Source organism: Streptomyces sp. NPDC007991 (assembly GCF_042958445.1).
Lineage (GTDB): Bacteria > Actinomycetota > Actinomycetes > Streptomycetales > Streptomycetaceae > Streptomyces.
Map to the genome: position 1 here is coordinate 283,558 of NZ_JBIBJD010000010.1, position 87,499 is coordinate 371,056.

An 87,499-nucleotide genomic window follows, 5' to 3' on the forward strand; every position below is an offset into this window, starting at 1 on the left:
AAGGAGCGCGGCTCGGCACCGAGGTGACGGAATGGTCCGTGGGCCCTTCGCTGTACCAGTTTCGGCGAAGGCTCACGGGCCGTCGCTCCGACATTAGCGGCACGCCGTTGAGGGTGGCTATGCCGGGCTGGAATCAAGCAGGCTCAACGTCGTTGCCACCGGCTCAGCGGCCTGCCGCGGCGGCGAGCACTCGGACCCTTTGAAAGTGACCTGCATCACTCTCATCTCGGGGCGCCCGCTATCAGTGCGCTCTCATGTTGAGGTGCACACTCTCACTCCACTCTTCCGTCCTCACCTGAGTCGATGTCCCAGGCGAGTCGTTGCGCGTACTTGTCGAGAACGTTGCGCAGGTCCGCATAGTGGCGCAGTGGACTGGGGCGGGACATCTGGAACCACGTGGTGTTCCGCCGTGCGGCCCACTGTTGCTGGATTTCAGTGGGTTGCGCGGCTTCGAGTGGGCGGGGAGCGAAGAGGTGCTCGCCTTGCGTGACCAACGTCCAGATGAAGACTGAGACGTTCTGGCGCTTGCGGTCATCGGTGAGAGTGCGGGACTGGCCGAGCGTAGGCGGAAATTCCCTGACCAGCGCATTCCATGCGTCGATGCTGAGTACCCACTCCTGGAGTGCTTTTCGTCGGCGCCGGTAGTCAATGAGTGGTTGGAGTGGTGATTGCAGCTCGGAGGCAAGAGCGCGGAGGGCTCTGTCGAATTCAAGAGGGTTGCAGCCTGTCCGCGCCGAGCGCCGGGTCTCGCGTGCAGTGAGTAGGCGTGTCTGGACGGGTGTGATCCCGAGGAACTGCGCGGCCTCGTCGTAGGTTCCACCCTCGGCCCACTGGACGAGTCGGACGGCGGCGGCCCTGCGCACGGACTTGGCTTCCGAGCCCGCGCAGCTGGCCAGGTGGCGTTGATACCAGTCCGGCTCCAGGAATGCCGGGATGTGCTCGGGCTGGTAGTTGCGTCGGAGTGGTGCTTGTGTGCCGCTGCGGCCGTTGACTCGGGGAAACGTTCGAGTGACGGGTTCAGCGACCTGGCGGAGTCGCTCGAAGCAGTCGCTCTTGTGCTTGTCGTAGAGAACGGCCCATGGCGTTCGGCTTGATGGGCTGCCGAAGGCAGCGCGCGTGAGTTCCGAGGTGAGGTCAGGCAGGTCGTCTCTTGAGAGCAGTCGATCTGCGGCCATGAGCAGATTTCCGCAGCAATGGGGTCACGCGGTGGTGTGTCGCGAACTTGTTGGGTTTGCCTCCCGCCCGGACCGGCATGCGGTTTCCGCGAGTTGGAATCGAGTCGCTGAGCGGTGTCGGCGTCGAGGAGGCACCGACTATGAGGCCATGTTGCGCTGATCAGTGCCGTGGCGAGCCGGAGATCAGTGAAGTACTCGGACGCGTCCGTGGTTCGAGTGGGCGCTTTCAGGCGGCCACGTAGAGCTCTCTGGAAGCGGAGGATGTCCGCAGTCGGTCGTGGCCGGTCAAGCGCAGAGACGGTGAGATGATCGAGTCTGCCGGCGCAGGCGAAAGACTTCCTCCTCGGGGTCTGTGCGTCGACGTCCATCGGCATTGCGCTGGATGCAGCGTATGGTCGTTGGCTCGCTGGACCAGAGGTCCTAGCGTGTCGTGCGGCTGACCGCAGTGCGGGCAGTCGGCTTCCAGATAGATCCTGTGCTTGGTGCAGGCGAAGACGATGGGCAGGTGCCAGAGCTTGAGCCAGGGCCCGCCGTGCAGTTGCTGGGCCCTAGTGCCGTCGCCCGCGAGGCAGGAGGGGCAGAAGCGGGGCGAGCCGACGTAGAGCCATGCGTCTGGCCTCATCAAGCGTCCCGGGCCGGGCAGGGACCGGGCGATCGGTGGATAGCGGGAGCAATAGTCAAGACTTGTGGATCGGCAGTTGCTCAGCTTCGAGTTGATCGGAGCGTGGTGAGTTCTCCGACCGCCGAGAGCTCGTCGCTGAGAGGCTCGGCCGCGGCCGGCGAGGTGATGAGCAGGAGTACCGACATGTCGGGGTGCTCGTCGTCGTAGAGATCGTCTTCCCCGTCGTCTCCGGGAATGGCGTTCGGCTGGATCTGGAGGCGGGTCGTGTCGGCGAGGGTGGCCAGGAAGTAGACGCCGAGGTAGTCGCTCTCGCGTTCGGTGAAGGTCACGTCGAGTCGGTCGGCGAGCAGGCTGGCCAACTCCTTGGCCGTGTAGGAGTTCGTGCCGTAGGTGTCGGAGACGGTCATCTGGGCATTCTCCTCAGGCCGCGTGGCTTTCGGTGCGTTCGACCAGCAGGCCGTTCTCGAATCGGGCCCCGGCCCGGACGAGTGGGACCAGGTGGGCTCCGGTGATCGCCCGCCAGCGGGCCTGGGCGGATTCGACGAGCTTGAACACCATGGCCAGGGCCGCGGCCGGGCTGCCGGCGCCTCGGGTGACCTTGGTCCGGAGCTTGACGGTGGAGAAGGTCGACTCGATGGGATTCGTGGTCCGCAGGTGGACCCAGTGCTCGGCCGGGAAGTCGTAGAACGCGAGCAGTTCGTCCCGGTCGTCGGTGATCTTCGCAACGGCCTTGGGCCACTTTGTGCCGTAAGTGCGGGAGAACGCCTCGATCGCCTTCTCGGCGTGGGCCCTGTCCTCTGCGTTGTAGATCTCCTGCATGGCCTTCGTCGCGCCCGCGTGTGCGGACTTCGGAAGACAGTTCGTCACGTTACGGGCTTTATGGACCCAGCAGCGCTGGTGCCGAGCGGTCGGGAACACCTCGATCAGGGCTTTCCACAGGCCCATCGCGCCGTCTCCGATGACGAGTTCGGGGTCGCGCATGCCGCGGCGGCGGCAGTCGCGCAGCAGGTCGGCCCACGACTCGGTGGACTCCCGCAGTCCCTCGGCCAGCGCGACCAGCTCCTTGGTGCCGTCCAGGCGGACGCCGAGGAGGACCAGCACGCACGAGTGCGCCTGGCCGAGCCGCACCTTCGGGTGGACCCCGTCGGCCCATACGTAGACGAAGTCGCGGTCGGACAGGTCCCGGTCCTGGAAGGCGGCGTGGTCGTCGCTCCACTGCTTCGTCAGCCGGGTCACCGTCGCGGCCGACAGTCCGGCCGTGCCGCCGAGGAACTGCTCCAGCGCGGGCACGAAGTCTCCGGACGACAGTCCGTGCAGGTAGAGCAGGGGCAGCACCTCCGAGATCTTCGGTAACTTGCGGCACCACGGCGCAAGGATCTTGGAGGAGAACCGCTTGCGCTCGCCGGTGGCCTCGTCGATGCGGCGGTCGTTGACGCGCGGCGCGGTGACCTCGATCGGCCCGGCCGCGGTGACGACTGTCCTGGGCCGGTGGTGGCCGTTGCGTACGACCAGGCGCCGTCCGCGCTCGTCAGTATCGGCAGCCAACTCGGCTATGTACTGGTTGACTTCCGCCTCCAGCGCGGCGGCCAGCATCCGGCGAGCGCCCTCGCGGACGATCTCGTCGATCAGGGAGCCGGACGCGATACTTCCGTCGGCGTTCACTACGCTCAGCACGGGCGTGCCTTCCCGACCCGCGCTGCGAACGCGGGCCTACTCGGAGACCTTCAAGGGATCATCGGGAAGGTACGCCCTCCGCGTTCCTCCCAGCACCGATCCACAGGTTCCGAGCATTGCTCTGGATAATAGCGGTCCCGCCACTGCGTCAACGTAAGAGCGGATACTTCCCTGGCAGTCTGTCCTGTGAGCCGGGCGAATGCTTCGGTCTGAGGCTTGGGAAGATCCAGCAGCAGACTGCCGGGGAAGTGATTGGGGTTGCCTTGCTTGATCCAGTCCGCCGCGCGGATCAGGTGCAGAGGTGAGAGACCGAGACGGTGCCCGAGTCGAAGCAGATAGCTGACAAGGGACTCTCCCGACAGGGGTTCGAGACTCCGAGGCAGTGGATGCATCACGGCTCCATCCGTCAGGCGCCTGCCCGGGCAGCCGGGCCAGAGTCATCGAAAACGGTGTTCCGGGGGCGTTTCGCCTGCCTGGTCTTCTTGCCGACAGTCAGTGGGTCGGCTGGGATCAGGGGCTCGTCCGGTGGCTGCGCTGGTTCGTCCCGACGGAGCACGATCTCGTCCAGTAGGCTCTCGTCGATCAGTTCCTTCCCGGACTCCACGGCCTCCTGGGCGCCGTCCTCGAGCAAGCGTCCCAGCAGGCCGACGACGCCACCGGTGCGACGCATCAGGTACTCCGGCATGGTGCCGCCGGTGAGCATGCCCTCCGTCCCTTTCAGCAGCCGCAGGTGCCGCTCGATTCCCTTCAGGTGGTCGACGAAGGCTTGAATCTGCTTCGGGGTGGTGTAGCGGAAGCGGTCGAGCTCGATGAGCTCGAAGCGATGCTCGGTCTGGGTGATCTCCAAGCCGTGGATGCGGGTCGACTCCAGCTGTGGCATCTCCCACTGCCTGCTGTTCCTGTTCCACTTTGGCCTCGCGTAGCAACCCGATACCGGCGATGTTGACACCGGTCAGGATGAGGGTGACGTCCAGGCTCATGAAGGCCCGCATCAGGTCGAGGACGTCCTGGTCGTCCGCCCGGTGCATCCGCAGTCGGCTGATGTCGTCCAGAATCAGCGCTTTGACGCCGTGGTCGTGCAGAGAGTCAGCGACCTGCCGGACCAGCTCCGGCAGCGTGGCCGACTTGCGGGTCTGGGCCCGGAAGAAGCCCAGGATCGACGCGCAAAGGCTCTTCGGGGTCGCTGTCACCGGGGTCGAGACATAGACAACCGGCGCATGGAAATCCCGAGTGCCCGGCAGAGCCCCGGGGTTGAGGTAATTGTGCAGTTCCAGCCACTGGTCTTCAAAGGCGGCCCCGGCAGAGCAGACAGACGCGGTCTTGCCGTAGTTGCCCCAACGGCTGACCATGACGCCGGCGCGGGTTGGATCGTCCTGCTTCATCGTGTTGCCGTGCAACCGGCGCCGGATCAGCTTGCCGACCTTGTCGTGCATGGGCGTGTCCTGCAGCGGCAGGTTCGCATTCGTCAGCTGCCGGTAGAGGTCGTAGTCAACCTGGCGGCTTTCGGGGATCATCGACCACTGCTGTGGCGAGATCACCGGGGCGGGAACGAGCAGGCCGCAGTGGGTTCGGTAGTGCTGCCAGCCGACATAGGTGTCGCGGGGCGGGTGGCCGCCCAGAATCAACTCGGCGATCTCAGCCCGTGAGGGCAGGCCCTCCAGCGGATCGTCGTGGGAAAGGGCCTGGGGCACTCTTCCTCCCCGACTATCGTGTCGGCTTCTGAGCCGCCGCGGGGTGGAAGCAGGAACATGGGCCGCCGTCTCAGGGCCTCGTGCAGCGACGGAGGGGCCACAGGCCTGGTTCCGGCGAGCGCTTCCTCGCGTCGCCGACGACGGTCGGCGTCGACCGCGTGGTCGATCGTGCGAGCGTGCTCGGCCCAGGCCACGGGCATGTCCGCCGGAACCTGCTCGTCGTCTACGGCGGCCGGTGCGGGGCGGTCGGCTGCCGCGGCCTGTGCTCGGGTGATCTCGCGGGCCTGGGCGACGCGCCGCTTCTTCCCGGCCTTCTTCTTGGCCTGGCTGGGCCACTGCTCGACGGGGGTGACCGAACCGAGGATCCCCAGCAGATGTTCCAAGAGCTCGCTCTCGGAGTGGATCCTGATGTTGTTCGCCTTCACGTGTGCCAGGAGAGCGTCGGCGGTCTTGTCCGAGAAGGCGGGGATCTCGCCTTCGGGCGGCAGTCCTCGCCAGCGCAGGATGTGCCAGGTCTCGTGGTCGGCAGGGTCCTGGAAGAACACCTGCCGGCGGTCCCTTCGGTCACTGCGGACCACCCACGCCCCCGCGTGCTTGCCGCCTCGGGCGGAGGGCTGCTGGAAGCGAGGTTCGTCGAGGACCGCGTGGTGATACCAGAGTCCGAGGATCTTCACCCCGCGACGCGGATGGATCTTCACGTGGTGTTTGCGCAGGACCTTGTAGTAGAAGCTCGGTTCGGGGAAGTCCAGGTCGAAGCCGCCCTGTTCCATCGCCGCGGCGAACAGGGTGTTGGGGCTGTGGTCCTCACCAGGAGCCCAACTCGGGGCGTATTCGCCTAGTTTACGGTTCTGCCAGATCTGGACGATCCAGGTGGCAATGATGTGCTCGGCTTGCGCGAGGGTGAGGCTCGCATCGCGTTCCGGGTCGGCCCCGCGGTCCGCGACGTCACCGCCGGTGAAGCCCAGTAGGTGCTCGAAGAGCATGGTCTGGATGGTGAGGAACTGGCGCTCGACCGCGAACTTGTCGGTCTGCCGCAGGACGCGAGCGGGCAGGATCCGGCAGCCGATCTCCCTTTCGGCTTCCACCAGGTCGTGGTTCTTGTAGGGGCCTCCGTGGTCGGTGGTGACCGTCTCCGGGGCAAAGAACGGCAGAGCGGCGACCCGGTGCCCGGTGAACTCGGCGATCACCTCGGCCGGCACCCCTGCGTAGGGCCATTCCATGTCCTCGCCCCAGCCGTCCCGCATCGGAAGCGGCAGCATCACGTCCCGCAGCAGCATCGCGATGTCGACCGAGGTGTCGGACTGGAGCGTGAGCCGGAAGGCCGGCAGTCCGTGCGTGTAGAGATCGAGTGCGAGGGTCAGCGTCGCGGTGATCGCGTCGCCGAACACGGCCTCGCGCAGCTTCACCGGCATCGGGGTCGAGTCCAGCACCAGAACCTGGCCTGGCCGGTGTATCACCATCCGGCCGGAGACCCCGGCCTCCGCGGCGGCCTCGGCCGTCCGCCCGTAACGCGGCCGGGCTCCGCCGGGCCCGAACCACTCCTCCCAGACGGTCGCGAACGTCCAGCGGGAAGGGATCTTCTCCGTGGGAAATATCGGGAACCGCTCACTCATGTACTGGTGCATCAACCGGTGCCTGGCGGCCAGACTCACGCGGGCGCGTTCGCCGCACTCGGCCTTGACTGCGAAGATCGCCTCCCGGACCTCCTTCGTGATGCTGCGGTGCCCGCTGCGTCGCCGTGTCCAGCGGCCGTCCGCGCAGGCCAGCAGGAGACTGTCCCCTGCCAGTCCCGACAGACGTACCAGCGTCCGGTAGCTGAGGTGCTGCAGACCGCACCGGACCGCCTCCGGACGGGGCATCGCCTCCATCTCCGCAGCCTTCGCGTACCGACGCTGGGTCAGTGTCGTGCGGTCCGGGTCGTAGGCCGGCCGGGGCTCACCCTGCAGGGCCCGAGCCGGGTGGCCCTCCCGGAACCCCCGTCTCAGCTGCCAGCACATGCGCAGCCCGCAGCCGCGCCCGCTCCAACTGGTCCTCGGTCAGGTCGGCCAGTGTCCTCGGCTGCCGGGCGACCGGCGAGGGGCGGCCCGGCTTGACTGTCGGAAGAAGACGCAGGTCAGCAAGGTTGATGAGCCAGCGGAACGAGCGGGTCTCCACGCGGCCGTCGTCATCCACGAGGACGAGTCGGCCGAGTTGGCCGTGGACGTCTTCAACCGTCCACTCGACGCCATTGAGAGCGACCCGCCTGCCCGGCGCGATCTGCAAGAACCCCCTCGCTGTCATCACACCGCCCAGATCAGTGAGCTGTCGCGCAAGGGACTGCCCAGGTCAACCCCGAGCTCGCGTTGCCAGAGCAGCCGGACGATGTTTGCCCGGCCAACGGAAGGCACGCTGGTCGCGTCCGCCAGCTCGGAGAATGTCATTACTTGCCCCTGCTGCCCGCTGATAGTGGTGAGTAACTGATCGCGCATGCCGAGCAGGTCCCTCGCCGGCCGCCGACGTGAGGACAGGTGATCAAGGACGCTCCAGACATGCGGGCGCCAGCCCGCGACCACCGAGTACCGCCAGCCGCAGGCAGCGGCCACTTCCCTGGCCGCCGCGAACTTCAGCGCGTCCTCTTCCTTGATCAGCTCCATCGGGCGGACGTCCAGCAACCACATCCCGCTGCCGATCACGGCCAGGAAGTCCGGGATGTGCCAGGCGCGCCCGCCCGCATGCTCGAAGTCCAGCCGGAACGGCTGCGACAGCACTTCCGATGCCTTCAAGAAGTCCAGTGCGACCAGCAGGCGCATCTCCTCCAGCGACTCGAAGCCATGCTTCCGGCCCGTCGACGCCATCACCTCCAGGTCGGGGCGGTGCCGCTGTTTCGCCCGCCACGTGAACCCCCGCATCGGCCCGGACGACATCACCGGTACGTGAGCCATATCCCGGACCGGCCAGCAGACCTTGTCGGCACCCACATGCCACGTCGAACTCCACCGACGCGACCAGTCGTTCCCGAGCCGCAGCCGATCCCGCAGTCCGGCGTCCCCGTCGTACGCCGTGACAAGGTGGTCCAGCTGACTTGAATCCGACGGGATCTTCGCGATCGCTGCCTCGCCCACTCATCCAGAGAAGCACTATTCGATCGACAGCGGGGGCGTTTCTTCGATACTGCCCGTAACACAGCGTGACGGGACCAAGATTCGCCAACTAGCGTGCTCCATGTGCCAACTAAAAATCTCGGTCGCATTAAGCACCGCCGGGTTCGAGCGGTGATTGCATAAAACTGCAGAGCAACGTATAGTCATGCCCTCTGAGGAGGAGGTTCCATGGCGGTACGTGCGGCAGTGGCCGGAGCGAGTGGATACGCGGGCGGGGAGCTGCTGCGTCTGCTCCTGGCGCACCCCGAGGTCGAGATCGGTGCCCTGACCGGCAACACCAACGCGGGGCAGAGGCTCGGTGCGCTCCAGCCGCACCTGCTGCCCCTGGCCGGGCGCGTGCTCCAGGAGACCACCCCGGAGGTGCTCGACGGCCACGACGTCGTGTTTCTCGCCCTGCCCCACGGGCAGTCCGCCGCCGTCGCCGAGCGGCTCGGGCCGGACGTGCTGGTGATCGACATGGGCGCCGACTTCCGGCTCACGGACGCCGCCGCCTGGGAGAGGTTCTACGGCTCCGCGCACGCCGGAACCTGGCCCTACGGCCTTCCCGAACTGCCGGGCGCCCGCGCCGCGCTGGAGGGGTCCAAGCGCGTCGCGGTGCCCGGCTGCTACCCCACGGCCGTCTCGCTGGCGCTCTTCCCGGCGTACGCCGCCGGGCTCGCCGGGGCCGAGGCCGTGATCGTCGCCGCGTCCGGCACCTCCGGCGCGGGCAAGGCACCCAAGCCGCACCTGCTGGGCAGCGAGGTCATGGGCTCGATGTCCCCGTACGGCGTCGGCGGCGGGCACCGGCACACCCCCGAGATCACCCAGAACCTCAGCGCGGCCGCCGGCGAGCCGGTCTCCGTCTCCTTCACACCGACCCTCGCGCCGATGCCCCGCGGCATCCTCGCCACGTGCAGCGCGAAGGCGAAGGACGGGGTCACCGCCGAGTCCCTGCGCGCCGCCTACGAGAAGGCCTTCGCCGACGAGCCCTTCGTGCACCTGCTGCCCGAGGGCCAGTGGCCCGCCACGGCGTCCGTCTACGGTTCGAACGCCGTTCAGGTGCAGGTCGCGCACGACGCGGCCGCCGGACGGATCATCGTGATCAGCGCCATCGACAACCTCACCAAGGGCACCGCCGGCGGTGCCGTCCAGAGCATGAACATCGCCCTGGGGCTCGACGAGACCACGGGACTGACGACGATCGGAGTTGCGCCGTGAGTGTGACGGCAGCGAAGGGATTCACGGCGGCGGGCATCGCCGCCGGGATCAAGGAGAACGGCAACCCCGACCTGGCCCTCGTGGTCAACACCGGGCCCCGCCGCGCCGCCGCCGGCGTCTTCACCTCCAACCGCGTGAAGGCCGCCCCGGTGCTGTGGTCCGAGCAGGTCATGAAGAGCGGCCAGGTGTCCGCCGTCGTCCTCAACTCCGGCGGAGCCAACGCCTGCACGGGCCCCAAGGGCTTCCAGGACGCGCACGCGACGGCCGAGAAGGCCGCCGAGGTCCTCGGGCGGGGCGCCATCGAGGTCGCCGTCTGCTCGACCGGCCTGATCGGACTGCTCCTGCCGATGGACAAGCTGCTGCCGGGCGTCGAGTCGGCCGCCGCCCAGCTCTCCGAGCACGGCGGTGAGAAGGCCGCCATCGCCATCAAGACCACCGACACCGTCCACAAGACGTCCGTGGTCACCAAGGACGGCTGGACCGTCGGCGGCATGGCCAAGGGCGCGGGCATGCTCGCCCCCGGCCTCGCCACCATGCTCGTCGTCCTCACCACCGACGCCGACCTGGACAACGACGTACTCGACAAGGCCCTGCGGGCGGCCACCCGCACCACCTTCGACCGGGTCGACTCCGACGGCTGCATGTCCACCAACGACACCGTGCTGCTGCTCGCCTCCGGCGCGGCCGGGGTCACCCCGGAGTACGAGGAGTTCGCCGAAGCCGTACGGCAGGTCTGCGACGACCTCGGTCAGCAGCTCGTCCGGGACGCCGAGGGCGCCAGCAAGGACATCAGGGTCGAGGTGATCAACGCCGCGACCGAGGACGACGCCGTCGAGGTGGGCCGCTCCATCGCCCGCAACAACCTCCTCAAGTGCGCGATCCACGGCGAGGACCCCAACTGGGGCCGCGTCCTGTCCGCCATCGGCACGACGAAGGCCGCCTTCGAGCCCGACCGGCTCAATGTCGCCATCAACGGCGTCTGGGTGTGCAAGAACGGCGGTGTCGGCGAGGACCGCGACAAGGTCGACATGCGCTTCCGCGAGGTGCACATCGTCGCCGACCTCGCCGCCGGGTCCGAGACCGCCACGATCTGGACCAACGACCTCACCGCGGACTACGTCCACGAGAACAGCGCGTACTCCTCATGAGCACCACCCGCAAACACACCGCGCTGCCCAAGGCCCAGATCCTCATCGAGGCCCTGCCCTGGCTGGTGAGGCACAACGGCAAGACGGTCGTCATCAAGTTCGGCGGCAACGCCATGATCGACGAGGACCTGAAGGCCGCCTTCGCCCAGGACGTGGTGTTCCTGCACCACGCCGGCCTCAAGCCCGTCGTCGTGCACGGCGGCGGCCCGCAGATCAGCGCCGCCCTCGACCAGCACGGCATCGTCAGCGAGTTCAAGGCGGGCCTCAGGGTGACCACCGAGGACGCCATGGACGTCGTACGGATGGTGCTGGCCGGCCAGGTGCAGCGCGAGCTGGTCGGGCTGCTCAACCGGCACGGCCCGCTCGCCGTCGGCCTGACCGGCGAGGACGCGCACACCATCACCGCCACCAAGCACCAGCCCGAGATCGACGGCCAACTGGTCGACATCGGGCGGGTGGGCGAGATCACCGAGATCGACACGGGCGCGATCGAGGCCCTGCTCGCCGACGGCCGCATCCCGGTCGTCTCCTCGATCGCCCGCTCACAGGACGACGGACATGTCTACAACGTCAATGCTGATACGGCGGCTGCGGCACTCGCTGCTGCACTGGGCGCCGAAACCCTCATGGTCCTCACGGACGTCGAGGGACTCTACGAGGACTGGCCCAACAGCGACGAGGTGATCAGCCGCCTCACCGCCACCGAGCTGGAGCGGCTGCTGCCGGACCTGTCCTCCGGCATGGTGCCGAAGATGGAGGGCTGCCTGCACGCCGTCCGGGGTGGTGTCACCACCGCCCGGGTCATCGACGGCCGGGTCCAGCACTCGATCCTGCTGGAGATCTTCACCGACGAGGGGGTCGGCACGATGGTCGTGGCCGACGAGAAGCCCGAGGGACCGGGCGAACAGGGGGAGTCGTGAGCAACCAGGAACTGACCGCGCGGTGGCAGAACGCGCTCATGAACAACTACGGCACCCCGAGGCTCCCGCTCGTGCGCGGCGAGGGCACCAAGCTGTGGGACGCCGACGGCAAGCAGTACCTGGACTTCGTCGGCGGCATCGCGGTCAACGCGCTCGGCCACGCCCACCCGGCCGTCGTCGAGGCCGTGAGCCGGCAGATCGCCTCCCTCGGCCATGTCTCCAACCTGTTCGTCGCCGAGCCGCCGGTCGCGCTCGCCGAACGGCTGATCCAGCTCTTCGGCCGCGACGGCAAGGTCTACTTCTGCAACTCCGGCGCCGAGGCCAACGAGGGCGCCTTCAAGATCGGCCGGCTCACCGGGCGGAGCCACATGGTCGCGACCGAGGGCGGCTTCCACGGCCGCACCATGGGTGCCCTCGCGCTCACCGGCCAGCCCGGCAAGCGGGACCCCTTCCTGCCGCTGCCCGGCGACGTCACACACGTCCCCTACGGCGACGCGCAGGCGCTGGCCGCCGCGGTGACCGAGGAGACGGCCCTCGTCGTCATCGAGCCGGTCCAAGGCGAGAACGGGGCCGTGGTCCCGCCCGCCGGCTATCTGAAGGCCGCCCGGGCCATCACCGCCTCCACCGGCGCGCTGCTCGTCCTCGACGAGGTGCAGACGGGCATCGGCCGGACCGGGCACTGGTTCGAGTACCAGGCACACGAGGGCGTGCTGCCCGACGTCGTCACCCTCGCCAAGGGCCTCGGCGGCGGACTGCCGCTCGGCGCGACCGTCGCCTTCGGGCGTGCCGCCGAGCTGCTCCAGCCCGGCCACCACGGCACGACCTTCGGCGGCAACCCCGTCGCCTGCGCCGCCGGGCTCGCCGTCCTCGACACCATCGAGAACGAGGGGTTGCTGCAGAACGTCAAGCGGCAGAGCGAGAAGTTGCGGGACGGGGTCGAGGGCCTCGGTCACGAGTTGATCGATTTCGTCCGGGGCGCGGGTCTCCTCCTGGGTATCGTGCTCACCGAGCCGCTCGCGCCCCAGGTGCAGCAGGCGGCTCAGGACGCCGGCCTCCTGGTGAACGCGCCCGCCCCCGATGTCGTACGGCTCATGCCGCCGCTGAACATCGGCGACGACGAGGTGGACGCCTTCCTCCGGGCGCTGCCCGGCGTCCTCGACGCGAGCGCAGCCGACGGGGACGGACGATCCGGGGAATGAGACGACGATGAGCCAGGCGCAGGACCACGAGCAGCCGGGGGCGAACGGGCCCGCCGTGCCGCAGACCCGCACCGCACGGCACCGCCGGATCGTGGACATCCTCAACCGGCAGCCCGTGCGGTCGCAGAGCCAGCTGGCGAAGCTGCTCGCCGACGACGGGCTGAGCGTCACGCAGGCGACGCTCTCCCGGGACCTGGACGAACTGAACGCGGTGAAGATCCGCAACGACGACGGCGACCTGATCTACGCGGTGCCGAGCGAGGGCGGTTTCCGTACGCCCCGGGCGCCGCTGGGCGGGTCGGCGAAGGAGGAACGGATGCGGCGGCTCTCGCAGGAGCTGCTGATCTCCGCGGAGGCTTCGGCCAATCTCGTGGTCCTGCGGACCCCTCCGGGGGCCGCGCAGTTCCTGGCCTCGGCGATCGATCAGGCCGAGCTGCACGACATCCTGGGGACGATCGCCGGTGACGACACGTTGCTGCTGATCAGCCGGAACCCTGACGGGGGGCAGGCGCTGGCCGACCATTTGCTGAGGCTGGCGCAGAACGGGCACTGAGCACGCCGTGGGGGTTGCGGGTGGTGGTTGTGTGCGGGTGAGCCGTGGCTGGTCGCGCAGTTCCCCGCGCCCCTGCACAGCTGCGGGCATTCGTGCCTCCCCCCAGTGAGCGAAACGCCCCGCCCTCAGCCCCGACTCACCCCAGCCGCGCCGCCAACCCCCCAGTACAGCGCACCTCATCGCCGGCCGTGATCAACAGCGCCTCAACCCCGGGCAGCGACTCCAGCCAGGCCAGCCCCTCCCGCGACCCCATCGCGAACGCCGCCGTGGCCCAGCAGTCCGCCCACGTCAGCCGGGGCCCCACCACGGTCACGGCGACCAGGTCGGTCACAGCCGAACGCCCGGTCCGCGGGTCGACGATATGCGCCCCCCGCTCCGCGGTCCCGGACGTGGCCACGGCCAGTTCGTCCACCCCCGCCGCGGAGATCACCGCCGCGAGACCGCCCGGCCGCAGGGGATCCGACACCCCGACCCGCCACGGCCGCCGCGCCCCCGGAACCCCGAGCAACTGCACATCGCCGCCGCCGTTGACGCTCACCCCGCTCACCCCGGGCACCGCGGCCAGCAGGCGTGCCGCCCGCTCGACCGCCCAGCCCTTCACGATGCCGGTCGGATCGAGCCGGCCCCCGTACGACGTGCTGAACCAGCCGTCGCTCAGCCGCTCCGCCTCGGCCGCCAGCTCCAGGACCTCGGCGACCTCGGGATCACACTCCTCGACCGTCAGCCGACCGCGTTGCAGCCGGGAGATCTGGCTGTCCTCGCGGTAGGTGCTGAACACCTCGTCGACCCGGTGCAGCCCGGCGACGGCATCGTCCACCGCCGCGCGCACCGGGCCGGGTTCCCCGCCGCGGACGTCGAAGGAGAAGACGGTCCCCATCGTCTCCTCCGCATGACGTACCGCGGCGGGAGCCTGTTCGGAGTCGGCCACCGTGTCAGCCACCGGCCTGGTCCAGCGCCGACTGCAGGGACTCCTTGTAGCCGGTGCTGGTGTAGGTGGCGCCCGAGACGGCGTCGATGTCCGCGCTGCCCGCCGCGACGGCCGCCTGGTTGAGGCGGGGCACGGAGGCGGAGGTGACCTGGTCGCTGCGGCCGCCCTTGGGGGCCTGCACCGCCTCGGCCTTGGTGATTTTTCCGCCCGCGACGGTGACGCGGACCTGCACCGGGCCGTACTGCGTCTGTGCCACATCGCCGGTCAGCGTCTGGGCGCTGCCCGATCCCTGTGCGCCCTGTGCGGCGCCGGCCGAGGCCTTGGCCTTGTCCAGGGCGGACTGGAGGGACTTCTTGTAGCCGGTGCTGGTGTAGGTGGCGCCCGAGACGGCGTCGATGTCCGCGCTGCCCGCCGCGACGGCCGCCTGGTTGAGGCGGGGCACGGAGGCGGAGGTGACCTGGTCGCTGCGGCCGCCCTTGGGAGCCTGCACCGCCTCGGCCTGCGTGATCTTGCCGTTGGCCATGGTCAGGCGTACCTGCACCGGGCCGTACTGCGTCTGCGCCACGTCACCGGTGACCGCGCCGTTCACGCCGCCCTGCGGGGCCTGCCCGGCGGCCGCGGGCGGCACCTGACCGCCCGCGGCCTGGGCCGAGCCCGGGTCGGCGGCCGGCTTCAGTGACAGCAGCAGCACGATCCCGGAGACGGTGGCTGCGCCGGCGAGCACGGCACGCCGGACGGGGTGAGACTTCCTCATCGTTTCTCAAGCTCCTGAAGGGCCGTTGATGTCCCGTCGCTCACATCTCGAACGACTCGTGATGGATACGGCGGGCGGGGACTCCCGCACCGCGCAGTGCCTCGTACACCGACTGCGCGAAGCCGGGCGGCCCGCACATGAACACGTCATGGTCGCGGATGTCCGGGATCTTCCGCTGGAGGGACTCCGCGGAGATGTCCGGGCGTTCACCGCCCGGGCTGTTGACCGCGTACATCAGCCGGGCGCCGCGCTCGTCGGCGATCTTGGCGAGTTCGCCCCACAGCGCCAGGTCCTGGGTGCTGTTGGCCCGGTAGAGCAGCGTGATGTCCCCGGACGCGCCCGGCAGGGTCTCGAACAGGGCCCGCATCGGGGTGATGCCGACACCGCCCGCAACCAGCAGCACCTTGCCGCGGCTGCGGCGCTGCGCGGTCATCGCCCCGTACGGGCCCTCCGCCCACACCTTGGTGCCGGGCTGGAGTTCGCGCAGCCGGGAGGTGTGGTCACCGATCGCCTTGACGGTGATCCGCAGCATGTCCGGGCGGGGCGCCGCCGACAGCGAGTACGGGTGCGAACTGAAGCGCATGCCGGGCGCCTTGAACCGCCAGCGGAAGAACTGGCCCGCCTCCGCGCCCATCCGGTGCAGCTTGCGCCCGCCGATCAGCACGGACACGATGCCCGGGGTCTCCTCGATGACCGCCTCGACCCGCATCCGGTGCCGCAGGTTCAGCCGGATCGGCGTGAGGATCCGGTACCACAGGACGAGGGCGGTCACCACGCCGTACAGCCCGTACCAGAAGGTCTTCGCCGTGGGCTGGACGGCGAACTCGTTGCCGGTCGCGATCTGGTGCCAGAACGTCAGGTACACGGCCGCGTAGGTGAGCAGGTGCACGTGGTACCAGGTGTCGTACCCGATCAGACGGCGGACGCCGCCGATCGACAGGATCCCGATGACGAACAGCAGGCCCGTGCCGATGGCGGCCTTGCCCACGTCCGGCAGCTGGTTGATGGAGTCCATCGTCTGCTGGACGATGTCGCCGAGGCCCTTGCCCGCCTGGAGGGCGTAGCCCCACATGATGAGGAAGACGTGCGCGAGGACCAGGCAGAGCGTGTACCGGCCGGTCATCGCGTGCCAGCGGGCCACCCGGTCGGTGCCCACCCGCCGCTCCAGCGCGGGAACCCGGGCCATCTGGAGCACCACGAGCGCCATGAGGTAGCCGGCGAGCAGGCCGGTGATCCGGCCGGCGGCAAGGATCCTGCTCGTGTCGTCCGCGAGGGACGGTGTGTTGTCCCACCACAGCCACAGCACGGCCGCCGCACCCGCCCACAGAGCGATCAGCAGTGGTACGGCCGGGGAGCGGCGCGGGCGGATGCGGCGCATCGTCTGGCGGCGGGCGGCACGGCCGCCTGCGAGCGTGGTGGTCACGGTTCCTCCGTGGGGACTTGACCCTTGGCCCACAGATACGTGCGCCGACGCCGGTGCGTTCAGGTCCGTGCCGAGTCCAGGGCGGACTGGAGTGACCGCCGGTAACCGTCACTCGTGTACGTGGCCCCGGAGACCGTGTCGATGCTCGCGCTCTGGGCCTGCAGCGCCTCACCGCGCAGTCTGGGCAGGGCGAAGCTGTTGATCTCCTGGTCCCGCGGGTTGTCCGTCGGGTAGCTGACGGCGGTGACGTCGGTGAGCCGGCCGTTCTCGAGAGTGATACGGACCTGGACCGGGCCCCAGCGGGTCTGCACCGTGTCCCCGGTGACGGTCCTCGTGCCGGTGGCCGTCCGGCCGGACCCGCTCGACGCGCTCGCACTGCCGGACGGGGCAGGCAGGGCCAGGGCGGCCTCCGGCGCAGCGGGCGGTTCTTCCTCAACGCGTGCACGGGGGGCGCCTCACAGTTCGAACGACTCGTGGTGGATACGGCGGTCCGGCACACCGGCGGTGCGCAGCGACTCGTACAGATCGCGGGCGAACCCGTGCGGACCGCAGATGTACACGTCGTGGCCGACGAGGTCGGGCACGGCCGCGCGCAGGGACCGGGCCGTGAAACCCGGGCGCCGGCCGTCCGCTCCGTTCAGTGCGTACAGCACCCTGGCGCCCCGCCACCGGGCGATGGCCTCCAGCTCCCCGCCCAGGGCCAGGTCTTCGGCGGTCCGGGCCCGGTAGAGGAGGGTGACCTCGCCGGGCAGCGTCTCGAACAGGGCACGCATCGGTGTGATGCCGACCCCGGCGGCGATCAGCAGGGACTTCGAGGAGGTCCGCCGGTCCCCGGTCAGAGCGCCGTACGGACCCTCCGCCCACACCCGGGTGCCGGGCCGCAGCCGGGAGACGGCCGCGCTGTGGTCGCCGAGCGCCTTCACCGTGATCCGCATCAGGTCCCGGCGCGGCGGCGCGGACAGCGAGTACGGCGTCGACGTCCAGCCCATGCCCGGCGCCATGAACCGCCAGCGGAAGAACTGCCCGGCCCGTGCCCCGACCTCGTCCAGCCTCCGGCCCCGGATGACGACGGAGTACACACCCGGCGCTTCCGGGTGCACCGACTCGACCCGCAGCCGGTGCCGCAGGTTCAGCCGCACCGGCGCCAGGACCCGGAACCACAGCGCCAGGCACGCGACGCCGAGGTAGAGGGCGTACCAGGCGGCCGTGGCCACCGGGCGGCCGCTGAAGTCGTTGCCGAGGGTCACCTGGTGGAAGAACGCGAGGAAGACCGCGCAATAGGTGAGGAGGTGGACGTAATACCAGAACTCGTGACTGGTCCGGCGGCGCACGGCGCGCGCGGAGGTGATGCCGACCGCGACGAGGACGGCCGTGCCGAAGGCCGCCTTGAGCATGTCCGGGTAGTCCAGGACCACCGTCACCGTCTCGCGTGCGAAGGACACGCCGTCCTGGGCGGCGTACCCGAGAAGGATCAGCACGACGTGCGCGAGGAGCAGGCTGACCGTGTAGCGCCCGGCCATCGCGTGCCAACGGGCCACCCGGTCGGATCCCACCCGCCGCTCCAGCAGCGGCACCCGGGCCATCAGCCCGACGAGGACCGCGCAGGCGTACCCGCACAGCAGCCCCGCGATCCGCCCGGCCCCGGTGAGCCAGCCGGCCGCGCCGACCACCGGCCCGGTGTCCGTCCACCACAGGGCGACCACCGCCGCCGCCCCGGCCCACAGCAGCGCGAGTACGGCGCTCGCGGGGGAGCGCCGCCCCGGCGGTGCCACGGCCGGTGCCGCCCTGCGCTCGTACACGGTGGTCATGAATGCGTCCCTTCGCCCGTCGAGGGCGCCACTGTGCCTGCGCAACCTCTGAGCACCCTCTGAGCGGGGCCCCCGTCGGCGCACTCAGAGGAAACTCAGAGGGTCCCCCGCCCTTCCCCACGGGCCCGGGGGAGCGATCCTTGAGGAGAGATGAAGACCACCAGATCCGGACGCCCCGCCCTCACCCGCCCCGACGGCACCCCGCTGCGTGTCCTCGTCGTCGACGACGACCCCGACCTCGCGGAAGTGCTCTGCGGCGCCCTGCGCTACGAGGGCTGGCAGGTCCACTCGGCCTGCGACGGCGCCGCCGCCTTGGCCGTCGCCCGGGAACTGATGCCGGACGCTGTCGTCCTCGACGTGATGCTCCCGGACACCGACGGCTTCGCCGTGCTGCGCTCCCTGCACGCCGTGAAGCCGGACGTCTGCGTGCTGTTCCTGACCGCGCGGGACGCGGTGGAGGACCGGATCACCGGCATCACGGCGGGCGGCGACGACTACGTGACCAAGCCCTTCAGCCTGGAGGAGGTCGTCGCCCGGATCCGCCAGCTGCTGCGCCGCGCCGGCATGGCCCGCCGGCTGGAGGACGGACCGCGGCTCATCGTCGGCGACCTGGTCATGGACGAGGACTCCCACGAGGTCACCCGTGCCGGGGAGCTGATCGAGCTGTCGCCCACCGAGTTCGAACTGCTCCGCTTCCTGATGCGTAATCCGCGGCGGGTCCTGAGCAAGGCGCAGATCCTCGACCGGGTCTGGTCCTACGACTTCGGCGGCCGGGCCCATGTCGTCGAGCTGTACATCTCCTACCTGCGCAAGAAGGTGGACGCCGGGCGCGAGCCGATGATCCACACCGTGCGTGGAGCCGGGTACGTGCTCAAGCCGGTGACCCCATGAGCGGCCGGCGGCGCCTGCCGGTCCCGCACACGCTGCGGGCCCGGCTGACCTTCGCCCTGGTCGTGCTGCTCGCGGTGAGCTGTGCCGCGGTCGGCCTGGCCGCCGTGGTCGAACTGAACGGTTTCCTCATCGGCCGGCTCGACCAGCAGCTGACCCAGGCGGGCAACCGCTTTCCCGAGAGCCTGGAGCACGGCGGCCGGCCGCCGGACGACCACGACGGAGACGAGCGGGGCGACACCCGCAGGCAGGTGACAGGCACCTTCGGAGCCCGTCGGGTCGGCGACAGGGTGACCAACGCCGCCGTGGTCGGGCCCGGCGGCGTGACCCCCGTCGTCCTGAACTCCGGCGACGTCGAGCAGCTCGTCACCGTCGCGCAGGACGACAGGGGACACACCGTCCGTCTCTCCGCCCTGGACACCTACCGGGTCATGGCCTCCCGGGGCGCCGACGGCGACGTCCTGATCACCGGCCTGCCCCTGGAACCGGTGGAGGCCGCCGTCCACCGGCTGGAACTGGTCGCGGGGATCGTCTTCGGCGCCGCTCTGACCGTGACCGGCGTCGCCGGGGCCCTGTGGGTGCGCTGGGCGCTCAGACCGCTGAGAAGGGTCACGGCGACCGCCACCCGGGTCAGCGAACTCCCGCTGGCCAGCGGTGAGGTGACCCTGCCGCCGAGGGCTCTCGATGCCGACCCGCGCAGCGAGGTGGGCCAGGTCGCCGGGGCCTTCGACCGCATGCTGGGCCATGTCGAGGACGCACTGACCAAACGCCACGCCAGTGAGGAGCGGCTGCGGAGCTTCGCCGCCGACGCCAGCCACGAACTGCGCACGCCGGTGGCGTCGGTGCGCGGCCACGCGGAACTCGCCCTGCTGCACCCCGCGCCCGTGCCGCCGGAGATCACCCGTGCCCTGAGGCGCATCGCCGCCGAGTCGGGCCGCATGGGGGAGATGGTCGACGAGATGCTGCTGCTGGCCCGGCTGGACGCGGGCCGCCCGCTGGAACGCGGCCCCGTCGACCTCACCAGGCTGGTCCTCGACGCCGTCACCGACGCCCGGGCCGCCGGCCCGGGGCACCGCTGGACCCTGGAGCTCCCGCAGGAGCCGGTCGTCGTCACCGGTGACGAGCACCGCCTCCACCAGGTGGTGGGGAATCTGCTGGCCAACGCCCGGCTGCACACCCCCGCCGGCACCCAGGTCACGGTGTTCCTGGAGGAAGAGGGCACTTCAGCCGTGCTCAGGGTTCACGACGACGGCCCGGGCGTCCCGGAGGACGTCCAGCCCGGAGTCTTCGAACGCTTCACACGGGCGGAGCACCGCCGCCGCCCCGGCGCGGTGGGCGGCGGCGCCGGCCTCGGCCTGTCGATCGTGGCCGCGGTGGCGCAGGCGCACGGCGGCAGCGTGGAGCTGCGGAGCAAGCCGGGCTCCACCACGTTCACCGTGCGGCTCAGTACCGGGTGATCGCCGTACGCCCGCTCGACGTGCCGATCGCGACGTGCGGCTCGCGTTCCGGGCGGGCCCAGGTGAGGATCGTCCGCATCGCGTCCTTCGGCACGGACACGCAACCGGCCGTGGCCCCACGCCCGTTGACATGGAGGAAGATGCCCGCGCCGCGTCCGCGCACCGGACGCTCCTGGCACCACCAGGAGTCCCGGTGCACCCGGCGGTACGTGTACGCCGTCCCGCGCGGCGCCGCCTCGATCTGCGGTCCCACCAGGTGACCGTGTCCGTCGTCGAGGCCGTCCCCGGGGCAGACGGCGAGGGCGACGGCACCAGGGCGCATGCCTCAGACCGTGGAGGGCGGCAGCGGCAACGGCAGCCCGGGCAGTCCGTCCAGGCTGGTCGCGATGTGCTCCTTCTTGGTGAAGTACGCGCTGAGCGAGGCGTCGTCCTCGCGGGCGAAACGCTTGCCGTGCAGGTCGCGTTCCGCCTCGTACGCCATGAAGGGCACGGCGTAGCCGCAGGTGTCGCGGACGAGTTCGGCCGTGACGACGATGATCGCTCGCAGCCCGTGCTGCGCCGCGTCGATGTCCGGGAAATGGCCGAGCAACTCCCCGAAACGGGGGTCGTCCCGGAAGACCGGCTCCCCGCGGCCGTGCACCCGGACGATGTTCGGCGGGCCCTGGAAGGCGCACCACATCAGGGTGATCCGTCCGTTCTCCCGCAGATGGGCGATGGTCTCGGCGTTGGAGCCGGCGAAGTCGAGGTAGGCGACGGTGTGGTCGTCGAGCACCGCGAAGGAGCCCTTGAGGCCCTTGGGGGAGAGGTTGACCGTGCCGTCGGCGGACAGGGGAGCGGTGGCGGTGAAGAAGACCGGCTGCGCCTCGATGAACGAGCGGAGCCGGCCTTCTATGCGCTCATGAGTTTTTCCCATGCCGCCGATTATGGCGCAGGTCTTTCGACTGTCTAAAGAATGGCGTGTTCAAGGACTGGCGGGACCCGTGGCCGCCCCGGCCGGCGCTCCCGCGGGGCGGCCACAGCGCCTGTCACCTCACTTGGTGAGCGTGCAGGCGGCCAGGGAGTCCAGACCGGCCGGCTTCTCGGCCGTGCGGCCGATGGCCGTGGCGATGCGGTTGACGGTGGAGGTCCGCTTGTCCTCCAGCGGGCCGAGGATGGCGTTCTGGACGAAGTTGGGTCCGCCCTGGCCGACGGTGTCGACGAGGCGCTTGTTGGCCTCCGCGACCTGCGTGTCCAGCAGCGCCAGGTTGCGGTCGACCTCGGCCTTCGCGGAGGCCGGGATCGCCGGGAGCTGGGACGCGACGTCCGGGCAGCTGATCGTGCCGGCCCCGGCGTTGCCCGCCTCGCCCGCACCGGCACCGGCCTCGGCGCCCGCACCGGCCTCGGCACCGGCCTCTGCGCCCGCACCGGCTTCAGCGCCGGCACCCGCCTCGGCACCGGCACCGGCACCCGCCTCGGCACCTCCACCGGCCTCGGCGCCCCCGCCTGCCTCGGCACCCGCATCTCCGCCGGCGGCCTCGCCCGCACCGGCGCCGCCGTCGGCGTTGAGCTGGCAGGCGGCGAGGGCCTCAAGCCCCTCCGGCTTCTCGGCGGCACGCCCGATCGCGGTCTCGATGCGGTTCAGTGCGGCGACGCGCTTGTCCTCCAGCGGGCCGAGGATGGCGTTCTGGACGAAGTTGGGTCCGCCCTGGCCGACGGTGTCGACCAGACGCTTGTTGGCCTCCTCGATCTGCTTGGCCAGATCGCCGAGATTGCGGTCGACCTCCGCCTGCGCCGAGGCGGGGACGTCCGGCAGCTGGCCGGTGACGTCCGGGCACGTGATCGTGCCGGGGCCCGCCAGCGTCCGGGCGTTCGTCGCGCCGCTGTCCGGCGTCTCCCCGGCGAGCGCGAAGCCGGCGATCACCGTGCCGGACAGTGCCACCGCGGCGGCGCCGCCGATGAAGCCGACGCGACGCTTGTTGTACTTCGGAAGAGCCCTGGACATGCGGATGCCTCACTAGGGGTCGGGGGTGTCGTCGGTGTCAAACGCGGCGCCTGCGTTCGGCGAGAGGTACGAGTAAGCGGTTTCGCGCGTTCAAAGGATCTTCAAAGTCATCTCGCATGGCCGGAATCAGCCCTCGATCCGGGAGCGATTGACGAATCATGCAGACCTCTGCATAATCATGCAGGTCAGTGTTCGCGGTATGAGGGGAAGAACCCGTGACCGAGCGCGTCGTACTCGCCTACTCCGGCGGTCTTGACACCTCCGTCGCCATCGGCTGGATCGCCGAGGAGACGGGCGCCGAGGTCATCGCGGTCGCGGTGGACGTCGGCCAGGGCGGCGAGGACCTGGACGTCATCCGCAAGCGCGCCCTCGCGTGCGGCGCGGTGGAGGCCGAAGTGGCCGACGCCCGGGACGAGTTCGCCGAGGAGTACTGCCTCCCGGCGATCAAGGCCAACGCCCTCTACATGGACCGCTACCCGCTGGTCTCCGCCCTGTCCCGGCCGGTGATCGTCCAGCACCTCGTCGCCGCCGCCCACAAGCACGGCGCCACCACCGTCGCCCACGGCTGCACCGGCAAGGGCAACGACCAGGTCCGTTTCGAAGCCGGCATCGCCGCCCTCGCCCCCGACCTCACGTGCGTCGCCCCGGTCCGCGACTACGCCATGACCCGTGACAAGGCCATCGCCTTCTGCGAGGACAAGGGCCTGCCGATCGCGACCACCAAGACGTCGCCGTACTCCATCGACCAGAACGTCTTCGGCCGCGCCATCGAGACCGGCTTCCTGGAGGACATCTGGAACGCGCCGATCGAGGACATCTACGCGTACACGCAGAACCCGGCGGTCGCCCGCGAGCCCGACGAGGTGGTCGTCTCCTTCAAGGAGGGCGCCCCGGTCGCCCTCGACGGCAAGCCCGTCACCGTCCTCCAGGCCGTCCAGCAGCTCAACGAGCGCGCCGGAGCCCAGGGCGTCGGCCGGATCGACATGGTCGAGGACCGGCTCGTCGGCATCAAGTCGCGTGAGGTCTACGAGGCTCCGGGCGCGATCGCCCTGATCACCGCCCACCAGGAGCTGGAGAACGTCACCGTCGAGCGCGAACTCGCCCGCTACAAGCGGGGCGTCGAGCAGCGCTGGAGCGAGCTGGTCTACGACGGCCTGTGGTTCTCCCCGCTCAAGCGCGCCCTGGACGGCTTCGTCAACGAGGCGAACCAGCACGTCACCGGCGACATCCGGATGACCCTCCACGGCGGCCGCGCGGTCGTCACCGGCCGGCGCTCCGAGCAGTCGCTGTACGACTTCGACCTCGCCACCTACGACACGGGCGACACCTTCGACCAGTCCGCCGCCAAGGGTTTCATCGACATCTACAGCCTGTCGTCGAAGATCGCGGCACAGCGTCAGCCGCGGGTGTAGCGCGACGGGAACCCGGCGCGGGCATATAAAGGTCCGCGTCACATCCACACCTCTCTAGGAGCAACGCAAGTGAGCAGCAACAGCGGTGACGTACGGCTCTGGGGCGGCCGTTTCGCCGACGGTCCCGCCGAGGCCCTGGCCAAGCTGTCAGCGTCCGTCCACTTCGACTGGCGGCTCGCGCCGTACGACATCGCCGGTTCGCGTGCGCACGCGCGCGTGCTCCACAAGGCGGGCCTGCTCACCGAGGACGAGCTGACCCGGATGATCGCCGGGCTCGACCGGCTGGAGGCGGACGTCGCCGACGGCTCCTTCGTGGGGACCATCGCCGACGAGGACGTGCACACCGCCCTGGAGCGCGGCCTGCTGGAGCGGCTCGGCCCCGACCTCGGCGGCAAGCTGCGCGCGGGCCGCTCCCGCAACGACCAGGTCGCGACCCTGTTCCGCATGTACCTGCGCGACCACGCCCGCGTCGTCGGCGGCCTGATCGCCGAGCTCCAGGACGCGCTGATCGGCCTCGCCGAGGCCCACCCCGACGTGGCGATGCCCGGCCGCACGCACCTCCAGCACGCCCAGCCGGTGCTCTTCGCGCACCACGTCCTCGCCCATGTCCAGTCGCTGTCCCGGGACGCGGAGCGGCTGCGCCAGTGGGACGCGCGCACGGCGGTGTCGCCCTACGGCTCGGGCGCGCTGGCGGGCTCCTCCCTGGGCCTGGACCCGGAGGCGGTCGCGAAGGACCTCGGCTTCGAGCACGGCAGCTCCGGCAACTCCATCGACGGCACGGCGTCGCGGGACTTCGTCGCCGAGTTCGCCTTCATCACGGCGATGATCGGCGTCAACCTCTCCCGGATCGCCGAGGAGGTCATCCTCTGGAACACGAAGGAGTTCTCCTTCGTGACCCTGCACGACGCGTTCTCGACGGGCTCGTCGATCATGCCGCAGAAGAAGAACCCGGACATCGCCGAGCTGGCCCGCGGCAAGTCCGGCCGGCTGATCGGCAACCTGACGGGCCTGCTGGCCACGCTCAAGGCCCTCCCGCTCGCCTACAACCGCGACCTCCAGGAGGACAAGGAGCCGGTATTCGACTCCATCGACCAGCTGGAGATCCTGCTGCCGGCCTTCACCGGCATGATGGCCACGCTCACGGTCCACCGCGAGCGCATGGAGGAACTGGCCCCCGCCGGCTTCTCCCTCGCCACGGACATCGCCGAATGGCTGGTCAAGCAGGGCGTCCCGTTCCGCGTCGCCCACGAGGTGGCGGGCGAGTGCGTGAAGGTCGCCGAGGGCGAGGGCAAGGAACTGGACGACCTGACGGACGAACAGTTCGCGAAGATCTCGTCCCACCTGACTCCCGAGGTTCGCTCGGTCCTGAACGTCCCCGGAGCCCTGGCTTCCCGCAACGGCAGGGGCGGCACGGCTCCGAGCGCGGTGGCGGTACAGCTGGCGGAGCTGAAGGCCGATGTGGCGGCCCAGCACTCCTGGGCGACAGCGCGGCAAGGATCCTGAGGGGCGCGGGGAACCGCGCGACAAGCCGCAGACTCCCCGCACCCGCCGAACACACAACAAGCCCCGAGCTCTGAGGCGAAGGTCATCCCGGGGGTTACGTTGGTCGAAAGCCACAGCCGACCGAACGGAGCCCCCGGATGCCCTTCGCCCGCCTGGCCAGTGCGACAACCCCCACCTGCCACATCGGCCTCGGCCTCGCCGCCGTCGGACGCCCCGGTTACATCAACCTCGGCCGAGACGAAGACCTCGGAGACGACCGCAGCGCCGAAACGCTGCGCACCCGTACACACGAACTCCTCGACGCGGCCTACGCCCAAGGCGTCCGCTACTTCGACGCCGCCCGCTCCTACGGCCGCTCGGAAGAGTTCCTCGCCGACTGGCTGAACACAAGGCCCGGTCTCGACGACATCGTCGTAGGCAGCAAGTGGGGCTACACCTACACCGCCGACTGGTCCACCGACGCCGAGACGCACGAGGTCAAGGACCACACCCTGGCCACCTACGAACGGCAGCGCGCCGAGAGCGACGCCCTGCTCGGCGACCGGCTCGACCTCTACCAGATCCACTCGGTGACCCCCGACAGCCCGGCCCTCACCGACAAGGAACTGCACGCCAAGCTCGCGGAAGCCGCCGCCCATGGGCTCACCATCGGCTTCTCCACCAGCGGTCCCGCCCAGGGGGATGCCATCCGCGCCGCCCTCGCCGTGACGGTCGACGGCGAACCCCTCTTCCGTACCGCCCAGTCGACGTACAACGCGCTGGAGACCTCCGCCGCGCCCGCCCTCGCCGAGGCCCACGACGCCGGGCTCACCGTGATCGTCAAGGAGGCCATGGCCAACGGCAGGCTCGCCGGGCCGTACGCGCCGGACGTCCTCAAGGAGGTCGCCGAGGAGACCGGGCTGGGCTGCGACGCCGTCGCCCTGGCGGTGGTCCTGCGGCAGCCCTGGGCCGGCGTCGTCCTCTCCGGCGCGGCCACCACCAACCAGCTCGCCTCCAACCTGCACGCGGCGGTCGTCGATCTCGACGACGACCAGCTGACCCGCCTGGACGCACTGGCCGAGGAGCCGCAGGCGTACTGGGAGCGGCGCGGGCAGCTGCCCTGGCACTGATCACCCGTTCCTCTCCTGCCTGGACCGGCAGCCGTGAGTCACGCATGCCCAGTGTGAGACATCTATGTCTCATAATGGGTTATGGTTGTCTCATGGCTGTCGATCCTGACCATGTGCTGCGCACCGCCGCGGCCCTGCTGACCCGCAAATCCACCGCGACCATGGACGAGGTCGCCAAGGCAGCCGGGATCAGCCGCGCCACGCTGCATCGTCACTTCGCCGGGCGGGACGCCCTCGTCCGTGCGCTGGAGTCGCTGGGCATCGCCGAATGCGAGGCCGCGCTGGACGCCGCCCGGCTCGACGAGGGCACGGCGAGCGAGGCCGTCCGCCGACTGGTCAGGGCCATCGAGCCGGCCGCCGGACTCCTCGGGTTCCTCTACACGGAGAACCAGCTGTTCGAAGGCGAGGAGCAGAACGCGGGCTGGACCCTGATCGACGACCGGATCTCCGCCCTGTTCCGGCGGGGCCAGCTCGGCGGCGAGTTCCGCATCGACCTCACCCCGGCCTGGCTCACCGAGGCGCTCTACGGCCTGCTGGCCTCCGGCGCCTGGATGGTGCAGAGCGGCAAGGGCGCCCCCAAGGACTTCCAGTACATGATCGTCGAGCTGCTGCTCGGCGGCGCACTACGGAGAGAGGAATCATGACCAGCACCCTGCAGCCGGCCGAGACGACCGAGGCGGCGCGGCGTCCGGGCCGCTGGCTCGCGCTCGGCGTTCTCGTGCTCGCCGTGCTGCTGGTGGCCGTCGACGCGACCGTCCTCGGTCTCGCGACGCCCTACATCAGCGAGGACCTGAAGCCCTCCGGCACGCAGTTGCTGTGGATCGGCGACGTGTACTCGTTCGTCATCGCCGGTCTGCTCGTCTCCATGGGCAGCCTCGGCGACCGTGTCGGCCGCAAGCGGATCCTGCTGGTCGGGGCCACGGCGTTCGGTGCGATATCCGTGCTCAACGCCTACGCCACGACACCCGGCATGCTGATCGTGGCGCGTGCGCTGCTCGGCGTCGCCGGCGCGACCCTGATGCCGGCCACGCTCGCCCTGATCCGCAACCTCTTCCACGACCCGCGCGAACGCAGTCTCGCCGTCGGTATCTGGGGCGCCACCGCCTCCGCCGGTACAGCAGTCGGCCCGATCGTCGGCGGGTTCCTGCTGGAGCACTTCTGGTGGGGCTCGGTCTTCCTGATCAACCTGCCCGTGATGGCCGTCCTCGTCCTCGTCGGCATCAGGCTGCTGCCCGAGTCGCGCTCCACGAACCCCGGTCCCTGGGACCTGGTCAGCGTCCTGCTGTCACTGGTCGGCATGGTCGGTGTCGTGTACGCGGTCAAGGAGGCCGCCGCGCACGGCTTCGCAGCGGGCACCCTGGCCGCCGGCCTTCTGGGCGTGGCCGCCCTGTACGGGTTCGTACGCCGCCAGCTCACGCTTCCCGCCCCGCTGCTGGACATGCGGCTGTTCGGCAACCGAGGCTTCAGTGGAGCCGTGCTGGCCGATCTGCTGACCATCCTCGGCCTGTCCGGGCTGGTGTTCTTCCTCTCCCAGTACCTGCAACTCGTCCAGGGCCGGCGCCCGTTCGAGGCGGGCCTGGCGGAACTGCCCGCCGCGATCGGCGCGGTGGTGGCCGGTCTGCTGGCGGGGCGTGCGGCCCGGCGCTTCTCGGTGCGGGCCGTCGTCTGCGCGGGACTCGCGGCGATCGGCCTCGCGCTGGCCGCCCTCACGGTGATCGACCAGTCCACCGGCTACCCGCTGCTCGGGGCCGCGCTGCTGGTGGTCGGTGCCGGAGCCGGTCTCTCGTTCACCGTGACCGCCGACGTGATCCTCTCCAGCGTGCCCAAGGAGCAGGCGGGTTCCGCGTCCGCCGTGTCCGAGACGGCGTACGAACTCGGCGCGGCACTCGGCATCGCCGTGCTCGGCTCCATCGTGACGGGTGTCTACCGGGACTTCAGGGGACCGGGGGGTACACCGGCTGCGGCCCATGAGTCACTGGGGGGCGCCGTCGAGGCGGCCGGGAGCATGCCCGCCCACGACTCCGCCGTGATGCTGGACGCGGCCCGCACGGCCTTCGCGGACGGCTTGGCGCTGGCGGCGGGGGCGGGCGCTGCGGTGCTGCTCGCCACCGCCGTGGCGGCATGGTTCATGCTGCGAGGCGGGCGGCTCGACAGCCGGCCGTGAGGGGCGCGGGGCTGTATCGACACGCGGCTCCGGCGCGTGGTCGTGACACGCCGCGTACGACCCCGCTGCCCCCGTACCCGGGAAGCCGAACAGCGCTACGCGGCCTCTTTGGCCTTGCTCGCGTACATGTCCACGTACTCCTGCCCGGACAGCCGCATGACCTCGCTCATCACCGAGTCGGTCACGGCCCGCAGCACGTACCGGTCCCGGTCCATCCCCTCGTAGCGGGAGAACTCCATCGCCTCACCGAACCGGACCGCGACCTTCCCCGGGCGCGGCAGCCCCGCCCCGCCCGGCTGCAGCCGGTCCGTACCGATCATCGCGAACGGCACCACCGGCGCACCCGTCATCAGCGTGAGCCGGGCGATCCCGGTACGCCCCCGGTACAGCCGGCCGTCGGGCGAGCGCGTGCCCTCCGGGTAGATGCCGAAGACCTTGCCCTCCTCCAGTACCCGGCGCCCGGTCATCAGCGCGGCGACGCCGCCCCGGCCACCGTCACGGTCCACGGGGATCATGCCGACGCCGGTGAAGAACCAGGCCATCAGCCGGCCCTTGAAGCCCTTCCCGGTCACGTACTCGTCCTTGCCGATGAAGAAGACCTGACGGTCGCAGACCAGCGGCAGGATCATCGAGTCGATGAACGTCAGGTGGTTGCCGGCCAGGATGACCGGACCGTCGCCGGGAATGCGCTCCGCACCTTCCACCTGAGGGCGGAACATCAGGCGCATGATCGGACCGAGCACTGCCTTGATGAGCGCGAAGCGGGACAACGGACCCTCCGGTGTCAAGGATTCTGTATGAGTCTGTGCAGGTGAGGACGATACTCGCGGCCCGGGCGATCGCGCACATCGGGCACGGCGACTTAACCGAGGTCTTACGTACTGTTGACGTGTGTTTACCTGCGGTGACGCGCCGTCGGCGGTGCGTGCCCCGGCCGTCCCGTGTGACGGACGTCGCTCCCCGGGCGCATCGGACGCGTTCCCAGAACCGCCGCACCGAATCGCCGGGACGCGGTGAACCCGACGTGCCGTCAGTTGTCTGCCCTCACCGGCCACTACGACATCGGTCGTCACCCGCGTGTTCCGCCCGGCGTCTCCCAATGGTCATGTACGCGCCCGTACGATCGGCCCGCACGGACGAGCTCACGGCAGGGAGGGCGCTCATGGGAACGCAGAGGCCGAACGAGGAAGCGAGCGGAACCGGACGGCGGGCCCTGCTCGGCGCGGCGGTCCTCGGCGCCGGGGGAGCGGTCCTCGGCATGACCGGCACGGCGAGAGCCGACGGTGCCCGAGACGGGCAGGGTGGGCACGGCGGGCTGAAGGGCCTGCCCAAGCCGACGATCGTCGGCCACCGCGGCGCCAGCGGCTACCGCCCGGAGCACACCTTCGGCTCGTACCAGCTGGCCCTCGACCTGGGCGCCGACATCGTCGAGGCGGGCGACCTGGTGCCGACGAAGGACGGTCACCTCGTCTGCCGTCACGAGCCGGAGATCGGCGGCACCACGGACGTCGCCGACCACCCGGAGTTCGCCGACCGCAAGAAGACCAAGCTCCTCGACGGCGTCTCCACCACCGGCTGGTTCACCGAGGATTTCACGCTCGCCGAGCTGAAGACCCTGCGGGCGATCGAGCGCATCCCGGCCAACCGCCCGCACAACACCCTCTACAACGGCCGCTGGCAGATCCCCACCTTCGAGGAGGTCCTGATCTGGCAGGAGGCGCAGACCCGCGAGCGCGGCAAGCAGGTGTGGATCTACCCCGAGCTCAAGCACCCCACCTACTTCCGCAAGCAGGGCCTCCCCCTGGAGGAGCGGGTCGCCAAGCTGCTGCGCAAGCACCGCAAGGACCGGCGCACCTCCCCGGTCATCCTCCAGTCCTTCGAGCCGACAAGCATCGAGCGCCTCAACAAGCTCGTCGACAACCCCCTGGTCGTCCTGCTGTCCTCGGCGGACAGCCGCCCCTGGGACTTCGTCGAGACGGGCGACCCGCGCACCGTCGCCGACCTGGTCAAGCCGGCCGGCCTGCGGGAGATCGCCTCCTACGCGCAGGGCATCGGCCCGACCCTCGACCTGGTCGTCCCGCGCGACGCCAAGGGCAATCTCACGCAGCCCACGACACTCGTCCGGGACGCGCACAGGGTGGGCCTGATCCTGCACCCCTGGACGATGCGCAACGAGAACCCCTTCCTGCCCGCGGACTTCCGCAAGGGCACGGACGCGGACGCCTACGGTGACGTCTTCGGCGCGTACCAGGCGTATTTCGCGACCGGCATCGACGGCGTCTTCACCGACCAGCCCGACACGGGCGTGCTGGCCCGCGAGGACTTCCTCGGCGACTGAGGAATCGACGCGTCGGCGGCTGAGCGTCAATACATGAGCTCACACCGCCCGGTCGAGTGAGCTTCGGCCGCCCGGGCAACCCGCGGCCCGGGCGGCCGCGTCGCTCCGCATATGACGCCCGACCTGGTCACCGCCCTGCGCCCGCTGCTCACCGCCGAGGCCTCCGCGGAAGCACATGCCGCCGGAGCCGACGCGGGTGACCTGGAGCAGGCGGTCTGGCTCCGCCTGCTGGAGCGCCTCGATTCCGAGGGTCCGCCACTCGACCCGCAGGAATGGCTCCGCCGGGCCGTCCGCGCCGAAGCGCGCCGCACTCGCCTTACGGGCCGCAGCGAACGGCCGTACGCCGTCGAACCGGCCGACGACGCGGACGCCGGGCCCGAACAGCTCGCCCTCGCCGCGGCCCGCGGCCGTGCCCTGCGCGCGGCCGTACGCCGGCTCCCGGGCCGGTGCCCCCGCCTGATGGAGGCCCTGCTCTCTCCCGAGGACCTGACATACCGGGAAATCGCGGGGGAGTTGGGTATCTCACAGGGCAGTCTTGGCCCGGAACGTTCCAGATGCCTGGGATGTCTGCGGAGATTGCTCACACCGGAGGTTGCGGCCCACTGAGGACGGGGATAGGAGTGAGGAACGACAGGTGATCAGATGAGCGGGAGGCGTGCGCACATGGGCATGAGCGTGACCATCTCTGCGGCGACCGAGCAGGACGCGGAGCAGATCTTCAGGCTGCAGTACCTGTGCTTCCAGTCGGAGGCGGCGCTGTACGGGAACTACCGCATCGACCCGCTCGTCCAAACCCTCGACTCGGTCCGCGAGGAGGTCGCCCGGGACTGCGTCTTCGTGGCCCGGCTCGGCGACGAGGTCGTCGGCTCGGTCCGCGGCTCGGTCACCGAGGACGGCGCCGCCGCGATCGGCAAGCTCTGCGTCCACCCCCGCCTCCAGGGGCACGGCATCGGCGCCCGTCTCCTCCGCGCCGCCGAATCGGCCCTCGCCGACCAGCACGGCGCCACCCGCTTCCGCCTCCACACCGGCCACCGCAGCGAGGGCAACCTCCGCCTCTACCGCAAGGTGGGCTACGAAACGGTGGGCACGTCCCAGGGCGCGGACGGCGTACCGATGATCGTCCTGGAGAAGCCGGCCAGTACGTACGCGGCGACGGCTTGAAGCTCGCACCCCAGGGGCGCGGGGAACCGCGCGAGCAACCACACACGGCCGGCGGCCGCCTGACGAACCTCAGGCGGCACCCGCCCGAGGCGCACCCTTCCGCAGCCAGTAGATGGCGGTCAGCGGAAGGAGCACGGGAATGAAGACGTAGCCCATCCCGAAGTCCGACCACACGGTGGCGTCGGGAAATGCCGACGGCTCGACCAGCGTCCACGTTCCCACCGTCAGCACGCCCACCAACTCCGCGACACAGCACACGAGCGCCGCCCGCCGAGCCGTCTCCCCGCCCCGCACCAACGAGTACGTGATGAACCCGTACACCACACCGGCCACCGCCGACAGCGAGTACGCCAGTGGCGCCCGGTCGAACTCGGTCGCGATCTGGTAGGCCGACCGCGACACCGCGCCCACGACCATCACGCCGTACAGCCACACCAGCAGCGTGCCCGGCCCGCTGGTCAGCCGCCGCCGGCTCACCTCAGCTTCCCCAGATGTCATAGAGCCGCACCTCCAGCACAGCCAGCACCACACCGCCGGCGGCGACCGTCACCGAACCCCACCGGGTGCGCTCCGCCAGCGACATGAACCCCGCCGCCGGGACACACGCGAACGCGCCGATCAGATACGCCACGAAGATCGTCGTGCCCTGCTCCGGCTTCTCGCCCTGCGCCAGCAGCACGATCCCGACCGCCAGCTGGACCAGCGTCAGCAGCGTGACCACGGCCATCCCTATGAAGTGCCAGTCCTTCGTCGGCTGGTCACGGTAGGCGGCCCAGCCGCACCAGGCGGCGAGCAGCAGCGCGGCGACACCGGTCACCAGCGTCAGGGCATCAACCATGCTGCGACCTTATTACGGCTGAAAAGGCCCGGTGCTTCCGGCCCTGGCCTGCACCGTAGGGTCGTGGGCATGAAGATCCACGCGCACGCCCTGCTGTTCGACAACGACGGAACCCTGGTCTCCTCCCTCGCCTCGGTGGACCGCTGCTGGGCGCGGTGGGCCACGGAGTACGGGATCACGGCCGAGGAGTTCGCCCGGGTCGAGCTGCACGGCCGGCCGGCCGCCGAGATAGCCGCCGACCTGCTGCCCGCCGACGTGGTGCCGCAGGCCGTCGCGCGGATCGAGGACCTGGAAGTGGAGGACGTCCCAGGCGGCGGGGTGCACCTGCTCCCGGGGACCCGCGCCTTCCTCGACGCCCTGCCCGCCGAACGCTGGGCCGTCGTCACCTCCGCCACCCGGCGGCTGGCCGAGGCCCGGCTCGACGCCGTCGGCATCCTGCCCAAGACCCTCGTCGCCGCCGACGACGTCACCCACGGCAAGCCCGACCCCGAGCCCTATCTGCTCGCCGCCCGCACCCTCGGCGTCGACCCCGCCCGGTGCGTCGTCTTCGAGGACGCCCCCGCGGGGCTCGCGGCCGGTCGCGCCGCCGGCATGACCACCGTGGCGTTGACCACAACCCACCAGGCCCACGAGCTCCGGGCCGACCTGGTGGTCGAGAACCTGTCGGCCCTGTCCGCACTGGTCACCGAGCAGGGCGTGGAGATCTCCCCGCGCGGCTGACGGAAGCCGGCGGATCCCGGCCCTTGTCCACCGCTGTCCAGCATCCGGACAGCGGCGGCCGGACAGGACCGTACGCATGTTTTACTGACGACATGACCACGACGAGCGACCGCATCCCCGCGACCGAGGCGACCATGACGCCCGGTGCTCGTTGTATGTGTCGAATGTGCGCCTTCTAGAGGGCCCCCGCACCACCCCCTGAGCTCGCGCCCCGAAGCGAGACAGCGGCATGTCCGCACGCCCTGAGCCGTGCGTGACAGCAAGCCGCCCGCGCACATGTTCTCCCCGGTTCCACGCCCCAGCGAGAACCGTGTCGCGTCCCTGAACGAATGCCTCTGTGCCCGGGCACACCCACGCCCGCGCACTCGACAGTGACGGAAACCCACGTGATCACCACAACGGACCTGACCAAGGTCTACCGTTCGCGCGGCCGCGAGGTCACCGCCCTGGACGGCGTCGACCTGCACGTCCGCGAAGGCGAGGTGTACGGCGTCATCGGCCAGTCCGGCGCCGGCAAGTCCTCGCTCATCCGCTGCGTCAACCTCCTGGAGCGCCCCACCTCCGGCACCGTGACGGTCGCCGGACAGGACCTCACCGCGCTGGCCGGCCGGGGCCCGCGCGCCGGAAGGGAACTGCGGCAGGCGCGCAGCCGGATCGGCATGGTCTTCCAGCACTTCAACCTGCTGTCCTCCCGGACCGTCCAGGACAACGTCGAACTGCCGCTGGAGATCCTCGGCACGTCCGGCGCGGAACGCTCCCGCAAGGCACGGGAGCTGCTCGACCTGGTCGGCCTCGCCGACAAGGCGGGGGCCTACCCCGCCCAGCTCTCCGGCGGCCAGAAGCAGCGCGTCGGCATCGCCCGCGCCCTGGCCGGCGACCCGAAGGTGCTGCTGTCCGACGAGGCCACCAGCGCCCTCGACCCGGAGACCACCCGCTCGATCCTGGCGCTGCTGCGCGACCTCAACCGGCAGCTCGGTCTGACCGTGCTGCTCATCACGCACGAGATGGACGTCGTGAAGTCGGTCTGCGACTCCGCCGCGCTCATGGAGAACGGCCGCATCGTCGAGTCCGGCACGGTCAGCGAGCTGCTGGCCACTCCCGGCTCCGAACTGGCCGCCGCACTGTTCCCGCTCGACGGCGAGGCCTCCGGCGAGGACCGCACCGTCGTCGACGTCACCTTCCAGGGCGAGAGCGCGACCCAGCCCGTCATCTCGCAGCTCGCCCGCACCTACAACATCGACATATCGATCCTCGGCGCCGCCATCGACACCGTCGGCGGCCTCCAGGTCGGCCGGATGCGCATCGAACTGCCCGGCCGCTACGAGGACAACGTGGTGCCGATCGGCTTCCTGCGGGAGAAGGGCCTCCAGGTCGAGGTCCCGGGACGCGAGTCCGCGCTGGTGAAGGAGGGCGTCAAGTGACCTGGTCCGAGATGCGGCCCCTGCTGGAACAGGCGTGTTGGGACACGCTCTACATGGTCGGCTGGTCCACGCTCATCGCCGTCGTCGGCGGACTGCCGCTCGGCATCCTGCTGGTCCTGACCGACCGCGGCGGCCTGCTCCAGAACCTCGTCGCCAACAAGGTCATCGGGCAGATCGTGAACATCGCCCGCTCGCTGCCGTTCATCATCCTGATGGTCGCGCTGATGACCTTCACCCGCTGGATCACCGGCACCACCATCGGCCGCGAGGCCGCCATCGTGCCGCTGGCCATCGGTGCCATCCCCTTCTTCGCGCGCCTGGTCGAGACGGCCGTCCGCGAGGTGGACGACGGACTCGTCGAGGCCGTGCAGGCCATGGGCGGCAACACCTGGACCGTCGTCCGCAAGGTCCTCGTACCCGAGTCCCTGCCGTCGCTGATCTCCAGCACCACCACCACGATCGTCGCCCTCATCGGCTACTCGGCGATGGCGGGCACCGTCGGCGCCGGCGGCCTCGGCGACATCGCCATCCGCTACGGCTACCAGCGCTTCGAGACCCAGCTGATGTGGATCACCGTCGCGATCCTCGCCGTCGTCATCTCGGTCATCCAGTTCGCCGGCGACTACGCGGCCCGCTCCCTGCACCGCCGCGGCGCCCACTCGGGCCCCGCCCCGAGACTGCGGCTGCTCAAAGCCGCCTCCTGAACCCCCGTACACCCACAACGGGGCCGCATCACCCGCAAGGTCATAAGGAAAGGCACTTTTCGTGCGTAACACCGCCAAGATCACCACCGCCGTCCTCGCCGCCGGAGCCCTCACCCTCGGGCTCAGCGCCTGCGGCGCGGGCGACTCCGGCTCCGACGGACCCCTGGTCGTCGCCGCCAGCCCCGTCCCGCACGCCGAGATCCTCACCTACGTCAAGGACCACCTGGCGAAGAAGGAGGGCCTGGACCTCCAGGTCAAGGAGTTCACCGACTACGTCACGCCGAACACGGCGACGCAGGACGGCTCCGTGGGCGCCAACTACTTCCAGAACAAGCCGTACCTCGACGACTTCAACAAGAAGAACGGCACCGACATCGTGCCCGTCGTCACGGTCCACCTGGAGCCGCTCGGCCTCTACTCCCACAAGGTCAAGAAGGCCGACGACCTGAAGAGCGGTGCGACCGTCGCCATTCCCAACGACACGGTCAACGAGGCCCGCGCCCTCAAGCTCCTCGCCGCCAACGGGCTCATCACCCTCAAGGCGGGCGTCGGCAACGAGGCGACCCCCTCCGACATCTCCAAGAACCCCAGGAACCTCAAGTTCAAGGAGCTGGAGGCGGCCCAGACGCCGCGCTCCCTCGACGACGTGGACGCCGCCGTCGTCAACGGCAACTACGCCATCGAGTCCGACCTCAAGCCCTCGAAGGACGCCCTCGTCCTGGAGTCCCCGAAGAACAACCCGTACGGCAACTTCCTCGCCGTGAAGAAGGGCCAGGAGAACGACCCGCGCGTGAAGAAGCTCGCGAAGCTGCTCACCTCGCCCGAGGTGAAGAAGTTCATTCAGGACAAGTACGCCGGCTCCGTGCTCGCCTCCTTCTGAGCACCCGCACGGCACCCGCCCCGCACGGGCTCCTCCCTCACCGGGTGGGGGAGGGCCCCGTGGTGCGGATCAGTGCTTTCATGCTGCATGCTGGGCAGTTCAGCAGGCCCTGAAGGTTCACCGAAGGTTACGGAGCGGCGCATGACGAGCACCTTTCCCAACGTCTCCATCAGCACGGAGCGGTTGGTCCTGCGCCCCCTGGAGGAGCCGGACATCCAGTCGTTCGCCGACATGATGAACGACGAGTTCGTCACCGCCTGGACCACCGTCCCGCACCCTTACACCGAGGCCGACGCGCGCTCCTGGATCACCGAACAGGCCCCCGCCGAACGGGCCGAGGGCCGCGGCATCGTCTTCGCCGTCACCGAGTTCCTCACCCAGCGCCTGGTCGGCGTCGTCCACCTGCGGAACACCGACTGGCGGATCCGCTCCAGCGAGATCTCCTACGTCATCGCCCCCTGGGCCCGCGGCGAGGGCTACGCCTGTGAGGCGGCGCTCATCACCGCGCAGTGGCTCTTCAACGACCAGAAGTTCGAACGCCTCGAACTGCGCACCCCGGCCGACAACACCGCCTCCCAGCAGGTCGCCCAGAAGATCGGCTGCATCAGCGAGGGAGTCCTGCGCGGCGCCTGGATAGCCCGGGCACGCAGGGACGACGGCGAGTGGACCGAGGTACGCACCGACCTGATCGTCTGGAGCCTGCTCCCCGAGGACCTCGAAGGCGTGGGCGACCAGCTGCCCGGCGGCTTCACGTCGTTCGGCGACTGGAACTGACGCAGGCGACCGGAACGGACACGGTGCGCGACGGCACCGCAGCCCCCTTCACCGGCTCCACCGGGTACTCTCACGGAGCCCACCCGCGGGCAGCTCATCACACGACACACGCGACCTGACACAGACGACCTGCGAAAACCCCTGGAGACTGACGACGATGGCCGACCGGGTCACGGTGATCGGCTGGGACGGTTCGCCGCTGACCGCCGCGGCACGCGCCGCCCTCGGTGCCGCCACGCTCGTGGCGGGTGCCGCCCACCACCTGGCGCTCCCCGAGGTACCCGCCGGCGCCGAGCGCATCCGCCTCGGCAGCGTCGCACTCGCCGCCCGCCGCATCGCCGCACACCGCGGCACGGCCGTCGTGCTCGCCGACGGCGACCCCGGCTTCTTCGGCGTCGTACGCACCCTGCGCGCCCCCGAGTTCGGCCTCGAAGTGGAGGTCGTCCCCGCCGTCTCCTCGGTCGCCGCCGCCTTCGCCCGCGCCGGCATGCCCTGGGACGACGCACAGGTGGTCGTCGCACACCGCCGTACCCTGCGCCGCGCGGTGAACGTGTGCCGGGCCCATACCAAGGTGGCGGTTCTCACCTCACCCGGCGCCGGTCCCGCCGAACTCGGACTCCTCCTCGAAGGAGTCCACCGCTCCTTCGTCATCTGCGAGGAACTCGGCACCGCGCACGAGCGGGTCAGCGTCGTCACCTCCGACAAGGCCGCCGACTTCACCTGGCGCGACCCCAACGTCGTCATCGTCCTCGGCGGCCCGGCCGGACCCGGCACCACCGGGGAGGCCGGCGGCTGGATCGCCGGCCGCGACCCGTCCGCCGGACCACGCGGCTGGTCCCTGCCCGCCGAGGCGTACGGCGGCGACCTCGGCGAGGGCGAGACCCCGCTGCTGCGCGCCTCCCAACTCGCCCGTCTCGGACCGCGCGTCGGCGACCTGGTGTGGGACATCGGCTGCGGCAGCGGCGCCTTCGCCGTCGAGGCCGCGCGCGCCGGCGCCGCCGTCCTCGCCGTCGACAGCGACCGGGCGGCCTGCGCCCGCACCGACGGGGCCGCCCGCCGCCTCGGCGTCCAGCTCCAGATCGTGCACGGCACCGCCCCGCACGTCCTGGAGAACCTGCCCGAGCCCGACGTCGTCCGCGTCGGCGGCGGGGGAGCGGCCGTCGTCTCGGCCGTCGCCGACCGCCGCCCGCAGCGCATCGTCACGCACGCCGCCACCCGGGACGCCGCCGAACTCATCGGCCGGGACCTGACGGAGCACGGCTACGGCGTCGAGTGCGCCCTGCTCCAGTCCGTCGAACTCGACACCCGGGCCTGGACGGAGAAAGAACGGAGCGTCGCGTTCCTGCTCAGCGGGGTGCTGCCCCGCCGCAGCGGCTGACCCCGCCGCCGTCCCCGTGATCGGGTTGTCGTACCGCGCGCGGTAGGCTGGCCGATCGCTGCACCGCACGCGGACGTCCGGCAGTTCGTCGGTCAATGTCCGGAAAACCCGCCCGTTTTGGGGGGAGTGTGGTACGGCAGAACCGGAGGACGCGCAACGTGGCGCAGTCCACAGTGGAACCGTCGCGGATCAAGGTGCCGTGACGGTGCTTCGGCCGCAACAATGCCAGTGAGTGGCTTTGTCGCCTTTTACGGGCGGGCCGTTCGTGCCGCTGGGGACGCACGCTCGTTCTTCACTGTGGGGCGGTCGGTGCGCCGTTCCGGGTGAGCTGGTCGTAGGAGCACTAACCGATGGGCGAGGGGTACGCATGACCGACACCGGCCAGGTCCCGGGCGAGGGACTGCCGGAGAACGCAGGCATGGTGGAACAGCCGGGCGCCTCCGCGCACGGTGCGTACGCCTACCTCTCCGAGAACCCCGCCGAGGACGAAGACCTGTTGCTGCCGGGCTCCCACGGCGCCTGGGGCAACGAGGTCGCCCCGCCCGCGCCGGAGCCGGTCGTCGAGGCCGTGCACCAGCCGGGCCCGCACGAGATCTCCGGCCGCGACAGCGGCTCGGTCGACCTCGGCGGCGTCCGCCTGCCCGACCCGCCGCCGATCCCGCCCATCACCCCGCGCCGGCCACTGCACCTCGGCCCGCCCCTCCCCGACAGCTCCGCCAGCCCGGTCCGCTCGCTGGCCGACCGCGGCCCCGCGGAAGCGCCGGTACGACAGCCCGCGGGCGCGGCGCCCGGCCCGGAGTACCTCGACGTCCCGCGCGCCCCGGAGGCGCCCGCCTCGGCCGCCGCGCCCTGGGGCGCGCAGGTTCCGCCCCAGGCCCCGGTGGGCGCCGGGGCGGCGCCTGCGGAAACGGTTGTTCCGGCAGCGGAACAGACGGGCACGGCCCAGGCCGTCGCCACCCGCGTCGCCCCGGAGCCGGCCGCCGCGGCACAGTCGGCCCCGGCCAGGGCGGCGCAGGGTGCCCACGCCGGGCAGCCCGCGCAGGAGGCGACGGCGCCGGGCGAAGCCGCCGGTGCCCCGGTGGCTGCCGGCGAGCCGGAGCAGGCCGTTCCCCCGGTGGCCGCGGCCGAGCCCGGGGTTGCTGGTGAGCCGGCTGGTGCGGGCGCCGGCCCGGAGGCTGGGCCGGTGGCCGCGGCCGAGTCCGTACAGGGCGCGGCGGTTGCGGCCGGGCCGGCTGGTGCGGGCGCCGGTCCGGTGGGTGAGCCGGCGGTCGCCGCCGAGGCGGAGCAGGGTGACTCCGAGCAGGGCGCGGACAGTGCGAGTGGGCCCGCAGGCGCGGGCGTCGCACCGGACGCCGGCCAGGTGGCTGCCTCCGAGGCCGGCACCGGCGCCGTGGGCGCTTCGGAGCCTGTTCCGGGGGAGGCGCCGGGGCCGGTCATGGACAGTTCTGGTCAGGAGGGTGAACCGGCGCTCGCCGAGGGTGCTCCCGACGTACCCGGGCCGGTCGCCGCCGCAGGTGGTGAGCAGGCCCCGGGGGCCGCCGCGGAGCAGGACGCGGCATCCGCTCCCGTCCCGGAGGCCGCACCGGTGCCCGAGACGGTCCCGGCCCCGGAGGCCGCCGCCACGCCCGAGCAGGCCGTCGTGACTGCGCCCGAGGCGGACGCGGTGGAGGCCGTCGCCGCCCAGGCGCCGGCCGCGGTGGGGTCCGATGCCGCACATGCGGAGGCGCAAGCACCGGCACCGGGCGTGGCCCCCGCGGCCGCGGTAGCAGGTGTGCCCGTGACCGAGGCCGCCGCGCAAGCTGCTGAGCCGATCGCACCGCAAGCTGCCCCTCAGGCCCCCGAGGCCCCTCAGGCCCCCGAGGCGACTGAGGCCGAGGCAGCCGCGCAGGAACCTGACATGACGGCGCCGCAGACCGCCGCTGCCGCCCCCGAAGCGCCCGCCGACGCACCCGCCCCGGCCCCCGAGGCGGTCGCCCCGGAGGCCGGCGCTCCCGCTGCCGAGGCTCCCGCGCCCGCCCCGGACGCCCCCGCCCCCGCACCGGAGACCACCGAACCGCCCCAGCCCCCTGCCGCAGCGGCGCCTTCCCAGCCCGCCGGGACGGCCACCCCGGACTCCGGAGCCGAGCCCTCCGCACCTGTCCAGGCGGCCCCCGAGGCGACCGTCGAGGCAGAGGCAGAGGCAGAGGCACCCGCTCAGGCCCCCGAAACGGCCGCGCCCGACCCTACGGCCGAAGCACCGGCGACGGCACCCGAGCCGGTAGCCACCACACCCGAGCCGATGGCCGCCGCCCCCGACGCGGCAGCGACCGCACCCGAGCCCGCCGAAGCCGCCCCCACCCCCGCGGCACCGGAGGCCCCCCGAACCCCCCAGCCCCAGGAGACCCCCCCGGCATCCGCCGAGGACGTCACCGTCGTACTCCCCGGCCCGGCCCCGGACGAGCAGGCCGGGCAGCATGTCCAGGGCCCGCAGCAGTCCCAGGCCGCCGTCCCTCAGCCGGCCCAGCCCGAGGCGGAATCCGTGGTCATCGTCCCCGCACCCCGCGAAGGCGACGCCGAACTCGCACAGAACGCCGACGACCTGGACACCCGGGGCGCCGAACAGGAAGACCTGGCGGATCAGGAACGCCACGAAGCAGAGAGCGCGGGTGCGGTGGCACAAGCACGACAGTCCACCGGTCCCGCCGCCCCCGGCTACGACCCCGCCGAGCGCGAGGCCGTGCTGAAGGTCATGCGGGAACGCCGTGACATCCGCAACGGCTTCCGCAGCGACCCGATCCCGCACGAGGTGCTGCTCCGCGTCCTGGAGGCCGCACACCACGCGCCCTCCGTCGGCCACTCGCAGCCCTGGGACTTCGTCGTCATCCGCTCCGCCGACACCCGGCGCGCGATGCACGAACTGGCCATGCGCCAGCGCGACGCCTACGCGAAGTCCCTCCCCAAGGGCCGGGCGAAGCAGTTCAAGGAACTGAAGATCGAGGCCATCCTCGACACCCCGGTGAACATCGTGGTCACCGCCGATCCGACCCGCGGCGGCCGTCACACCCTCGGCCGTCACACCCAGCCCCAGATGGCCCCGTACTCGGCCGCCCTGGCCGTGGAGAACCTCTGGCTCGCCGCCCGCGCCGAAGGCCTCGGCGTCGGCTGGGTCAGCTTCTTCGACGAGCGCGAGATGGTCCGCGCCCTCGGCCTGCCCGAGCACCTCGAGATCATCGCCTACCTGTGCGTCGGTTACGTCGACGAGTTCCCGGACGAGCCCGAGCTGTTGCAGGCGGGCTGGTCCAAGCGCCGCCCGCTGTCCTGGGTCGTGCACGAGGAGACGTACGGCCGCCGTGCCCTGCCCGGAGAGGAACCGCACGACCTGCTCGCCGAGACCGTCGCGCAGATCCGCCCGCTCGACGCCAAGGCGCTCGGCGAGGCGTGGGAGCGCCAGAAGCGTATGACCAAGCCGGCCGGTGCGCTGGGCATGCTGGAGATCATCTCCGCGCAGTTGTCCGGCCTGTCCCGCCAGTGCCCGCCGCCCATCCCGGAGCCGGCCGCCGTCGCGATCTTCGCCGCCGACCACGGCGTGCACGCGCAGGGGGTCACCCCGTGGCCGCAGGAGGTCACGGCCCAGATGGTGGCCAACTTCCTCGGCGGCGGCGCGGTCTGCAACGCCTTCGCCACCCAGGTGGGGGCCGAGGTCTGCATCGTCGACGTGGGCGTCGCCGCCGATCTCCCGGCCACGCCGGGCCTGCTGCCCCGCAAGGTCCGGGCCGGCACGTCCGACATGACCACCGGTCCCGCGATGACCCGAGAGGAGGCCAGGCAGGCCATCGAGGTCGGCATCGAGACCGCCCGGGACCTGGTCGCGGCGGGCAACAAGGCGCTGCTCACCGGGGAGATGGGCATCGCGAACACGACCGCGTCCGCCGCTCTGATCTCCGTCTTCACGGGTGCGGACCCGGCCGAGGTGACGGGCCGGGGCACCGGCATCAACGACGAGACCCTCGCCCGCAAGACGGAGGTGGTCCGCCGCGCCCTCGAACTCCACCAGCAGGACCCGGCCGACCCGGTCGGTGTGCTCGCCGCGATCGGCGGCTTCGAACACGCGGCCATCGTCGGCCTCCTCCTCGGTGGCGCGTCGCTGCGGACGCCGGTGATCCTGGACGGCGTCAGCGCCGGCGCCGCCGCTCTGGTGGCCCGCGCCATCGCCCCGGAGGTCCTGGCGGCCTGCATCGCCGGCCACCGCAGTGCCGAGCCCGGCCATGTGGCCGCGCTGAACAAGCTCGGCCTGCGGCCCCTGGTCGACCTCGACCTCCGCCTCGGCGAGGGCACGGGCGCCCTCCTGGCCCTCCCCCTGGTCCAGAGCACGGCCAGGGCGATGCACGAGGTGGCGACGTTCGATTCGGCAGGAGTGACGGAGAAGTAGGGAACGGGCGCAGCGGGGCAGCGCCCCCGGGCCCCCTTCCGACGTGGCGTGGTTGTGGGCAGTCGTTCCGCTGGGGCGGTGGGTGGGCACAACCACCCACCGCCCGCGCCGGCCCACGACGCCCAGCCACCGGACACCTGTGCCCCCACCACGACTCGCACCTTAAAATCCGCACGTCAGGGCATCGAACCCGCCGTAACAGGAGCCGCACCCCATGGCCGAACACCCCGCCTACCCCGTAGGCCTCCGCCTCACCGGCCGTCGCGTGGTCGTCCTCGGTGGCGGCCAGGTCGCCCAGCGCCGCCTCCCGGCCCTGATCGCCGCGGGCGCGGCCGTCCACCTGGTGTCCCCCGAGGTCACCGCCTCCGTGGAAGCCATGGCGGACGCCGGCGAGATCACCTGGCACCAGCGCCCTTACCAGGACGGCGACCTCGCCGACGCCTGGTACGCCCTCATCGCCACCGGCGACACGGAAGCGAACGCGAGGGCCTCCGCCGAGGCGGAACGCCGCCGCGTCTGGTGCGTCCGCTCCGACGACGCAGACGAGGCGACGGCCTGGACCCCGGCCACCGGCCACAGCGAGGGCGTCACGGTCGCCGTACTGACCACGGACGCCCGCGGCCGCGATCCCCGCCACACCGCCGCCATCCGTGACGCCGTCGTCGAGGGCCTGCGCGACGGCACGCTCGTCGCCCCGCACCACCGCACCCGCACCCCCGGAGTCGCCCTGGTCGGCGGCGGCCCCGGCGACCCTGACCTGATCACCGTGCGCGGCCGGCGCCTGCTCGCCGAGGCGGACGTCGTCATCGCGGACCGGCTCGGCCCCCGCGACCTCCTCGCCGAACTCCCGCCTCACGTCGAGGTGATCGACGCCGCGAAGATTCCTTACGGTCGTTCCATGGCCCAGGAGGCCATCAACAACGCGCTGATCGAGCACGCGAAGCAGGGCAAGTCGGTGGTCCGCCTGAAGGGTGGCGACCCGTACGTCTTCGGCCGCGGCATGGAGGAGCTCCAGGCCCTCGCCGAGGCCGGCATTCCCTGCACGGTCGTCCCCGGGATCTCCAGCTCGATCTCGGTCCCGAGCGCGGCCGGTATCCCGGTCACCCACCGCGGCGTCGCCCATGAGTTCACCGTGGTCAGCGGCCACGTCGCGCCGGACGACGAGCGCTCCCTGGTCGACTGGCCGTCCCTGGCCAGGCTGACCGGCACGCTGGTGATCCTCATGGGCGTCGACAAGATCGGCAGGATCGCGGAGACGCTCGTCGCGCACGGAAAGCCGGCCGACACCCCCGTCGCCCTCGTCCAGGAGGGCACGACAGCGGCTCAGCGCCGAGTCGACGCGACCCTCGCGACGGTCGCGGAAGCGGTCCGCACCGAAGACGTGAAGCCGCCCGCGGTCATCGTCATCGGCGAGGTCGTGAAGGTCGGCCCCACGCCCGGCGCACCCCGCGGGTAACCCGGGGTAACCCGACCGTCCCCAGCCGTTGGCACCGCACCCAGGACAAGGCAGTATCACCCTGTGGCCGATCTCATCACCGTCGAGGATCCCGACGACCCACGCCTGCGCGACTACACCGGCCTGACCGACGTGGAGCTGCGCCGCAAGCGCGAACCCGCCGAGGGCCTGTTCATCGCCGAGGGCGAGAAGGTCATCAGAAGGGCCAAGGAAGCGGGCTACGAGATGCGGTCCATGCTGCTCTCGGCCAAGTGGGTCGACGTCATGCGCGACGTCATCGACGAACTCCCCGCCCCTGTCTACGCGGTCAGCCCGGAGCTCGCCGAGCAGGTCACCGGCTACCACGTGCACCGCGGCGCACTCGCCTCCATGCAGCGCAAGCCCCTGCCCACGGCCGCCGACCTCCTGCAGACCGCCCGCCGCGTCGTGATCATGGAGTCGGTCAACGACCACACCAACATCGGCGCGATCTTCCGCTCCGCAGCCGCCCTGGGCATGGACGCGGTCCTGCTCTCCCCGGACTGTGCCGACCCCCTCTACCGCCGCAGCGTGAAGGTCTCCATGGGCGCGGTCTTCTCCGTGCCGTACGCCCGTCTGGACACCTGGCCCAAGGGCCTGGAGTCGGTCCGCGAGGCAGGCTTCACGCTGCTCGCCCTCACCCCCGACGAGAAGGCCCGGCCCCTCGACGAGGCCGCCCCGCACACCATGGACCGCGTCGCCCTCATGCTCGGCGCCGAGGGCGACGGCCTCTCCACCCAGGCCCTGGTCGCCGCCGACGAGTGGGTCCGCATCCCCATGTCCCACGGCGTCGACTCCCTCAACGTGGGCGCGGCGGCGGCCGTCGCCTTCTACGCCGTGGCCACCGGCCGCCCGCAGTCCTAGACGAGTAAGTCCGAAGTCTTCGGGTGCATGAAGCGAGGGTCTCGTTGGTCCGTTTGTGACGACAGACCTCGAAACCCTCGCGACTGCACTGTACGTGAAGATCGATGACTCTCTGGCGGGATCGCGCCGATGGGGCCGCCCGCCGCGTCTGACCGATGCCGAGCTGTTGACGCTGGCGGTGATGCAGGCCCTGCTCGGGTTCGTCTCCGAGGCCCGCTGGCTGCGGTTCGCCCGCGTCTACCTGGCAGCCGAGTTCCCCTACCTGCCCGGACAGTCCGGCTACAACAAACGCCTGCGGGCCGCGAACACCCTGATCAGCAGGTTCATCCGGACCCTCGCCCGCGACAGCGACCTGTGGCACGACGACATGTGGATCGTCGACTCCACCCCGGTGGAATGCGCCCGCTCACGGCCCACCGTCAAACGCTCCGACCTGGCCGGCTGGGCCGGATACGGCTACTGCCCCTCGCACTCCCGCTTCTTCTGGGGTCTGCGCCTGCACCTGATGTGCACGCCCGGCGGGCTACCGATCGCCTGGGCCCTGGCCACCCCCAAAGCCGACGAACGCGAGGTGCTGGCCGACATGCTCACCGGCGACCCGGACCTGCTGATCACCCATCCCGGGCAGACGATCGTCGGCGACAAGGGCTACGTCTCCAAACATCTCGACGCCTTCATGGCCAAGCACGGCCTGACCCTGCTGCGGCCCAGCTACCGCAACCTCAACCCCCGGCCCGGCGAACACCTGCTCAAGCCCGTCCGCCAGCTCATCGAGTCGGTCAACGACACCCTCAAGGGCCAGCTCGACCTCGAACGCCACGGAGCGAGGACCCCACCCGGGGTCCTCGCCCGCGTCGGACAACGCATCCTGGCCCTGACCGCAGCCATCTGGCACAACCGGGCCAACGGAACGTCACTGACCAGGTCCTTGATCGCCTACGACCACTGACCGGCACTTCGGACTTACTCGTCTAGGTCCTGGGAGCCGCACATGGAACAGCGCCAGGCGATCGTCGCCGTGCTGCGGCGCGGGGACCGCGTCCTCGCGATCCGGCGCGGCCCGAGGGTCGTCCGTCCCGGCTACTGGCAGCCGCTGAGCGGCAAGCTCGAACCGGGCGAGACCCAGGAGCAGGCGGTCGTCCGGGAGGTCCGCGAGGAGGTCGGCCTCACGGTCGTGCCGCTGGCGAAGGTGTGGGAGTCGGAGACCGACGACCGCCTCTTCCGCCTCCACTGGTGGACCGCCCGCGCGGACACGGGACAGGTCGTCCCCGACCCCGGCGAGGTCGCCGAGACCCGCTGGGTCACGCCGCAGGAGTTCCTCGCCCTGGACCCGGTCTTCGACGGCGACCGCGAGTTCTTCGAGCGGATCCTGCCGGGGCTGTGACGGCGGACCTCAAGTGATCCGGCCCTACGGGTGGAAACCCCGCGGTTCGTAGCCCCGCTGGGCGTGCTCCTGCCGGGCCCCGTCGCCGCCGAGTCCCCGAGCCGAGCCCTGGCAGCCCTGCACCAGGGCGATGCCGACCGCCACCAGCAGCGTGACCACGACGAACACGAACAGCCGCTGCCGCAGCAGCCGGGGATTCGCGGGCCGCAGCCCGGTCCCCGTGTTCCTGGACCCCGGACGCCCGGTACCGCTGTGCGGTGCGGGGCGGCTGCCGCTGCCCGACCGGGTCCCGTTGCGCCCGGTGGGAGTCGGCCGTGCTCCGGAGCGCGACGGGGTGCCACCGCGCGAGGCGCCGGTGCCGCGCACCGGAGTCCTGCCGCGGTTCCCGCCTCCCGTCGACCTGTTCCCGCCGCCCGCCGGCCGGGCTCCGCCCCGCGCGCCCGCTCCGTTCTGGGAGGCCGGGCCGTCCGTCGACGGAGCGCCGTCCCCGGGACCGGAGGAGCGCCGCGGCGGGGGAGTCCCACGGCCCCGCTGCGCCCCGGACGCCCCCGCACTCTGCTGTCCCTGCGGACGCCGGCCGCGCTCGGGGTAGGTGTCGGCGGGCTGGTCGGTCTCGGCACCGCGCGGTGCGGGCGGCCGGACGCCGGCGAGGTCCTGCGCCTCGCGGGCCGCGATCTCCTTGAGCCGCATGGACAGTTGGAGCGTGCTGGGCCGCTCCTCGGGGTCCTTCGCCAGGCATGCCCGCACCAGCGGAGCCAAGGCGTCGGGTACGCCGTGCAGCTGCGGTTCCTCGTGCACCACTCGGTACAGCATCACCTCGGAACTGCCGTGCCCGAAGGGCGAGTCGCCCATCGAGGCGTACGCGAGCGTGGCCCCGAGCGAGAACACGTCCGTGGCCGGTGTGACGGCGGCCCCGCGCACCTGCTCCGGCGCCAGGAAGCCCGGCGAGCCCACCGCCGTACCGACGTGGGTGAGCGTCGAGGCGCCGGTGGCCCAGGCGATGCCGAAGTCGATGATCCGCGGCCCCTTCGGGGACAGCAGGATGTTGGACGGCTTCAGGTCCCGGTGCACGACCCCGGCCTCGTGCACGGCGACCAGGCCCTCCGACAGGGCGGCACCGACTGCCGCGACATCGGCCGCGCCGAGCGGTCCCTCGGCGGCGACCTTGTCGTGCAGGGAAGGACCGGGTACGTACTGTGTGGCGAACCAGGGCCGGTCCGCGTCGAGGTCGGCGGCCACGAGCCGTGCCGTGCACCCGCCGCGGATCCGTCGGGCCGCCGAGACCTCACGGGCGAACCGCGAGCGGAACTCCTGGTCCTCCGCCAGGTCAGGCCGGATGACCTTGAGCGCGACCCGCTGCCCCTTCTTGTCGGAGCCCAGGTAGACCACGCCCATCCCGCCCGCGCCGAGCCGTCTGTGAAGCCTGAACGAGCCGACGACGCGCGGGTCCTCGCGCCTCAGGCGCATCATCGCCATGTTCATCCCCGCTGCCCGGTCCTGTGACGAGCCACAGCTTACGTTTCCACGGCCGCCCGCGCGCAGAGGCCGCGCCCTCTCGGGGCGATGGATTGTCAGTGGTGGGTGGGAGACTTGAAGGGTGGTCAGGGGGCGTGCGGGCAGTCCGTGTTCGCGCGGGGGGCCTCCCCAACCGCCTGGCCCGGAAGGGGGATTGGACCCGTGAAGGGTGACCGTGTGGAGATAGTCGTGGACGCCGGCGACACGACGCGCACCTACGAGGTGGTGGCGAGCAGGGCGGGCCGCAGGGTGGAGACGGCGGTGCGTCGAGGTGTCGTGGAAGTGAGCGAAGTCACCCGGAGCGGGACGGTCGTGCGTACGGCCCGTTTCATGGCGAACCGGGTGCTGGCCCTGGTGGAGCAGCCGATTCCGCGAGAGGAAAGCTCGGACAAAGCGGGGTGAGCCGGGCGTCCCTTCGGGGAAGACCCTGAGACCTCGGTCTCCGTCTCCACCCAGGGGAGTACATCGCAGGTGACGGCTCATCCTCCGGGAGGCCCGGCAATCGGTACGAGGGCATGACGCCCGGGACGGGCCGGAGACCTAGATTTGAGGTCAAGCGGCGGGTGCAGCACTCGTCCCCCGAGGTCAGACACCCGCCGCCGCCAACGACAACTGAGAACGGTCAGGAGAGGGACCATGGCCCACACGGCACACCGCACCAGCCGTCAGGGCCGTCGCCACCCCGTGGTGGCGACCTTGATGGCCCTTCCCCTGGCGGTCCTGCTCCTCCTCGTCTTCGACGGGTGGGAGACAGTGGCCACACAGGCGTCGTCCGTGGGAGAGATGCTGGGGCGCTGAGCGGCGACCCCAGGCCCGGAAGAGCGGTCCGGGCGGGGACATCCCACCCATGAAACCCCGTGGGGACGGGGGTGCGGCGGACGGCACAAATGCCGGCGCAGCTGGGGAGCTGCGCCGGCATTTCCTTTTCCGTACGTGCAGGTCCGCTGAGCTGCGGACCCACCCGGCCCCCCGGTAGCGACGCCGAGCCCCCGAAGCCGACAGCGCCTTACAGTCCGGGCCCGCCTGCGCGTACTCTCGCCCCGGTGAAGCCCGCCCCCGCCCTGCTCGTACGACAGCTCACCGCCAAGGCCCGAGCCACCGCTCACGCACGCTCCTCGGCCTGCCCCTGCGGCGCGGCCACCCTTGCGGACCGCCCCGACGGCATCGTCGTACGGCACGCGGACACCGTCGCGAAGGCCCACCCCGAAGACACCGACCCCGCCGAACTGACCACCCGCCTCACCCTCGCCACCCACCACCCCGGCATCCTCCTGCCCCCGCTCGCCCCGACCCCCGCCGGCCTCCACGACCGCTGGGTGACGTTCTGGCCGTACGGGACCCCGGTCGACCCGGAGGCCCCCGACGCCGCCCCCTGGGAAGCCGCCGCCACCCTCCTCGCCCGGCTGCACCGCACTCCGGCCCCGCCGAAGACGCCCACCATGCGAGGCCCCGCCAAGGCGGCCCGCGCCATCGCCCGGCTCCGGGGCACCGGCCCGCACCCCGCCGCGCTCCCCGTCCTGCGCGCCTGGGACACCCTCCCCGCCTGGGCCCGGGGTAAGGCCCCGATGCCACGGACCGGCACGTTGTGTCACGGCGACCTCCACCTCGGCCAGCTCGTACGCCACCCCGCCCCCGAAGGCCCCTGGCTGCTGATCGACGTGGACGACCTGGGCGTCGGCGTCCCGGCCTGGGATCTCGCCCGCCCCGCCGCCTGGTACGCCTGCGGACTGCTCCCGCCCGGTGAGTGGGCCCGGTTCCTCGCCGCCTACCGCGCCGAGGGCGGCCCCGCCGTCCCGGCCGACGGCGATCCCTGGCCCGCCCTGGACGTCCCCGCCCGCGCCCTCACCGTGCAGACCGCGGCCCGGGCCGTCGCCAAGGCGGTCGCCGCAGGTCGCCCCCTGGACGAGGTGGAGCAGTCGGTCGTGGACGCCTGCGGTCGAATGGCCACCGTCCCGCCGCAGTTGGCGCAGGGGCACGCGAAGTAGGGTGCAACCGACCACAGCCGGACAGAGTCTGTCCTGGCGACACGGTAAGCAGGACCGACCGGCGAGGAGTTGAACCACCATGCAGTGTCCGAAGTGCCATGCTCCGATGCACACCTACAACCGCAACGGTGTCCAGATCGAGCAGTGCAGCGGCTGCCGCGGGATCTTTCTGGACTACGGCGAGCTGGAGTCGCTGACGCGTCTGGAGGCCCAGTGGTCCCAGTCCGCCCCGCCGCCCCCGCCCGCCCCGCAGGCCTACCCCGCCCCACCGGCTCCCGCCTGGGGCGCCCCGCACGGCGGCCACGGACATCATGGCGGCCACCACGGTCACCACCGGCAGAGCTTCGGGCGCATGCTGTTCTCGTCCTGACACGAGGATCACGGCACGACGGAGCCCCCGGCCGATTCGTACGGCCGGGGGCTCCGGTGTGGTGTGGACGATACTGGGATTGAACCAGTGACCTCTTCCGTGTCAGGGAAGCGCTCTCCCGCTGAGCTAATCGTCCTCGGGTCCATGACCACACTGTGCGGCGGATCACGGGCACTGCGTGCGCGATACTGGGATTGAACCAGTGACCTCTTCCGTGTCAGGGAAGCGCTCTCCCGCTGAGCTAATCGCGCGGGTTCGGATCTTCGAGCAGATCCAGTGGACGATACTGGGATTGAACCAGTGACCTCTTCCGTGTCAGGGAAGCGCTCTCCCGCTGAGCTAATCGTCCTTGGAGGTGGAGACGGGATTTGAACCCGTGTAGACGGCTTTGCAGGCCGTTGCCTCGCCTCTCGGCCACTCCACCAGGAGCGTAAGGGGCCGGGAAGCCCCTGTTCCTTCGAGCGGACGACGAGGTTCGAACTCGCGACCTCAACCTTGGCAAGGTTGCGCTCTACCAACTGAGCTACGTCCGCCTGTCGTTTCGGTCCGCCCTCGCGGCCCGGCGACGAGTTGAACTCTAGCGGATTCCGGTGCCAGTACAAAAACGCGTTTGCGCAGCGTGCTGCGCTTCCCCTGCTCAGGGCGGTCACCGGGCCCCGCCGACGGACGTCCGCCGGTCACCGGCAGGACGCCCGCCATAGACTCGACCGCGTGCTCGACCTCCCACCCCTCGCCCGTTTCGGCGACCGCGTCGCCACCGGGCTCCTCGACGTCACCGACGATCCGGAAGCCCTGGAATCCAGCGGTTTCTGGGCCGTCTGCGCGGACTTCGAGGGCCGTCTGACCTGCGCCCGCTTCCGGGACGTGCGGCACGCGGCCGTGCCCGCCCCCGCGCCCGGCGCGTGGCGGGGACCGGCGGCGGGTGACTGGACGTCGTCGCTCGACCGCGGTGCGTACATCGCGGCGGTACGGCGAATTCGCGAGCACATCGCGGCCGGCGAGGTCTACCAGGCGAACCTGTGCCGGGTGCTGTCCGCGCCCGTCGCGCCCGGAGCCGACGTGGACGCCCTCACGGCGCTGCTGGCCCTCGGCAACCCGGCACCGTACGCAGGAACGATTCGCCTGCCCGGTCACGGTGTGGAGATCGCCACCGCCTCCCCGGAACTGTTCCTGCGGCGGGAGGGACGCGTCGTCGAATCCGGCCCGATCAAGGGCACCGGCCGTACCGAGGCGGACCTGCTGGAGAAGGACTACGCCGAGAACGTGATGATCGTGGACCTCGTCCGCAACGACATCGGGCGGGTCTGCGCCACCGGCAGTGTGACGGTGCCCGACCTGTGCGCCGTCGAGAAGCATCCGGGGCTGGTCCATCTCGTGTCGACGGTCCGCGGTGAGCTGGGGGAGGGGGCCGGCTGGGCCGAGCTGCTCGCCGCCGCCTTCCCGCCCGGCTCGGTCACCGGCGCGCCCAAGTCGAGCGCGCTGCGGATCATCGACGCGCTGGAGACGGTGCCCAGAGGGCCGTACTGCGGAGGGATCGGATGGGTCGACGCCGACCGGCAGACCGGTGAGCTGGCCGTCGGCATCCGTACCTTCTGGATCGACCGGGCCGACGGCATGCTGCGCTTCGGCAGCGGCGCCGGCATCACCTGGGGATCGGATCCCGAGGGGGAGTGGCGGGAGACCGAGCTGAAGGCGGCCCGGCTGCTCGCGATAGCGTCGGGAGCGTATGAGGTGAGTGGAGAGGACCTGACGTGAAGATCTGGCTCGACGGCGGCTTGCAGGACACCGAGTCCGCCCGCGTCTCCGTCTTCGACCACGGGCTGACCGTGGGCGACGGCATCTTCGAGACGGTGAAGGCCGTGGCCGGCCGGCCGTTCGCGCTCACGCGGCACCTCGACCGGCTGACCCGGTCGGCGCGCGGCCTCGGACTGCCCGACCCGGACCACGACGAGGTGCGCCGCGCCTGTGCCGCCGTCCTGGAGGCCAACCCGGTGCCGCTCGGCCGCCTGCGCATCACCTACACCGGCGGCCACGGCCCGCTCGGCTCCGACCGCGGCGAGCATGGCCCGACGCTCGTCGTCGCCCTCGGCGAGACGACCCGCCGCCCCGACTCCACCGCCGTGATCACGGTCCCCTGGACCCGCAACGAGCGCGGCGCGCTCACCGGCCTGAAGACCACCTCGTACGCCGAGAACGTCGTCGCCCTCGCCCGCGCCCGCGAACAGGGCGCCTCCGAAGCCCTGTTCGGCAACACGGTGGGACAGCTCTGCGAGGGCACGGGGTCCAACGTCTTCGTCGTCCTGGACGGCGAGATCCACACGCCACCGCTCGCCTCGGGCTGCCTCGCGGGCATCACGCGCGCGTTGACGGTCGAGTGGACCGGTGCCAAGGAGACCGACCTGCCGCTGGACGTCCTGGAAAGGGCCGACGAGGTCTTCCTGACGTCCACCCTGCGGGACGTGCAGGCCGTGCACCGGGTCGACGACCGGGAGCTGCCCGGCGCGCCCGGCCCGGTGACCGCCAAGGCCATGCGGACCTTCGAGGAGCGGTCCGGGGACGACCTCGACCCCTGACAGCTCCCGCATATTCGGCTGACCAGGGGCGTGGTTGCGGGTAGAACACCCCTGATGACCACGACCCTGCGGCCGACCGAGCCGCTTCAGCAGAACGCCGACGGGACGCGCTCACGCCGCTACCAGGTGTGCGTGAACAGCCGTCCCGTAGGGGCGATACACCTCGGCACGCATCCCGTGTTCGGCGACGCCGTGGCCCGGATCATGAAGCTGAGCATCGAGGAACCGGACCGCGGGCGCGGCCGGGGCACGGTGGCCGCGCTGGCCGCCGAGGAGGTGGCGCGCGGCTGGGGGTGCCGCCGCATCGAGGCGGCCGTGCCCGCCGGCTCCGAGGCGGCGTTCCGGCTCGCCACCGCCCTCGGCTACGTCGTCCGCAACCGCACCATGGAGAAACCGCTCGGCGACGCCCCGCCCGAGCTGCCGGAGGGCAGCCGTGCCCGGCCCATGACCGAGGCGGAGTTCGGCCCCTGGCTGGAGAAGGGCAAGGAGGACTACGCGGAGAGCTGGATCGAGCGGGGCGTCCCACAGGCCGAGGCCCGCGCCAAGTCGGAGCGGGACCACGCCACCCTGCTGCCCGAGGGCCTCGCCACCCCCGGCATGCTCTTCAGCGTCGTGGAACACGAGGGGACGGCGGTGGGCACGCTGTGGCTCGCCCTGCGTGAGGACAGCGCCTTCGTCTTCGACGTCGAGACCCACGCCGCCCACCGCGGCAAGGGCCACGGCCGCACCCTCATGCTGCTGGCAGAGGCCCAGGCGACCGTCGAGGGCAGGCGCACCATCGGCCTCAACGTCTTCGCGGGCAACACCCCCGCCGAACGGCTCTACGCCTCGCTCGGCTACGAGACGAACGTGTACGCGATGTACAAGCCGCTGTTGTAGCGGCCGGAGGCCCAGCGGTCTGGAAGGACGGGGCAGGGGCCGGGGAGGCGCAGGGTCAGCCCTCCTGCTCCTGCTCCTGCTCCGGCCCGGCCAGCAGCCGGTCCGCGATCTGTTCGATCCGCTCGCGCAGCCCCTCCTGGCTCTTGCCGCCGTCGAGCCGCTCACCGCCGATGACGTAGGTCGGGGTGCCGGTCACGCCGATCGCCTTGCCCTCGGCCTGGTCGGCGTCCACGATCAGGATGTGCCGGCCGTCGATCAGGGCGGTGTCGAACTCCTCGGCGTCCAGGTCAAGTTCGCGGGCCAGCTCGACCAGGAAGGGTTCTCCCTTACGGCCCAGCTCCTCGACCCGCCCGAGGAGCGCCTCGGCGTATTCCCATCCCCGGCCCTGCTCCCACGCCTCCTCCGCGGCCTGGGCGGCGGCGAAGGCGTGCTTGTTCTTCTCCAGGGGGAAGTGCCGCAGCCGCAGTTCCAGACGGTTGCCGTAGCGGTCGCGCAGGGCATGGAGGTCGTCCAGTGCGGTGCGGCAGTCCGGGCACTGGAGGTCGCACCAGACCTCCAGGACGGGGGCGGCGGCAGGGGCAGGGAAGGAGTCGCTCATACCCACAGTCTTCCAGGCCGTGCACCCGCACCGGCACCTGCGGAGGAGGCGACCCGGAGATCTCCCTGATGTCGGGCCTGGGCATGGCCGCCCGGGCTGTGGCGGGTGCAGGATGGAAGGGACGAAGTGCCCCTGCCCGACCGCGCCACGCCTGGAGGACCGGATGATTGCCGAAACCGTCTGTTCCGCCGTGTCCGCGGCAGGCCTGGGCATCGCGGCCGTCACGGCGTACCGCAAGCGTTTCCTCGCGGCGACCCGTATCGCGGCGTACTCGCTCGTGCCGATCGGCCTGGTGATGACGGGCGTCGTCGACTGGCTGGCCGACACCGCGCTGAGCGTGACCGCCTGGGCGGGCTTCGGGGTGCTCGGTCTCGCGTGGGTGCTCTTCATGACCACGCGTGTCGTGGAGCGCCGCCGCGGCGGCACCCGCAAGGAGCGCAGGGCAGCCCGCGCGGAGGCCCGGCCGGAGGCGGTGGCTCCGGCGGCCTCGGCGCCCTCCCTGGGCCAGGGCCAGGGGTCCCGCCCGGCCACCCGGCCGGCCTCGGCGACCCGGGGCGACGACGACTTCAGCGACATCGAGGCCATCCTCAAGAAGCACGGCATATGACGGCCGCGCGCCGGCCGAATCGTCACAGCAGGTCCCAGGGCGCGCGGAAATGATCACAATTTGAACCGGACCTCGCGAAATCGGCGCACACCCGCACGGAACGAGGCCGCTGATCGCGCCCGGCCGTCCGACTGCGTCATCATCGCCGCGAGATGCTGGACACGACGGAACAGAGCGACCCCGCGCCACCGCAGGACGAGCCGCGTGGTTGCCTCTTCGCCCTATCCCAGCCACCGCTCATGATCTTCCTCGCGGTGATCGGGAGTCTGCTGCTCATGGCCTCGTTGCACGATCTGCTGTTGCTGTGAGCCGTACCCGCGGTACCCGGCGCCACCCGCCGGGACCGCGTCGGCATCGACCATCCGCCCGCCACGCGCCCCTGCGGTGGCGGCTCAGCCCGCCGCTTCCTTGCGCCGCGCCCGGTACGCGGCCACATGCAGGCGGTTCCCGCAGGTCCGGCTGTCGCAGTAGCGCCGCGAGCGGTTGCGGGACAGGTCGACGAAGGCCCGTCGGCAGTCGGGCGCCTCGCACCGCCGCAGCCGCTCCTGCTCCCCGGCGACCACGAAGAAGGCCAGGGCCATCCCGCAGTCGGCCGCCAGGTGGTCGGCGATGGAGGCGCCGGGCGCGAAGTAGTGCACATGCCAGTCGTAGCCGTCGTGGTCCGTGAGCCGGGGTGTGGTGCCCGCGGCGGCGACCAGCTCGTTGATCTGGCCGGCGGCGGTCCGGGCGTCAGGGGCGGCGAAGACGGCGGCGAACCGCCCGCGGATCTTCCACACCGCCGAGAGGTCGAACTCCGAGAGCACTCCCACATCGCTGATCTCGTGGTTTCGTACGAAATCCGCGAGGGCCGCCACGTCCGGCAGCCCGTCCGGCGCCGTGTCGTCGTCCGGTGCGGTGTTCACCAGATCGACCACGGTGTCGAGGGCGCACCGGGTGTCGTGGGTGATCAGCACGATTCGCTCCCTGGCCTGGGGGTCGGGCAGGCGCCCGCCGATGCTGGCCGATGGTAACGGCTCGACCCCGCCGGACCGCCCCTCATGCCCGCACATGGCCTCGAATACAACGCGGCCGAGCACGCCATGGTTCCCGCCCGCCCTCCGGGCAGCGAAAGACCCCGGCTGCGGGCCTGCGCCCCGGCGGCACATGAGAGCCGCCGAGCACACGTGAGCCGCCCGGGCACTCGCGAGCCGCCGGGCACTCGCGGGCCGCCCGGCACACGTGAGGCGCCCGGCACACGCGAGTCGCCGGGTGCGTGGGCCGCTTTCACGCGAGCTGCGCCGGGCGCATGGGCCGCTTTCACGCGAGCCGCCCCGGCACACATGAGTCGTCTGGCACATGCGAGTCATCAGGCACCCGCAGGCCGCCAGGCCCACCCGATCCAGCCCGGCGCACGAGTCGCCAGGCACTCACGGGCCGCTGGGACACCCGACCCATCCCGGCACATGTGAGTCGCAGGCACTGTGGGCCGCCTGGCGCACCGGAGCCATCCCGGCACATGCGAGCCACGGGCACTCGCGGGCCGCCGGCACACAGGGCCGCCCGGCCCCCGCGAGGCGAGCGCGGCACACGCGAGCCGAAACGGCCGCGCACCCGAGCCGAAACGGCCGCGCACGCGAGCCGAAACGGCCGTACACGCGAGCCGGCGCCGCACCGCGTGGTGCGCGGTGCCGGCGCCGGTGTATCCCGTATGCGGTTGTCCTGGCCCGAGCCGTCTCCCCGAGTCGACGGCGCCGGGCTGCTCGGTGAGCGCCTCGCCCTAGCTTTCCGCCAGGATGTGCGAGAGCTCCTGATCGAGGTCGAAGTGCCGGTGTTCCGTGCCGGGCGGCACGGCGGCGTCGGTCCGCTTCAGGAAGGACTCCAGAGCCCGTGCCGGGGCCTCGAGCAGGGCCTCGCCCTCCGGTGAGCTCAGGGCGATGCACACGACGCCCTGACCGTGACTGCGCGACGGCCAGACGCGGACGTCGCCGGTGCCCGTAGGGCGGTGAAGTCCCTCGGCGAGGAGGTCGCGGGCGAACACCCACTCGACGGTCTCCTCGGCTCCGGTGTGGAAGGTGGCGTGCACGGCGTAGGGGTCGGCCGTGTCGTACCGCAGGCCTGCGGGAACAGGCAGGGAGGACTCGCTCGACACAACGAGGCGCAGGTGCAGCTCGCAGCTGACCGTGGTGTTCATAAGCGCCAGGGCCTTTCGCTCAGTGTGCGCTCGGGGATTCGCACGTCGGCGAAATCGACATGCCACCTACGGTGCCGTTGTAAACCCCTCTGAGTGTTTTGCGTGCCTTTAGGTAACTCTTCCGGCCGAGAGATCGTTCGCGTCGTGCGTCCATTCCGGTGACTGGTTTCGCTCGGGTAGTGTTTGTCCGTATGAATACGGGGAGTGACGAGCCGGGCGAGGTGGCCGTGGCGGCGGACGAGTCGGGGACGGACGAGGCGGGCGGCGAGCAGGAGCGGGCGCTCGGCTCACGGGCGCCGGAATTCGTCAAAGCGCGCCGGCTGCTGCATGTGAGCTGGCAGGTCGGCATCTTCATCATCGGGCTCGCGGTCGTCGTGGCGGGCATCATCATGCTGCCCCTGCCCGGACCGGGCTGGGTCGTGATCTTCGGCGGCATGGCGATCTGGGCGACCGAGTTCGTGTGGGCCCAGCTGGTGCTGCGCTGGACCAAGCGGAAGGTCACGGAGGCCGCACAGCGCGCCCTCGATCCCAGGGTGCGGCGCCGGAACATCATCCTGACGAGTATCGGACTGGTGATCGTGGCCGTACTGGTCGGTATCTATGTGTGGAAGTTCGGCGTCGTCATGCCGTGGAAGATCAAGGACCAGTGAGCCGCCGCGGGGGTGCCGGTGCCGGCCGGCGCTGGTCACAGGCACCCCCTGACATGGGGTAATGTTCTTCCTGCGTCCGGGCGATTAGCTCAGTGGGAGAGCGCTTCGTTCACACCGAAGAGGTCACTGGTTCGAACCCAGTATCGCCCACCCGGAACGGCGGCCCACCAGCGACTGCGCAGGTGGGCCGCCGTCGTTCCATGCCCGGCCCGCCTCGCGCGGGTGTCTCCCGTCCCGTGCCGCCGAACGTCCGGCCGGCGGCCCCTCAAGGGCGGAAACCGGTCACCCTCCGCCCGGCCCCGCGCCACTCGCCCCGGCGTCGCCTTTCGGTCGCTCCCGAAAGCCGTGCGGGCGGCCCCGCCCCGTTCGGTCCGCCGACCGCACCCGTCTCACCAGTGGCGTCACCCCGGCGGGCCCGGCGTACCGCCGCCCTGCCCCGCCTCGCCGCCGGCCCGCTCGGTAAGAAATTCTTGTCCGAATCATTGACGCACCCTCAGCCCCTCCGTAACTTGTGCCAGCAAGCGCTTACTTGAAACGATTCATGCGAGCGGGACGATGTGCGGGGAGGGCCAACCGTGGTGAACGGCAGGAATGTTGAGAGACGTACGATTCTGAAGGCGGCCGGGGCCACGGCGGCCACGCTGGGGCTGGCCGCGACCACCGGCTGCGGTGGCGACGGAGGGACCTCCGCGGACGGGACGGTGACGATCCGTTACGCGTGGTGGGGTGCGGAGGACCGCGCCGAGCGCATCAACAAGACCATCGCGCTCTTCGAGAAGAAGTACCCGAAGATCAAGGTGAAAACGGACTTCCAGCCTTATCTCGACTTCTGGAAGAAGTTCAACACCCAGGCCTCCGGCGGAAATCCGCCGGACGTCTTCCAGAATGCCATCGGGTTCCTGCGCAAATACGACGCGAAGAACGTGCTGCTCGATCTCAGCGAGCAGGTCAAGGCCGGCAACCTCCGGATGGACGGATTCCGCGCCGGACTTGAGAAGTTCGGCGAGATCGACGGCAAGCTCCTCGGAGTCCCGGTCGGTTCCAACTCGATGGCCCTGGTCATCGACAAGCCCGTCTACACCCGGGCCGGTGTGAAGCCGGAGCAGGGCTGGACCTGGGACGACTTCGACGCGGCGATGAAGAAGATCCGCGACAAGACGGGCCGCGCCGGCGACAGCGGCATGTACGGCGTCATGTACCTCTACGACCCCTATCTGCGCCAGCAGGGCAAGGCGTTCTTCACCGAGGACGGACTCGGCTTCACGGAGGCCGATCTGACGGAGTGGTGGACGAAGGCCAAGAAGGGCGTCGAGGAGGGCGTCTACGCCGACCCCAAGAAGGTCGCGCAGATCAAGCCCAAGTCGGCGGTCGCGGCGGAGCTCGCCGGCAGCGAGTTCACCTGGGACAACTTCACCGTCCGCTACACCTCCGAGGGCAAGAGCGAGTACGGTCTGGCGCCCATCCCGACGACGGACGGCAAGAAGACCGGCCAGTACCTCGGCTCCCTCATGCTGAGCGCCTCCAAGCGCACCCAGCACCCCAAGGAGGTCGCCCAGTTCATCGACTTCATGGTGCACGACCCCGAGGTCGCCAAGATCATGGGCTACGACCGGGGTGTGCCCGCGACGCAGTCCCAGTTCGACGCGTACAAGCCGACCGACCCGGTCAACAAGGCCATAGCCGAGTACGAGCAGTCCCTCGTCAAGGCGGGCGTTCTGGAGCCCATCACGCCGCACCCGGAAGGCGCCGACATCTGCGAGGCCGCGTTCCTGCGCATCGCCGAGGAGATGGCTCTGGGCAAGCGGTCCGTGGCTGACGCCGTCAAGCAGTTCTTCACCGAGTCGAAGACGGCTCTCGGCACCTGATGGGAACCGCCGTGACACACGCCCCTGCGATGGAGGGCCTGTCCCAGGACTCCGAGCCGCGGCACGGTCCGGTGAAGCCCGCGCGCCCCGCCGCCCTCAAGCGGCGGCGGCGCCGGGAGAACCTGGCCGGCTATCTCTTCATGTCTCCCTGGATCGCCGGGTTCCTGCTGCTCACCGCGGGCCCGATGGTCGCCTCGCTCTACTTCGCGTTCACCGACTACAACCTGTTCGACGCGCCCAAGTGGATCGGCCTCGACAACTTCTCCGAGATGTTCGGCGACCCACGCTGGCGCCACTCGGTGCAGGTGACGCTCTGGTACGTCGTCGTCGGAACGCCGCTCAAGCTCCTCGCGGCCCTCGGTGTGGCCCTGCTCCTCGCGCAGAAGCGGCGCGGACAGGCCTTCTACCGGGCCGCCTTCTACGCGCCGTCGCTGATCGGCGCGAGTGTCTCCGTCGCGATCGTCTGGAAGGCGATCTTCTCGGACGACGCGATCGTGGACCGTACACAGCAGATCTTCGGGATCGGCGTCGGCGGCTGGACCGGCGACCCGGACATGATCATCTACAGCCTGGTAGCGCTCACCGTCTGGCAGTTCGGCGCCCCCATGGTCATCTTCCTGGCCGGTCTCAAGCAGGTCCCGCGCGAGCTGTACGAGGCGGCCGAGGTCGACGGGGCCGGCAAGCTGCGGCGGTTCTGGAACATCACCCTGCCCATGATCTCCCCGGTGCTCTTCTTCAACGTCCTGCTGGAGACGATCCACTCCTTCCAGATCTTCAGCTCGGCGTACATCGTCGGCGGCGGCGCCGGAGGCAACGCCTGCGGTCCCGCGGACGGCTCGATGGTCTACACCTGCTACCTCTACGTCCAGGGCTTCGAGAACAGCCGGATGGGCCTGGCCTCCGCCATGGCCTGGATGCTGCTGGTCGCGGTCGCCCTGGTGACGGCGGTGCTGTTCTGGTCCCAGAAGCGCTGGGTGCACTACGAGGAGGGCGCCCGATGAGCGCGCAGGCCACCGACATCACCCCGGCCCCCTCCGCGCGGGCGGGCGGGCTGCGGCACAAACTGCCCGGATCCCTCGCCTGGCACATCGGCTCCCTGCTGGTCCTGGCGGTGATCCTCTACCCGGTGATCTGGGTCATCGGCGGCTCCTTCAAGAAGAGCGAGGACATCGTCGGCAGCCTGGACCTCTTCCCCGGCGACCCGATCATCTCCAACTACACCAGCCTCGCCGAGGGCATCGCCGACATCCCGATCTCCACCTTCTTCTACAACTCGCTCTTCCTCGGGGTCGGTTCGGTGATCGGGATCCTGGCGTCCTGCTCGCTGACGGCCTACGCCTTCGCGAGGATCAGGTTCGCCGGCCGCAATCTGCTGTTCACGCTGATGATCGGCACCCTCCTGTTGCCCTACCACGTGCTGCTGATCCCGCAGTACGTGCTGTTCCGCAACATGGAGATGATCAACACCTACACACCGCTGCTGCTCGGCAAGTACCTGGCCACGGAGGCGTTCTTCGTCTTCCTGATGGTGCAGTTCATGCGCAACATGCCCAAGGAGCTCGACGAGGCGGCCCGGCTGGACGGCTGCGGGCACTTCCGCATCTACTGGTCGATCATGCTGCCGCTGTGCCGCCCGGCCCTGATCACCAGCGCGATCTTCACGTTCATCAACTCCTGGAACGACTTCATGGGCCCGCTGATCTACCTCAACGAGCCCGACAAGTACACGGTCTCGCTCGGCCTGAAGATGTTCGTGGACCAGGACGCCGTGGCCAACTACGGCGGCATGATCGCCATGTCGCTGGTCGCGCTGCTGCCGGTGCTCGCCTTCTTCCTGGCCTTCCAGCGCTATCTGATCGACGGCATGGCCACGTCGGGTCTGAAGGGCTGAGGTGAGCATGGCCGGGACCCGGGTGAAAGCACGGGGCGAGTCGCTGCTCGCCGAGCGGTTCGCGGTGTTCGCCGAGTGCCTGCTGACCGGTGTGTGGATCGCGGTGGCCTCACTCGGGGTCGTCACGTATCCCGCCGCTTTCGCCGCGGGCGCGCGGCACCTGCGGCGGCGTACCGCGCACGAGGGCGGTGGCCGGCGGGAGTTCGTCGCGGACTTCCGCACGGCCGTGCGCGGCGGGTGGCTCGCGGGGCTCGCCGGGTGGGCCGCGCTGGCCGCGGTCTGGGTGGACGTCCAGGCGGTCCGGGCGGGGATCCCCGGCGGGCCGCTGGTCGGGGCCGTCGGCGTGTGCGCGCTGATCGCCCTGGTCGTGGCCGGGCTGCGCGCGGCGGCGGTCTGGGAGCCGGGGGCCCGCTGGCGGACGCTGCTGGCGGCGGCCTGGCGCCGGACGGTGCTCGACCCGGCCGGGTCCTTCCTGATCATCGGCGGACTGGCCGTGGTGGTCGTGTCCGCCTGGTTCGCCGCGCCGCTGGCGGTCCCCGTACTCGGGGCCGTCGCGGCGGCGGCCGTAGCCGTGGAGGAGCGGTACCGGCGCCGCTGACCGGCGGTTCCTCCACTGTCAGGCCGGCGCCCCGGGCGCCGCGCCTCTCTCTGTCATGCCCCTGACCAGCGCACGGAATCGCTTCCCGCACGGACGAGGAAAGGCAGCAACGCCATGTCTCCCATCCCCCGCAGGTCCCTTCTGAAGGCGGCCGCCGTCGCCGGAGCCGCCGCCCAGTTCAGCTGGGCGCTGGGAGCCCGGGACGCCCAGGCCGCCCCCGGAGCCGAGGCCGCCGACGCCGACCCGGTGACCCTTGACTGGCTGGAGGGCGGCGGCCTCGGCGCGGCCCCCGGCTCCACCGTCGGCGTCCCCTGGCCGAGGGGCGCCTACCAGAAGGACCAGACCTTCGCGCTGACGGACGCGGACGGCAAGGCCGTGCCCGTGCAGTCCTGGCCGATCGCCTACTGGCCCGACGGCTCCCTCAAGTGGACGGCTCACGCGGTCGGTTCGGGTGACGGCAAGCTCACCCTCGCCGCCGGGGCGCCCGCCGCACCGGAGAAGAAGGTCACCGTCGACAAGAGCGGCGGCACCATCGACATCTCCACCGGCGTCATCACCGCGAAGATCGGCACGTCCGGCTCCACGATCGTCAAGTCGGTCAGACGGGGCGCGACGGAGATCGCGAAGAACGGCCGGCTCGTGCTGATCCGCCAGCCCGAGATCGAGGACGAGGACCAGGGCGCGGTCAGGACCGAGCGCTTCGACGGCGCCGTCGACAAGGTCACCGTCGAGCAGGAGGGCCCGGTCCGCGCGGTCGTCCGCGTCGACGGCAAGCACCGCAAGGGCAGCCGCGGCTGGCTGCCCTTCTCCATCCGGCTCTACTTCTACGCGGGCGCCGACTCCTTCCGCATGGTGCACACCATCACCTACGACGGGAAGCAGGAGCCCGGCAAGGCGAGCGGCGACTTCATCCGCGGCCTCGGCGTCCGCTTCAGCGTGCCGATGCGCGACGAGTCCTACGACCGGCACATCCGCATCGGCGGCGAGGGCACCGGCCTGCTGCGCGAGGCCGTCAAAGGCATCACCGGCCTGCGCCGCGACCCGGGAGCGGCCGTGCAGGCGGCGCAGTACGAGGGCAAGAAGCTGCCCGACCCGGCCACCTGGGACCAGCGGGTCACCACCCGGCTGCAGTACATCCCCGAGTGGGGCGACTACACCCTCTCCCAGCTGTCGGCCGACGGCTTCACCCTGCGCAAGCGCACCAAGAAGGGCCACGGCTGGATCGCGGCGGGCGGCGGCCGGCGCGCCTCCGGCTTCGGGTACGTCGGCGGAGTGAGCGGCGGATTCTCCTTCGGCCTGCGCGACTTCTGGGAGAAGTTCCCCGCCCAGCTCGACATCCGGGGCGCCCACACCGACGAGGCCGAGGTCACCCTCTGGCTCTGGTCCCCCGAGGCCCAGCCCATGGACATGCGCTTCTACCACGACGGCATGGGCCAGGACACCTTCCCCGAGCAGCTCGAAGGCCTCAACATCACCTACGAGGACTACGAGCCCGAGTTCGGCACCCCGTACGGCATCGCCCGCACCTCCGAACTGCTCTTCTGGGCCAACGAGTCCACCCCGAGCGCCGAGCGGCTCGCCGAGCAGGTCGAGGCCGTCCGGGTGCTGCCGCAGCTCGCCGCCCCGCCCAAGCAGCTCATCAAGGCGGGCGTCTTCGGCAAGGGCCTGTACGCCGAACCCGACCGCTCCACCCCCGCCAAGGCCAAGATCGAGGACCACCTCGACTTCCTCTTCACCTACTACAAGGACCAGGTGGAGACGCGCCGGTGGTACGGCTTCTGGGACTACGGCGACATCATGCACACCTACGACACCGTCCGGCACCAGTGGCGCTACGACGTCGGCGGCTACGCCTGGGACAACTCCGAGCTGTCGCCTGACCTGTGGCTCTGGTACGCGTACCTGAGAAGCGGCCGCTCGGACATCTTCCGCTTCGCCGAGGCCATGACCCGGCACACCGGCGAGGTCGACGTCTACCACCTGGGCAAGTGGGCCGGCCTCGGCACCCGGCACGGCGTGCAGCACTTCGCCGACAGCGCCAAGCAGCAGCGCATCGCCAACACCACGTACCGGCGCTTCTACTACTTCCTCACGGCGGACGAACGCGTCGGCGACCTCATGCACGCCAACGTCGACTCCGACGAGACGTTCCTCGCCCTCGACCCGCTCCGCAAGATCCGCACCGAGCCGTACACACCCGACCGGCACGCCCTGTCGATCGGCTTCGGCACCGACTGGAGCGGGCTGGTCTCGGCCTGGCTGACCGAGTGGGAGCGCAAGGGCCCCAAGTGGGAGAAGGCCAAGGCGCGCGTGCTGTCCACCATGGAGACGATCGCCGCCCAGCCCAACGGTTTCGTCCAGGGCAGCGGCCTGTACGACCTGGACACCGGCAAGTTCGCCGTCGCCGCCCAGCCCAAGGTGGAGGTCTCGCACCTGTCGGCCGTCTTCGGCCTGGGCGAGCTGTGCGCCGAGCTCATCGACCTCGTCGACGTGCCGAAGTTCAAGGAGGCGTACCTCGACTACTGCCGCTACTTCAACGCCACCAAGGCCGAGCAGGCGGCCCGCTACGGCAGCAACTTCGGCTCCCTGATCCTCTTCCAGGGCCACTCGCGCCTCGACGCCTACGCCGCCGTCCAGTCCGGCGACGAGAAGCTCGCCAAGCGCGCGTGGGACAAGTTCTACAACTCCGACGGCTACAAGGAGTCGGCGCCCTGGAAGACCGAGAAGCTCAGCGGCCCGCTCACGCTGGTGCCGGGCAGCGAGGCGCCCTGGGTGTCCACGAACGACACCGCGCTCTACGGCCTCGCCGCCATCGAGAACCTGGCGCTGCTGGGGGACAAGATGCCGTAATCGGCGGTCAGTTCATCCTCCCCAGGACCTCCCGCACCCGCCGGACGTCCCGGATCCGCTGCTCGTACGTCGCCCCGAGGGCGAGCAGCAGGAGTCCGGCGAGGGCGGGAGGCGCCCAGCGGGGGAGCGCGCCGGTCACCTGCACGACGTACGGGGCGAGTTCGTGCAGCGTGACCAGGGCGAGCGCCGAGCCGCCCAGCACCAGCGGCGCCTGGAGGCGATGCCGGGCACCCAGCAGGGTGACCAGCAGGGCCGCCGTGCCCAGCAGCAACGGCCGCGTCCAGTGCGGGTCGGCCCAGACCGCGGCGAGGCTCGGCAGGAGCGTGGCGGCGAGTCCGGGGCCGTACGCCGTCCAGGAGGAGGCCCGCGGGTCGCGCCGCCTGCGCAGGGCGCCGACGAGCAGCGCCGGAACGGTCACCGGGAGCGTGTACGCCTCCGGTGTGCCGACCTCCCACGCGGCCAGGCGCACCCAGGCGGCCAGCACGAACAGGGCGGTGGCCGCGTACCCGACGGGGCGGCGGTCCGGACGCAGCGCCGTGCCCGCCGTGATGACGCCGCACAACGCCAGCACCAGCGCGAGCAGCGGCGGGTCGGTGACCGTCAGGCCCACGGCCAGCAGGCCGGCGGCGGCCCCCACGGCCTCGACCGGCACCGTCGCCCGGGACGCGGTGAGACGCGGCGCGAGCAGGGCGGCGGCCACGGGAACGGCCAGGACCAGCAGGGCGGTCCGGGCCGGCGGCCAGTCGATGGCGGCACCCGTCGCCGAAGCGAGGGCGGCGGCGTGCACCAGGGCGGCCGGAGCCGTGACAGGGACGACGTCCGACCGCCACGAGGCCGCCGCGAACAGGGCCGTCAGCAGGGACAGCACCACGAGTGTCGCGGTCTCGGAGGCCAGGGAGACCAAAGTCAGGTCGACGGCCGTGACCAGGGCCAGGACGAGGGCTGTCATCCGCACGCCGGACGCCGTGGTCCGGCCCAGGTACAGCGCGGCCGCCGTCATGACTCCCAGGACCGCCATCCCCGCCGGGTAGGCAACCGCGAGAATCGCCGGGAACAGCAGCGCCGTGGCCCACAGCAGGCCCAGCGCACCGAACCGGACGCGTGATCGCCACTGCTCCGCACGGACCACCAGCGCGAGCACCGACGCGACCACCAGCAGCACCACGGGAGCCGTCGCCGCGTCCGGCGGCCAGGGCGCCTCCACGGTGACCGCCGCCCGGGCGTCCGACGGCGCACCGCTCCACACCCGGCCCATCCATCCGGCCGGACCCAGCAACATCAAGGCGACGACGGGCAGTGTCCACAGCAGAGCCAGCGCCTGCACGGCGGCGGAGGCCCAGAGGAAACCGTGCCGCACCGCGTTCGGCAGTCGTACCGCCGGGAGCACCGTCAACAGGGCGACACCGAGGGCCAGATGAGCCGGCACCACCCACTCCGACGGGACCACGGTGCGCGTCACTCCGCCCAGCGCGGCGACGGTGAGCAGCCCGGAGGCGATCGTGAGGCCAAGGGCGTGCGTGGCTCCCTGGCCGCGCCAGGCCGCTGCCAGGGCGATCCCCGCCGCGAGCAGCAGCAGCGCCCCCGCCCGGGCGGCAGCCCCCGGGCCGTCGGCCGTCACGCACAGCCAGCCGGCGACGAGGACACCCCAGCCGCCCGCGCCGTACGCGCCGACGACCGCGCAGCTCCGCACGGAAGCGGTCGGCACCCGCAGCGCCACCACCGTGTCCAGTCCGGCCGTCACCAGCAGCGCGGCGCCGATCGCATACGGGTCCGCGCCGGCGGACAGCGTCCACAGCAGCAGCGGGAACTGGGCCGCCGCCAGGGCGACGGGCAGGGGCAGCCGCAGCGCGGCCGTGGCCGGCAGCAGACCGTACGCCGCCCAGAGCACGGCCAGCACCGCCGTGGCGGCCGCCGCGTACCCGGTCCCGTCCGTCCCGGCGAGGGCCGCCTCGTGCAGCGCGTAGGCGTCCAGGACGGTCAGGGCCAGCCCGAGCCCCGCCACCGACTCGGCCGTCGACCGCAGCCCCCGCCTCAGCAGCACCGCGGGCACCGCGAGCGCGGCCAGCGTGACCGCGCCGAGCACCAGCGCCCGCCCGGTGATCCCCATGTGCCCCCAGCTGACCAGCGTGAACACCGCCGCGGCGAGAGTGAGCAGCACACCGCCGAGCACCAGGAGGACGTTCTGCACGCTGGGCGCGGCGGTCTCCGGGCGGGGCGGTGCGGCGGACGGCGGCTGTGCCTGGGCGCCGGCCTGCTGCCGCGTCGGGTGCAGGGTCGCGACCAGCCAGGCGCGGCGGGCCAGCAACTGGGTGCGTCGGGACTCCAGTTGCCACAGCTCGGCATCGAGGAGCCGCAACTCCTCGGCCGGGGGCGGAAGGTGCGTCATGACCGGCAGTGTGGTCCGCGTCACCCCCTACGGCATGAGTGCGGATACTCAGCCGCGTACTCATACCTCCCCGCCGGGAGTGGGCAGACTGCGGTCATGGACTGGAACCACTACCGCTTCCGCACTCTGTGGAGCCTGCCCGCGCCGCCCGACGCCGTGTACGCGACGCTGGAACGCGCCGAGGACTACCCCCGGTGGTGGCGCCAGGTCCGGGAGGTGACCCGGCTCGACGACACCACGGGGGTGGTCCGGATCCGCTCGTTCCTGCCGTACGACATGACCGTCACGGCGCGGGAGGTGCGACGTGACCCCGCGGCCGGCGTGCTGGAGATCGCCCTGTCCGGTGACATGGAGGGCTGGGCGTGCTGGACGCTCACACCGGAAGGGGCGAGGACCCTCGTGCGGTACGACCAGGTCGTCGACGTCCGCAAGCCGCTGCTGCGGCGGCTCGCCCTGCCGTGCCGGCCCGTCTTCCGCGCCAATCACCGGCTGATGATGCGCGCGGGAGCCCGCGGACTGGCCAGGCAGCTCCAAGCGGTTTGAAGGAAACGTGCCGGGGCCTGTATGGTTCAGTGCGTTCCCGGGCGATTAGCTCAGTGGGAGAGCGCTTCGTTCACACCGAAGAGGTCACTGGTTCGAACCCAGTATCGCCCACCGGAAACAGCCGGTCCGTCGCAGACGGACCGGTTTTCTCATGCCCGCACCGGGTGCTCAGGCCGCCGCAGGCAGGTCCGGGCGCAGCGGCCAGGCCGGGTCGACCGCTTCCTCCACGCCGCTGCGCGCGAACCACGCCTGGAGCCCCCGGGCCTGCGCCGCGTGCCACACCGCCTGGAGCGTGTGCAGCTCGCCGGGGGCGAGGCGCTCCAGCCGCGACGCGAAACGGCGCCCCACCGCCCGGGTGACCTCCAGCGCCGCCACGGCGTCGGCCGCCGCGTCATGCGCGCCCTCCAGGTCGACGCCGTAGTGCGCGCACAGATCGGTCAGGGTGCGGCGGCCCTTGCGGTAGCGGTCCAGGTGCTTGTCCAGGACCCTCGGGTCGAGCACCAAAAGCGGCGCCGACTCGAACCAGCGGCTCAGGGCCGAGGCACGATGGCGGCGCAACTCCCGGTCGAACAGGGTCAGATCGAACGGCGCGTTCATCACCACGAGCGGGCGGCCGACCTGCGCCTGCTCGGCGAGCGCCTCCGCTATCTCGAACATCACGGGCGCCGGCCACCGGCCGTTGCGCTGCAGATGTTCCTCCGTCAGCCCGTGCACCGCCGTCGCCCCGGCCGGCACCGGAACCCCCGGGTTCACCAGCCAGCGGCTGACCCGCGGCCGGATGCCCGGGGCGTCCTGGACGACGACGGCGGCCGACACGATGCGGTCGGTCTCGACGTCCACGCCCGTCGTCTCCGTGTCGAAGGCGGCCAGTGGCCCTTCGTACCAGCACGTCGTCATAGCCAAACAACCCCTCGTTCACCCTCGGCAGTTGACGTACCGTCCGCTGCCCGATCCGGTGATACCCGGCCTGTTTGCGCCGTACGCCGGACGGAGACAACAGGAGTACGGGTCCTGTCAGTTCAACGGCCCGCACGGGGACTCAACTGTTCCGGAAGGCTGTTGGCCATGGCCATAGCGCAGCCCGAACGGGGCGGGCTGCTGCCCGAGCGCACGGCTCCCTCTCGCGGCACTCTCGCCACCACCGCCTGCATGGAGACGCTGCAGGTCGGCTATCTGCACGCCGTAGCGGCGGCCGCCGGCTGCTCGCTCTCCCAGCCTTTTCCCGACAACGGCATCGACTGGCACGTCAGCCACAGCGCCCCCGGGCACACCGTCGACGACGAGGTGACCATCAAGGTGCAGCTCAAGGCCACGTACCAGGTGCCGCCCGACCCGCCGGGCCGCACCTTCGCCTTCACGCTCGACAACGACCACCTGGCGAAGCTCGCCCGCACCCCCGTGTCGGTGCACAAGATCCTCGTGGTGATGCTGGTGCCGCGCTCCCAGGACGACTGGCTGCGCGCCGGCCACGACCGGCTCGACCTCAGGCACTGCTGCTACTGGACCAACCTCGCCGGCCAGCCGATCACCGGCCGCCGCCGCACCACCGTGCGGATACCGACTTCACGCATCTTCGACGACCGGGCGCTGTGCGAGATCATGACGCGGGTCGGGACGGGAGGGACACCGTGACGCACCGCCCGACCGAGGAGCCATGGAGGCCCGTGCGGCCCCACCCCGTCGACACCGCCTTCAGCGGCGCCCCGCCCCAGCCCGCGGACATCGACCCGGCCGTGCTCGGCGCCCTGCTCCGCCGGCACGGCTGGCGACGGCGCGGCGGCGCCCCGGGACGCTACGGCCGCTGGACCCCGCCCGGCCCCGGCGGCACCGGCACCAGCCTCCTCGTGCCCGAGAGCCGCGCCTTCCCCGACAGCGACGACCTGCTCGGCGAGGCCCTGCTCGCCTTGTCCCGCAGCGCCTCGCCCTCCGCCCGCGAGGTTCTGCTCTCCCTCGCCGTCCCCAGCGACGAGATCCGCTGGTGGCAGGACGTCCCCGCCGGGCCCGCCGGCGCCGCGCCCTGGACCGCCGAGGACCGGCTGCGCACCGCCGCCCGCCGGATGCTGCTCGCGGCGGCGCTCGCCACCCGCGCCCGGGCCGGCTACCACGGCGCCCGGCACCGCCGCTCCGCCGCCGCCCTGCTGGACCACGTCCTCGTCGGCTCCGCCACGGCCGGCCGGCTCACCGCCTTCGTGCCCGTCGCAGACGGCCGCCCCCTCGCCGTCCGCCTCCACCAGGCCCTGTACGCCGCCCGTGAGGCCATCGACTACCAGCGCGCCACCGGCGGCATGGACGCCTTCGACGCCGCGGTCGAGGCGGGGGTGAGCCACGAGCTCACCGAGGCCCTGGTCGCTCTCGTCCGGGGCACGGAGGGCGCCCGGATCGCCGTCGAGTGGGCCCCGGCCGCCGGTGTGCCCGAGGGCTGCGCGCCCTCGGCCGAGCCCGTCGAGTTCTCACCCGGCGACCTGCCCGTGCTGCGCGAGGCGGGCGCCCGCTACCTGCGCGAGGAACCCGCCGTACCGGTGCGGATCACCGGAGCGGTGACACGGATGCGCAGGTCGGGGCCGCGCGGCGAGGGCACCGTACGGCTGCGCGTGCTGGCCGGCGCCGACGTACCGAACGTTCGGATCACCCTCGACGAGGAGGGATACCGGATCGCCGGGCACGCCCACCTGGTCGGGCTGCCGGTGCGGGTCCAGGGGCGGCTGGAGAGCCGGGGCGGCTTCCGTCGCCTGACCGGCGCCCACGGCGTCGTACCGGTGCAGGTCGACGACGCCGAGCGGGACCGCCTCATGAAGGCGCTGCAGGAGAACGCGGGGATGGCGGCCTTCTTCGAGGAGGCCTGCGGAGGGGACTGCGGGGACTGATTTCGCGGTGGACGGTCCGGGGTCGGTACGATCCATACTCGTGCGCGCGCTCCGGTATGGCGCCGCGACCCCACCTTCAGTCAGGAGAGACCGGTGTCAGACGTCCGTGTGATCATCCAGCGCGATTCCGAGCGGGAAGAACGCGTGGTGACGACGGGCACTACGGCCGCCGAGCTCTTCGCCGGCGAGCGCTCGGTCATCGCCGCGCGCGTGGGCGGCGAGCTCAAGGACCTGTCGTACGCCCTGACCGAGGGCGACGAGGTCGAGGGCGTCGAGATCTCCTCCGAGGACGGCCTGAACATCCTGCGCCACTCCACCGCGCACGTCATGGCGCAGGCCGTGCAGGAGCTCTTCCCCGAGGCCAAGCTCGGCATCGGCCCGCCCGTCAAGGACGGCTTCTACTACGACTTCGACGTCGAGAAGCCGTTCACGCCCGAGGATCTCAAGGCCATCGAGAAGAAGATGCAGGAGATCCAGAAGCGGGGGCAGAAGTTCGCCCGCCGCGTGGTCACCGACGAGGCCGCCCGCGAGGAGCTGGCCGGTGAGCCCTACAAGCTGGAGCTGATCGGCCTCAAGGGCTCCGCCTCCTCCGACGACGGCGCGGACGTCGAGGTCGGCGCCGGTGAGCTGACGATCTACGACAACCTGGACGCCAAGACCGGCGAGCTGTGCTGGAAGGACCTCTGCCGCGGTCCCCACCTGCCGTCGACGCGCGCGATCCCGGCGTTCAAGCTGATGCGCAACGCGGCCGCCTACTGGCGCGGCAGCGAGAAGAACCCCATGCTGCAGCGCATCTACGGCACCGCCTGGCCGACCAAGGACGAGCTGAAGGCGCACCTGGAGTTCCTCGCCGAGGCCGAGAAGCGCGACCACCGCAAGCTCGGCAGCGAGCTCGACCTGTTCTCCATCCCGGAGCAGATCGGCTCCGGCCTCGCCGTCTTCCACCCCCGGGGCGGCATCATCCGCCGGGTCATGGAGGACTACTCGCGCCGCCGCCACGAGGAGGAGGGCTACGAGTTCGTCTACACCCCGCACGCGACGAAGGGGAAGCTCTTCGAGACCTCGGGCCACCTGGACTGGTACGCCGACGGTATGTACCCGCCCATGCAGCTCGACGAGGGCGTGGACTACTACCTCAAGCCCATGAACTGCCCGATGCACAACCTGATCTTCGACGCGCGCGGGCGCTCCTACCGTGAGCTGCCGCTGCGCCTGTTCGAGTTCGGGACGGTGTACCGGTACGAGAAGTCGGGCGTCGTGCACGGCCTGACCCGGGCCCGTGGCTTCACCCAGGACGACGCGCACATCTACTGCACGCGCGAGCAGATGTCGGAGGAGCTCGACAAGACGCTCACCTTCGTCCTGAACCTGCTGCGCGACTACGGCCTCACCGACTTCTACCTGGAGCTGTCCACCAAGGACCCGGAGAAGTTCGTCGGCTCGGACGAGGCCTGGGAGGAGGCGACCGAAACCCTCCGCCAGGTCGCCGAGAAGCAGGGCCTGCCGCTGGTCCCGGACCCGGGCGGTGCCGCCTTCTACGGCCCGAAGATCTCCGTCCAGACCAAGGACGCCATCGGCCGCACCTGGCAGATGTCGACCATCCAGCTCGACTTCAACCTGCCGGAGCGCTTCGACCTGGAGTACACGGCCGCGGACGGTTCCAAGACCCGCCCGGTCATGATCCACCGCGCCCTGTTCGGCTCGATCGAGCGCTTCTTCGCGGTGCTCCTGGAGCACTACGCGGGCGCCTTCCCGGCGTGGCTGGCCCCGGTCCAGGCGGTCGGCATCCCGATCGGCGACGCGCACGTCGAGTACCTGGAGAAGTTCGCGGCGGCGGCCCGGACGAAGGGTCTGCGCGTCGAGGTGGACTCCTCGTCCGACCGGATGCAGAAGAAGATCCGCAACGCCCAGAAGCAGAAGGTGCCGTTCATGGTCATCGCGGGCGACGAGGACATGTCCCACGGGTCCGTGTCCTTCCGCTACCGCGACGGCTCCCAGGAGAACGGCATCCCGTTCGACGAGGCCATCGCGAAGATCCTCAAAGTCGTCGAGGAGCGCGCCCAGGTCTGACGGCACGGCGCGACCAGACCGCTTGCGAACCGCGTACGGGCCCCCGGGAGATCCCGGGGGCCTTTGCCGTACCCCCAGGTCGACGCCATATGCTGCACTGCATGACGAGTGAGCCGGAGCAGCAGCAGGGAGTGGGGACGCAGGACGCGTTCCAGCGTCTGTGGACGCCCCACCGGATGGCCTACATCCAGGGTGAGAACAAGCCGACCGGCCCGGGCGCCGGCGACGGCTGCCCCTTCTGCTCCATCCCGGCCAAGTCCGACGAGGACGGGCTGGTCGTCAGGCGCGGCGAGCAGGTCTACGCGGTGCTCAACCTGTACCCGTACAACGGCGGGCACCTGATGACCGTGCCCTACCGGCACGTCGCCGACTACACCGACCTCACGGCGGGGGAGACGGCCGAGCTCGGCGAACTCACCAAGCAGGCGATGACGGCCCTGCGCACGGCGTCGGGCGCCCACGGCTTCAACATCGGCATGAACCAGGGCTCGGTCGCCGGCGCGGGCATCGCGGCGCACCTGCACCAGCACATCGTGCCGCGGTGGGGCGGCGACACGAACTTCATGCCGGTGGTGGGACATACGCGGGTACTGCCGCAACTGCTGGCGGACACACGGAAGATGCTGGCGGAGGCCTGGCCTACGGTTTAGCGACTAGGCGTCGTACACATCCGCCTTCTTCGGCGAAGCCTCCTGCACCGCCCCGCTGAGCGCCGCAGACCTGGAACCGAACTTCTCCACGTCCACCCCGTTCTCCCGCAGCACCTTCAGCGCCGCCGCATGCACCACCCGCAGCACCGGCGTCGCGGCCCGCAGCGCATCGTCCGCCATGAACCGGTGCCGCCACGGCTGATCCGCCCACGCGTGCCGCAGACCGAACGGCTCGGGCAGCGTCAGGCTCCCGCCCAGCCAGTTCAGCAGCGGCGGGTACCAGGTCAGCGGGGCACGCGCGGCCAGCCGCACCACCTCGTCGGCGTCGATCAGCGGCATCTTCACGGTGCGGGTCTCCCAGAACCGGAGAGCCTTCTGCACCGTTTTCTCCTTGGCCGCGGGCTTCTCGTTGAACAGGGAATTGACCGGCCCCAGCGCGTGCCCGGTGACCTCGATGCGCAGCGTTTCGTGCAGCACCGTCACCGTGATCAGCATCGTGATGACCAGGTGGCCGTCCCACAGGGTCCACTGGACGCCGAGATAGTGCCGGTCGCCGCTGCCGAACTGCTGCTTGTTGCAGATGTCCTGTATGGCGTGCGTCCGCACCGTGTACGCGTCGACGTCCGCGCCGCTCGGCCGGGACACCTCCGTCGCCTTCTCGCCGATCGGTGTCACGATCCAGTGCGTGATGGACGGCTTGGTGAAGCCACCGGTGTTGATGGACGTGCGCTCCAGCATGCCCAGGCCGCCCTGGATCGCCACGATGACGTCCCAACTGCGGAAGGGGTGGAAGTCCTTGCCCGGCTCGGCGGACACCAGCTCCTCGGCCAGCTGCCAGCTGCCCCACCGCGTGCCCATGCCGAGTATGCCCTTGGGGCCGGCGTAGAACACCGAGTTGGACCGCTGCTCGGCGCCCAGGCGCGCCAGCTCCTTGCGGACCTGCTCGGCCGCGTCGCCGGGGTTGCCCGGCACCGCCTCGGGGATCTTGGCGCCCACACCGCCGCCCGACAGCAGGCTCGACCAGCGCTCCCTGAGGTCCCGGGCCGTCCGCTCGCAGATCTGCTTGGCCCAGAACCAGCCGACGACCGGCATGACGACCGCCGCGCGCCCGTACAGGGCCCAGAATCCCTCGAACGGCATGCGGATCAGGAACAGCGCGGCGAGCGCGGCCACGGCGACCAGCAGGGTGGTGGCGAGGGCGCCGGCCCGCTTGTCCTCGCGCTTGGCCATGGTGGTGCGCAGCGTGAACACCAGCAGCCACACGAGGAAGCCCGGCAGGAAGAGCACCCCGCAGATCACCGTGATCGCCGACAGCCAGTTGTCGCGGTCGCGGCGGATGCGGTGGGCCGCCAGGCAGTGCTCCACGACGACCTGGGGCTCGATCCCGAAGGACTGGATGACCGGCTTGCGCCCGGCGCCCAGCATGCGGTCGATGACGGCGCGGGAGAAGGCCTCGCCGAAGTTGGGGCGGAAGATCTTCGCCCAGGAGCGCGGAGGGGTCACCTTCGACTGGTGCCACTCGTTGTCGGCCTTGAGGATCGTGGTGACCTCGTCGTCCCGGTACGCCGCGGCGGCCAGCGCGTAGGTCGCCGCGGTCTGGCCGCTCGCACCCGCCAGAGGCACCTGGGCCCCTGGGCTGAAGTCGAATCCGTCCGTCACTGCCGCCCCCATCGCTGCCGCTTCCGCATGAAGCGGCCTTCCCGAGTTCCGCGCTCCGCACACCTGTTGATCAGGTCATCAGCGTATCCGCAGACACCGACATCCGTCGGCGGGCGGTCCTGGAAACCGCCCGCCTGTGCGGAAGGAGCCCCACCAGGGCCACTTGGCCCTCTCAGGCCCCAACTAGGAGGCTTTGCGCTCCTCTTCACGGATCCGGTCAGCTACCTGCTGCGGCATCGGCTCGTGCCGGGCGTACCGGCGGCTGAAGCGGGCCGTGCCGTGCGTCATCGACCGCAGGTCGATCGCGTACCGGCCGATCTCGATCTCGGGTACCTCGGCCCGGATCAGGGTGCGCCCGCCGGGTGTCTGCTCGGTGCCGAGCACCCGGCCGCGCCGCCCCGACAGGTCGCTCATCACGGCGCCCACGAAGTCGTCGCCGAGCAGCACCGACACCTCGGCCACCGGCTCCAGCAGATGGATCCTCGCGTCGGTCGCGGCCTCCCGCAGCGCGAGCGCCCCGGCCGTCTGGAACGCGGCGTCGGAGGAGTCCACCGAGTGCGCCTTGCCGTCCAGGAGGGTCACGCGCACGTCGATGAGCGGATACCCGGCGGCGACTCCCTTGGCGGCCTGGGCGCGTACGCCCTTCTCCACCGAAGGGATGAACTGCCGGGGCACCGCGCCGCCGACGACCTTGTCCACGAACTCGATGCCGGAGCCGCCCGGCAGCGGCTCCACCTCGATCTCGCAGATCCCGAACTGCCCGTGCCCGCCGGACTGTTTGACGTGCCGGCCGCGCCCGGCCGCCTTGGCCGCGAACGTCTCGCGCAGGGACACCTTGTGCGGTACGACGTCGACCTGGACGCCGTAGCGGCTGCGCAGCCGCTCCAGGGCGACGTCCGCGTGCGCCTCGCCCAGGCACCACAGGACCACCTGGTGGGTGTCCTGGTTCTGTTCGAGCCGCATCGTCGGGTCCTCGGCCACCAGCCGGGCCAGACCCTGCGAGAGCTTGTCCTCGTCCGGTTTGCTGTGCGCCTGGATGGCCAGCGGCAGCAGCGGATCGGGCATCTGCCACGGCTCCATGAGCAGCGGGTCGTCCTTGGCGGACAGGGTGTCCCCGGTCTCGGCCCGGCTGAGCTTGGCCACGCACGCCAGGTCACCGGCGATCACGTGCGAGACCGGGCGCTGCTGTTTGCCGAACGGTGTGGACAGGGCGCCGATCCGCTCGTCGACGTCGTGGTCCTCGTGCCCCCGGTCGGCCAGACCGTGCCCGGAGACGTGGACCGTCTGGTCGGCGCGCAGGGTGCCGGAGAAGACGCGGATCAGCGACAGCCGGCCGACGTACGGGTCCGAGGAGGTCTTCACGACCTCCGCGACCAGCGGCGCGTCCGGGTCGCACGGCTTGAGCTCGCGCGGCTTGCCGTCGACCGTCGTCACCCGCAGCGTCTCGTGCTCCAGCGGCGTGGGGAAGCCCCGGGTGATCAGCTCCAGCAGCTCCACCGTGCCGAGCCCCTGCCGGGAGCCCTCGGCCGCGGGGGCGGCGGCCAGGACGGGGAAGAACACGCCGCGTGCGACGGCCCGCTCCAGGTCCTCGATCAGGGTCTTGACCTCGACCGGTTCCCCGCCGAGGTAGCGGTCCATCAGGGTCTCGTCCTCGCTCTCCGAGATGATCCCCTCGATCAGCCGGTTGCGGGCCTCCTCGATCAGCGGCAGCTGGTCCTCGCCCGGCTCGGACTCCTTGCGCTCGCCGGTCGAGTAGTCGAACAGCTTCTGCGACAACAGCCCGATCAGGCCGGTCACGGGAGCGTGCCCGTCCGGCGCCTGCGGCCCGTGCAGCGGCAGGTAGAGCGGCAGGACCGCGTCGGGGTCGTCCGCGCCGAAGGCCTCCGCGCAGATCCGGGTCATCTCCTCGAAGTCGGCGCGCGCCGCCTCCAGGTGGGTGACGACGATGGCCCGGGGCATGCCCACGGCCGCGCACTCCTCCCAGACCATGCGGGTCGAGCCGTCCACGCCGTCCGAGGCCGAGACGACGAAGAGGGCCGCGTCCGCCGCTCGCAGACCGGCCCTGAGCTCACCGACGAAGTCGGCGTATCCGGGGGTGTCGAGGAGATTGACCTTGATGCCGTCCCACTCGACGGGCACCAGGGAGAGCTGCACCGAGCGCTGCTGCCGGTGCTCGATCTCGTCGTAGTCGGAGACGGTGCCGCCGTCCTCCACACGGCCCGCCCGGTTCACTGCCCCCGCCGTGAGCGCGAGGGCCTCCACCAACGTGGTCTTGCCCGATCCGGAGTGGCCGACCAGCACCACATTCCGTACGGACTGGGGGTGGTCGGCCGCCTGTGCCCTGCCGGCGGCCCCAGGGTGTGTCTGTGCCTTGTCGCCCATGATCCTGCCTCCCGTGCACGGTGAGGTCACTGTGGGCGCGGACACGCGGGATCCGCGTGCGGTGCGGCTCCGGCGACGCCCGCGGTTATTCGACCTTCCCACTCCCGTCACGGTGCGTCCATACGAAGGACGTGATCGCGACCCGCCCCGCGCACCGGTGCGCCGTGACACGGGCCTCGGGTCCCGCCCGTCGCCCGCACGCGCGCGTGGCTACGATGGGCCAGCCGGTGGCCAGCAGGGGCCAGACGGCGACACCGACCCTCGGGAAGGCCATGCTGAACAAGTACGCGCGTGCATTCTTCACGCGTGTTCTCACACCGTTCGCCGCGTTTCTGATCCGGCGGGGCGTCAGCCCCGACACCGTCACCCTCCTCGGCACCGCCGGTGTGGTCGCGGGCGCGCTGGTCTTCTACCCCATGGGCGAGTTCTTCTGGGGCACGGTCGTGATCACGCTGTTCGTCTTCTCCGACCTGGTCGACGGCAACATGGCCCGCCAGCTCGGTCGCTCCAGCCGCTGGGGCGCCTTCCTGGACTCCACGCTCGACCGGGTCGCCGACGGCGCGATCTTCGGCGGCTTCATCCTCTGGTACGCGGGCGGGGGCGACGACCTCGTCCTGTGCGCCGTCTCGATCTTCTGCCTGGCCAGCGGCCAGGTGGTGTCGTACACCAAGGCCCGCGGCGAGTCGATCGGCCTGCCGGTCGCCGTCAACGGGCTGGTCGAGCGGGCCGAGCGACTGGTGATCTCCCTGGTCGCGGCCGGGCTGGCGGGTCTGCACAAGTTCGGCGTGCCCGGCATCCAGTACCTGCTGCCTGTCGCCCTGTGGATCGTCGCCGTGGGCAGTCTCGTCACGCTGATCCAGCGGGTCGTCACGGTCCGCCGCGAGTCCGCGGAGGCCGAGGCCGCGGCCGCCGCGCAGGACGACGCCCCGCAGGACAATGAGGGCAAGCAGCACAACGCCTCCCACGGGAGCGAGGCGGCCACGTGAGCGCACAGGACCGGCTGACGGACGCGCTGTACGGACTGGGCTGGAGCACCGTCAAGAAGCTCCCCGAGCCGGTCGCCGTACGGCTCGGGAACACCATCGCCGACCTCGCCTGGAAGCAGCGAGGCAAGGGCGTACAGCGGCTGGAGAGCAACTACGCGCGCGTGGTGCCCGGCGCGGGCCCCGAGCGCCTCGCCGAACTCTCACGCGCGGGCATGCGGTCCTACCTGCGCTACTGGATGGAGTCCTTCCGCCTCCCCGCCTGGAGCGCAAAGCGGATCAAGAACGGCTTCGACCCCAAGGACCTGCACCACCTGACCGAGGGCCTGGCCGCCGGCAAGGGCGTCGTGCTCGCCCTGCCCCACCTGGCCAACTGGGACCTCGCGGGCGCCTGGGTCACCACGACCCTGGGCATCCCGTTCACGACGGTCGCCGAGCGCCTGAAGCCGGAGACGCTCTACGACCGGTTCGTCGCCTACCGCGAGGGGCTCGGCATGGAGGTGCTGCCGCACAGCGGCGGCACGGCCTTCGGCACCCTGGCCCGGCGGCTGCGCGACGGCGGCCTGGTCTGCCTGGTCGCCGACCGCGACCTGTCCGCCTCAGGCGTCGAGGTCGGCTTCTTCGGCGACACGGCGAGGATGCCGGCCGGACCGGCCCTGCTCGCCCAGCAGACGGGCGCCCAACTGCTCCCCGTCACCCTCTGGTACGACGACTCGCCCGTGATGCGCGGCCGGGTCCACCCGCCCGTCGAGGTGCCCGAGTCGGGCACGCGCGCCGAGAAGACGTCCGTCATGACCCAAGCGCTGGCCGACGCCTTCGCCGCGGGAATCGCCGACCACCCGGAGGACTGGCACATGCTGCAGCGCCTGTGGCTCGCGGACCTCGACCCTGCGAAGGGACCACAGTGAGGATCGGCATCGTCTGCCCGTACTCCTGGGACGTACCGGGCGGCGTCCAGTTCCACATCCGGGACCTGGCCGAGTACTTCATCCGGCTGGGCCACGAGGTGTCCGTCCTCGCCCCGGCCGACGACGACACCCCCCTGCCGCCGTACGTCGTCTCGGCCGGCCGCGCGGTGCCGGTGCCGTACAACGGCTCGGTGGCCCGGCTGAACTTCGGCTTCCTGAGCGCCGCCCGGGTGCGCCGCTGGCTGCACGAGGGCGCGTTCGACGTCATCCACATCCACGAACCGACCTCGCCGTCGCTGGGCCTGCTGACCTGCTGGGCCGCCCGCGGACCGATCGTCGCCACGTTCCACACCTCCAACCCGCGCTCCCGGGCCATGATCGCCGCGTACTCCATCCTCCAGGCCGCCCTGGAGAAGATCAGCGCGCGGATCGCGGTGAGCGAGTACGCCCGCCGCACGCTGGTGGAGCACCTCGGCGGGGACGCGGTGGTGATCCCGAACGGCGTCGACGTCGACTTCTTCGCCAAGGCCCATCCCAAGGCCGAGTGGCAGGGCGACACGATCGGCTTCATAGGGCGCATCGACGAGCCCCGCAAGGGCCTGCCGGTGCTGATGAAGGCCTTGCCGAAGATCCTCGCCGCCCGCCCGCGGACCCGGCTGCTGGTCGCCGGGCGCGGTGACGAGGAGGAGGCGGTGGAGTCACTGCCGGCCGAGCTGCGCTCCCGCGTCGAGTTCCTCGGCATGGTCAGCGACGAGGACAAGGCCCGCTTCCTGCGCAGCGTCGACCTGTACGTCGCCCCCAACACCGGCGGCGAGAGCTTCGGGATCATCCTGGTCGAGGCCATGTCCGCCGGAGCCCCCGTCCTCGCCTCCGACCTGGACGCCTTCGCCCAGGTCCTGGACCGGGGCGAGGCCGGGGAGCTGTTCCCCAACGAGGACGCCGACGCCCTGGCCGACGCGGCCGTACGCCTGCTGGGCGACCCGGCCCGCCGCGCGGAACTGCGCGAGCGGGGCAGCGCCCATGTGCGCCGCTTCGACTGGGCCACCGTCGGCGCGGACATCCTGTCCGTCTACGAGACGGTGACGGCGGGCGCGGCGGCGGTGGCCGAGGACGAGCGGACGAGCGGCCTGTGGGGTCGGCTCGGCCTGGCCCGGGACTGACCGGGCACCCGGCCGCCTGAGCAGGCACCGGTAGCCTCTGGGCCGTGACCGCAACCCTCATCTGGATCCTCGTCGCCCTCGTGGTGATCGGCCTGTACCTGAGCTGGACGGCCGGGCGGCTCGACCGGCTGCACGCGCGCATCGACGCGGCCCGCGCCGCACTCGACGCACAGTTGCTGCGCCGCGCCTCCGTCGCCCAGGAACTGGCCACCTCGGGGGTGCTCGACCCGGCCGCCTCGATCGTCCTCTACGAGGCCGCGCACGCCGCCCGGCAGGCGCAGGAGGAGCAGCGGGAGGTCGCCGAGAGCGAGCTGAGCCAGGCGCTGCGGGCCGTGTTCGGCGAGGTCCAGCAGGTGGAGGCGGTGCGGGAGGCGCCCGGGGGCGAGGAGGCCGCCGAGGAGCTCGCACAGGCCGTGCGGCGCGTCCCGATGGCCCGCCGCTTCCACAACGACGCCGTACGGGCCGCCCGTGCCCTGCGCCGGCACCGCAAGGTCCGCTGGTTCCGCCTGGCGGGCCACGCCCCGTTCCCCCTGGCCTTCGAAATGGACGACGAGCCTCCGGCGGCCCTGGCGGACCGGGCCGCCTGAGCCCCCGTTCACGCCCCGTTCCCCGGCCGTCCCCGGGCCGTCTCCGGAAAAGGATCCACAGCGTTCCCATTGGCCCTTGCTGTGGCCTGGTCCCCTCACGTTTCCTCGGTGCTGCAGAATCCCCTCTCCGTAGCGAGGTCACCCGTGTCCACCACGTCCCCCAACTCCCAGGCCCCCGAGACCGGCACCGCCCGTGTGAAGCGCGGTATGGCCGAGCAGCTCAAGGGCGGCGTCATCATGGACGTCGTCACGCCGGAGCAGGCGAAGATCGCCGAGGACGCGGGCGCCGTCGCCGTCATGGCCCTGGAGCGGGTCCCGGCCGACATCCGCAAGGACGGCGGCGTGGCCCGGATGTCCGACCCGGACATGATCGAGGGCATCATCGACGCCGTCTCGATCCCGGTGATGGCCAAGTCCCGCATCGGTCACTTCGTCGAGGCCCAGGTGCTGCAGTCCCTCGGCGTCGACTACATCGACGAGTCCGAGGTCCTCACCCCGGCCGACGAGGTCAACCACTCCGACAAGTGGGCCTTCACCACGCCGTTCGTCTGTGGCGCCACCAACCTGGGCGAGGCCCTGCGCCGCATCGCCGAGGGGGCCGCGATGATCCGCTCCAAGGGCGAGGCCGGCACCGGCAACGTCGTCGAGGCCGTGCGGCACCTGCGCCAGATCAAGAACGAGATCGCCCGCCTGCGCGGCTTCGACAACAACGAGCTGTACGCCGCCGCCAAGGAGCTGCGCGCCCCCTACGAGCTCGTGCGCGAGGTCGCCGAACTCGGCAAGCTCCCGGTCGTGCTGTTCTCCGCCGGCGGTGTCGCCACCCCGGCCGACGCGGCCCTGATGCGCCAGCTCGGCGCCGAGGGCGTCTTCGTGGGCTCCGGCATCTTCAAGTCGGGCGACCCGGCCAAGCGCGCCGCCGCCATCGTCAAGGCCACCACCTTCTACGACGACCCGAAGATCATCGCGGACGCGTCCCGCAACCTCGGCGAGGCCATGGTCGGCATCAACTGCGACACCCTCCCCGAGACCGAGCGCTACGCCAACCGCGGCTGGTAACCCCATGAGCACTCCTGTCATAGGCGTCCTGGCCCTCCAGGGCGACGTACGGGAGCACCTCGTCGCCCTGGCCGCGGCCGATGCCGTGGCCAGGCCGGTGCGGCGCCCCGAAGAACTCGCCGAGGCCGACGGCCTCGTCATCCCCGGCGGCGAGTCCACCACCATCTCCAAGCTGGCGGTGCTGTTCGGCCTGATGGACCCGCTCCGCGCGCGCGTGCGGGACGGCATGCCCGTCTACGGCACCTGCGCCGGCATGATCATGCTCGCCGACAAGATCCTCGACCCGCGCTCGGGCCAGGAGACCGTCGGCGGCATCGACATGATCGTGCGCCGCAACGCCTTCGGCCGGCAGAACGAGTCCTTCGAGGCGGCCGTCGACGTCAAGGGCGTCGAGGGCGAGCCGGTGGAGGGCGTCTTCATCCGCGCCCCCTGGGTCGAGTCCGTCGGCGCCCGGGCCGAGGTGCTCGCCGAGCACGACGGCCACATCGTCGCCGTCCGCCAGGGCAACGCTCTGGCCACGTCGTTCCACCCGGAACTGACCGGAGACCACCGCGTGCACGCCCTGTTCGTCGACATGGTGCGCGCGAACCGGACGGCCGAGTCCTTGTAGGATTCCTGCGTTCATTGCTGAGATGGGTTACGCGAAGGAGACAGGCAGATGTCCGGCCACTCTAAATGGGCCACGACGAAGCACAAGAAGGCCGTCATCGATGCCAAGCGCGGCAAGCTCTTCGCGAAGCTGATCAAGAACATCGAGGTGGCGGCCCGGATGGGCGGCGCCGACCCCGAAGGCAACCCGACGCTCTACGACGCCATCCAGAAGGCGAAGAAGTCGTCGGTCCCCAACAAGAACATCGACTCCGCGGTCAAGCGCGGCGCGGGCCTGGAGGCCGGCGGCGCCGACTACGAGACGATCATGTACGAGGGCTACGGTCCGAACGGTGTCGCCGTGCTCATCGAGTGCCTCACCGACAACCGCAACCGCGCCGCCTCCGAAGTCCGTGTCGCCATGACCCGCAACGGCGGCTCCATGGCCGACCCGGGCTCGGTGTCGTACCTGTTCAACCGCAAGGGCGTCGTCATCGTCCCCAAGGGCGAGCTGACCGAGGACGACGTGCTGACCGCCGTGCTGGACGCGGGCGCCGAGGAGGTCAACGACCTCGGCGAGAGCTTCGAGGTCCTCAGCGAGGCCACCGACCTGGTCGCGGTCCGCACCGCCCTCCAGGACGCCGGGATCGACTACGACTCCGCCGACGCCAACTTCGTCCCGACCATGCAGGTCGAGCTGGACGAGGAGGGCGCCAAGAAGATCTTCAAGCTGATCGACGCGCTGGAGGACAGCGACGACGTGCAGAACGTCTTCGCCAACTTCGACGTCAGCGACGAGGTCATGGAGAAGGTCGGCGCGTAACGCCGCCGCGGGCTCCGCGCAGCCCAACGGGCCGACGGGACACACCCCGTCGGCCCGTCGCGTTGTCGGTGGCACCCGATAGCCTGCGGGAACAGGCGATCGAGAGGGAGGGCGCGTGCGCGTTCTGGGGGTGGACCCGGGCCTGACCCGGTGCGGTGTCGGCGTGGTCGAGGGCGTCGCCGGACGGCCGCTCACCATGATCGGCGTCGGCGTCGTCCGCACACCGGCGGACGCGGACCTCGGCCACCGCCTCGTCGCCATCGAACAGGGCATCGAACAGTGGCTGGACGAGCACCGGCCGGAATGCGTCGCCGTCGAGCGCGTCTTCAGCCAGCACAACGTCCGTACGGTGATGGGCACCGCCCAGGCCAGCGCCGTCGCCCTGCTGTGCGCCTCCCGTCGCGGCATCCCCGTGGCGCTGCACACGCCGAGCGAGGTCAAGGCCGCCGTCACCGGCAGCGGCCGGGCCGACAAGGCCCAGGTGGGCGCCATGGTGACCCGCCTGCTCCGCCTCAGCGCACCTCCCAAACCCGCCGACGCGGCCGACGCCCTCGCCCTCGCCATCTGCCACATCTGGCGCGCCCCCGCGCAGAACCGACTCCAGCAGGCCGTCGCCCTGCACACATCGAAAGGCCGTACGGCATGATCGCCTTCGTGAGCGGCACCGTCGCCGCGCTCGCCCCCGACGCCGCGGTCGTCGAGGTCGGCGGCGTCGGCATGGCCGTCCAGTGCACGCCGAACACACTGTCCACGCTGCGCACGGGCCGGCCCGCCAAGCTGCACACCTCCCTGGTCGTACGGGAGGACTCACTGACCCTGTACGGCTTCGCGGAGGACGACGAGCGGCAGACCTTCGAGCTGCTCCAGACGGCCAGCGGCGTCGGCCCCCGGCTCGCCCAGGCCATGCTCGCCGTGCACAGCCCGGACGCCCTGCGCCGGGCCGTCGCCACCGCCGACGAGAAGGCGCTCACCGCCGTCCCCGGCATCGGCAAGAAGGGCGCCCAGAAGCTGCTGTTGGAGCTGAAGGACCGCCTCGGTGAGCCGGTCGGCGCCCCCGCCGTGGGCACGGCCGTCAGCGCGGGCTGGCGCGACCAGCTGCACGCCGCCCTGATCGGCCTCGGCTACGCGACCCGGGAGGCCGACGAGGCCGTGACCGCCGTCGCCCCGCAGGCCGAGGCCGCCGAGGGCACGCCCCAGGTGGGACAGCTGCTGAAGGCGGCCCTGCAGACCCTCAACCGCGCCCGATGATCCGCACCGAGATTCCGAGGCACACTCCATGAACTGGGACGACACGACCGACGCCGATGCCGCCGAGCGGCTCGTCGGTGCGTCCGCCGACCGTGAGGACCAGGCCGTCGAGGCCGCCCTGCGCCCCAAGGACCTGGGCGAGTTCATCGGTCAGGAGAAGGTCCGCGAGCAGCTCGACCTCGTCCTGCGCGCCGCACGCGCGCGAGGCGCCACCGCCGACCACGTGCTGCTCTCCGGCGCCCCCGGCCTCGGCAAGACCACCCTGTCGATGATCATCGCGGCCGAGATGGGCGCCCCCATCCGCATCACGTCGGGCCCCGCCATCCAGCACGCCGGAGACCTCGCCGCGATCCTCTCCTCCCTCCAGGAGGGCGAGGTCCTCTTCCTCGACGAGATCCACCGCATGTCCCGGCCCGCCGAGGAGATGCTCTACATGGCGATGGAGGACTTCCGCGTCGACGTCATCGTCGGCAAGGGCCCGGGCGCCACCGCCATCCCGCTGGAGCTGCCCCCCTTCACCCTGGTCGGCGCCACCACGCGCGCGGGCCTGCTGCCGCCCCCGCTGCGCGACCGCTTCGGCTTCACCGCCCACATGGAGTTCTACGAACCGGCCGAACTGGAGCGGGTCATCCACCGCTCCGCGGACCTCCTCGAAGTCGAGATCGAGCCGGACGGCGCCGCCGAGATCGCCGGCCGCTCCCGCGGCACGCCCCGCATCGCCAACCGCCTGCTGCGCCGCGTCCGGGACTACGCGCAGGTCAAGGCCGACGGCCTGATCACCAGGGACATCGCGGCGGCCGCACTCGCCGTCTACGAGGTGGACGCCCGCGGCCTCGACCGCCTCGACCGGGGCGTGCTGGAAGCCCTGCTCAAGCTGTTCGGCGGCGGCCCCGTCGGCCTGTCCACCCTCGCGGTCGCGGTGGGGGAGGAGCGTGAGACCGTGGAGGAGGTCGCCGAGCCCTTCCTGGTACGGGAGGGCCTGCTGGCCCGCACCCCGCGCGGCCGGGTCGCCACCCCCGCCGCATGGGCGCATCTCGGCCTCACACCGCCCCGCTCCCAGGCCGCCGGAAACGGACAACAGGACCTGTTCGGGGCGTGACGACGCCGTCACCGCTCCGGGACGGCGAGGCCAGTGGCCGGAGCAGGAACCCCGGTGCCATGCTGAGCGTTGTTCCATGCGCGCGGACTCGCTTAGACTCCGCCGATGCCGCCTTTGTCGGCGGCGTACACACCCCCAACCATCTGGCCGCTCACAGCGCGGTCGTGTGAAGGAAGTACCGACCCGTGAGTCTCCTGACCCTCCTCCCGTTCATCGTGCTCATCGGGGCCATGTTCCTGATGACCCGATCGGCCAAGAAGAAGCAGCAGCAGGCCGTGGAGATGCGGAACCAAATGCAGCCCGGCAGCGGCGTCCGCACCATCGGGGGCATGTACGCCACCGTCAAGGAGGTGAACGAGGACACCGTCCTGGTCGACGCCGGTCCGGGCGTCGAGCTCCTCTTCGCCAAGAACTCGATCGGTGCCGTCCTCACCGACGACGAGTACAACCGCATCGTCCACGGCATCGAGCACGACCTGAAGTCCGACGCCGACCTCGTCCCGGACGACGCCTCCTCCCTCACCGAGACCGGCGACCCCGCCGCCGACGCCACCGCTGACGACAAGGCCGTCGACCTCGGCAAGAAGGACGCGGCCGACGAGCCGGCCGACGACGCCCCGGCCGGCGAGGCGAAGACGGACGAAGAGCCGAAGAAGACCGACGGCGACTCCGAGGCGAAGTAGTCGCGTCCCGGGGTGGGGGGGGCCCGCCCCCCCCCCCCCCCCCCCCCCCCCCCCCCCCCCCCCCCCCCCCCCCCCCGCCCCCCCCCCCCCCCCCCCCCCCCCCCGCCCCCGCCCGTGCCGCACAGGCGATCGGCGAGCAGGAGGAGCACGAGCGCTGCTCCCAGTTCCT

General features: G+C 71.2%; 83 protein-coding genes, 7 tRNA genes and 4 pseudogenes (1 of these 94 cut by a window edge). 60 read left to right on the forward strand and 34 right to left on the reverse strand.

The window, feature by feature from the left end:
• Positions 1-27 carry the end of a DUF305 domain-containing protein gene (locus tag ACFZDA_RS28780; protein WP_391086996.1) on the forward strand. 576 nt of this gene lie to the left of the window's left edge, so 27 of the gene's 603 nt are visible here — the last part of the coding sequence; its start codon lies off the left edge, out of view; its stop codon occupies positions 25-27.
• A gap of 245 nt (positions 28-272) precedes the next feature.
• Here the strand turns inward: ACFZDA_RS28780 and ACFZDA_RS28785 are convergent, their stop codons facing one another.
• The 10 genes and pseudogenes from ACFZDA_RS28785 to ACFZDA_RS28830 form a co-directional block, all read right to left on the reverse strand.
• Positions 273-1,175, reverse strand: a complete 903-nt coding sequence (locus tag ACFZDA_RS28785) for a hypothetical protein (protein WP_391086998.1) — start codon at positions 1,173-1,175, stop codon at positions 273-275.
• Between the two features lie 226 nt (positions 1,176-1,401).
• Entirely contained in the window at positions 1,402-1,797 is a 396-nt protein-coding gene (locus ACFZDA_RS28790; protein ID WP_391087002.1) for a TniQ family protein, read from the reverse strand.
• Positions 1,798-1,877: 80 nt separating this feature from the next.
• On the reverse strand, positions 1,878-2,204 hold the full coding sequence (locus ACFZDA_RS28795; protein WP_391087005.1) for a hypothetical protein: 327 nt from the start codon (positions 2,202-2,204) through the stop codon (positions 1,878-1,880).
• A 34-nt stretch (positions 2,205-2,238) separates the two neighbouring features.
• Positions 2,239-3,471, reverse strand: a pseudogene (locus tag ACFZDA_RS28800) (IS256 family transposase); the annotation flags it as partial.
• Positions 3,472-3,521: 50 nt separating this feature from the next.
• Positions 3,522-3,863, reverse strand: coding sequence for a TniQ family protein (locus ACFZDA_RS28805; RefSeq protein ID WP_391087008.1), 342 nt, complete (start codon positions 3,861-3,863; stop codon positions 3,522-3,524).
• 14 nt (positions 3,864-3,877) lie between these two features.
• Complete coding sequence (locus tag ACFZDA_RS28810; RefSeq protein ID WP_391087268.1) at positions 3,878-4,351, reverse strand: hypothetical protein; 474 nt, start codon at positions 4,349-4,351, stop codon at positions 3,878-3,880.
• Between the two features lie 118 nt (positions 4,352-4,469).
• A pseudogene (locus tag ACFZDA_RS28815) lies at positions 4,470-4,985 on the reverse strand (TniB family NTP-binding protein); the annotation flags it as partial.
• A gap of 107 nt (positions 4,986-5,092) precedes the next feature.
• Positions 5,093-7,021 (reverse strand): transposase, encoded by a 1,929-nt coding sequence (locus ACFZDA_RS28820; protein ID WP_391087010.1) that lies wholly within the window; start codon positions 7,019-7,021, stop codon positions 5,093-5,095.
• Positions 7,022-7,097: 76 nt separating this feature from the next.
• A complete protein-coding gene (locus tag ACFZDA_RS28825; protein WP_391087013.1) occupies positions 7,098-7,424 on the reverse strand; it encodes a hypothetical protein in 327 nt (108 codons plus the stop codon).
• Positions 7,425-7,441: 17 nt separating this feature from the next.
• Entirely contained in the window at positions 7,442-8,263 is an 822-nt protein-coding gene (locus tag ACFZDA_RS28830) for a TnsA-like heteromeric transposase endonuclease subunit (protein ID WP_391087016.1), read from the reverse strand.
• A gap of 207 nt (positions 8,264-8,470) precedes the next feature.
• Here ACFZDA_RS28830 and argC point away from each other — a divergent pair, with 207 nt between their 5' ends.
• The 5 genes from argC to ACFZDA_RS28855 are packed head-to-tail and all read left to right on the forward strand — an operon-like array spanning position 8,471 to position 13,319.
• On the forward strand, positions 8,471-9,499 hold the full coding sequence (gene argC, locus ACFZDA_RS28835; protein WP_391087020.1) for an N-acetyl-gamma-glutamyl-phosphate reductase: 1,029 nt from the start codon (positions 8,471-8,473) through the stop codon (positions 9,497-9,499).
• Positions 9,496-10,647, forward strand: a complete 1,152-nt coding sequence (argJ, locus tag ACFZDA_RS28840) for a bifunctional glutamate N-acetyltransferase/amino-acid acetyltransferase ArgJ (protein WP_391087023.1) — start codon at positions 9,496-9,498, stop codon at positions 10,645-10,647. The genes argC and argJ overlap by 4 nt, the downstream gene beginning before the upstream one ends.
• On the forward strand, positions 10,644-11,567 hold the full coding sequence (argB, locus tag ACFZDA_RS28845) for an acetylglutamate kinase (protein WP_391087026.1): 924 nt from the start codon (positions 10,644-10,646) through the stop codon (positions 11,565-11,567). The genes argJ and argB overlap by 4 nt, the downstream gene beginning before the upstream one ends.
• Positions 11,564-12,766, forward strand: coding sequence for an acetylornithine transaminase (locus tag ACFZDA_RS28850; protein WP_391087029.1), 1,203 nt, complete (start codon positions 11,564-11,566; stop codon positions 12,764-12,766). The genes argB and ACFZDA_RS28850 overlap by 4 nt, the downstream gene beginning before the upstream one ends.
• Positions 12,767-12,773: 7 nt before the next feature.
• On the forward strand, positions 12,774-13,319 hold the full coding sequence (locus tag ACFZDA_RS28855) for an arginine repressor (protein WP_391087032.1): 546 nt from the start codon (positions 12,774-12,776) through the stop codon (positions 13,317-13,319).
• 136 nt (positions 13,320-13,455) lie between these two features.
• On the opposite strand, the gene ACFZDA_RS28860 is transcribed toward ACFZDA_RS28855, so the two are convergent.
• From ACFZDA_RS28860 to ACFZDA_RS28880, 5 genes and pseudogenes are all read right to left on the reverse strand, one after another.
• Positions 13,456-14,259, reverse strand: coding sequence for an FAD:protein FMN transferase (locus ACFZDA_RS28860; protein WP_391087035.1), 804 nt, complete (start codon positions 14,257-14,259; stop codon positions 13,456-13,458).
• Positions 14,252-15,001, reverse strand: coding sequence for an FMN-binding protein (locus ACFZDA_RS28865; RefSeq protein ID WP_391087038.1), 750 nt, complete (start codon positions 14,999-15,001; stop codon positions 14,252-14,254). The genes ACFZDA_RS28860 and ACFZDA_RS28865 overlap by 8 nt, the downstream gene beginning before the upstream one ends.
• A 40-nt stretch (positions 15,002-15,041) precedes the next feature.
• The gene (locus ACFZDA_RS28870) at positions 15,042-16,424 is read right to left on the reverse strand and encodes a ferric reductase-like transmembrane domain-containing protein (protein ID WP_391087041.1); all 1,383 of its coding nucleotides are present in this window, start codon (positions 16,422-16,424) and stop codon (positions 15,042-15,044) included.
• 59 nt (positions 16,425-16,483) lie between these two features.
• A pseudogene (locus tag ACFZDA_RS28875) lies at positions 16,484-16,846 on the reverse strand (FMN-binding protein); the annotation flags it as partial.
• A gap of 33 nt (positions 16,847-16,879) precedes the next feature.
• Complete coding sequence (locus ACFZDA_RS28880) at positions 16,880-18,232, reverse strand: ferric reductase-like transmembrane domain-containing protein (RefSeq protein ID WP_391087044.1); 1,353 nt, start codon at positions 18,230-18,232, stop codon at positions 16,880-16,882.
• A 150-nt stretch (positions 18,233-18,382) separates the two neighbouring features.
• Here ACFZDA_RS28880 and ACFZDA_RS28885 point away from each other — a divergent pair, with 150 nt between their 5' ends.
• Together ACFZDA_RS28885 and ACFZDA_RS28890 are read left to right on the forward strand one after the other, a co-directional pair.
• Entirely contained in the window at positions 18,383-19,123 is a 741-nt protein-coding gene (locus ACFZDA_RS28885; RefSeq protein WP_391087047.1) for a response regulator, read from the forward strand.
• Positions 19,120-20,577: an ATP-binding protein gene (locus ACFZDA_RS28890; RefSeq protein WP_391087050.1), complete on the forward strand. Its 1,458-nt coding sequence runs from the start codon at positions 19,120-19,122 to the stop codon at positions 20,575-20,577. Before ACFZDA_RS28885 ends, ACFZDA_RS28890 begins: the two co-directional genes overlap by 4 nt.
• On the opposite strand, the pseudogene ACFZDA_RS28895 reads toward ACFZDA_RS28890, so the two are convergent.
• The 3 genes and pseudogenes from ACFZDA_RS28895 to ACFZDA_RS28905 form a co-directional block, all read right to left on the reverse strand.
• Positions 20,564-20,818 (reverse strand): annotated as a pseudogene (locus tag ACFZDA_RS28895) (hypothetical protein); the annotation flags it as partial. The gene ACFZDA_RS28890 and the pseudogene ACFZDA_RS28895 overlap by 14 nt on opposite strands.
• Before the next feature lie 84 nt (positions 20,819-20,902).
• A complete protein-coding gene (locus ACFZDA_RS28900) occupies positions 20,903-21,490 on the reverse strand; it encodes a pyridoxamine 5'-phosphate oxidase family protein (RefSeq protein WP_391087053.1) in 588 nt (195 codons plus the stop codon).
• 117 nt (positions 21,491-21,607) lie between these two features.
• A complete protein-coding gene (locus tag ACFZDA_RS28905; protein ID WP_391087056.1) occupies positions 21,608-22,558 on the reverse strand; it encodes a hypothetical protein in 951 nt (316 codons plus the stop codon).
• Positions 22,559-22,773: 215 nt separating this feature from the next.
• Between ACFZDA_RS28905 and ACFZDA_RS28910 the strand changes: the two genes are divergently transcribed.
• From ACFZDA_RS28910 to ACFZDA_RS28930, 5 genes are all read left to right on the forward strand, one after another.
• Entirely contained in the window at positions 22,774-23,970 is a 1,197-nt protein-coding gene (locus tag ACFZDA_RS28910; RefSeq protein WP_391087058.1) for an argininosuccinate synthase, read from the forward strand.
• Between the two features lie 69 nt (positions 23,971-24,039).
• Entirely contained in the window at positions 24,040-25,473 is a 1,434-nt protein-coding gene (gene argH, locus ACFZDA_RS28915; protein ID WP_391087060.1) for an argininosuccinate lyase, read from the forward strand.
• A gap of 137 nt (positions 25,474-25,610) precedes the next feature.
• The gene (locus tag ACFZDA_RS28920) at positions 25,611-26,582 is read left to right on the forward strand and encodes an aldo/keto reductase (RefSeq protein ID WP_391087063.1); all 972 of its coding nucleotides are present in this window, start codon (positions 25,611-25,613) and stop codon (positions 26,580-26,582) included.
• A 92-nt stretch (positions 26,583-26,674) separates the two neighbouring features.
• The gene (locus ACFZDA_RS28925; RefSeq protein WP_391087067.1) at positions 26,675-27,226 is read left to right on the forward strand and encodes a TetR family transcriptional regulator; all 552 of its coding nucleotides are present in this window, start codon (positions 26,675-26,677) and stop codon (positions 27,224-27,226) included.
• Positions 27,223-28,746 carry an MFS transporter gene (locus tag ACFZDA_RS28930; RefSeq protein ID WP_391087070.1) on the forward strand — a complete coding sequence of 508 codons (1,524 nt, stop codon included), beginning with the start codon at positions 27,223-27,225 and terminating at the stop codon, positions 28,744-28,746. Before ACFZDA_RS28925 ends, ACFZDA_RS28930 begins: the two co-directional genes overlap by 4 nt.
• A 95-nt stretch (positions 28,747-28,841) precedes the next feature.
• On the opposite strand, the gene ACFZDA_RS28935 is transcribed toward ACFZDA_RS28930, so the two are convergent.
• A complete protein-coding gene (locus tag ACFZDA_RS28935) occupies positions 28,842-29,516 on the reverse strand; it encodes a 1-acyl-sn-glycerol-3-phosphate acyltransferase (protein ID WP_391087255.1) in 675 nt (224 codons plus the stop codon).
• A gap of 392 nt (positions 29,517-29,908) precedes the next feature.
• Here ACFZDA_RS28935 and ACFZDA_RS28940 point away from each other — a divergent pair, with 392 nt between their 5' ends.
• The 3 genes from ACFZDA_RS28940 (at position 29,909) to ACFZDA_RS28950 (ending at position 32,245) form a co-directional block, all read left to right on the forward strand.
• Positions 29,909-31,084 carry a glycerophosphodiester phosphodiesterase family protein gene (locus ACFZDA_RS28940; RefSeq protein WP_391087073.1) on the forward strand — a complete coding sequence of 392 codons (1,176 nt, stop codon included), beginning with the start codon at positions 29,909-29,911 and terminating at the stop codon, positions 31,082-31,084.
• A gap of 111 nt (positions 31,085-31,195) precedes the next feature.
• The gene (locus ACFZDA_RS28945) at positions 31,196-31,690 is read left to right on the forward strand and encodes a sigma-70 family RNA polymerase sigma factor (protein WP_391087076.1); all 495 of its coding nucleotides are present in this window, start codon (positions 31,196-31,198) and stop codon (positions 31,688-31,690) included.
• 57 nt (positions 31,691-31,747) lie between these two features.
• Positions 31,748-32,245 (forward strand): GNAT family N-acetyltransferase, encoded by a 498-nt coding sequence (locus ACFZDA_RS28950; protein WP_391087258.1) that lies wholly within the window; start codon positions 31,748-31,750, stop codon positions 32,243-32,245.
• Positions 32,246-32,314: 69 nt separating this feature from the next.
• On the opposite strand, the gene ACFZDA_RS28955 is transcribed toward ACFZDA_RS28950, so the two are convergent.
• Both ACFZDA_RS28955 and ACFZDA_RS28960 read right to left on the reverse strand, forming a co-directional pair.
• Complete coding sequence (locus ACFZDA_RS28955; protein ID WP_391087079.1) at positions 32,315-32,743, reverse strand: hypothetical protein; 429 nt, start codon at positions 32,741-32,743, stop codon at positions 32,315-32,317.
• The gene (locus ACFZDA_RS28960) at positions 32,724-33,083 is read right to left on the reverse strand and encodes a hypothetical protein (RefSeq protein ID WP_391087082.1); all 360 of its coding nucleotides are present in this window, start codon (positions 33,081-33,083) and stop codon (positions 32,724-32,726) included. Before ACFZDA_RS28960 ends, ACFZDA_RS28955 begins: the two co-directional genes overlap by 20 nt.
• A gap of 69 nt (positions 33,084-33,152) precedes the next feature.
• Here ACFZDA_RS28960 and ACFZDA_RS28965 point away from each other — a divergent pair, with 69 nt between their 5' ends.
• The 11 genes from ACFZDA_RS28965 to ACFZDA_RS29015 all read left to right on the forward strand — a co-directional run bounded on the left by ACFZDA_RS28965 (position 33,153) and on the right by ACFZDA_RS29015 (position 47,090).
• Positions 33,153-33,803 (forward strand): HAD-IA family hydrolase, encoded by a 651-nt coding sequence (locus ACFZDA_RS28965; protein WP_391087084.1) that lies wholly within the window; start codon positions 33,153-33,155, stop codon positions 33,801-33,803.
• A 386-nt stretch (positions 33,804-34,189) separates the two neighbouring features.
• The gene (locus ACFZDA_RS28970; protein ID WP_391087087.1) at positions 34,190-35,224 is read left to right on the forward strand and encodes an ATP-binding cassette domain-containing protein; all 1,035 of its coding nucleotides are present in this window, start codon (positions 34,190-34,192) and stop codon (positions 35,222-35,224) included.
• Positions 35,221-35,928 carry a methionine ABC transporter permease MetI gene (locus tag ACFZDA_RS28975; RefSeq protein ID WP_391087090.1) on the forward strand — a complete coding sequence of 236 codons (708 nt, stop codon included), beginning with the start codon at positions 35,221-35,223 and terminating at the stop codon, positions 35,926-35,928. The genes ACFZDA_RS28970 and ACFZDA_RS28975 overlap by 4 nt, the downstream gene beginning before the upstream one ends.
• A gap of 61 nt (positions 35,929-35,989) precedes the next feature.
• The gene (locus tag ACFZDA_RS28980; RefSeq protein WP_391087094.1) at positions 35,990-36,808 is read left to right on the forward strand and encodes a MetQ/NlpA family ABC transporter substrate-binding protein; all 819 of its coding nucleotides are present in this window, start codon (positions 35,990-35,992) and stop codon (positions 36,806-36,808) included.
• 141 nt (positions 36,809-36,949) lie between these two features.
• Positions 36,950-37,582, forward strand: coding sequence for a GNAT family N-acetyltransferase (locus ACFZDA_RS28985; RefSeq protein WP_391087097.1), 633 nt, complete (start codon positions 36,950-36,952; stop codon positions 37,580-37,582).
• A 157-nt stretch (positions 37,583-37,739) separates the two neighbouring features.
• Positions 37,740-38,960 (forward strand): precorrin-6y C5,15-methyltransferase (decarboxylating) subunit CbiE, encoded by a 1,221-nt coding sequence (gene cbiE / locus ACFZDA_RS28990; protein ID WP_391087100.1) that lies wholly within the window; start codon positions 37,740-37,742, stop codon positions 38,958-38,960.
• A gap of 367 nt (positions 38,961-39,327) precedes the next feature.
• Positions 39,328-43,368, forward strand: a complete 4,041-nt coding sequence (gene cobT, locus ACFZDA_RS28995) for a nicotinate-nucleotide--dimethylbenzimidazole phosphoribosyltransferase (protein ID WP_391087103.1) — start codon at positions 39,328-39,330, stop codon at positions 43,366-43,368.
• Between the two features lie 214 nt (positions 43,369-43,582).
• Positions 43,583-44,824, forward strand: a complete 1,242-nt coding sequence (cobA, locus tag ACFZDA_RS29000) for a uroporphyrinogen-III C-methyltransferase (RefSeq protein ID WP_391087105.1) — start codon at positions 43,583-43,585, stop codon at positions 44,822-44,824.
• A gap of 63 nt (positions 44,825-44,887) precedes the next feature.
• Complete coding sequence (locus ACFZDA_RS29005; RefSeq protein WP_307174128.1) at positions 44,888-45,706, forward strand: RNA methyltransferase; 819 nt, start codon at positions 44,888-44,890, stop codon at positions 45,704-45,706.
• 55 nt (positions 45,707-45,761) lie between these two features.
• The gene (locus tag ACFZDA_RS29010) at positions 45,762-46,655 is read left to right on the forward strand and encodes an IS982 family transposase (RefSeq protein ID WP_391087109.1); all 894 of its coding nucleotides are present in this window, start codon (positions 45,762-45,764) and stop codon (positions 46,653-46,655) included.
• Between the two features lie 42 nt (positions 46,656-46,697).
• Positions 46,698-47,090, forward strand: a complete 393-nt coding sequence (locus tag ACFZDA_RS29015; RefSeq protein WP_391087112.1) for an NUDIX domain-containing protein — start codon at positions 46,698-46,700, stop codon at positions 47,088-47,090.
• Between the two features lie 24 nt (positions 47,091-47,114).
• On the opposite strand, the gene ACFZDA_RS29020 is transcribed toward ACFZDA_RS29015, so the two are convergent.
• Complete coding sequence (locus tag ACFZDA_RS29020) at positions 47,115-48,572, reverse strand: protein kinase (protein WP_391087115.1); 1,458 nt, start codon at positions 48,570-48,572, stop codon at positions 47,115-47,117.
• Between the two features lie 195 nt (positions 48,573-48,767).
• On the opposite strand from ACFZDA_RS29020, the gene ACFZDA_RS29025 reads away from it, so the two are divergent.
• The 4 genes from ACFZDA_RS29025 (at position 48,768) to ACFZDA_RS29040 (ending at position 50,960) form a co-directional block, all read left to right on the forward strand.
• Positions 48,768-49,007, forward strand: a complete 240-nt coding sequence (locus tag ACFZDA_RS29025) for a hypothetical protein (RefSeq protein ID WP_184981801.1) — start codon at positions 48,768-48,770, stop codon at positions 49,005-49,007.
• A 234-nt stretch (positions 49,008-49,241) separates the two neighbouring features.
• The gene (locus ACFZDA_RS29030; protein WP_391087119.1) at positions 49,242-49,403 is read left to right on the forward strand and encodes a hypothetical protein; all 162 of its coding nucleotides are present in this window, start codon (positions 49,242-49,244) and stop codon (positions 49,401-49,403) included.
• A 245-nt stretch (positions 49,404-49,648) separates the two neighbouring features.
• The gene (locus ACFZDA_RS29035) at positions 49,649-50,590 is read left to right on the forward strand and encodes a phosphotransferase (RefSeq protein ID WP_391087122.1); all 942 of its coding nucleotides are present in this window, start codon (positions 49,649-49,651) and stop codon (positions 50,588-50,590) included.
• 79 nt (positions 50,591-50,669) lie between these two features.
• A complete protein-coding gene (locus tag ACFZDA_RS29040; RefSeq protein ID WP_306968584.1) occupies positions 50,670-50,960 on the forward strand; it encodes a zf-TFIIB domain-containing protein in 291 nt (96 codons plus the stop codon).
• A gap of 64 nt (positions 50,961-51,024) precedes the next feature.
• Here ACFZDA_RS29040 and ACFZDA_RS29045 read toward each other — a convergent pair.
• From ACFZDA_RS29045 to ACFZDA_RS29065, 5 genes are all read right to left on the reverse strand, one after another.
• Positions 51,025-51,096 (reverse strand) — tRNA-Val (locus ACFZDA_RS29045).
• 43 nt (positions 51,097-51,139) lie between these two features.
• Positions 51,140-51,211: transfer RNA gene (locus tag ACFZDA_RS29050), tRNA-Val, on the reverse strand.
• 26 nt (positions 51,212-51,237) lie between these two features.
• Positions 51,238-51,309: transfer RNA gene (locus ACFZDA_RS29055), tRNA-Val, on the reverse strand.
• Between the two features lies 1 nt (position 51,310).
• Positions 51,311-51,384: transfer RNA gene (locus ACFZDA_RS29060), tRNA-Cys, on the reverse strand.
• Positions 51,385-51,420: 36 nt separating this feature from the next.
• Positions 51,421-51,493: transfer RNA gene (locus tag ACFZDA_RS29065), tRNA-Gly, on the reverse strand.
• A 178-nt stretch (positions 51,494-51,671) separates the two neighbouring features.
• On the opposite strand from ACFZDA_RS29065, the gene ACFZDA_RS29070 reads away from it, so the two are divergent.
• Genes ACFZDA_RS29070 through ACFZDA_RS29080 form a run of 3 tightly spaced genes read left to right on the forward strand, consistent with a single transcriptional unit; the run spans position 51,672 to position 54,412 of the window.
• On the forward strand, positions 51,672-52,715 hold the full coding sequence (locus ACFZDA_RS29070; RefSeq protein WP_391087125.1) for a chorismate-binding protein: 1,044 nt from the start codon (positions 51,672-51,674) through the stop codon (positions 52,713-52,715).
• The gene (locus tag ACFZDA_RS29075) at positions 52,712-53,533 is read left to right on the forward strand and encodes an aminotransferase class IV (RefSeq protein ID WP_391087128.1); all 822 of its coding nucleotides are present in this window, start codon (positions 52,712-52,714) and stop codon (positions 53,531-53,533) included. The genes ACFZDA_RS29070 and ACFZDA_RS29075 overlap by 4 nt, the downstream gene beginning before the upstream one ends.
• 54 nt (positions 53,534-53,587) lie before the next feature.
• Complete coding sequence (locus ACFZDA_RS29080) at positions 53,588-54,412, forward strand: GNAT family N-acetyltransferase (protein WP_391087130.1); 825 nt, start codon at positions 53,588-53,590, stop codon at positions 54,410-54,412.
• A gap of 55 nt (positions 54,413-54,467) precedes the next feature.
• Here ACFZDA_RS29080 and ACFZDA_RS29085 read toward each other — a convergent pair whose 3' ends face one another.
• Positions 54,468-55,010 carry a DsbA family protein gene (locus tag ACFZDA_RS29085; protein WP_391087133.1) on the reverse strand — a complete coding sequence of 181 codons (543 nt, stop codon included), beginning with the start codon at positions 55,008-55,010 and terminating at the stop codon, positions 54,468-54,470.
• Positions 55,011-55,173: 163 nt separating this feature from the next.
• Here ACFZDA_RS29085 and ACFZDA_RS29090 point away from each other — a divergent pair, with 163 nt between their 5' ends.
• Both ACFZDA_RS29090 and ACFZDA_RS29095 read left to right on the forward strand, forming a co-directional pair.
• Complete coding sequence (locus tag ACFZDA_RS29090) at positions 55,174-55,617, forward strand: hypothetical protein (protein ID WP_391087136.1); 444 nt, start codon at positions 55,174-55,176, stop codon at positions 55,615-55,617.
• Between the two features lie 152 nt (positions 55,618-55,769).
• Complete coding sequence (locus ACFZDA_RS29095; RefSeq protein WP_391087139.1) at positions 55,770-55,925, forward strand: hypothetical protein; 156 nt, start codon at positions 55,770-55,772, stop codon at positions 55,923-55,925.
• A gap of 84 nt (positions 55,926-56,009) precedes the next feature.
• Here the strand turns inward: ACFZDA_RS29095 and ACFZDA_RS29100 are convergent, their stop codons facing one another.
• Both ACFZDA_RS29100 and ACFZDA_RS29105 read right to left on the reverse strand, forming a co-directional pair.
• The gene (locus ACFZDA_RS29100; RefSeq protein WP_391087142.1) at positions 56,010-56,570 is read right to left on the reverse strand and encodes a CGNR zinc finger domain-containing protein; all 561 of its coding nucleotides are present in this window, start codon (positions 56,568-56,570) and stop codon (positions 56,010-56,012) included.
• Positions 56,571-57,373: 803 nt separating this feature from the next.
• Complete coding sequence (locus ACFZDA_RS29105; protein WP_004002642.1) at positions 57,374-57,787, reverse strand: SsgA family sporulation/cell division regulator; 414 nt, start codon at positions 57,785-57,787, stop codon at positions 57,374-57,376.
• Between the two features lie 191 nt (positions 57,788-57,978).
• Between ACFZDA_RS29105 and ACFZDA_RS29110 the strand changes: the two genes are divergently transcribed.
• The 7 genes from ACFZDA_RS29110 (at position 57,979) to ACFZDA_RS29140 (ending at position 65,641) form a co-directional block, all read left to right on the forward strand.
• Positions 57,979-58,437, forward strand: a complete 459-nt coding sequence (locus ACFZDA_RS29110) for a TIGR02611 family protein (RefSeq protein WP_391087145.1) — start codon at positions 57,979-57,981, stop codon at positions 58,435-58,437.
• Between the two features lie 78 nt (positions 58,438-58,515).
• Positions 58,516-58,587, forward strand: a tRNA-Val gene (locus tag ACFZDA_RS29115).
• A gap of 425 nt (positions 58,588-59,012) precedes the next feature.
• Positions 59,013-60,302 (forward strand): extracellular solute-binding protein, encoded by a 1,290-nt coding sequence (locus tag ACFZDA_RS29120; protein ID WP_391087148.1) that lies wholly within the window; start codon positions 59,013-59,015, stop codon positions 60,300-60,302.
• Positions 60,302-61,303, forward strand: a complete 1,002-nt coding sequence (locus tag ACFZDA_RS29125) for an ABC transporter permease subunit (protein WP_391087152.1) — start codon at positions 60,302-60,304, stop codon at positions 61,301-61,303. Before ACFZDA_RS29120 ends, ACFZDA_RS29125 begins: the two co-directional genes overlap by 1 nt.
• The gene (locus ACFZDA_RS29130; protein WP_391087155.1) at positions 61,300-62,193 is read left to right on the forward strand and encodes an ABC transporter permease subunit; all 894 of its coding nucleotides are present in this window, start codon (positions 61,300-61,302) and stop codon (positions 62,191-62,193) included. The genes ACFZDA_RS29125 and ACFZDA_RS29130 overlap by 4 nt, the downstream gene beginning before the upstream one ends.
• A 7-nt stretch (positions 62,194-62,200) precedes the next feature.
• Positions 62,201-62,791: a hypothetical protein gene (locus tag ACFZDA_RS29135; protein WP_391087158.1), complete on the forward strand. Its 591-nt coding sequence runs from the start codon at positions 62,201-62,203 to the stop codon at positions 62,789-62,791.
• Between the two features lie 114 nt (positions 62,792-62,905).
• Complete coding sequence (locus tag ACFZDA_RS29140) at positions 62,906-65,641, forward strand: Tat pathway signal sequence domain protein (RefSeq protein WP_391087161.1); 2,736 nt, start codon at positions 62,906-62,908, stop codon at positions 65,639-65,641.
• A gap of 7 nt (positions 65,642-65,648) precedes the next feature.
• Here ACFZDA_RS29140 and ACFZDA_RS29145 read toward each other — a convergent pair whose 3' ends face one another.
• Positions 65,649-68,027, reverse strand: a complete 2,379-nt coding sequence (locus ACFZDA_RS29145) for an SCO7613 C-terminal domain-containing membrane protein (protein WP_391087163.1) — start codon at positions 68,025-68,027, stop codon at positions 65,649-65,651.
• A gap of 96 nt (positions 68,028-68,123) precedes the next feature.
• Between ACFZDA_RS29145 and ACFZDA_RS29150 the strand changes: the two genes are divergently transcribed.
• Positions 68,124-68,570 (forward strand): SRPBCC family protein, encoded by a 447-nt coding sequence (locus ACFZDA_RS29150; RefSeq protein ID WP_391087166.1) that lies wholly within the window; start codon positions 68,124-68,126, stop codon positions 68,568-68,570.
• A 39-nt stretch (positions 68,571-68,609) separates the two neighbouring features.
• Positions 68,610-68,681 (forward strand) — tRNA-Val (locus ACFZDA_RS29155).
• Positions 68,682-68,738: 57 nt separating this feature from the next.
• Here the strand turns inward: ACFZDA_RS29155 and ACFZDA_RS29160 are convergent.
• Positions 68,739-69,467, reverse strand: a complete 729-nt coding sequence (locus ACFZDA_RS29160) for an exonuclease domain-containing protein (RefSeq protein WP_391087261.1) — start codon at positions 69,465-69,467, stop codon at positions 68,739-68,741.
• Between the two features lie 168 nt (positions 69,468-69,635).
• Here ACFZDA_RS29160 and ACFZDA_RS29165 point away from each other — a divergent pair, with 168 nt between their 5' ends.
• The 4 genes from ACFZDA_RS29165 (at position 69,636) to ACFZDA_RS29180 (ending at position 74,154) form a co-directional block, all read left to right on the forward strand.
• Positions 69,636-70,202 (forward strand): DUF4365 domain-containing protein, encoded by a 567-nt coding sequence (locus ACFZDA_RS29165; RefSeq protein ID WP_391087169.1) that lies wholly within the window; start codon positions 69,636-69,638, stop codon positions 70,200-70,202.
• Positions 70,199-71,434, forward strand: coding sequence for a hypothetical protein (locus tag ACFZDA_RS29170; protein ID WP_391087172.1), 1,236 nt, complete (start codon positions 70,199-70,201; stop codon positions 71,432-71,434). Before ACFZDA_RS29165 ends, ACFZDA_RS29170 begins: the two co-directional genes overlap by 4 nt.
• A 93-nt stretch (positions 71,435-71,527) precedes the next feature.
• Entirely contained in the window at positions 71,528-73,504 is a 1,977-nt protein-coding gene (gene thrS / locus ACFZDA_RS29175) for a threonine--tRNA ligase (RefSeq protein ID WP_391087175.1), read from the forward strand.
• Between the two features lie 89 nt (positions 73,505-73,593).
• A complete protein-coding gene (locus ACFZDA_RS29180) occupies positions 73,594-74,154 on the forward strand; it encodes an HIT domain-containing protein (RefSeq protein ID WP_391087178.1) in 561 nt (186 codons plus the stop codon).
• Positions 74,155-74,157: 3 nt separating this feature from the next.
• On the opposite strand, the gene ACFZDA_RS29185 is transcribed toward ACFZDA_RS29180, so the two are convergent.
• Both ACFZDA_RS29185 and ACFZDA_RS29190 read right to left on the reverse strand, forming a co-directional pair.
• Complete coding sequence (locus tag ACFZDA_RS29185) at positions 74,158-75,825, reverse strand: hypothetical protein (protein WP_391087180.1); 1,668 nt, start codon at positions 75,823-75,825, stop codon at positions 74,158-74,160.
• A gap of 171 nt (positions 75,826-75,996) precedes the next feature.
• On the reverse strand, positions 75,997-78,195 hold the full coding sequence (locus ACFZDA_RS29190; protein ID WP_391087183.1) for an elongation factor G-like protein EF-G2: 2,199 nt from the start codon (positions 78,193-78,195) through the stop codon (positions 75,997-75,999).
• A 215-nt stretch (positions 78,196-78,410) separates the two neighbouring features.
• Between ACFZDA_RS29190 and pgsA the strand changes: the two genes are divergently transcribed.
• The 11 genes from pgsA (at position 78,411) to yajC (ending at position 87,330) form a co-directional block, all read left to right on the forward strand.
• Positions 78,411-79,181 carry a phosphatidylinositol phosphate synthase gene (gene pgsA, locus ACFZDA_RS29195; protein WP_391087262.1) on the forward strand — a complete coding sequence of 257 codons (771 nt, stop codon included), beginning with the start codon at positions 78,411-78,413 and terminating at the stop codon, positions 79,179-79,181.
• Positions 79,178-80,086, forward strand: coding sequence for a phosphatidylinositol mannoside acyltransferase (locus tag ACFZDA_RS29200; RefSeq protein WP_391087186.1), 909 nt, complete (start codon positions 79,178-79,180; stop codon positions 80,084-80,086). The genes pgsA and ACFZDA_RS29200 overlap by 4 nt, the downstream gene beginning before the upstream one ends.
• On the forward strand, positions 80,083-81,246 hold the full coding sequence (locus tag ACFZDA_RS29205; RefSeq protein WP_391087188.1) for a glycosyltransferase: 1,164 nt from the start codon (positions 80,083-80,085) through the stop codon (positions 81,244-81,246). The genes ACFZDA_RS29200 and ACFZDA_RS29205 overlap by 4 nt, the downstream gene beginning before the upstream one ends.
• A 44-nt stretch (positions 81,247-81,290) precedes the next feature.
• Positions 81,291-81,833, forward strand: coding sequence for a hypothetical protein (locus ACFZDA_RS29210; protein ID WP_391087191.1), 543 nt, complete (start codon positions 81,291-81,293; stop codon positions 81,831-81,833).
• Between the two features lie 144 nt (positions 81,834-81,977).
• Positions 81,978-82,889: a pyridoxal 5'-phosphate synthase lyase subunit PdxS gene (gene pdxS / locus ACFZDA_RS29215; protein WP_086561762.1), complete on the forward strand. Its 912-nt coding sequence runs from the start codon at positions 81,978-81,980 to the stop codon at positions 82,887-82,889.
• A gap of 4 nt (positions 82,890-82,893) precedes the next feature.
• A complete protein-coding gene (pdxT, locus tag ACFZDA_RS29220; RefSeq protein ID WP_391087195.1) occupies positions 82,894-83,499 on the forward strand; it encodes a pyridoxal 5'-phosphate synthase glutaminase subunit PdxT in 606 nt (201 codons plus the stop codon).
• A 48-nt stretch (positions 83,500-83,547) separates the two neighbouring features.
• Positions 83,548-84,300, forward strand: a complete 753-nt coding sequence (locus ACFZDA_RS29225; RefSeq protein ID WP_030243687.1) for a YebC/PmpR family DNA-binding transcriptional regulator — start codon at positions 83,548-83,550, stop codon at positions 84,298-84,300.
• A 115-nt stretch (positions 84,301-84,415) separates the two neighbouring features.
• Positions 84,416-84,946: a crossover junction endodeoxyribonuclease RuvC gene (gene ruvC, locus ACFZDA_RS29230; RefSeq protein WP_391087198.1), complete on the forward strand. Its 531-nt coding sequence runs from the start codon at positions 84,416-84,418 to the stop codon at positions 84,944-84,946.
• Positions 84,943-85,548 carry a Holliday junction branch migration protein RuvA gene (gene ruvA, locus ACFZDA_RS29235; RefSeq protein ID WP_391087201.1) on the forward strand — a complete coding sequence of 202 codons (606 nt, stop codon included), beginning with the start codon at positions 84,943-84,945 and terminating at the stop codon, positions 85,546-85,548. Before ruvC ends, ruvA begins: the two co-directional genes overlap by 4 nt.
• A gap of 28 nt (positions 85,549-85,576) precedes the next feature.
• The gene (gene ruvB / locus ACFZDA_RS29240; protein ID WP_391087204.1) at positions 85,577-86,647 is read left to right on the forward strand and encodes a Holliday junction branch migration DNA helicase RuvB; all 1,071 of its coding nucleotides are present in this window, start codon (positions 85,577-85,579) and stop codon (positions 86,645-86,647) included.
• A gap of 185 nt (positions 86,648-86,832) precedes the next feature.
• The gene (gene yajC / locus ACFZDA_RS29245; protein WP_391087207.1) at positions 86,833-87,330 is read left to right on the forward strand and encodes a preprotein translocase subunit YajC; all 498 of its coding nucleotides are present in this window, start codon (positions 86,833-86,835) and stop codon (positions 87,328-87,330) included.
• Positions 87,331-87,499: the final 169 nt, after the last annotated feature.

Bases quoted from the DNA above. Each gene is read 5' to 3' on its own strand.
- ACFZDA_RS28930 (WP_391087070.1), top strand. From the start codon at position 27,223: ATGACCAGCACCCTGCAGCCGGCCGAGACGACCGAGGCGGCGCGGCGT.
- ACFZDA_RS29185 (WP_391087180.1), bottom strand. From the start codon at position 75,825: ATGGGGGCGGCAGTGACGGACGGATTCGACTTCAGCCCAGGGGCCCAG.
- ACFZDA_RS28805 (WP_391087008.1), bottom strand. From the start codon at position 3,863: ATGCATCCACTGCCTCGGAGTCTCGAACCCCTGTCGGGAGAGTCCCTT.
- argB (WP_391087026.1), top strand. From the start codon at position 10,644: ATGAGCACCACCCGCAAACACACCGCGCTGCCCAAGGCCCAGATCCTC.
- ACFZDA_RS28960 (WP_391087082.1), bottom strand. From the start codon at position 33,083: ATGGTTGATGCCCTGACGCTGGTGACCGGTGTCGCCGCGCTGCTGCTC.
- ruvA (WP_391087201.1), top strand. From the start codon at position 84,943: ATGATCGCCTTCGTGAGCGGCACCGTCGCCGCGCTCGCCCCCGACGCC.
- pgsA (WP_391087262.1), top strand. From the start codon at position 78,411: ATGGGCCAGCCGGTGGCCAGCAGGGGCCAGACGGCGACACCGACCCTC.
- ACFZDA_RS29190 (WP_391087183.1), bottom strand. From the start codon at position 78,195: ATGGGCGACAAGGCACAGACACACCCTGGGGCCGCCGGCAGGGCACAG.
- ACFZDA_RS29140 (WP_391087161.1), top strand. From the start codon at position 62,906: ATGTCTCCCATCCCCCGCAGGTCCCTTCTGAAGGCGGCCGCCGTCGCC.
- ACFZDA_RS29015 (WP_391087112.1), top strand. From the start codon at position 46,698: ATGGAACAGCGCCAGGCGATCGTCGCCGTGCTGCGGCGCGGGGACCGC.
- ACFZDA_RS28965 (WP_391087084.1), top strand. From the start codon at position 33,153: ATGAAGATCCACGCGCACGCCCTGCTGTTCGACAACGACGGAACCCTG.
- ACFZDA_RS29160 (WP_391087261.1), bottom strand. From the start codon at position 69,467: ATGACGACGTGCTGGTACGAAGGGCCACTGGCCGCCTTCGACACGGAG.
- ACFZDA_RS28955 (WP_391087079.1), bottom strand. From the start codon at position 32,743: ATGACATCTGGGGAAGCTGAGGTGAGCCGGCGGCGGCTGACCAGCGGG.
- ACFZDA_RS28925 (WP_391087067.1), top strand. From the start codon at position 26,675: ATGGCTGTCGATCCTGACCATGTGCTGCGCACCGCCGCGGCCCTGCTG.
- ACFZDA_RS28820 (WP_391087010.1), bottom strand. From the start codon at position 7,021: ATGCCCCGTCCGGAGGCGGTCCGGTGCGGTCTGCAGCACCTCAGCTAC.
- ACFZDA_RS28795 (WP_391087005.1), bottom strand. From the start codon at position 2,204: ATGACCGTCTCCGACACCTACGGCACGAACTCCTACACGGCCAAGGAG.
- ACFZDA_RS29080 (WP_391087130.1), top strand. From the start codon at position 53,588: ATGACCACGACCCTGCGGCCGACCGAGCCGCTTCAGCAGAACGCCGAC.
- ACFZDA_RS29180 (WP_391087178.1), top strand. From the start codon at position 73,594: ATGCTGCACTGCATGACGAGTGAGCCGGAGCAGCAGCAGGGAGTGGGG.
- ACFZDA_RS28855 (WP_391087032.1), top strand. From the start codon at position 12,774: ATGAGCCAGGCGCAGGACCACGAGCAGCCGGGGGCGAACGGGCCCGCC.
- ACFZDA_RS29085 (WP_391087133.1), bottom strand. From the start codon at position 55,010: ATGAGCGACTCCTTCCCTGCCCCTGCCGCCGCCCCCGTCCTGGAGGTC.
- ACFZDA_RS28880 (WP_391087044.1), bottom strand. From the start codon at position 18,232: ATGACCACCGTGTACGAGCGCAGGGCGGCACCGGCCGTGGCACCGCCG.
- cbiE (WP_391087100.1), top strand. From the start codon at position 37,740: ATGGCCGACCGGGTCACGGTGATCGGCTGGGACGGTTCGCCGCTGACC.
- ACFZDA_RS28785 (WP_391086998.1), bottom strand. From the start codon at position 1,175: ATGGCCGCAGATCGACTGCTCTCAAGAGACGACCTGCCTGACCTCACC.
- ACFZDA_RS29135 (WP_391087158.1), top strand. From the start codon at position 62,201: ATGGCCGGGACCCGGGTGAAAGCACGGGGCGAGTCGCTGCTCGCCGAG.
- ACFZDA_RS28945 (WP_391087076.1), top strand. From the start codon at position 31,196: ATGACGCCCGACCTGGTCACCGCCCTGCGCCCGCTGCTCACCGCCGAG.
- ACFZDA_RS29105 (WP_004002642.1), bottom strand. From the start codon at position 57,787: ATGAACACCACGGTCAGCTGCGAGCTGCACCTGCGCCTCGTTGTGTCG.
- ACFZDA_RS28950 (WP_391087258.1), top strand. From the start codon at position 31,748: ATGGGCATGAGCGTGACCATCTCTGCGGCGACCGAGCAGGACGCGGAG.
- ACFZDA_RS28890 (WP_391087050.1), top strand. From the start codon at position 19,120: ATGAGCGGCCGGCGGCGCCTGCCGGTCCCGCACACGCTGCGGGCCCGG.
- ACFZDA_RS28940 (WP_391087073.1), top strand. From the start codon at position 29,909: ATGGGAACGCAGAGGCCGAACGAGGAAGCGAGCGGAACCGGACGGCGG.
- ACFZDA_RS28905 (WP_391087056.1), bottom strand. From the start codon at position 22,558: ATGTCCAGGGCTCTTCCGAAGTACAACAAGCGTCGCGTCGGCTTCATC.
- ACFZDA_RS29110 (WP_391087145.1), top strand. From the start codon at position 57,979: ATGAATACGGGGAGTGACGAGCCGGGCGAGGTGGCCGTGGCGGCGGAC.
- ACFZDA_RS28985 (WP_391087097.1), top strand. From the start codon at position 36,950: ATGACGAGCACCTTTCCCAACGTCTCCATCAGCACGGAGCGGTTGGTC.
- ACFZDA_RS29130 (WP_391087155.1), top strand. From the start codon at position 61,300: ATGAGCGCGCAGGCCACCGACATCACCCCGGCCCCCTCCGCGCGGGCG.
- ACFZDA_RS28810 (WP_391087268.1), bottom strand. From the start codon at position 4,351: ATGCCACAGCTGGAGTCGACCCGCATCCACGGCTTGGAGATCACCCAG.
- ACFZDA_RS29165 (WP_391087169.1), top strand. From the start codon at position 69,636: ATGGCCATAGCGCAGCCCGAACGGGGCGGGCTGCTGCCCGAGCGCACG.
- ACFZDA_RS29030 (WP_391087119.1), top strand. From the start codon at position 49,242: ATGGCCCACACGGCACACCGCACCAGCCGTCAGGGCCGTCGCCACCCC.
- ACFZDA_RS29040 (WP_306968584.1), top strand. From the start codon at position 50,670: ATGCAGTGTCCGAAGTGCCATGCTCCGATGCACACCTACAACCGCAAC.
- ACFZDA_RS28920 (WP_391087063.1), top strand. From the start codon at position 25,611: ATGCCCTTCGCCCGCCTGGCCAGTGCGACAACCCCCACCTGCCACATC.
- cobT (WP_391087103.1), top strand. From the start codon at position 39,328: ATGACCGACACCGGCCAGGTCCCGGGCGAGGGACTGCCGGAGAACGCA.
- ACFZDA_RS28790 (WP_391087002.1), bottom strand. From the start codon at position 1,797: ATGAGGCCAGACGCATGGCTCTACGTCGGCTCGCCCCGCTTCTGCCCC.
- ACFZDA_RS29145 (WP_391087163.1), bottom strand. From the start codon at position 68,027: ATGACGCACCTTCCGCCCCCGGCCGAGGAGTTGCGGCTCCTCGATGCC.
- ACFZDA_RS28885 (WP_391087047.1), top strand. From the start codon at position 18,383: ATGAAGACCACCAGATCCGGACGCCCCGCCCTCACCCGCCCCGACGGC.
- pdxT (WP_391087195.1), top strand. From the start codon at position 82,894: ATGAGCACTCCTGTCATAGGCGTCCTGGCCCTCCAGGGCGACGTACGG.
- argC (WP_391087020.1), top strand. From the start codon at position 8,471: ATGGCGGTACGTGCGGCAGTGGCCGGAGCGAGTGGATACGCGGGCGGG.
- ACFZDA_RS29095 (WP_391087139.1), top strand. From the start codon at position 55,770: ATGCTGGACACGACGGAACAGAGCGACCCCGCGCCACCGCAGGACGAG.
- ACFZDA_RS29020 (WP_391087115.1), bottom strand. From the start codon at position 48,572: ATGAACATGGCGATGATGCGCCTGAGGCGCGAGGACCCGCGCGTCGTC.
- ACFZDA_RS29090 (WP_391087136.1), top strand. From the start codon at position 55,174: ATGATTGCCGAAACCGTCTGTTCCGCCGTGTCCGCGGCAGGCCTGGGC.
- ACFZDA_RS28865 (WP_391087038.1), bottom strand. From the start codon at position 15,001: ATGAGGAAGTCTCACCCCGTCCGGCGTGCCGTGCTCGCCGGCGCAGCC.
- ruvB (WP_391087204.1), top strand. From the start codon at position 85,577: ATGAACTGGGACGACACGACCGACGCCGATGCCGCCGAGCGGCTCGTC.
- ACFZDA_RS29225 (WP_030243687.1), top strand. From the start codon at position 83,548: ATGTCCGGCCACTCTAAATGGGCCACGACGAAGCACAAGAAGGCCGTC.
- ACFZDA_RS29125 (WP_391087152.1), top strand. From the start codon at position 60,302: ATGGGAACCGCCGTGACACACGCCCCTGCGATGGAGGGCCTGTCCCAG.
- cobA (WP_391087105.1), top strand. From the start codon at position 43,583: ATGGCCGAACACCCCGCCTACCCCGTAGGCCTCCGCCTCACCGGCCGT.
- ACFZDA_RS29150 (WP_391087166.1), top strand. From the start codon at position 68,124: ATGGACTGGAACCACTACCGCTTCCGCACTCTGTGGAGCCTGCCCGCG.
- ACFZDA_RS28900 (WP_391087053.1), bottom strand. From the start codon at position 21,490: ATGGGAAAAACTCATGAGCGCATAGAAGGCCGGCTCCGCTCGTTCATC.